Origin of the sequence: Rhodococcus sp. NPDC060086, assembly GCF_042730275.1 — a bacterium.
Taxonomy (GTDB): Bacteria; Actinomycetota; Actinomycetes; order Mycobacteriales; family Mycobacteriaceae; genus Rhodococcus.
The window spans coordinates 57355-155520 of sequence record NZ_JBHWWZ010000008.1; the positions used below are offsets into that span (position 1 = coordinate 57355).

Here is a 98166-nt window from a genome sequence, read left to right on the forward strand (position 1 = left end):
CGGGGTGGAACTGCGCGGCAAGGTGCACGAGCACCCCGTCCTGCATGTTCGACGCCACGATGTACGAGTCGCCGAACGTCTCCTCGGTCCATCGCAGCAATTCCTGAGCCGACGCGCCCTCGAGATTTGCCGCCCCCTGCGCGGCGAGTTCACGAAGGTCGTCGGAGGTGTGTGTGGATGTGGTCATCGGAGGTCCGCCTCGTCTGCGCGTACGGTCCACTCGGCGAAGCGTTCGCCGGCGTTCCGGTTCTTGATGAAGTTGCGCACCACGCGCTCGATGTAGTCGGTCGCTTCGTGCGCGAGGATGCGGTGCTGACGCAGCTTGCGTCCGAATCCGATGTCGAATCCGAGGCTGCCGCCGAGGTGTACCTGGAATCCCTCGATCTGCTTTCCGTCGCCGTCGTCGACGAGCATGCCCTTGAACCCGATGTCGGCGATCTGGATGCGCGCGCACGAGTTGGGGCAGCCGTTGAAGTTGAGCGTGATCGGTACGTCGAGTTCGGAATTGAGTTCGGCCAGACGGGTTTCGAGCTCCGGAACGAGATTCTGTGAACGACTGCGCGTCTCGGTGAACGACAACTTGCAGTACTCGAGGCCGGTGCAAGCGATCAAGTTGCGGCGCCACCGCGACGGCCGCGAGCTGAGGCCGACCGCTTCGAGGTCGGCGTCGAGACCGGCCATCTTGTCGTCCGGTACGTTGACGACGACCAGCTTCTGGTACGGGGTCAGGCGCACCGAATCGGTTCCGGCCTTGTCCATGGAATCGGCGAGGACGTCGAGGATGGTGCCGGACACCCGGCCGGACACCGCAGAGAACCCGATGGCGTTGAGGCCGTCGGTCTGCTTGGTGACACCGACGTGGTCGATGGGATGGCGCGGCTGTTCAGGAGCGGGCCCGTCGATGAGCGGGCGCAACAGATACTCCGTCTCGAGTACCTCGCGGAACTTCTCGATGCCCCAGTCCTTGATCAGGAACTTCAGGCGCGCCTTCGAGCGCAGTCGGCGGTAGCCGTAGTCGCGGAAGATCGCGACGACGCCTTCCCACACGTCCGCCACCTCGTCGAGCGGAATCCACGCTCCGGTGCGCTCCGCGAGCATCGGGTTGGTCGACAGACCACCGCCGACCCACAGATCGAATCCGGGGCCGTGCTCGGGGTGGTTCACACCGACGAAGGAGACATCGTTGATCTCGTGCACCACGTCGGGCTGGCCGGAGATCGCGGTCTTGAACTTACGGGGAAGGTTCGAGTACTCGGGATTGCCGATGTAGCGGCGCTTGATCTCCTCGAGCGCCGGGGTGGCGTCGATGACCTCGTTGGGGGACAGACCGGCGAGAGGAGAGCCGAGCATGCCTCGGGGGCAGTCGCCGCACGCCTCGGTGGTTTCCAGGCCGACCGCTTCGAGTCGACGCCAGATCTCCGGTACGTTCTCGATCTCGATCCAATGAAACTGGATGTTCTGGCGATCGGTGATGTCTGCGGTGTCGCGAGCGAAGTCCTTCGAGACGCTCGCGATCGCGCGCACCTGTGCGGTGTTCAACTGACCGCCGTCGGTGCGGACCCGCATCATGAAGTACGGGGCTTCGAGGATGTCGGCGTTGTCGTCGCCGGTCCAGGTGCCGTCGTAGCCTTCGGCGCGCTGCGTGTAGAGGCCCATCCAGCGGAAGCGGCTGCGGAGATCGGCCTTGTCGATGTTGTCGAAGCCGACGTGCTGGTAGGTGTCGATGATCCGCTGGCGGACGTTGAGCGGATTGTCGTCCTTCTTGGTCTGCTCGTTCCCGTTGAGCGGCTCGCGGTAACCCAACGCCCACTGGCCCTCTGCACGGCGCTTGGTGGGCTTCGCCGAGCGACGGCGAGCGGGGGGTGTCGAGTCGGCGGGGGGAGCGACGTCGGTGGTCGACGACATGCGGTTCTCCTGAAGTGAAGGACCGGATCGAGTACGCGAGGGGGCTGGCCTCATGCGAACACGCCTCGATCCGGCGGGATCTGAGAATTGCCGGATTGGTGCCGTACTAGCGACAGGCGGCGCAGGGCAGACAGATAGACGCACAGACACGCTTGAGGTCCACGTGGCGTCGAGCCACGAGTCGCACTCCGAGTCCGGTCATGGCGACCATTGTGCCATGTCACGGGGTTGCCGCCGAATCCGGAGGCTATTTCCACCAAAAATCGGGGAAATGTCGAGGTCGGCGCGCTGCGCCGTGTCGAGGATGGGCGCGCAGCGCGGTGTCAGGGTGGCGCGCAGCGCCGACGGGGGCCAGCTGTGTCTCTGGAACACTGGAGCTCGTGAGTGACACGAGAACCGGCAGCGAGCTCGGTGCGGGACACGGGTTCGAACTGCCGGCAAGCGCACTCGACGGAGTGGGCAGCAGACCCTTCGGGGTGTACGTGCACGTGCCGTTCTGTGCGACGCGCTGCGGCTACTGCGACTTCAACACCTACACGGCGGGTGAACTGGGATCCGCGGCGTCGCCCGAGTCGTGGCTCGAGGGGCTTCGGCGCGAACTCGACGCCGGTGCCCAGTTGCTCGGTCGTGACGGCGGTGGGACGCCGGCGGCCGAGACCGTGTTCGTCGGCGGCGGCACGCCCTCGCTGCTCGGCGCCGACGGGCTGGCCGACGTGCTGGATGCGGTCCGAGCGTCGTTCGGGCTCGCACCCGGCGCCGAAGTGACCACCGAATCGAACCCCGAATCGACCTCACCGGAATTTTTCGCACGGATCCGCGATGCCGGCTACACCCGTATCTCCCTGGGCATGCAGTCGGCGGCCTCCCACGTGCTCGCGGTGCTCGACCGCACCCACACTCCGGGACGCCCGGTCGCCGCGGCCCGCGAGGCCCGGGCGGCCGGATTCGGGCACGTGAACCTCGACCTGATCTACGGCACGCCGGGTGAGACCGACGCCGATCTCGACGCGTCGCTCGATGCCGTGCTGGAAGCGGGTGTCGATCACGTGTCCGCCTACGCGCTGATCGTCGAGGACGGGACCGCGCTGGCGCGGCGGGTGCGCCGCGGGGAACTCCCGGCGCCGGACGACGACGTGCTCGCATCCCGGTACGAGCGCATCGACCGGCGACTGACAGCGGCCGGGCTGACATGGTATGAGGTGTCCAATTGGGCTCGAGCCGAGGATCTTTCGGCCAGATGTGGCCACAACCTCGGCTACTGGGACGGCGGCGACTGGTGGGGTGCGGGACCCGGTGCGCACAGTCACGTCGGCGGGGTGCGCTGGTGGAACGTCAAGCATCCCGCGCGCTATGCGGGTGTCCTCGCCGACGGACAACTGCCGGTCGCGGGGAGCGAGGAGCTCACGGCCGACGACATCCACACCGAATCGGTGATGCTCACCGTGCGACTACGGACCGGTCTGCCGTTGAGCGAACTCGACGCCGGTGAACTCGCCGCCGCCGGGACGGTGGTCGACGACGGTCTGGCCGCCGTGTCGGGTGATCGTCTGATCCTCACTGACCGGGGCCGGTTGCTCGCCGACGGCGTGGTGCGGACGATCCTGCTCGGATCCGACCGGGAATGAGCGCTAGAGGAACCGGGGCTCGCCCAGGATTTCAGGACCTGCCGGATCGGTCTCCTCGGGCGATGTGACGCTCGAGAGCGGTGCGAGTGCGTCGTAATCGAAGACGCGGGCATGGAGCACCGGGCGGTTCCGCAGTGCGGACTGCACGGCCCGGTGGAGGCCGTCCTCGAGATACAGGACCCCTTTCCACTGCACAGCGTGGGGAAACAGGTCGCCGTAGAACGTCGAGTCCTCCGACAGCAGTCGATCGAGTTCGAGAACCTTCGTGGTCGTGACGATCTCGTCGAGGCGGATCTGACGCGGAGGGATTCTCGACCAATCGCGCAGCGACAGCCCGTGATCGGGATACGGCTTACCGTCCCGGACACCCTTGAAGATCATGCGCCCACAGTACGCACGGGGTGGCGGATGGATCTGTTCGGCTCCGAGACGATTAGACTGGGCGGGTACGGCACACAGTGCACCCGTGCCCCGCGCGCGAGGTGCACTTGTTCGGGCATGCGCGTGGTGGAACGGAGGTGGGCAGATGTCGAGCACCGAGGAACGGAGATTCCAGGTTCTGCGGGCGATCGTGGCGGACTACGTGTCCACCAAGGAACCGATCGGATCGAAGACGCTCGTCGATCGTCACAACCTGGGTGTATCGAGCGCCACGGTCCGCAACGACATGGCGGTCCTCGAAGCAGAGGGATACATCTCTCAGACGCACACCAGTTCGGGACGGGTACCCACCGACAAGGGCTACCGGCAGTTCGTCGACCGGATCGCCGAGGTCAAGCCGCTGTCGGCGGCCGAGCGTCGCGCGATCCTGCAGTTCCTCGAGTCCGGTGTCGACCTCGACGATGTGCTGCGTCGCGGGGTCCGCTTGCTCGCACAACTGACCCGTCAGGTCGCGGTGGTGCAGTACCCGACCCTGTCGTCGTCGTCCGTACGACACCTCGAAATCGTCGCCCTGACACCGGCGCGGCTGCTGCTCGTGCTCATCACCGATTCCGGGCGCGTCGACCAACGGATCGTCGAACTCGGCGACGTCGTGGGCGACGACGATCTCGTGCGGCTGCGCGATCTGCTCGGCAACGCCCTGAGCGGCAAACGTCTCGCTGCTGCGTCGATCGCTGTGTCCGAACTCGCCGAGGACGCACCGGAAGACCTGCGTGACGCCGTGATCCGCTGCGCGACCGTACTGGTGGAGTCCCTCGTCGAGCACCCCGAGGATCGACTCGTACTCGGTGGCACCGTCAACCTGACCCGCAACGCCGCCGACTTCGAAGGCCTGCCGGGCATGCCGGGTTCGTTGCGCACCGTCCTCGAGGCCCTCGAGGAACAGGTGGTGGTCCTCAAACTGCTCGCAGCCAGCCAGGACACAGGCCGGGTCACCGTCCGTATCGGTGAGGAGACCCAGGTCGCCGAGATGCGCAGCACCTCCGTGGTGTCCACCGGGTACGGTGCGGCAGGCGCGGTGTTCGGCGGGCTCGGTGTGCTCGGCCCCACCCGGATGGATTACCCGGGAACCATCGCATCGGTCGCGACCGTTGCGAGATATATCGGTGAGGTGCTCGGCGAGCGCTGAGCATGCCCAATTCTGTGTAGATCATTCTGTGTAGATGAAGTAAGGACGAGAACCAAACGTGGACTACTACGGGACGCTCGGTGTGTCCAAGGATGCGACCGACCAGGAGATCAAGCGGGCGTATCGCAAGCTGGCGCGTGAGCATCACCCCGACGTCAACCCGGACGGGTCGGCACAGAAGCGTTTCCAAGAGATCTCTGCTGCATACGAGGTGCTCTCCGACCCGGAGAAGCGCCGCATCGTCGATCTCGGCGGTGACCCGCTCGCGTCGGGCGGTGGTGCAGGCGCCGGCGGCTTCGGTGGTGCGGGCTTCGGTGGTCTCGGCGACGTGTTCGAAGCGTTCTTCGGCGGTGGGGGTGGCGGCTCCCGCGGTCCTCGAGGACGCGTCCAACCGGGTGCCGACTCGCTGCTGCGCACTCGCCTGACGCTGGACGAATGCGCTCGGGGTGTGACCAAGAGCGTGACAGTCGACACTGCGATCCTGTGCGACTCCTGCACCGGTTCCGGCACCAACGGCGATTCCAAGCCGGTCCGGTGTGAAACGTGCGGCGGCGCCGGTGAAGTCCAGTCGGTCCAGCGTTCGTTCCTCGGCCAGGTCATGACCTCGCGTCCGTGCCCCACCTGCCGCGGAGTCGGCGAGACCATCCCCGACCCCTGCCGCAAGTGCGGTGGCGACGGCCGGGTGCGGGCGCGCCGTGAAATCACAGTGAAGATCCCCGCCGGCGTGGGCAACGGAATGCGGATCCGTCTCGCGGCGCAGGGTGAGGTGGGCCCGGGTGGAGGGCCGGCCGGTGACCTCTACGTCGAGGTCGTCGAGCAGCAGCACGACGTGTTCGTGCGTGACGGTGACGACCTGCACTGCACCATCCGGGTGCCGATGGTCGACGCAGCGCTCGGAACCACCGTGAGCCTCGACACGATCCTCGACGGCGCGATCGACATCACCGTCGATGCCGGTACGCAACCCGGTTCGGTATCGGTGATCCGCGGCCACGGAATGCCGAAACTGCGTTCGGGTGCGCGCGGCGACCTCCACGCGCATCTCGAAGTGGTGGTGCCGACCAAGCTCGATCACAAGCAGACCAAGCTGCTCGACGAGTACCGCATCATGAACGAGCGCGACCGCGTGGAAGTCGTGTCGAAGTCGTCGCAGCATTCGTCGGGCCTGTTCTCGCGTCTGCGCGACGCGTTCAACGTCCGCTAGGCGACCACGGTGGCCGCGACGCTGTTCTATCTCGACCCGCTGCCCGAGACGGGAGCTACCGCCGTTCTCGACGGCAAGGAGGGCCGACACGCGGCAACGGTGCGGCGGATCTCTGTCGGGGAACGACTCGTGCTCTCCGACGGCAGGGGCGGCGTCGCCGATGTCGAGGTGACGGCAGTGGCCAAGGACCGGCTCGAGGCCGCCGTCCTCGGCCGCGGCACGATCGCACCGCCGCGACCGTCGGTGACCGTCGTCCAGGCCCTCCCGAAGTCCGAACGGTCGGAGCTCGCCGTCGAGCTCGCCACGGAGGCGGGCGCCGACGGATTCGTGCCGTGGCAGTCGTCACGGTGTGTCGCGCGGTGGGACTCCAAAGCGGACAAGGGGACGGCCAAGTGGCAGGCGGCGGCAACGGCCGCGGCTAAGCAATCTCGGCGCGCGTATGTGCCGGAGGTGGCCTCGCTGCACCGCACCGCCGACGTCGTGGCGCGGGTACGTGAGAGCGTCGAGGGCGGAGGTGTCGTCGCGGTGCTGCACGAATCGGCCACCGTTCCGTTCTCGTCCCTGGCTCTTACCGCGGCCCCCGAACTCGTCCTCGTCGTCGGTCCGGAAGGCGGACTCGACGACGCCGAAGTCGAAGCACTCGTGGGTGCCGGAGCGAGCGCGGTATCGCTCGGACCGACGGTGCTGCGCACGTCGTCGGCTGCAGCGGTGGCGCTCGGTGCGGTGGGCGTGCTCACCGACCGCTGGAATCAACAGCCTTTGCACTGATCGATAATGATGCGTATGCCACGCATCCGCATCGACTACGGTTCCGAGCCGGCCCAGTTCGGGTACCTGTACACACCGACCGAGGTCGACGGCCCGCTACCGGTGGTGATGCTGATCCACGGCGGTTACTGGAGCGCAGACTTCCACCTCAACCTGGCGACGACGCTGGCGGCCGAGCTCGCCCGGCGCGGGGTGGCTGCGTGGAACGTCGAGTACCGGAGAGTCGGGGCAGGCGGCGCGTGGCCGGAGACGAGCGCCGACATCGAATCCGCACTCGCTGCGACCTCGACCTTGCTGCTCGAATCTTCGCCGGTTCCGCTGGACGTCGCCGACGTCCGGATCGTCGGGCATTCTGCGGGTGCTCAACTTGCGCTGTGGGTGGCGGGCAGACGCGACTGCCCGGTGCGGCCGAGTCGCGTGATCTCCCAGGCAGGTGCCCTCGACCTCGTGTCCAGGGCCGCTCGCGGCGGCGGTCCACTCGAGGCATTGTTCGGAGTGTCCTATTCGGACGATCCGCAGCTGTATCACGATGCGTCGCCGCTGCACCGGGTCCCGACCGGGGTGCCGACAGTGTGTATCCACGGCCGCGGGGACGTGCAGGTACCCGCGGCCGCCAGTCGTGCATATGTCGACGCCGCAGGTGCCGCCGGCGACCGGGTCGTGCTGTGGGAGGTGCCGGGGGAGGGGCATAATGCGTTCCTCGACCGCACCACCCGCAGCTGGGAACTGACGTTGCAGGCGGTGCTGGGCGACGACCCTTGGACGGATGGGGCGGACTAGTGCGCGGGCTCGAGCATGTCACGGTCCTTCGACGGAAGAATTGCCGCCACCAGTAGAGTCCCGACAGCCAGAGCTATGCCGCCCACCAGACTGGCCTGCCCGATCGCATCGGCGAACGCGGCACCGGCGGCTTCTCGCAACGGTTCCGCGTGGGACGCGGCGAGGGGATTCGCGGCGAGTTCCTCCGCGACGATCGAGGCACCACCTACGGAGTCGCCGGCTGCAGCGATGGCCAGCTCGGCCTGTTCGGCCATCGACCCGGTCAGGTTCGTGAAGGGAAGATCCGACAGGAAGCCTGCGATTTCCCGGTGATAGGTGGTCGCGAGAACCGAGCCGAGCAACGCGATTCCGAGCGAACCGCCGAATTCGACGGCGGTGTCGTTGAGTCCACCTGCCGCGCCGAGCTCGTTCTCGGGGAAGCCGGCCATGATCAGGTCGGTGGCGGGTGGAGTCGAGAGACCGATGCCGATGCCGAGGAGCAGGAGGCAGACGAGGTAGATCCCGTACCCGGAATCGGATTGGGACTGCGTGAGCGCGAGCACCCCGAGCGTGGCCGCGGCCATCCCAGCGGTCACCGTCGCGCGGGTACCGAACCGGGGTGCGAGACGAGCACTGGCGGCGGCGCCCGCGGATACCGCTCCGGCGAGCGGAAGCAGGCGCAGGCCTGTTTCGAGCGGCCCGTAGCCGAGCACGAACTGGAACTGCTGTGCGACGAAGTAGATGACGCCGAATGTCGCGAAGAACAAGAGCAGCACCGAGATGCACGCGGCCCCGACGGTCCGATCGACAACTCGTGCGAGGTCGAGCAGGGGGTGCGGGTGCCGCAGTTCCCAGGCGACGAACGCCACCGCTGCTGTCGCCGCAGTTGCCAGAACCGCGAGAGTAGCTGGGCTCCAGCCGAAGTGGAATCCGTCGATGATCGCGTACACGAGACCGCCGACGGTGACGATCGACAGCAGCCCGCCGATCCAGTCGGTGCGGTCGACATGGTCTGCGCGGGAGGCCGGGACGAGCGCGAGGGAGGCGATCGCCGCTGCCGCGGCGATGGGCACGTTGATCAGGAATGTCGAGCCCCAGGAATGCGATTCGAGCAACCACCCGGCCAGTAGTGGCCCGAGAGCGATCGCAAGGCCGGAGGTCGCGGCCCATGCAGCGATGGCGCGGGCGCGTTCGTGCGACGGAAATATCGCGACCAGGAGTGAGAGGGTCGCGGGCATGATCACGGCCGCGCCGACGCCCATCACGATGCGTGCGGCGATCACCTCGGTGGCGCTGTCGGCGAGGCTCCCGAAGACCGCTCCCGCGGCGAACACCGCGAGACCGGCAAGGAGCGCGCGTCGTCGGCCGAACCGGTCGCCGAGGACACCGCACAGCAGCATGAGCGCTGCATACGGAACCGTGTAGCCGTCGATGATCCACTGCATATCGGTGCTCGTCAGCTGCAGGTCACGCAGCATGCTCGGCGCTGCCACGATCAGCGCGGTATTCGCCATCACCACGATGAGAAGGCTCAGGCACAGCGTTGCGAGAGCGGCCCATCGACGTGGGTAGGGGCTGTCGGAGCGGACTGATGCCCGGATCTCCGGGGTGGTGTCGGTCATGAGCTCTCCTCCATGCGGGCCCGGCTCCGGGCCTGGATTGCACAGTCGTGTGCAATCTAGCTAATTGCACAGTCGTGTGCAACTAGACTGGAAGGTGCATCACACGTACGGCGAAACGAGGATGAGCAGCGTGGAGGAGTCGGTCATGCGACCGCGGAAACGCACGAACGTGAACCGTTCACGGATCCTCGACGCGGCGATGCGCTGCTTCGCATCGGACCCGGACTCGAGTATGGACGACGTGGCGAAGGCCGCCGGTGTGGTGCGACGCACCGTGTACGCGCATTTCCCCAACCGGGACGCGCTCGTCGAGGGACTTGCCGACGAGGCAGGAGCGGCGCTCGCCGCGTCCGTCGAGCCCCCCGAACCCGAGGACGCCGCCGTGGCGCTCGCGGCGGGGGTTCTGCGCCTCAGTCCGGTCGGCGACCGATATCGGGTACTTCTGTCGTTCGCGCGCAAGGAAGTCGGTGAGGACCGCATCAGTGAGCTCATTGCGCCGGTCCGCACGCACACCTACGGTGTCGTCGACCGGGGTCGCGCGGCAGGCGTGTTCTCTGCCTATCTTCCGACCTCCGTGCTCGTCGCGATGATGGAGGGCCTGACCATGGCCACGCTCGAACACGCCAACCGCGGGGGCGTCGACGATGCCGGCGGCGCCATGGCGCTCGGTGTACTGGTCCTCGCGGGTGTCGCTCCCGATCGCGCCGAGGAGGTCGTGGCGTCTGCACGGCGGTGGCTGCAGACCACGGCGTGAATCCGGGTCACGACGCGGAGCCGAACACGGTCTGCCGCACAATGCTGTGAATGTGTGCACCGTACGGCGCTAGACTGGGCTACGGACACGACGCCCGTCGTGTCCGTATCTGAACCGAAAGCAGGCCGTTCCGTCCACGTGAGTGAACCAGACCGCACCCGCGACCCCGACGACGTAGACCGGATCCCGGTCCGATCGAGCCTGGATCTCCCGCCGGAGGCTGCAGCACCCCTGGTGGGGGCAGCCGACGAGAATCTCATCGCACTCGAGACGGCCCTCGCAGCCGACATCCACGTGCGCGGCAATACCGTCACCCTGAGCGGGAGCCCCGCAGACGTTGCCCTCGCCGAACGCGTGATCGGTGAACTGGTCACGCTGGTGCGCCGCGGGCAGCAACTGGGCCCCGATGCCGTGCGCCGGACGGTGGGGATGCTCACGAACGGGCTGTCGGATTCGCCGGCGGAGGTGCTCAGCCTCGACATCCTGTCCCGGCGCGGGAAGACCATCCGGCCGAAGACCCTCAATCAGAAGCGGTATGTCGACGCAATCGACGCCAACACGATCGTGTTCGGTATCGGCCCGGCCGGAACCGGCAAGACCTACCTGGCGATGGCGAAGGCCGTGCAGGCTCTGCAGACCAAGCAGGTCACCCGCATCATCCTCACCCGTCCCGCGGTCGAGGCAGGCGAACGTCTCGGTTTCCTGCCCGGAACCCTGCACGAGAAGATCGACCCGTACCTGCGGCCTCTCCACGACGCCCTGCACGACATGATGGATCCCGAAGCGATCCCGAAGCTCATGCAGGCCGGGGTGATCGAGGTCGCGCCGCTGGCGTACATGCGTGGTAGAAGTTTGAATGATGCATTCATCATCCTCGACGAAGCGCAGAACACCACCGCCGAGCAGATGAAGATGTTCCTCACCCGTCTCGGCTTCGGATCGAAGATCGTGGTGACCGGCGACATCACCCAGATCGACCTGCCCGGTGGCGCAAAATCGGGTCTTGCCGCAGCCGCTGAGATCCTCGACGACATCGACGACATCGAGTTCGCGCGGCTCGACAGCAGCGACGTGGTCCGTCACCGACTCGTCTCCGACATCGTCGACGCCTACGGGCGTTTCGAAGCCGAGAGAAGTGGCGATGCGGTCATCGGAAACCGAGCCCAGCGACGAGCCGCGCAACACCGGATCCCACGCCGGTGATCATGCAGCACAACCCGAATCCGTCAGAAGTGCAGAAGGAACGACAGTCATGAGCATCGAAATCTCGAACGAATCCGGGATGGAGGTCGTCGAGGAAGACCTGCTCGACGTCGCCCGTTTCGTCATCGCCCGAATGGACGTGCACCCCGCAGCGGAATTGTCGATGGTGCTCGTGGATTCGAACACCATGGCCGATCTGCATGTGCGTTGGATGGATCTACCCGGCCCGACCGACGTGATGTCGTTCCCGATGGACGAACTCGAGCCGGGCGGTCGCCCGGACGCACCCGAACCGGGCCCGTCCATGCTCGGCGACATCGTGTTGTGCCCGTCGTTCGCTGCAGACCAGGCAGAGAAGGCCGGTCATTCGCTCGACAACGAACTTGCTCTTCTCACGGTGCACGGCATGCTGCATCTGCTCGGCTACGACCATGCCGAACCCGAAGAAGAGAAGGAAATGTTCGGCCTGCAGAATCAGTTGCTCGCCGAGTGGTACGAGGAGTTGCGGCTCGCCGAGCGTGATGCCCGGCTGGCTGCGCGCGATCAGCAGCTGCTCGGAAAGGCCGGATTCGTCGACAATCCGGAGCTGTGACGGTGTCGCCGGCCGCGGATGATGCAGGGCGCGCAGGAATGAGTGCCGCGTGAGTATCGTGATCTTCTCCTACGCTCTTGCATTTCTCCTCGTGATATTCGGCGGACTGTTCGCCGCAATCGATTCGGCGCTGAACACGGTGTCGGCGGCTCGTGTGGAAGAGCTCGCGAAGGACGGCCGTGCGGGCGCCCGCAGACTTCTTACGCTCCTCGAAGATCGTCCCCGCTATATCAATCTCGCGGTACTGCTGCGCATCCTGTGTGAGCTGACCGCGACAGTGGTGCTCGCGGGAGAATTGCTCGATCACCTCAGTCGTAGCTGGGCGCTCGTCATCAGCGCCACGGTGATGGTGGTGATCGACTATGTCGTCATCGGTGTAGGGCCGCGCACGCTCGGCCGCCAGCACGCTTACTCGATCGCACTCACCGCCACCGTGCCCCTGCGTGTGCTCGGTGTGATCCTGGGTCCGATCAGCCGGATCCTCATCCTCGTGGGTAACGCCCTCACCCCTGGCCGAGGTTTCCGCAACGGCCCGTTCGCCAACGAGATCGAACTTCGCGAACTCGTCGACCTGGCGCAGGAAAGTGGGGTGGTGGCCGACGACGAGCGACGGATGATCCAGTCGGTCTTCGACTTCGGCGACACCACTGCGCGCGAGATCATGGTGCCACGACCTGAGATGGTCTGGATCGAGAACACCAAGACCGCTGGTCAGGCGACATCCCTGGCAGTGCGGAGCGGGCACTCACGCATCCCGGTGATCGGCGAGAACGTCGACGACATCTGCGGTGTCGTCTATCTGAAGGATCTGGTGCAGCAGACCTATGACGCGAGCGACGGCGGGCACAGCGTCTCGGTCGCCGAGGTTATGCGTCCGCCGGTGTTCGTGCCCGATTCCAAGCGTCTCGACGAGCTGCTCTCCGACATGCAACGCGACCGCAATCACATGGCCGTGCTCGTCGACGAATACGGCGGCATCGCAGGCCTGGTCACGATCGAAGACGTCATCGAGGAGATCGTGGGCGAGATCGCCGACGAGTACGACGTCGGTGAGATCCCCGACATCGACGATCTGGGCGACGACACCTACCGTGTCTCCGCGCGCCTGCCGGTCGAGGACCTCGGTGAACTGTTCGGCATCGAGATCGACGACGACGAGGTCGACACCGTCGGCGGCCTCCTCGGCTACGAACTCGGTCGTGTTCCGCTGCCGGGTTCTCAGGTACGCACCCACGGTCTCGTCCTGCGCGGCGAAGGCGGACCCGATGTCCGCGGTCGCGTCCGAGTGAACACCGTGTTCGTCCGGCGCGTTTCGGAATCCGAAGACTCACCCACCTCTCGAAAGGAGGACGGCGCGTGCTCTGCATCGTGAACGAGGACGTAGCAGCGTCGAACATCAGATGGCAGAACACAAAGTGAACGACTCCGATTTCCGTTCCGGATTCATCTGCTTCGTCGGGCGGCCCAATACCGGCAAGTCGACGTTGACGAATGCACTGGTCGGCAGCAAGATCGCCATCACCTCGTCGCGTCCGCAGACCACCCGCCACACGATCCGCGGGATCGTCCACCGCGAGCACACGCAGTTGATCCTCGTCGACACACCGGGGCTGCACCGGCCCCGCACCCTGCTCGGACAACGCCTCAACGACCTCGTGCGCGACACGTACTCGGAGGTCGACGCCATCGGAATGTGCTTTCCCGCAGACGAGAAGATCGGTCCCGGCGACCGGTGGATTCTCGAACAGGTCCGCACCGTTGCGCCGCGCACACCGCTGATCGCGATCGTGACGAAGATCGACAAGGTGGGCAAGCAACAGGTCGCGGCGCAGCTGCTTGCGGTGTCGAAGCTGTTCGGCGGCGAGACCGACGTGGTTCCCGTGTCCGCGACATCGGGCGAGCAGGTCGAGGTCCTCGTCGACGTGATCGCGTCGCACATGGAGCCGGGGCCTGCGTTCTACCCCGACGGTGAGCTCACCGATGAGCCCGAGGAAACCCTCATGGCCGAACTCATCCGTGAAGCGGCGCTCGAAGGCCTCGGAGACGAGCTTCCGCACTCGCTCGCCGTGGTGATCGAGGAAGTGCGCGAGCGCGAGGGACGTACCGAGAAGCAGGGCGAGATGCTCGATGTGCATGCTCTGCTCTATGTGGAGCGTCCGAGCCAGAAGGGGATCGTCATCGGCAAGGGCGGCGCACGGTTGCGTCAGGTCGGGACGGCGGCGCGCGCCCAGATCGAGAAGCTGCTCGGTGTGAAGATCTTCCTCGAGCTGCATGTCAAGGTCGCGAAGGATTGGCAGCGGGATCCGAAGCAATTGGGACGCCTCGGATTCTGACCTTCCGCTGTCGCGTGTACCGACGTCGTCGATGGAACGCGTAGGTGTCGGAATTGTCCGATGAGACTAGGGTCTCCGCATCGTTGTCGATGCGGAGGTCCGAATGCGCATGTCTGTCCCGGTCGCGGTCACCGCGGCGTCGCTGCTCCTTGTCGCAGGGTGCGGATCGGGCGGCGATGTCGCCGCGGTGCCCATCACGTTCACTGCGGGAGAAGAGATTCCCGTTGACCTGTCGATGAGGCCCAGCAACGTCGGCGGACGTAGTACGCCGTTCTACTCCGGATACCGCCCGCAGGTGTCGTTCGCGTCGGCGGATGCGATCACCTGCACGATCAAAGGGCCTGCCCACGGTGAGCCGTTCGAGCCGGGAACGAGGTCGATCGTGCCGATTGTGTGCACCGTCGAGGTGACCGTCGGATCGGAGGATGTGAAAGTCGGTGTTCTGGAGGGCGGTAGGGAAGTGGGGACCGGCACGGTGCGATTCTGAGGGTGCCGGTGCGGCTCTGGGAGCTGAGCCCTGGGGCCCGGTACGTCAAGGTTGTGCCGCCGCTGCCCGCAGTAGGAGGAGTGTGGCAGCGGCCAAGTCCGTGTCGGACCCGGTCGACAGGCGGCGCAGTTGCAGTCCTGCGATCGTCGCGACGAGGACCGGTCCGAGCGTCTCCGCATTCGGGACGCCGAGGGCACGGAGGATTGCCACGGTGAGGGCGTCGTACGCAGACCAGCAGTCGTCTGCGGTCGCACGCAGATCCGGGTCCCGGCCCGCCTGGATCCACAGCTCGTATGGTGCGATCCTCTCGGCGGTGAACGCGAGGTCCGTCGCCACCCGCTCGGTGATCACCGCGGCTTCCGTGAACGAAAGAGACTGGGATCGATATGTTTCCGCGATCGCACGCAGTCGTTCGGTTTCCTCCTCGACGAAGGTGGTGAGCGCGGCCCCGAGGAGGTCGGACTGGCTGGGGAAGTGGTAGGTGATCGACCCCAATGACACCTCGGCACGAGAAGCGATGCGCCGATTGGTGATTCCTGCAATTCCGTGGGTGCCGACGAGATGCAGTGTCGCGTCGATGATGCGGTGCCGAGCATCCGTGGACACGACTACCACCACCCCGCTGGGCTCTGTTCGTGCCAGCGCAGCACCGATTCGAGTTGAGCGGCGAGCGACACGAGCATCGGCTCGGAGTTGTCAGGTCCGAGAAGTTGTGCGCCGATGGGCAATCCGTCGTCGGTGAACCCTGCGGGAATATTCACGCCGGGCCATCCGAGCACATTCCACGGCCATGCGTACGGGCACGCAGCGGTGATCACCTTGTCGGTGGCCCACCCGCCGAGACCGTCGATCGCGTCGACCGTCGGTGGTGGTGTTGCCGTGGTGGGAGTCAGCACGACGTCGACTCGATCGAAGATCCGGCCGACCCGACCCCTGAGCCGGGGCTCGGCAGCCAGAGCAGCCCGGAGCGGAAGCCCGTGCAGGAGCTTGCCGGTGTGCGCATTGGCGCGGGTGCGGCGATCTACGAGCGACGGGTCGGCCAGTGCGTTCACCCAGTCGTGGATCCCGGCCATCGATCGCGGGAGGAAGTCCAGTCCGAACGTGATTCCGTAGTCGGGGTCGGCGAGTATCACCTCGTGTCCGAGATCGCGGAGTGTGGTCGCGAGTGCGGTGATGCGGGTGCGTACCCGTGGGTCGAGCCGTCTTGGTGTTGCCGTGAACGGAAGCTTCAGGGACAGTGCAATTCTCAGTCGGCCGGGGTCGCGTCCCACCGCGTCGGAGACCGTCGGCGAGTCGCGGCGATGGCGGTCGCCGGGGTGATTACCGGTCACCGTGTCGAGCAGGAGTGCCGCATCGGCGACGGTGCGAGCGAGGGGGCCGTGGGTGGTCAGCCCGTAGAACGACTCGGGATGAGGCCACATCGAGATCCGGCCGCGTTGCGGCTTGATGCCCACCAGGTTCGTCCATGCGCACGGGATCCGAACCGAACCGGCGCCGTCGGACCCGAGGGCTGCGGGGACCAGTCCCGCGGCAACTGCGGAAGCGCTCCCGCCGGACGACCCGCCCGGCGTGTGGTCGCGTGACCAGGGATTTCGCGTGTGTCCGTAGGTCGGGTTGCCGGTCAGGGGCCACTGACCGACCTCGGAGGAGTGGGTCTTGCCGACTATCACGGCGCCTGCGTTGCGGAGTCGTCGGACCACCTCGGCGTCGTGTTGCCGAACCGGGAAGTCTCCCGCGCAGCCGAAGGCCGTGTTCTCACCGGAGATGTCGGTGTCGTCCTTGACCGCGATCGGGACGCCCAGCAGGGGAGCGTGCTCGCCCGCAGCGCGGCGACGATCGGCCTCTGCCGCCTCGGTCAGTGCCGCTTCGCGCCGCACGACGCGGAAAGTGTTGAGCGTGGTTCGGCTCGCGTCGATGCGGTCGAGTGCGGCGCGGACGAGTGCCACCGAGGTGGTGGTTCCTCCGTCGAGTGCTGCAGCCATGTCGGTCAGTCCGGCGGACCGGGCGGGTACGTCCTGCGTCGTCATGCGTCCCCCAACGTTGTTCGTTCGAACGAACAGTAACGCGTTCCAGTATCGGGTGTCGAGGAATTCCCGGGACTCCCGCCGCCCGCACAGCAGGTGCTGTCGTGCCGACGTGACACACTCGGAGGCGTGAGGTTGTACAGGGACAATGCCGTGGTGCTGCGTCAGCACAAGCTGGGCGAGGCCGACCGCATCGTCACCCTGCTCACCCGTCGGCACGGGCTCGTCAGAGCAGTCGCGAAGGGAGTGCGCCGCACCCGCTCGAAGTTCGGTGCGCGACTGGAACCCTTCGCCCACATCGACGTGCAACTGCACCCCGGACGCAACCTCGATATCGTCACCCAGGTCCAGACCCTCGACGCATTCGCGATCGGCATCGTCGACGACTACGGGCGCTACACCACCGCGTGCGCGATCCTCGAGACGGCCGAACGGCTCGCGGGCGAGGAGCGCGCGCCCGTGCCCCGGCTCCACGCCCTGACCGTCGGCGCCCTGCGTGCGGTGTGCGATCGGACGCGGCCCCCGGAGTTGGTATTCGACGCTTTTCTGCTGCGCGCCATGCTCTACGCCGGGTGGGCACCCGCGATCACACAGTGCGCCCGCTGCGACCGGCCGGGACCGCACACGGCATTCCATGTCGGGGCGGGCGGCGCGGTCTGTGTGGAATGCCGGCCGCCCGGTGCGGCGACACCTGCGCAGGGAGTGCTGGAACTGATGGACGCGCTCAACCGAGGGCGCTGGGAGGTCAGTGAAGCGGCGCCCACCTCGGTGCGCAGCCAGACCAGCGGCCTGATCGCCGCGCATCTGCAATGGCACCTCGAGCGTCAGCTGCGGTCGCTGCCGCTCATCGAACGTAGTAGTCCGCACGGGGCAGGAAACCCGGAAACCGGCGTCAGGCAGGATGGGGACCGTGATTCGACGACGCGAACCGCACCGACCGGCTGACCGCACGATCCGCCCACCCGACCCCCATCCATCGGGTGCGCGCGCCCCGATCATCCAGCCCGAGCTGATCCCGCAGCACGTTGCGCTGGTCATGGACGGTAACGGTCGCTGGGCACAAGAACGCGGATTGCCTCGCACCGCCGGTCACGAACGCGGCGAAGCCGTACTCATGGATGCCGTGTGCGGCAGCATCGAGGTGGGCGTCAAGTGGCTGTCCGCCTACGCGTTCTCCACCGAGAACTGGAAGCGGAGCCCCGACGAGGTGCGGTTCCTCATGGGCTTCAACCGCGACGTGATCCGCCGGCGTCGCGACGAGATGCACGAGATGGGTGTGCGTGTCAGGTGGGCGGGTCGCCGCCCACGTCTGTGGCGCAGTGTCATCAAGGAACTCGAGATCGCCGAGGAACTCACCAAGGACAACGACGTGATGACACTCGTCATGTGCGTCAACTACGGTGGCCGGGCCGAGATCGCCGATGCCACCCGTGAGATCGCACGTCGCGTCGCGGCCGGAGAGATCGATCCCGAGAAGGTCAGCGAAGCCACGATTGCCCGTTATCTCGACGAGCCGGATATGCCCGACGTCGATTTGTTTCTCCGGCCGTCGGGAGAGCAGCGGTTCTCGAACTTCCTGCTATGGCAGTCCGCCTATGCAGAAATGGTGTTCCAGGACAAGAACTTTCCCGACTTCGACCGACGCGACCTCTGGGCGGCCTGCGTCGAATACGCCTCCCGCGACCGTCGGTTCGGGGGTGTGAAATGACGGCATTCCGAGAGCGGATCGCTGGGCTGCTCACTCCGTTCGTCGACATGCGGACCTCCGCGACCAACGGCGACGACGCCCTGGGCTTCGACTACGGTGCCGTCCCGTTCGCGGTGCAGGTGGTCACCCTCACCGAGGGCCTCGACGTCGTGTCGCTCACCGGGATTCTCGGCTGGGATCTCCCGCTCGGCGACGACGTGCGTGCGCGGGTGGCGACGGCCGCCGACACCGTGCAGTTCGGGTCGGTGCATCTGATCGAGCGCGACGCAGAGGCGGATGTGGTCCTGCGCTACTCGTTCCCCGTCACGGGCCTCGAAGACACCGCTCTGACGACGATGCTGCTGCTGGTTCTCGACGGCGCCGCGAGCGCTCGCGATGTGGTCGGCGCCTCGGCCGGCTCCGGCGAGACGGCATAACCGGCCAGGCGTGGTACGTCCCCTCAGTCCTCTGCGAGCGCGCAGTCGGTGCATGTGCCGAAGATCTCGATGGTGTGACTGACGTCGACGAATCCGTTCGCGTCGGCCATCTCGTGCGCCCAGCGCTCGACCTCCGGTCCGTCCACCTCGACGGTGAATCCACAGCGACGACACACGAGGTGGTGATGATGCCCCGACGAGCACCGTCGGAACATCGACTCCCCGGAATCGGTGCGGAGCACATCGACGCTGCCCACCTCGGCGAGGGACTGCAGCGTGCGGTACACGGTGGTCAGGCCGATCCCGTCGCCGCGCTTGCGTAGTTCGTCATGGAGGTCCTGTGCCGTCCGGAACTCTTCTGTGTCGTCGAGCAGGGCGATGATCGCGCTGCGTTGCTTGGTGGAGCGAACCCCCACGAGGGGCTTGCGGGCGGAGGTCAAGGTGGACGTCAACCTTCCTTGTCAGGGGTTGCCCGGCTAGGGGCGTGCGGAGTTTCTCGGGCATGGGCGACAGCGTCGACGACGATGTGGGCGAGATGATCATCCGCGAGGCGGTACAGGACTTCGCGTCCGGACCGGTCTCCGCGAACGACACCGGCGGTCTTCAGGACACGCAGATGCTGACTGATCAGCGGTTGAGTGACGCCGAGTGCTCCCACGAGCTCGTGCACGCATCGCGCAGATTCCCGCAGCTGGAGGACGATCGCGATCCGGATCGGCGCAGACAGCGCACGCAGGAGCTCGCCTGCGGTGACGAGTGTGTCGTGCGGGATCGGCTGCCCGGTCTCGGCGGATTCGTGCGATTCGGGAGCGCGAGCGTCCACCGTGCAGTCGTGGTGACCGGTGTCGAGACTCAAGGGGGCTCCTTCGGAGGGTGAACCGCACGTTATTGCAAACCGATCTCATTTTGATATGCACAGATGTGCATGTCAACCGCCGCATGTTCGGAGTCCGGCCATGGAGCGATAGTCTTGGGGATCGACGCATGCTGCGAACCCGCATCCGAGATGGAGAGAATCCGAGTGGCACCCAAATCCAAGATCGATACCGTCGCCAACCTCGCCAAGCGCCGCGGGCTGGTCTACCCCTGCGGGGAGATCTACGGCGGCACCAAGTCGGCCTGGGACTACGGGCCGCTCGGTGTGGAACTCAAGGACAACATCAAGAAGCAGTGGTGGCGCAACATGGTCACCAGCCGCGACGATGTCGTGGGCCTCGACTCGTCGGTGATCCTGCCTCGTCAGGTGTGGGTCGCGTCTGGTCACGTCGGCGTGTTCAACGACCCGCTCGTCGAATGCCTGAGCTGCCACAAGCGACACCGTCAGGATCACCTGCAGGAGGGCTACGCCGAGAAGCACAAGCTCGACGATCCCGATGCCGTGGCGATGACCGAGATTGCGTGCCCCGACTGCGGCTCCAAGGGCCAGTGGACCGAACCCCGCGATTTCAACATGATGCTCAAGACCTACCTCGGTCCGATCGAGAGCGAAGAGGGTATGCATTACCTGCGTCCCGAGACCGCGCAGGGCATTTTCGTGAACTTCGCCAACGTGCTCACCACGTCGCGTAAGAAGCCGCCGTTCGGTATCGGCCAGATCGGCAAGAGCTTCCGCAACGAGATCACGCCGGGCAACTTCATCTTCCGCACCCGCGAGTTCGAGCAGATGGAGATGGAGTTCTTCGTCAAGCCGGGTGAGGACGAACAGTGGCACCAGTACTGGATCGATTACCGCATGGACTGGTACACCGGACTGGGCATCAACAAAGACAATCTGCGCCTGTACGAGCACGCACAGGAGAAGCTGTCCCACTACTCGAAGCGCACCGTCGACATCGAGTACCGCTTCCACTTCCAGGGCAGCGAATGGGGTGAGCTCGAGGGCGTCGCCAACCGCACCGACTTCGACCTGACGACCCACGCGAAGCATTCGGGCGCCGATCTGAGCTTCTTCGATCAGACCACCAACGAGCGCTACACGCCGTACGTGATCGAACCGGCAGCCGGCCTCACCCGTTCTCTGATGGCGTTCCTCGTCGACGCGTACACCGAGGACGAGGCGCCCAATTCCAAGGGCGGGGTCGACAAGCGCACCGTGCTGCGTCTCGACCGTCGGCTCGCGCCGGTCAAGGCTGCGGTGCTGCCGCTCTCGCGTAACGCGGATCTCAGCCCGAAGGCCAAGGATCTCGCCGCTCAGCTCCGCCAGAACTGGAACATCGAGTTCGACGACGCGGGCGCGATCGGCCGCCGCTACCGTCGACAGGACGAGATCGGCACGCCCTTCTGTATCACCGTCGACTTCGACACGCTCGAGGATCATGCGGTCACCGTCCGCGAGCGCGACACGATGGCGCAGGAGCGCGTGAGTCTGGATCAGGTCGAGGGTTACCTCGCGCAGCGTCTGATCGGGTGCTGATCGGAGGCACCCCTACCCGCGCCTGATGATCACAGGCGCAACGGCAGAAGGCAGGCACACCGCGTCGACGCGAGGTGCCTGCCTTTTCGTGCGGCTACTGCGATCTACCGGTCTGCGCCGTGATGGGCTCGGCGAGACCCTGCTCGTCGCATTCCTTCTGGAGTCGGGCCAGCGTCTCGTCGAGACCGGGGCCGAGCTGGGGGCCGGGGGTGAAGGTCGCGGGAAGATTCCGCATCCCCTGGATGATGCCGATCGTCTCGTAGTGCACTGCTTCGGCGGGATCGCAGTAGAAGTCCGGCATGCGGTCGAGGACTGCGATGAGCATCCGCTTGAACACTGTCCGTGCGACATTGGACCCGATGCATCGATGAATTCCGAGTCCGAAACTGAAGTGACGGTTTCCTTTCCGCTCGATATCGACGCTGTGGGGATTGTCGAACAGTGACGGATCGCGATTGGCCATCGCCCACGAGAGCCACAATCGTTCACCTTCTCGGAACTGGGCTCCGGCGTAGTCGCAGTCTGCGGAGAAGGTCCGGCCGTCCCCCGGGGCAGGTGTGAAGAACCGTAGGAACTCCTCGGTCGCGGAGTCGAGCAGGGTGTCGCGCTCGAGACTGATCAGTTCGCGTTGGTCCGGATTCTGGGACAGCCATTCGAGCGAGTGCGCGGTCAGCGCGGTCGTCGTGTCGAATCCGCCGCCGATCAGCAGCGACAGCATGCCGAGAACTTCCCCGTCGGGTGGGTTCTCTCCGTCGATGTCGGCGTGGACCACCGCGTTGACGAGACCGGGGCGCGGGTGCCTGCGGATCTCCGCGACGGCGGCGTACAGATCAGCGCCCATCGCGCGTTGCAGTTCGCCGATGCGGGCCCGGTCGGGGGAATCGGGCGGTGTGTACACCGACGCATGTACCGGTTCGTTGTAGATTTCCCATTTGGCGAGCGGGATGCCGAGCATGCCGAGAGTGAGTACTGCAGGCACGATATTGGCGAGGTCGTCGACGAAGTCGATCCGGCCGGTGGTGATCTTCTCGTCGAGGCACGCGCGCACCACCTCGTCGATGACGGGAATCCATCGTGTGACGGCAGCCGGTGAGAGGTACGGGTTGAGGGCCTGGCGATAGTAGCGATGCTCCGGTGGGTCCATCTCGAGCATGCCGCCCCGGACCCCGTTGGCAAGCTCGCCGGTCGGGATGGTGATGCCGCGGTATCCGCGCCGGACACCCTGGACGTCGTTGTCGTTGGAGATGTCGCCCGACCTCGCAAGGTGGAAGACCTCGTCGGCTCCGGCTGCGACCCAGTGCCCGCCGTGGGCGTCGGTCCACGCGATGGGGCAGCCTTCGTGCATGTCGCGGGTGATGGACTCGAACTGCTCCCGGTACTCGGGTGCGTGTCGATCGAAGTGGATGTGGTTCTTGCCGGAATCGGTCTGGGTCACGACCAGGAGCTCCTCATCTGAAAATGTGGTGCGCATCACCGGGTGGGGGCGGTTGACGGCAAGCTACCAGTGTTCTGCTGAGCAAGAAAGGGATTCGATGATTATGAGAGTGATCTTCTCGCTGGTGGGTGCTCAGCATTCAGAGTGGGATCGTCCCGAACATGCTAGAAGCGGCCCCCGCTCGACCCGCCGAAGCCGCCCCCACCGCCGCCCCCGAAGCCGCCACCCCCGAAACCGCCTCCGAAGCCGCCTCCACCACGGCCACTGTTGAGGACGCTGTTGATGAGGATGCCGCCGAGGATGGCGCCGGTCATGTTGCCGCCCGACGAGCCGCCGTGCGGCGGACGCTGCTGACGGTCCCATTTCTGCACGTCGTCCTGGGCGGAACGCAACGCCTTCGCAGCCAGGCCCGCGGCGGCCTGCGCGTGCTGCATCGCGGACGCCGGATCCGATTGCGCGAGCTGCTGCGCTGCCTGCAGATGACGTTCGGCCTCCGACAACCGGGTACGGGCCTGCGCCCCGACGACACCGCGCCTCGTACCGATGAAATCGGCTGCGGCCGTGACCTGTGCCTGCGCCGCCGCCAGATCCTGCTGAAGACGTCGGCGGGCCTGCTCCTGGGCTTCCTGGGCTTCACGGGTCTGCGCACGCAACGCATCGAGTCGCGCATCCGTTTCCACCACCCGCGTGAAACTGCCCAGCGGGTCGTTGTGCTGCTCGGCCCGTGCATGATCGAGCGCGTCCTGCGCTGCCTTCCGCGCTTCGTCGAGTTCCGGGCCGCCTGCCGCTGCGAGCCGCGCGGCGTCCGCGATGCCCTGCGCCGCATCTTCCATCGCTTCGGGAAGGGTCGCGATGGCTCGTCGGATGTCCTCGGCCGCGTGATCGAGGGCGTCGAGCAGCATCGCCCCGTGCCCCAGGGCTCCTTCTGCTTCACGGATCGCCCGCACCGCGTCGCCCTGCTCGCCGGCGGGTCGCGCGACCGCGGTCCGCCCTTCGTCGACCGCCTTCTCCGCGAAGGCGATCTCTTCCTCCGCGAGCGTGACGTTCTCGACGACGGGAGCGAGAGCACCCGCGGGGAACTCGCTGCGCAGCTGAGCGAGGATCGTCTCGGAGTGGGGGAGTCGTGCTCGCAGCCCGATTGCACGCTGAGTGAGCGCATCGAGGCGTTTCGGGGCGTCGAGGAGCAGGTTGCGCATGTTGTCGAATGCCTCGACCTGCGCGTCGAGGTCGTCATTCGCCTTACCGCACGAGGAGATCAACTGCACGAGCATGTCGCGCTGCTGCTGCGGGGTTTCCGGGATGTCGTCGTCGAGTCGCTGCCGGATTTCGAACGCGGACGTGAGTGCGGTGCGGGCCTGGTCGTAGGCGCGGTCGAACGGTTGCACGGCGGACCGGCCGAACTCTCCGCGTGCCAGTTCGAGTGCCTCGGCGCTCGAGCGCACGGCATTGTCGGTCTCCACGAGGACTTCCTGTGCGTACAGCTCGAGGCCTTCGAGCGGTAGTGAACGCAGGCTGTCGACGTCGTTCGGATCGATCTGGGCGGCCTGTGCAGCACCGGCCTTCGCGCGGTTGCTCTTCGATCGGCGCGAGTACAGGTACACCCCGCCGGCGCCTGCGGCGATGACACCGCCGCCGACGAGCAGCGTCGTCGCGGGTGCGCTCGACGGCGTGAGTGCGTTGCCGAGGCCTTCGGCAGCGCCGACCGCGGCTCCCGCCCAGTCGGTAGGTTCACGCAACTCCGGTGTGATGTCGTTCGCCACGATCCGGTCGCGTTCCGACGCGCTGACCTCGGAGCCGTCCGGAGTCCACAGTGCGAAGTCGCGATCGTCGGTCGCGATAGCGAGTAGAGCGGTGTCCGAGCCGAATCCGCTGGCCTGAGCAGTCGTCTGCACCCAGGTGTCGCGGTCGTATCCGTCGAACGTCGACACATACGTCACCCAGAGCTGGAGTTGGTGCTCGTCGTACAACGCATCGGCCGTTGCCTGGATCCGCGAAGTGTCGTCACCGCTCAGCACACCCGCGGTGTCGGTGATCGGTTGCGGCAGCCGCGACGGCGGCTCGGCGGAGGCGATCGCGGGAGCCATCAACCAGGCCGCGACCGCGAGCAGGACGGGGACGAAGACGAGCACGGCTGTCGAGGGATGTCGGTCCGCGGCCGATAAGTGAGCCATGGGACGAATCTAACGGTTCCGTGCGTGCGGTGGCACCGTGGCGCGTGTCCGCGCGGGTGTCCGGCCGCGCACTGGCAGAATCGGGGAGTGAGTACTGCATCCCGCCGCCAAGGCACGGTCACGAGCGTCGACGAGGACCAGCGCAGTTTCGGGTCCCGCCTCGCCCGGTGGTGCCGTCGTCTGATCGCCGGACTGCTCCTCGCCGCGGTCCTGGTGGTGGGCGGGACGGCAGTGCGGGTGTGGCAGGTCGCGCGCATCGACGATTGGACACCCGCCGACGCCATCGTCGTGCTCGGCGCCGCGCAGTACTCGGGAACCCCGTCTCCGGTGTTCGAAGCGCGCCTCGAACAGGCCCGCAAGCTCTACGAGAACGGTGTGTCCGACACCATCGTCACCGTCGGCGGCAAGCAGGAAGGCGACCTGTTCACCGAGGCGGCCTCCGGTAAGAACTACCTCGTCGAGACCGGCGTGCCCGCGGACGCCATTGTCGCGGTCGAGGAGGGGGCCGACACCCTCCTGAGCATCAAAGCCGTCAGCGAGGAGATGAGTGCGATGGGCCTGTCGTCGGCGGTGCTGGTGAGTGATCCGTGGCACGGACTGCGCACCCGGACGATGGCACGCGACGCGGGACTCGATGCGTGGACTGCGCCCACCCGGCAGGGCCCGGCGGTGTTCACACGCGAATCGCAGTTCCACGGCATCGCCCGGGAGACCGGGGCGCTGATCTGGTACCAGATCACGCACTACTCGGCAGACTTCGAATACACGGCAGACCAGTGACATAGGGTCGCAGCGACGAAGGACGGTGGTATGCCGGGATACAGCGAACACGATCTCGCGCGGCGTGTGGAGGAAGCGCCGAAGCGATCGGGACTCGCCGGTGCGGAATCGGCTGCGTCCGATCGCACCGCATTCGCGAGGGACCGCGCCCGCGTCCAGCACTGTGCGGCGCTGCGTCGGCTCGCGGACAAGACACAGGTGGTGGGCCCGCGCGACGGCGACACCCCCCGCACCCGGCTGACCCACTCGATGGAAGTGGGTCAGATCGGTCGCAGCATCGCCGAGGGGCTCGGGGCAGACCCCGACGTCGTCGATCTGGCAGGCCTTGCCCACGACATCGGTCACCCTCCCTACGGGCACAACGGCGAACGCGCGCTCGACGAGGTCGCCGAGCCGTGCGGGGGCTTCGAGGGCAATGCCCAGAACCTGCGGATCCTGACCGCACTCGAACCGAAGATCCTCCACTCGGACGGCACCAGCGCGGGATTGAACCTCACCCGCACCTCGTTGGACGCGACGCTCAAGTACCCGTGGATCCGTCCGACTCCGGGCGCGAAGTTCGGCGCGTACGACGACGACGCCGACGAACTGGCCTGGATCCGAGACGGTGCGCCCGAGCGCCGTCGCTGTCTCGAAGCGCAGATCATGGACTGGTCCGACGACGTCGCCTATTCGGTGCACGACGTCGAGGACGGCGTGATCGACGGCCGCATCGATCTGCGGATCCTCGGTGACACCGATTCGGTTGCAGGCCTCATCGCGCTGGGCCTGAAGGAGTTCTCCGGCCTCGATCCGGCCGAATTGGAGGAGGCGGCGCAGCGCCTGTCCACCTTGCCGGTCGTGGTCGGGGTGGGAACCTACGACGGCACACTCGCCGGCGCGGTCGCCCTCAAGCGGCTCACCAGCGAACTCGTCGGCCGGTATGCGACGGCCGCGATCAGCGGCACCCGCGAGGTCACCGGCAATGCGCCCATCACCCGCTACGACACCGACCTGGTGATCCCGCAGATCGTGGCGTCCGAGGTCGCGTTGCTCAAGACCATGGCGCTGCAGTTCGTGATGTCCGACAGCGCTCATCGATCGAGACAGGTCGGCCAGCGCGAACGCATCCATCGGGTCGCCGAATGGTTGCTGCGCACGGCACCGGTCGGACTCGACCCGATCTTCGTCGCCGAGTGGGAGGCCGCGCCCGACGATGCAGCCAAGGTACGGGTGATCGTCGATCAGATAGCGTCCTTCACCGAATCGCGACTCGAACGGGTCGACCGCGACAGCCTCGCCGCGCAGGCCAGCTGGGGCTAGCAACCACCGCCGCCGATCTGGCCGAGAACACGGCCTAGACTCGTCGGCGTGGCCGGCAGAATTTCAGACAGAGACATCGCGGCCATTCGCGACCGCGTTCGGATCGAAGACATCGTGGGCGACTATGTCGCCCTCAAACGCGGCGGCGCCGACTCGATGAAGGGGTTGTGCCCCTTCCATGACGAGAAGTCGCCGTCGTTCCACGTCCGCCCCAACCACGGGCATTACCACTGCTTCGGCTGTGGTGAGGGCGGCGACGTCTACTCGTTCATCCAGAAGATCGAACACGTCAGCTTCGTGGAGGCCGTCGAACAGCTCGCCGAACGTGTCGGCTACACCCTCAGTTACGAGGGCGGCGGACCGTCCGTGCAGCGCGACCGCGGGACCCGGGCCCGTCTGGTTGCCGCGAACGCCGCCGCGCAGCAGTTCTACGCCGAACAACTCCGCGCCCCCGACGCACAGGCCGCACGCGACTACCTCACCGAGCGCAACTTCGACCAGACCGCCGCAGAGATGTTCGGGTGCGGCTATGCACCCGCGGGCTGGGACCATCTCACCAAGCATCTTCTCGGCCGCGGATTCGAGTTCGCGGAACTCGAATCCGCGGGATTGTCGAGGCAGGGGCGTCGCGGCCCGATCGACCGGTTTCATCGGCGCTTGCTGTGGCCCATCCGTAACCTCGCGGGCGATGTCATCGGGTTCGGCGCCCGCAGGCTCTACGACGACGACCAAATCACCGCCAAATACATGAACACACCGGAAACGGTGCTGTACAAGAAGTCTCAGGTCCTTTTCGGTCTCGACCTCGCGAAGCGGGAGATCGCCAAGTCGCATCAGGCGGTGATCGTCGAGGGCTACACCGACGTCATGGCCATGCATCTCGCCGGAGTGAAAACCGCCGTCGCTTCGTGTGGTACGGCATTCGGCGACGAGCACCTCGCGATGCTGCGTCGTCTGCTCATGGACGACAGCTACTTCCGCGGCGAGGTCATCTACACCTTCGACGGCGACGCAGCCGGACAGGCCGCGGCGATGAAGGCGTTCGAGGGCGACCAGAAGACCGCAGCGAAGACGTACGTCGCGATCGCCCCGGAGGGGATGGATCCGTGCGAGCTGCGGCAGGCGTCGGGCGACACCGCCGTCCGCGAACTCGTGGCGCGACGCACCCCGATGTTCGAGTTCGTCGTCAAATCGATCCTGCTGGAACACGACCTCGACACCGCTGAAGGTCGCGTCGAGGCACTACGCCGATGTGTGCCGGTCGTCGCGCAGATCAAGGATCGGTCTCTGCGCGACAACTACGCGGTCCAGCTCGCGCACTGGGTGGGGTGGGACGACATCCCCATGGTCCGTCGCCGGGTCCAGGACGAAGCACGTCGAGGAGGCGGGCGAGGGGCGGCGCCCAAGCCTCGGCCCGCTGCCGTCGACAAGGGGTCGTCATCGCAGGAGCCGGCGATGCGACGCCCACGGCCGGGAGATCCTGCGCTGTGGCCGCAACGTGACGGGCTGAAGGCGGCGCTGCAGTATCCGGGTATGGCGGGAACGGTGTTCGATTCGTTGCCGGGCGAGACGTTCACAGACCCGGCCTACTCGGCGGTGCGGGAGGCCATTGCTCGCGTCGGTGGTGTCGGGTCGGGGATGGGCGGCGCCGAATGGGTAGACGCCGTCGGGCGCGCAGCGACCGACCCGGTCGTGCGCTCGTTGGTGATGGAACTCGCAGTCGAGCCGATTCCCGCCGAAGAAGACCGCATGCCCCGCTACATCGGGGGAGTGCTGGCGCGCCTGCAGGAAGTGTGGGTGGGTGAGCAGGTGGCGGAGCTGAAATCGAAGCTGCAACGCATCTCGCCTGCCACGGAGTCCGACGAATTCCACGCGCTGCTGGGCGACCTCGTCGCGCTGGAGCAGTATCGGCGCAGCTTGCTCGACCAGGCCATCGGCGATGCGGGCGGCGACGGCCTGGCCGGCTGACGCTATTTCTTGAGCTGATCCCGGGGGATCATGATCGTCGTCGTCTCGTCGATCGGCTTCATCGGTTCGAGCTTCGGCTGTGGGTTCAGAGAATCCGAGAGCTTCTGACGCCCCACCTCGATGGCCTTCTTGGTGACCGGACTGGCGGCCACCGCCTTGGCGGTCTTGCTGATCTGTTCGTATCGGGCTCGACCTGCCCGGGTGCCGAGTACGTACCCCGCGGCAACCCCGACCAACAATCCCATCAATGTGTCGTCCTTCCACCATGTGTGCGCGTCCTCCCCATCCTGCCCGATGACGCTCCGCATGCCCACATGCAGGCGATTTGGTTCTGAGGCGGAAGGGGCGCTATGGTTTTTCACGCACCGAGGGAAACCCCGGAGCACCGCAGATCAATCCCCTGTAGCTCAATTGGCAGAGCATTCGACTGTTAATCGAAGGGTTGCTGGTTCGAGTCCAGCCGGGGGAGCGCACAGAATCCTCCCACCCCATGCGGGGTGGGAGGATTCTTTCGTTTCACCGGCCGCCGCGGTGTGACGTACTCGATAGAGTCGCCTTTCGAAACTTTCCTCCGCTTACCCGGGTTTCCTCGCGTCGACGACCTGAGGAAACCCGGGTAAGCGGAGGAAGGTTCTTATTGGTCCACCCGGTGCGGCGGAACGCGCTCGCCGCCGGGTAGCATGCGTACGCGCTGTCCGGTACGGAAAGCGCTCTGCAGCGCTGTGTCGCTGTGGAGGGGCGGTAGCTCAGTCGGTTAGAGCCGTGGACTCATAATCCATTGGTCGCGGGTTCGAGCCCCGCCCGCCCCACTCCCTCCGTCAGGATCTCAACCGCGTCCGCAAGGCGATCCATCCGGCTTCCGCGAGTCGAGGCGCCGCCACCGCCACGCGACGCGGGCGGGATACATGTGCGCGTTCGTGGAGCACGCGGTATCCGCTCTCCTCCACCTTTCTCAGGATGTCGCGGTACAGGACGAATGCGGTGCGCATCCCAGGACGAACACCGGGGTCCAACATGTCGATCCCCGGCGCTGCCGTCCGGTACACCGCTCGGGTGTGGGCGATCAGGTGGGCGAGTGCCCGCTCGAGCCTCGGGTCGCTACGGCCGGTCGCCCGGCAGTGGCGCAGCAGATCTTCGTCGACGCCGAAGGCGTTCAGCTCGTCGGTCGGCAGATAGATGCGATCGCGGTCGAGGTCCTCGCCCATGTCCCGGATGAAGTTCGTCAGCTGGAAGGCTTCACCCAGCGCGACCGCAGGCGCGGCTGCGAGGGCAGGATCGGCTTCCGTACCCAGGATGGGGAGCATCTGCAGGCCGATGACGGCAGCAGATCCGTACATGTACTCCGACAGCTCGTCGAGCGTGCGGTACCGCGAGCGGAACATCTCGGTTCCGGGAATGTCCATCCTCATCGAGTGCAGGAAGGCGTAGTAGTAGTCGTGTGCGATGCCGTAGCGCGCTGTAGTGTCCACCAGTGCCCGGAGAACCAGATCGGACCTGCTGTCGCCCAAGGGTTTTCCGTCGAAGGCAGCCCTGATGTGGCGTTCGAAGGCGTCGAGTTTCGCGATCGCGATGTGGTCTGCTTGCGTCGGTGCAGCATTCGACGCCTCGACCGGGGCGTCGTCGAGGTCCGAGTCGGCCTCTCCCGCATCGACATCCACGATGTCGTCGACCATCCGCGCGAAACCGTAGAGTGCGTGCACTGCGGCCCGCTTCTCGGCAGGAAGCAGCCGGGTGGCGAGGAAATACGTCTTCCCGTGCTGCTCGTTCAGCTCCCGGCACACGCGGTATGCGGTGTGCAGCCGGGGATCGATTCCGTCGAGTTCACGCATGATCGACACCGGCCTCGGAGAACGCGAACGATGTGTCCTTGCCCGACCCGGTAACGCGCTCCGCGGCGAGTCTTCCAGAGATGAGGACGGTGGGAACGCCGACACCCGGGGTGGTACCGGAGCCGGCGAGGACCACGTTGTCGACACCTCGGACGAGATTCTTGCGGCGGAACGGACCTGTCTGACGGAACACGTGCGCCGAGGAGAACGGGCTGCCCTCGAGCATCCCCTTGTCCGACCAGGTCTGCGGTGAATCGAGTCGATCGACGACCATCGAGGACGACAGGCCGTGGTAACCGCGCTGTTCCAGAACCGCTTGGATCTCACGCATGTAGGGGACGGCCAGGCTGTTCCAGTCCAAGGGCGCGCTCGAAAGGTTCGGGCACGGTGCGAGGATGGAGACCGGCTCGCTCCGGTCTTCGCCGCGATCGACGCACAGCGAAGGATCGGTGACTGCCGGCCGTGTGATCAGCAGCGACGGATCCTCCATCAACTGCCCGCGGCCCCGGCGTGCCGTGATGCGCGCAAAGGTCTCCGACCACTGCTCCCCGAAGTCGATGGTGTGGTGTGCTTGCGACGGCCACGACTGCGTCACCCGGGTCGGAACCGTGCCGTGAAAGACGACGGCCGACGGGGAGACCACGGCGTAGCCACGTTTCCGACCCGCGGACGTCACCCCAGCACGGTCGAGCAGTCGGTCGACCACCGGCAGGTCGGTGGTGAGCACCAGTGCATCGCACGCAAATCGTCGACCGTCCGCGGTGCGGACACCTGTTGCGCGTCGGTTCGCGATGTCGATGTCGGATACTTCGGTGCCGGTGTGCAAGATCCCTCCGTGGCGTCTGAATGCGTCGGCCATCGCGTCGGCGATGCGCGACATGCCACCCAGAGGGAAGTAGACGCCGAGGGACGTGTCCATGTGTGCAATCGCGCCGTAGACGCCCAGTGCGGTCGACGGAGACGTCCCTGCATACAGTGCCTGGAACGTGAAGATGCGTCGGAGGCGTCGGTCGTCGACGAACGACCCTACCCGCGAGCCGAGGCGCCCGAAACCGCCCAGACGAGCCAACGTCGCCGTATTGCGCAACGCCGCTGGGGACGACACGAGATCGAGCGGTGAATCGAAGTTCGAATCGATGTAGCGATCGAACTCCGCGTCGAAGATCGACGCAAGCCATCCTCTGAGTTTCCGGTAGCCGACGGCTTCGTCCGGGCCGCAGACCCTTTCGACTTCGGCGGCCATGGTATCGGGGTCCTGGTACACGTTCAGGGAGGTGTCGTCGGCGTAGCGCGCGTGGTAGCTGGGCGAAAGCTTCGCCAAGGTCAGCGCGGGCGTGGTCGATGCGAACGATTCGCCGACAGCGGCGAGGGCGTCGGCAATAAGATCGGGCATGGTCAGGACGCTTGCGCCGTTGTCGATGTCGTAGAGCGGACGGCCGGTGTCGTCGAGTACCCGATAGGTCCCGACTCGGCCTCCGATCGTGGCCTCGCGTTCGAGGAGGGTAACGGTCTTGCCTGCGCCGGTGAGATGAAGTGCAGCCGCAAGACCGGCCAGCCCTGCTCCGACCACGACGACCGAATCGACGTGCCCGCGCACCGCCTTCATGCTCGACCGCCCATCGTGAGTACCGTCATTCGTCGGTGCTGGTCACCGGCAAAGTCGAAGGGCGACATCTCATCTCTCATTTCTCGTCTCTCGGCGCGTGCAGTGGTCGACTCTTCCACGACAGTTGGTTCCGTGAGCGACGCCGGTGCGAGTCGAGAACCAAGGTCGCGAAGAGGGCGGTGGATACCGGGTGGGCCCCGGCGTACACGGTGTGTCGAACGATGCCGGGCCCGCCCGCTTCGGACCGTGCCGACGAGGTACGGGCAACGACAGCGGCGAGGTAGCCGACAGCCCCCAGCCGACGTGTGCTGCCCGATCCCAGAAGAGCAGCAGCAGGAGGCAGGAGGTATGCGATCAGTGCTGCGCCGAGCACGGCTGCTGAACCTGCCTTCCCGCCGAACGAAGACCACAGCCACCGCGTGTACCCCGCCCGGAGTTCGGTCCAACTGCGGTACATCCGGCAGCTGACGAAACCCGCGCCCGACACCAGGACGGTTCGACGGCCCCTGCGGCGAAGGGCGCGGGCGATATCGAGATCCTCGGTAGGACTCGACGCGACCGATTCGTGCCCACCGATCTGCCGGTATGCGGCGGTGTCGAACATCAGGAATTGGCCGCAGGCCACCGCCAGCGAAGCCCGCAAGGACCGATTCGACAGGGGAACAAAGAGACTCGACATCCACGAGAAGCTCAGCATCGGCTGGAGCAACCGCTCGGAGACGCCGAGCGCATGTTGTTCGGGCCAGGGACATACCAGTGCCGCGTGATGCGCACGTAATGCGGTGACGGCCGCCGCAATCGCATCGGTGGACAGTCGGACGTCGGCGTCGACGAAGGCGATCACTTCGGCACGCGGAGCCGCGGTGAGCGCAATGTCGGCGAGGGTTCGGCATGCTGCTGACTTTCCGGTCCAGCCCGGGCTCGGCTCGGCATCGTTGGAGACGACGGTGACGCGTGGATCTCCGTCGGCCGCGCACAGGGCAGCAGCGCGGGTCTCATCGCTGGAAGCGTCGTCCAGGACGAACACCCGGAGCTCGCCCGCATAGGTCTGTGCCCGCAGATCGGTGATGAGTCGCGGCACGGTCTCCTGTTCGTTCCTGGCCGGTATGCACACCACGACGGACTCGTATGTCGAGGCATTGTCAGGTCGTCGTAGACGGGGCATGAACAGCGTGTTCGCGATCGATGTGACCGCAGACAGACCGGCGAGCACAGCGCCGGCCGCAGTCAGTCGGTGCACGGCGCGCGCCGCCGGGTGTCGCCGCGTGGACGGAGTCGACTCGCTCATGCCTGCACCGGTACCTTCCGGCGCTCTCGGAACCATGTCGCTACCAGAGGAATCCCGACCACACCCATGACACAGAATCCGTAGATCGCCGAGTATCGCAGTTCGTCGCCTTCGAGGAAGGCCGCGTGAGCCAGGGCCGACCCGAGCCACGTCCACAGGAAGAGAGCCAACGGCGCAGCATCGGAGATGCGCCGATCAGCCGTTGACGACATATCGACACGCCGACCCACGTATTCCATGATGGCCGCCATCAACAATGCGGTGAGTATCCACCCGAGATAGTTTGTGTACGGGATCGAGGGTATGCCGGGAAGGCCCGGATTTCCGGAGGTCCATGTCCATTGGCCGTCGGTGACCATCTGGGTGTCCAGATACAGATCCCAGCCGACCATTCCGATGGCCGCGAGCGCGATCCGGTAGACGGCGTGCCGATCCTGTGGGACGCGACTGCGTTCGATCAGATACGACACGGCACACCACACCGGATAGAACCCGGCTGTCCATGCCAGGGGAACGATGGCCGGGACACCCAGAATGTCGGGTCCCAGCCGGTCTGTGGCATAGAAGTAGCTTCCGAACGGGACACTGGTTGCTGTACCGAGGAGTTCGATGGCGATGCCCAGTCCCGCGGTGGCCCCCAAGAGCACCAGTGCCCATACGGCCCCCCGCCTGAGTACGGCGTGGACGAGTACAGCAGCGGCGAGCAGGACGACCACGGCGATCGTGACCATGTCACGAGTGGTTCCGGTCGTGAGGGGATACGCGATCTGGGTCAGCACCGCGCACACGACCAGGGCCCAGACCAGGCGGATCATCGGGCCTCGCTTCCGAAGGAATGCTGTCGAGCCGGCCGTACCGCAGGGACTTGGGGCAGACTCGGCAGGTTGATCATTGCAGCCGCCGATCGTCTGCTGCCCCCGTATCCGGGGATGCTCCCTCGATCAGGTCGTGCGAGTCGGACCGTTCGACGCGTGCGGTCGCTTCCATGAACAACTGAAGGAACCCGATGCCCGCGGCGTGGCCGCCCGGATCGTCGTCGTGAGGGAATTCATCGGGAGAAGGTGTCATGGTGAAGACTCCTGCTGTGCGCGCATGAAGACCGCTCCTTATGGGTTCCGCCGGGCCGACATGGTTCGGCCCGGAGACGGCCGTGCACCGTCTGGGAGCGATTCGGTGCCGGGACACACCCGGATGGGTGGCACCTCGAGAATATTTCACCGGTCGTGATCAGTGCATGGACGAACAAGCCCTGCGCGGCTACGTCCCCTCACGCGTGGTTGTCTTGACAGCGTGATGGCGAAGTGGATGCGGGTCGGTGCGGGGATCTTCGCGTGGCTCGCTACGGTGACCGGTGCTGCTGGGGCAGCGTTGCACTACAGCACCTCGTCGGCGCGGCTTCCGGTCCTTGCGGCATCGGCGGCGTCGTACATGATGATCGGTGCGGTGGTCGGTGCGGTGGTCTTCGCGCTACTGCGGTACCGGGTCGCTACTGCGGTGGCGGTGCTGGTCGTCCTCGCTGCGGTGTGGATTCAGGCTCCCCGGTACATCGGTGAGTCGGGAGGAGCCGGGGGAGACGCGCTCACGGTGATGCAGGCGAACATTCTCTTCGGAGAGGCAGACCCGATCACGGTGGTAGCCGAAGTGGAAGCGCGCCGCGTCGATCTGCTGACCGTGAGTGAGCTGACAGCCGAAGCGGTCGACGCATTTGCGAGCGAAGGCCTCGATCGAATCTTGCCGTATCACTTCGTCGTGCCGGAGCCCGGCGCGGGAGGGACTGGGATCTGGAGTCGTTTCCCGCTGTCCGACGAAGTCGAGTACGACGGATTCGTCATGAACCAGGTGTCGGCGACGGCAGACGTACCTGGGGCCGGGCCTGTCGCGGTCTATGCGTTCCATCCGGTGCCGCCGGTCTACAACACGGAAGTGTGGGCCGACGAATTGTCCCGTCTGCAAGAGATCCTCGAATCCGCGCCATCGGGGCCGGTGATCGTCGGCGCCGATTTCAATGCGACCTACGATCACGCGCAGTATCGTGCGATGCTGACCGGGCGCCTCCGAGACACCGCAGAGCAGGTCGGCGCGGGACTTCTGTTCACCTATCCGGCCGAGGCACGGCTTCCTCCAGTGGTCGGCATCGATCACATCCTCGTCGCGGGTGGCCGTGCGACATCGGTGGAGACGGTAACCCTCCCGGGATCGGATCACCGGGCGGTGGTCGCGCAGATCCGGCTCGACCACCACCCGGCGCACTCGGCTACTCCGTGATCCACGTACCGTCGAGGAGGGATGGGCCCCATGGCCTCCGCCTCGGACAGGTTGAGCCAGTCGGCTTCCGACGCGAGGTCGGCGCCACCGTTGGCCGAGTGTGACGGGTGATCCCTGCTGTCGGAGATGTTCGGTTCACATCGGATCCCGGTGCGGGCCGGCGAGCTGACCACCGTCCACGACGAGGGATGTGCCCGTGCAGTACGAACTCTCGTCCGACGCGAAGAACAGGACGGCGTTCGCGATATCCTCCGGCGTGCCGAATCGGGTGATCGGTTGCTTCTGGATCGCCGACTCGAGCCGCGCCTTCACTGCACCGGTGTGCTTGGCGGTCATCGGTGTCCGGATGAATCCGGGGTGGACCGAGTTGATGCGCACATTGTGGGGACCGCCTTCGAAGGCCACCGTCCTGGTCAGGCCCGTGACCGCGAACTTCGATGCTGCGTACGAGGTCATCCCTTCGACGCCGACGAGCCCGTCGATCGAGGAGATGTTGACGATGGAACCGCCACCGTTGGCGCCCATGATGGGTAGCGCGGCGCGGGTGCCCATCCACACCGACGAGAGATTGAGGTCGAGGATTGCTCGATGTCCCTCGTAGACCTCGTCGACGATCCTGCCGACACCGCGTCCACCGCCGGCGTTGTTGACCAGCACATCGAGCGGTGCGAAATGCTCGCTGGTCGTCGCCATCAGACGTTCCCAGTCGCTCTGGTCGGTGACGTCGGCGTGGACGAACAGTGCTGCGGAGCCCACTTCGTCGGCGACGCTCTTCCCGCGCTGGTCGTCGACATCGGCGATGACGACACGCGCCCCCTCGTCGGCGAACCGCCGTACCGATGCCTCGCCGATTCCGCTGGCACCTCCCGTTACCACGGCAACCTTGCCTTCGAGCCTTCCGCTCATGTCGAAATCCTCCTCGAGTGGGGTCCTACGGATGTACAGATCTGTGCGTTACTCACGCCATGAACGACCCGCCGTTGATCCGAACGACCTGACCGGTGACGAACGATCCTGCCCCCGAGGCGAGTTGAAGTGCCGCCAGTGCGATGTCGCGGGTGGTGCCGACGACCCCGAGCGGTGAGGCAGAGGCCATCTTCTCCACGTACGCTGCACGCCTGTCCTCGTCGACGGTGCCGTCGGTGTCGGTCCAATGCCGGTTGGTCATCCCCGTTTCGACCCAGCCCGGCGCGAGGGCATTGACGCGGATGCCGGACGGTGCGAGTTCCAGCGCGAACGTGCGCGTGGCCTGTACGACGGCCCCTTTGGACATCGCGTAGGTGATCCGTCCGGGGCTGGTGCGGTCGATGATGCTCGACGTGAGGTTGATGATGCTCCCACCGGACCTCATGACACGGCCCGCGGCCTGGCACGCGTAGAAGGTGCCGCCGACGTTGATCCGGAGCACCCGCTCGAGCTCATCTGGAGTCACGTCGAGGGCGTTCCGCATGATCATGATTCCCGCGGCGTTGACGAGGATGTCGAGCTGTCCGTACTCCGTGACGACGTCGTCGACCGCGCGCGATACGGCCACGGGATCGGATACGTCCAGTGTGCTCGTCGCGATCGGGGTTTCCTGTTCTTCACCCTGTTGGCGCGTCTCTGCGAGACCCGCGTCGTTCACATCGGTGGCGACGACGTGCGCGCCCGCCGCGGCGAGCACGAGCGCGGTCTCACGGCCGATGCCGTTGCCGCCGCCGGTGACGAGTGCGACTTTGCCGGTGACGAGGAATGCGTCGGTGATCGAGGTCATCGAGTCCTCAATCCTGCGACGCAGTGGAGAAGGCGGCGTTCCGCCCGATGTGCTCTTCCTTCATGCCCCAGGGGCTCATAGTCAGCGCTCCTCCGTCGACGACCAGGGTCTGACCCGTGATCTTCGCGGAGAGGCGCGACGCGAGGAACAGCACTGCGTCTGCGATGTCGCGGCCGCGCGGTGGTGCGAGGGCGTTGACGACGTCCTCGCCGAAGGGGACCTCCGGGAGATCCCAGTTGCCGCCGCCGACATTGCCGGGAGCCACCGCGTTGACCCGAACTCCGTCCTTGCCGTACTCGTCGGCGAAGGTCTTCACGAGCGACATGACGCCGGCCTTCGCGGCACCGTATGCAGCATGGAATCGCGACGAACCGAGTCCGTCCACCGAGGTCAGCGCCATGAGCGAGCCGCCCTGCTCGTTGGCCGCCAGGTAGGGGACGGCTGCCTTGAAGACGTAGAAGACCTGCGTGAGATTGACGAGAAGCTGTGCGTTCCACTCCTCGTCGGAGAACTCGGCGGCCTTGCCCCACATGGCCTGCCCGACGATGTCGACGCAGACATCGAGGCCGCCCATGCGGGCTGCGGCCTCGTCGACCGCGCGACGGGCCTGATCGGACTCGAGCACGTCGGCAACGATCGCGAACGCCGTGCCGCCCTCGTCGGTGATCTCACGGACGATCTGATCGGCCCGCTCGGCGTTCTTGTCGACGCATGCAACGGTGGCGCCGGCGCGTGCCAGTTGCAGCGAGGAGCCGCGTCCGTGTCCGGCGCGTGACGGCACGAATCCTGCGCCGATGACGATCGCGCGGGCGCCGTCGAGTCCTAGATCGATCATGTGTGGCCAGCTCTCTTTTCAGTAGAAGGTCGAGTCAGGACGCGGTGACGAACGAGGCGCGTCCGTCGGACGTGCGGGCGTGAGAACCGGTCCGGGTGAGAATGAAATCGTCGCGCTCGAAGTTCAGGAAGCGTGTTCCGAGATCGAGTCCCGGCAGAGGAGTACTCGTGCTCAGTCGACCGTGCTCGTTGACGTAGTAGTTCTTTTCCGGGTTCGCGGCGGGGTCGAGCCAAATCATCTTGCGCGCCGTCTCGTCGACCGCGTTGTTGTATTCCCAGAACGCTGCCTCCGTGACCTCGGCGCAGTCGTCCCCGCCCTCGATGACGGCAACCATCACCCGGGCGATGTAGCCGACCCAGGATTCCATCCAGGCGGGAAGCCCGCCGACCCCGATTCCACCACCCGTTGCCGGTTGCGCGTTCGGACCGTAGAGCACGAACAGATTCGGGAACTGCGGAACGGCGAGGCCCTGGAAGGCGCGCGGGCCTCCCTCCATGTTCCAGCGATCCTCGATGTGCACGCCGTCGCGGCCGCGGAAGTCCATGGGCCAGAGCCACTTCGTCACCTCGAAACCGACTGCGGTCAGGACGATGTCGACATGTCGCTCGGTACCGTCGGCGGTGACGATGGCGGTGTCGGTGAACCTCGTGATCCCGTCCGTCACCAGGTCCACGTTGTCGCGGGCGAGCGATCGGTACCACTTGTTGTCGACCACCGGACGTCGCGCGGCAGGGGTGTAGTCGGGAACGAGTCGCTCGACGAGGTCGGCTCGGTTGTTGACCTGCCTGCGGATGTACTGGGTCAGGTTCTCCCGGAGCTTGTCGTTGCTCTCACTGAAGTGGCCTCCGGCAGCACGCCATTCGGGATCGGGCGTAATCGTGCCGCGGGGGTCGGCGGGTTTGAGCGCGGTGGTACGAGCCCAGTTCCAATAGTGTGGGATGTTGTCGAGCACCCATCGCATTTCCTCGGTCACCGGTTCGCCGTAGCCTTCGCGCGGTGCGATCCACTGGGGGGTCCGCTGGAACACGTAGACCTGGTCGGCGTCCTCGGCGATCCGGGAGAGCAGCTGGACACCGGTGGAGCCGTTGCCGATGATCGCTGCGGTCTTGCCCTTGACGGTGTGCTGCTCGGTCCATCCCGTCGTGTGGAGGACTTCGCCGGTGAAGCTGTCGATGCCTTCTGTGTCCAGCTTCTTCGGCGTGGAGAAGAGCCCGGTCGCGGTGACGGCGAAGTTGCAGGTCACGGTCTCCGTTTCGCCGGACGCGTCCGCCACGCGTAGCGACCACAGGGACGAGTGCTCATCGAACTCGGCCGCCTGCACCTCGTGCTCGAACCGGATATGGTCGTACACGCCGTACTTCTTCGCGACCGTCTCGATGTAGTGACGCACCTCGGGTTGGCGCGCGAACTGCTCGGACCAGGGGTAGTTCTTCATGAAGCTGTATTCGTACGTGGTGCTGGCGGTATCGACGCGTGCGTCCGGGTAGGTGTTGATGGCCCAGGTTCCCCCGACGTCCGGACGTCGTTCGTAGATCACGTACGGGATCCCGAGTTGCTCGAGTTGCACACCCATCGCGACGCCGCACAGTCCGGCGCCGGTGATGACGACGCGGAAATCGTCCGCGCGTGGAGGGCGCTCACCGGTCCACTGTGCGAAGACCGGAAACTCCTCCAGCGCAGGCATTGTGCGGGCGACGACGAACTCGTCGTCGGTGAGTTCCTGGCCGAGTGCGATCTCCATCATCGTGCGAATCTCGTCCTCCCCCAGCTCGCGGGGGACGTATGCGGAGGCGCGGCTCGCGAGGAACTCTTCGGCCTTTCGGAAAAGTTCCTCGCGTGATTCCTCGGCGATCGTCATCTCGAACGCGGCTCCGCTACGAATCGGTACCAATTCGAGTTTCATCGCCGCGAGGGCAGGGTCGCCGGTGGCGTGGAGCAAGGACAACCGCAGGGCGTGGAGGTTCGAACTGGCGAGGGCCTTTCGAATGAACGATTTTTGTTCCACCGAAGTCTCTTTTCAGTATTTCGAAAACTGTTTCAGGACTTGATGGATTACGCTAGCGTCAGCTCTCATCAGCGTCAACGATCTTCAGAAAAAGGACGTGAATGGCTCTCTCGGCGCGGCGCGCACTGCAGGTGCTGGATTTTCTGACCGCGAATCAGCGGGGCACGTTCACTCTGAGCGAGCTGTCCCGGGTGCTGGCTGTGAGTCCCGGATCGATGTTCGCGGTGCTCAAGGTGATGGCCGACGAGGGTTACGTCTCGCGGCATCCGCGTCACAAGACGTACACGCTCGGCCCGGCCGCTGCGGCAGTCGGTCACGCGGCGGCCGACGCGCATCCCGTCATCGAACTCGCTCGACTCGAGATGGTCGATCTGGCCGAATCCACGGGCTTCGAATGCTCGGGCACCGTCCAGGTCGGCAGGGATGTGCTCTGCATTGCGGTGGAAGGGAAGCCGACGGGTCGATCTGTCGAGCTGGCGCCGGGGCAGCGAATACCGCTGCAACCGCCGATCGGGCAGCCCTTCCTGGCGTGGATGCCGCCCGTCGAGGGGCGCGATTGGATCACCGAGCTGCCCGAGGATCTGCAGGAACGCGTGGCCGACTATCTCCGCTCCCACGGGCCGGTCGTGCGGCAGCGAGGGTACTCGGTCGGTCTCGACGACCTGCGCCCCGACCGCCCGTCGGTGTCGCAGAAACTCGCGGAACACCCGAACGATGCAGGACTGCGAGAATCGCTGCTGCAACAGTTCTTCGAAGAGTTGCCCGACTATGCGGTGCTGGAGTTCGAGCCGGACGTCGTGTACAACGTAGGAAATATTGCGGTTCCGGTATTCGATCCCGATGGGCGCGTTGCGTTCTGCCTGACGCTTCTTCATCTCGGGGAGATGACAGGCAGGGCGATCCCGGCTGCTGCGCAGCCTGTTATTGCGTCGGCTCAGCTGCTGACACGGCAGATCGGTGGCCGTGCGCCGAACCATGACTGGGCCGAGTCACTCTGACCGATGCCACAACGAGGACGGATATGACCGAAGTTTCTTCGAGCCACGAGCGTCTCGACGTCGAGATCGAGGCGCTCGATTCTGCGCCCGTGCCGATCCTGCGGGTACGGCCGGCCGGTGCCCGCCCGGATGCGGCTCTGCTGCATTTCCACGGGGGCGGCTTCCGGAAGGGCTCACCGCAGATGTTTGCCGACAGCGTTGCCCGGATCGCGGCGGCGTGCGAAATCCAGGTGTTCGCGGTGGGCTACCGACTGTCCGGCGAGTGCGCGTTCCCCGGAGCCATGGACGACGCGGTCACGGCGTATCGGTGGGTCGCGGGCATGATCCCCGGCGAGCGCCTCGGGCTGTGGGGAGATTCTGCAGGCGGTGGACTGGCGGCTGCGCTGTTGCTGCGCCTTCGGCAACTCGAGATCCCGGGCCCTGCCGGCGCGTTTCTCTTCTCGCCGTGGGCCGATCTGCGGAACATCGCCGGAAGCTACCGCGAGAACAGGCGCACCGATGAGCGATTCTCGCTCGAGCAGGCGACAGAAGCGGCGGGCGCATACCTGTCGGGTCATCCTGCGGAGGATCCGATGGTATCTCCCGTGCTCGGCGACTGGACAGGGCAACCCCGACTTGTCGTGCAGTGCAGTGATTCCGAGGTGTTGCGGGACGACGCACTGTTGTTGACGCGAACGGCGGAGGACGCCGGGGTCGATGTGCGCGTGAAGGTGCACGAAGGCGTACCGCACATCTGGAACCTGTCCTATCCGGCGACGCCTGCGTCGGAGTCGGCGATTTCGTACATGGCCGAGCAACTCGAGGAGTTGTTCGGACGGAATTCGCGACGCTGAAGGCTTGCCTGCAGCCGCTGGGAGAATTATGTTCTCCTGGTGCTGGATCTGCATTCTGGCGAAGAGTGAGGGAGTCGGGTTGGCGACGATCGACATGGACGGGGTTCGCGAAGTCGGGCGCGAACTGAGCAACTGGGGTCGCTGGGGTGACGGCGACCAGCGCGGCACGCTCAACCTCCTCACGCCGGCGAAGGTCCAGGAAGCTGCCGCGACCGTCCGGCGCGGGGCGTCGTTCTCGCTGTCGATGCCCGCCGACGAGCACGGACCGCACGACATCCGGACCAGCGGGCGCTTCAACCCGATCCATACCATGACTCGATATCGCGGTGACATGCCGAAAGGTCAAGTGCTCGAGGTGTGTTCGTCGGAAGACATGCTGATCCTCGGGACCCATTCGACGACACACTTCGATGCACTCGCGCACGTCTGGTACGACGATCTGCTCTACAACGGATTCCATCACGACACCGCTGTCACCGCGTGGGGTGCTGAACGCTGCTCGATCCAGAACCTGGTGGCGGGGGTCGTGTCTCGCGGCGTGCTGTTCGACGTGCCGCGGCACTTCGGCGTCGACTACCTTTCGCCCGGCACGCAGATTACACCGGAGATACTCGACGCTGTACTGGGAGAAACCGGAATCACCGTGTCCGAAGGCGACATCATGCTGTTGCGCACGGGAACCTATCCCCATCATCGACGGGGCGCCGACGTCGCACTCAGTGGGTCCCCGGGGCTCACATGGGAGTGCGCCCGATGGATCCGTGACCACGGCCTCGCGGCAGTGTGCGCAGACAACCTCGCGGTCGAGGCGCTCGGCGCGAATCCCGGCGGGCCGATGATTCCGTTCCACATGCTCGCACTCCGCGACATGGGCCTGCTCCTCGGCGAGATGTTCGACTTCGAGGAACTCGCCGAGGACTGTGCCGCGGACGGCGTGTACGAGTGCATGTTCGTAGCGTGCCCGCTCAACATCCCCGGTGGTGTCGGATCTCCGCTCAATCCGATCGCGGTCAAGTAGCGAGAGGATCCACAGCGCTCGCGGTTCCGATGACTATCGGATTTCGACACCCATCGATGCGGCGAGAGTCGGCCACGAGTTGCGCAGGTCGTCTTCCCAGTAGCCCCAGGAATGGGTGCCGGAAGATCCGAGATCTGCGGTCACCGGGATGCCCAGCTCGTCGAGTCGGTTCACCAGCTGTGAGGTGCAGATCTGGGTTGCTGCCTCGATGGCTCCACCGACCACGATCTGAGTGTTGAACGACTCGCCGGCAGCGCGTTCCTGTCCGGGAACGTCGTATACGCCGGGCAGGCCGTTGCGGCTCGCGAGATAGAGCTCCTTGCCGCGCAGGCCCTCGGCGTTGAGATAGACGTCGTGTTCGGCCCAACGGGGATCGCCGGCCGGCCCCCACATGTTGTCGGCGTTTCCCTTACCTCGACGTTCCACCACCAGCTTCACGTACTGCCGCCCGATGGTGTCGCTGGTGCGCACGCATCCGCTGAAGGCCGCGACACCTGAATACAGATCGCCGCTCCGGATCGCCAGATCCAGGGCGGATCCGGCGCTCATCGACATCCCCAAAATGGACTGGACGCCGTTCGCTCCCAATTCTGCGTCGATCACCGGCGGCAATTCCCGGGTCAGGAACGTCTCCCACTTGTTGCGCCCGAGCACAGGATCGTCCTCGGCCCAGTCGGTGAAATAGCTGAAATTGCCGGTAGCCGGTATGACGACATTGACGTTCTTGTCGGAGTAGAACTCGGCGATGTTGCTGCTCTCGATCCAGCCGGTGCCCTCGATGACTCCGACGCCCGCCCCACCCAGGGCGTAGAGAACCGGTCGCGGTGCGCTGTCGTCGGCGGGTCGGAGTACATCCAGCGGGACGACGGTATCCATTGCGGGCGAATACACGTCGACCCTCCAACGCTGCTCGCTGATCGGAGTCACGCTATCGACGTACGCGGTGGAGGGTGCGGGAGTCGCCGCGGCGCTACCTGCACCGGCCAGCGACGCAGCAGCCGCGGCGACAGCAAGTGCGGCGATCGTGCGATGCACGCGGCGAGACAAGGAGGATCGATTCATGAGGGGGTCCTTCGACATCCGGGATGTTGCTGAGTCGTCCCCCCGGCATCGACCCTTGTGATGTCCGAATTCTACCCGCACCGAATCGGTGTTCGTCATCGGGTGAGCGAGGAGTCACCCACGGTGTTCCGTGGGTGACTCCTCGTTGCCGATCGAAGCGGACGTCGGTGATCAGAGTGACAGGATCGACGCCGCCGCAGTGCCCGGTGCGCCGTAGACCTGTGCGAGGCCGACGCGCGGATTGCCGGGAACCTGACGTTCGCCGGCGGTGCCGCGGAGCTGGTGGACGAGCTCGTGCACCTGGCGGATACCCGACGCGCCGATGGGTTCACCGTTGGCGATGAGGCCGCCGTCTGTGTTCACGGGCAGCGAGCCGCCGATCTCGGTGGCACCCTCGGCGATCAGCTTCTCCTGGTCGCCGTCGGCGCACAGGCCGGTCTCGGCCATGTGGATGACCTCGGCGCCTGCGTCGGTGTCCTGCAACTGTGCGACGTCGACGTCCTCGGGACCGATGCCCGCGGCCTCGTACGCGGCCTTCGCTGCATACACGGTGGGGGAGACGTCCTCTTCGGTCGCCGCCCATGTCGCGTGGACTTCGTAGGCGCCGTACGTTCGGGTGCGGATCGCCGTCGACCGCAGGTATACGGGCTTGTTCGACGAGAACTTCGCGGCGAGATCGCCACGGCACATGATGACCGCTGCCGCGCCCTCGTCCGGGGCACAGAACATCTTGGCGGTCAACGGGTAGTTCAGCATCGGTGACGAGAGGATCTCCTCGATGCTGAACTCGGTGCGGCGGAACGCCTTCGGGTTCTTGCCGCCGTTCCGGAAGTTCTTCGCCGCGACACGGGCCAACGTCTCGTGCGAGATGTCGTGGTCGATCACGTACCGGTTGGCCTTCATGCCGAAGAACTTGGTCGTGACGAACTGCCCGTTCTCGGCGTACCAGCCCGGGAGGCCGAGCATCGCCGGGTCGGCGGTGAAGGCGCCGCGGGGGTGCTTGTCGGTGCCGACGGCGATACCGATGTCGTACTTGCCGGAGCGGATACCGTCGGCGGTCTGCTCGATCGCGCTGGCAGATGTGGCACACGCGTTGAACACGTTGGTGAACGGAATGCCGGTCAGGCCCACCAAACGGGTGACGGCGTCGGTGTTGTCCACCTCGTAGCTGCCGCCGATGCCGAATTGGATGTCTTTCCACGCCACGCCCGAGTCTTCGAGTGCGAGCTGGATCGCGTCGGCGGCCATCTCGATGGCCGACTTGGCGCCGAATCTGCCGAACGGGTGAAGGCCCACACCGATGATGGCAACGTCGTTCATAGTTCTAGGACTCCTCGATCAGGTGTAGGTGGATCAGATCGGCGCGAATGCCCACGTGACGATGTCGGTTCCCTCGTCGTCCGTGTAGAAGGGCACGAAGGTGAGTTCGAGTTCCATGCCGGGCTTCAGCTTCTCCGGATCGTTCTCGGTGAGACGGGCCTCGACGCGAACCACATCGCCCAACTGGACGAGTCCGAAGGCGAACGGTTCGAAATTCTCGGCGGTCTCACTTCCCGCGTAGGGCTGCTTGGGAACGAATCCCTGCGTCGTCCATGCCACGAGGGTGCCGCGGCGGGGGAGCAGCAGTTCGGAGACGTCGGCCCCGCTGCAGCGGGGGCACCGGGACTGCTGTGGCCACGTGGTCGCCGAACAGTCGCCGCAGTGACTGCCGATCAGCTGCGGATCCTCCGCCGGCCATGTGGATACCTCGGGCGCGAGCGCCTTCGTCGTCATATGTCGTCCTCCATTGTCCGATGCCGTCGCGTCGCTTCCTGCCGCATACCGGCATGGTGTTCACGTTAGACGGAAATGCCATTCTCTACAATGAGAGTGTGCTGTTCGGATCGGCACCTGCCATGGACGCATGGTGATCCGAGTGGAAGACGAAGACTGAACCCGGGTGGTCGAGCGTGCGTGTCCCGAGTGTGGATTCGATCCGGAAGCGGCGGAATTGCACTCACGGACCGGCCGGCGAGGTGACGGTGCGAGGTTCACCGCCGGCGCTCTCGCCCTGTATTTCCCCCACGAGCACGTCCATCATCTGCGGGATGTGGAGTAGCAGAGAATTCTGGTAGAACCTGTTCCAATTTTCCTGATTTGTGGCTAGTGTCACCTGCACAAGCTGCAATGTGATGGAGGGCGTAGCCAGATGAAGACCAAGGGTGCACTGCTGTGGGGGCTCAACGAGGCGTGGTCGGTCGAGGAGATCGAACTCGGCGATCCGATCGCGGGGGAAGTGCAGATCCGCATGGAAGCCGCCGGTATGTGCCACTCGGACCACCACATCGTCACCGGCGCGACTCCGATGCCGTCCTATCCGGTGATGGGTGGTCACGAGGGATCGGGTGTCATCACCAAGGTCGGCGACGGTGTGGTCGGATTCGAGGTGGGCGACCACGTCGTCCTGTCGTTCATTCCGGCGTGTGGCCGGTGTCCGTCGTGCGCGTCCGGGCAGTCGAACCTGTGTGACCTCGGCGCGGGGCTGCTCAGCGGCCAGTCGATCTCGGACGGCAGCTACCGCATCCAGGCGCGCGGCGAGAACGTCATCCCGATGTGCCTGCTCGGCACCTTCTCTCCCTACATGACTGTCAATCAGAGCCAGGTCGTCAAGATCGGCAAGGACATCCCGTTCGAACTCGCGGCACTCGTGGGTTGCGGCGTACCCACGGGCTGGGGATCCGCGACCCATATCGCGGACGTGAAGGCGGGGGATTCGGTCGCGGTCATCGGTATCGGCGGCGTCGGAATGAGCGCCCTTCAGGGCGCGGTCGCTTCCGGCGCCCGCCACGTGTTCGCGATCGACCCGGTGCCGTGGAAGCGCGAGCAGGCCCTGAAGTTCGGCGCCACCCACACGTACGCCTCGATCGAAGAGGCGATCGTGCCGATCATGGAGATCACGTGGGGCAAGATGTGCCAGAAGACGATCATCACGGTCGGCGAAATGACCGGTGATCTGGTCGATCCGTCGCTCACCCTCACGGCGAAGGGCGGCAAGTGTGTCGTCACCGCGATGGGATTCATGGCCGACATGGACGTCAAGCTGAACTCGTTCCTCTTCGCCATGCTGCAGAAGGATCTCAAGGGGAACATCTTCGGCGGGTGCAATGCGCGCGTCGACATCCCGAACCTGCTGGACCTGTACCGGTCCGGTCAGCTCAACCTCGCCGACATGGTCACGCGCACGTACAACCTCGAGCAGCTCAACGACGGCTACAAGGACATGCTCGACGGCAAGAACATCCGCGGCGTCATCCGGTACACCGAAGCCGACTGGTGACGAGGCACGTCTGTGTGGGCGATCTCGCAGGCTGATCGGTTGCCCTAGTCTATTCTGGTGCGCAGCCTCTCTCTGATCTCCGACTGGCCCGTCGATCACGCCGCCGGCGCGGTTCTCACCCGCGACGGCGGCGTTGTGGGATCCGTGGGCGATCTCGCCGAGGTGTATCCCCTCGCATCCGTGACCAAGCCTCTGGTCGCCTACGCGCTGCTCGTCGCAGTCGAAGAGGGCGCCGTCGAACTCGACCAGCCCGCGGGCCCGCCAGGGTCGACGGTGCGTCACCTGCTCGCGCATGCGTCAGGGCTGGCGTTCGGAGACCGGACCGTCCAGAGCGAACCGGAGCGCAAGCGCATCTACTCGAGCGCCGGATTCGAGGTGCTCGCGGAGCTGGTCGAGGCCGAGACCGGTATCGGCTTCGCCGAGTATCTTCACCAAGCAGTGTTCGAACCGCTCGGGATGCGGGCGTCGACTTTGTCGGGGTCCGCAGGCCACGGCGCGAGCTCGTCGACACAGGACCTGACCCGCTTCGCCGCGGAGCTGTTGGATCCCGTCCTGGTGTCGCGCGAAACCTTCGACGAGGCGACCCGGGTGCAGTTTCCCGGATTGAACGGAATCGTGCCCGGATACGGAATGTTCAAACCGAACGAGTGGGGTCTCGGTGTCGAACTGCGAGGGGAAAAGAATCCGCATTGGACCGGGACGGGGAATTCCCCTCGGACTTTCGGTCATTTCGGTCAATCCGGAACATTTATCTGGGTCGATCCCGAAATCGAAACCGCCTGCGTAGTCCTCACAAATCGGGCATTCGGTGACTGGGCGAAACCGCTGTGGTCGGAGTTCAACGACGCCGTTCTGGGTGAAATCACAAAAACCTCTGCCGTTCGCTAGCGAAACACGCGCAACACCGGCACACTATCGGATAGTCGCATCGCGTCGCCTTTGTTGAAGAGGTCGTTGGGGAAGACGTCCTCGTCAGATCGGAGATGAATGTATGCGCGCATCTAACCAGTTCGCGGATGCGACGACCGGGGTGGTCTACGTCCATTCGTCGCCGGCTGCGGTGTGTCCGCACATCGAGTGGGCGCTGGCGTCCACACTGGAGAGCCGCCCCGATCTGACGTGGACGGGGCAGCCCGCCGGCGCGGGTCTGCTGCGCACCGCAGTGGACTGGATCGGTCCGGTCGGTACCGCGGCGCGGTTGGTCGAAGCGCTGCGGGTCTGGCCCATGCTCAGGTTCGAGATCACCGAGAACCCGAGCGAGGGCGTCGACGGTGAGCGGTACAGCTATGTTCCTCACTTGGGGCTGTGGCGCGGTAACACCAGCGCGAACGGCGATGTCGTGATCGGCGAGATGCGCCTGCGCGCGATGCTCGCCTCGGCCGATGTCGAGGGCGAAATGCACCGTTCACTCGGAACGGCATGGGACGACGAACTCGAGCCCTACCGAAGCGGAGACGACGGTGCGCAGGTGACCTGGCTTCGCCGCGACGTCGGGTGACCGAGGTTCGTCAGCGGAACTACAGCGGAATGTTCTTGTGCCGACCGCGGCGCGCCGGTGCTGCTGCCAAGGCTGCCGCAAGCGTGCTGCGAGTCTTCGACGGCTCGATCATCTCGTCGACCACGCCGATCGTCATGGCCCGGCCGACACCGCCTGCGAGAGCTTCGTGTTCGGCCGCCAGGCGATCGTGGAACGCTTCGCGTTCGTCGTCCGGTGCGGCGGCGAGCGCCTTCTTGTGCAGGATGCCCACGGCAGCCTTGGCGCCCATGACCGCCACCTCCGACTCGGGCCACGCGAACACTGCGGTTGCGCCCAGTGCACGCGAGTTCATGGCGATGTAGGCGCCGCCGTAGATCTTGCGGGTCACAAGTGTCACGCGCGGCACCGTGGCCTCGGCGAAAGCGTGCAGAAGTTTGGCACCGCGCCGGACGACTCCGTTCCATTCCTGGCTCACGCCGGGCAGATAACCGGGAACATCGACGACCACCACGAGCGGCACGCCGAACGCATTGCACATGCGCACGAACCGGGCCGACTTCTCGGCGCTCTCGGAATTGAGGCAGCCGCCGAGGCGCAGCGGATTGTTGGCGATGACACCGACCGTGCGGCCTCCGAGTCGTCCGAAGCCTGTGACGACGCTGCGCGCCCAGCCGCCCTGGAGTTCTTCGAAACTCGATTCGCCGTCGACATTGTCGAGCAGTTCGTGGACGATCGGACGCACATCGTAGGCGCGACGCGCGGACTCGGGCATCAAGGCACGGAGATCGGTGTCGCCGAGTTCGGCGGCAGCAACATCGAACTCGCCCTGCTCCGTGAGCATCGACACCAGGCGGCGCGCGCGATGGAGCGCATCCTCCTGATCGTGTGCCGCGATGTGTGCGACGCCGGACTTCTTGGTATGGGTGTCGGGCCCGCCGAGCGACTCCATGTCGACCTGCTCACCGGTGACGCTCCGCACCACGTCGGGACCGGTGACGAACACGCGGCCTTCCGGAGCCATGATGACGATGTCGGTGAGAGCAGGACCGTACGCGGCGCCGCCCGCGGCGAATCCGAGGACGACGGAAATCTGAGGGATGTATCCCGATGCGCGGACCATTGCCTCGAAGACGAGGCCGACCGCGTGGAGCGCCTCGACTCCTTCGGCGAGGCGCGCGCCGCCGGAATGGAACAGGCCGACGATCGGATGTTCGTTGTCGATCGCGTTGTCGATGGCGTCGACGATGTGCCGGCACCCTTCGACGCCCATCGCACCGCCCATGACGGTCGCGTCGGAGCAGTAGGCGACGGTGCGGACACCGTCGATGCGACCGATCGCGGCAAGGACGCCGGAGTTGTCGCGTGGATGGAGCAGCTCCACCGAGCCCGGATCGAACAGCTTCTCGAGGCGGGCCAGCGGATCACGTGGGTCCAATGCGCTGTCGCGCTGCGTGGCCGGATCCAGAATTGTCATCGGGTGCTCCTCGGGCGAAACGCGGTGGTGTGGTGCGGTGGAGGCTCCGAGGGGGAACCTCCACCGCGTGCGCGGCGTAAGCCGGTCGGGTCAGGCCCGACCGAACGCGAGGGCAACGTTGTGCCCACCGAAACCGAACGAGTTGTTCAACGCGAAATCGATCTGTCCGTAGCGCGGCTCGCCGTGGACCACATCCAGGTCGATGTCTGGATCCTGGTTCTCGAGGTTCAGCGTGGGGGGGATGACTCCCTCACGCAGGGCCAGGACCGTGAGTGCTGCCTCGAGCGCACCGACAGCGCCGATCGAATGTCCGAGTGCGGACTTCGGTGCGTAGATCGCGGCGTGATTTCCCACCGCTGCGCCGATGGCCTTGGCCTCGGCGATATCGCCGATCGGGGTAGCCGTCGCATGTGCGTTGACGTGCCCGATGTCGGACTTGGACAACCCGGCGGTTTCGATCGCCCGGGTCATCGCACGGGCAGCGCCCGTACCGTTCGGATCGGGAGCCACGATGTGGAACCCGTCCGAGGTGATACCGGAGCCGAGTACGCGAGCGTGAATCGTCGCGCCCCGGGCCTTCGCGTGCTCCTCCGATTCGAGGACCATCAGTGCGCCGGCTTCGCCGAAGACGAATCCGTCGCGGTCCTTGTCGAAGGGGCGGGATGCGCCCTGAGGGTCGTCGTTGCGGGTGCTCAGCGCGCGCATCATCGCGAAGCTGGCGGTGGCAACCGCATCGAGTCGTCCCTCGACGCCGCCGGTGACGACGATGTCGGCGTCGCCCATCGCGATCATCCGGTGGGCGTTCGCGATGGCCTCGGATCCGGACGAGCATGCCGAGACAGGTGTCAGGACCCCTGCACGAGCACCGAGTTCGAGGCCGACCGTGGCCGCCGGGCCATTGGGCATGACCATCTGCACCACGAACGGCGACACCTTGCGGTATCCACCGTCGCGGAGCTTGTCGACGGCGTCGATGAGGGCATCGCCGCCGCCGAGCCCGGTGCCGATGACGACACCGAGACGGTCCTGGTCGACCTCCGGGCTACCGGCGTTCGACCAGACCGTGCGGGACAGCGTCAGTGCGAGCCGTTCGACGAAACTCATCCGCCGGATCTCGACCCGCGACAGCGACTCGTCGGGGTCGACCTTCAGCGTGCCGCCGATGCGGACGGGAAGGTCGAATTCGTCGACGAATCCACCGAGGGTGCCGATCCCGCTCTCGCCGGCGAGGAGTCCCTTCCATGTGGCATCCACATCACCTGCGATCGACGTCGTGGTCGCGAGAGCCGTGACGACGACGTTTCGTAGAGTCCGAGGAGAAGGGGAGGTCACGGCTGTGCTCATTCGCCGTCGTTGGTGGCCTGAACGCCCTCGGCCTCGAGCTTCTGGATGTACGAGACTGCGTCACCGACGGTGCGCAGGCTGGCGAGATCCTCGTCGGGGATCTTCACGCCGTACTTGTCTTCGGTCTGGACAGCGATCTCGACCATCGAGAGCGAGTCGATGTCGAGGTCGTCCACGAAGGACTTCTCGACGGTCACCTCGGAGGGCTCAATACCGGTGACCTCTTCGATGATCTCAGCGAGACCGGTGATGATTTCTTCCTGGGTGGCGGCCACTGCGTGGCTCCCTTCTGGGGTTTGTCGACTGTGTCGTGTGAAACCGGTCCGTACGGATGTCCGTCCCGGTGCCCGGGATGTCCCGGAGTTCTTGAGGTGCCCGTACTGCGCACGGCGCGCGCAGCAACCTAACCGAGAACCAGCGTTTCGGCCAATGTGTCGATGTCCGCAGGGGTCTTGAGCGCGGTGTTGGGGGTGCCGCGCATCTCGCGCTTGGCGATACCCACCAGCGTTCCTGCCGGAGGCAATTCCACCACGGCGGACACCTGGGCGGACTTCAGGTAGGCGGTGCACAGGTCCCAGCGGACAGGTCGGGTGACCTGTGCTGCAATCCGTTCGAGGGCGTCGGCCCCGGAGGTGGCGAGTGCACCGTCGAAGTTGGACAGCAGAGGGCGCGTCGGATCGCCGGGTGTGATCTTCGCCGCTGCAGCCGTGACGGCGTCCTGTGCCGGGGCCATGAACCGTGTGTGGAAGGCACCGGCGACCGGAAGCGACCGGATGCGTGCCTTCGCGGGCGGGTTCGCAGCGAGTTCTTCGAGCGCATCGAGGCGTCCTGCAGCGACGATCTGGCCCGCCGCGTTCATGTTGGCAGGTGTCAGGTCGAGCTCTCCGAGCCGGGCGAGCACCTCGTCCTCGGAGCCGCCGAGGACGGCGGACATCCCGGTGGGTTCGAGAGCGCATGCCTTGGCCATTTCGGCGCCACGGATCGCGGCGAGGGAGACGGCTTCGTCGGCGGTGATGACACCGGCAACGGCGGCGGCAGCGAGCTCACCGACCGAGTGGCCGGCCGAGATCGTGTCCGCAGCGATCAAGCCGCGGGCTTCCAGCGCCTCGAATGCCAGCAGTGCCGTGGCAACGACGAGCGGTTGGGTCACGGCGGTGTCGGTGATCTCCTCGGCGGTGGCAGTGGTGCCGAGCCGTTCGAGATCGAGCCCCGACGCCTTCGACCAGAGCTCGATTCGATCACGAGCGCCGGCCTGCTCCAACCACGGAGCCAGCATTCCTGGTGTCTGAGACCCCTGACCCGGGGAAAGCAGCGAAATCACGATGATCAGAGAACACCCTGAAGGCACTCCTCCGAGATGTCGGTGGGAATGAAAGGTGAGAGCAGGATTTGTAGGGTTCCTACAAATTCCCACGTCGGCGTTCTCCATCGGAAGCTCGCCCGTAACCGTTACGTGTCCTGTTCCCGGAATGTGAATCGTGTGACTGGTGGTGTGGGCGATCTTAGTTCGTTATGACTTTGTGCCAGTCGACCTACGGTTGCCGCGACTCGGAGCACGTACGCATCACGCGGATTTGTCGGGTCCCGACCCGTTACCTCGGTGATTCGCCTCAATCTGTACCGGACGGTATTTGGATGAACAAACAGCTTTCGGGAGCAGGACTCGACAGCACCCCCACTGTCGAGGTAAGCGTCCAACGTGTCGGAAAGGGACGAACCGGCGGCGGCGAGGGGTACCACGACTTCGTCCTCGAGCGCCGTGATCGCCCCCGGATCCCCCAGGAGCGCACGTTCGGGTAGCAACTCGGTCGCGTGCACCGGGCGAGGAGCACCCGGCCAGCCGACCACGGCCTCCATTCCAGCCATCGCCTCGACCGCCGACGCGTGTGCCGACGCGAGCGTCGGTGTGGTCGGGCCGATGACGACGGGACGGCCCGAGAAGCTGTACATGAGCTCGTTCCGGAACGCGACGGCCTCCGGACCACCGTGGAGCTCCCCGCTGACCACCATCACCAGATGCTCGCCCTGCACGACCGCCAATGCCGCGCGGCCGTGTGCCCGGGCGATCGTATGCACCGTCGTCACCGCGGACACGCCTTCCTCGGGCGGGGGAGAGCCGATGAGGACGGTGGCAGGTGCGGTCGCATCCCAGTTGAGGGTGGCTGCACGGGACTGCATGTCGGATCCTGTGTCCCCGCGGACCACCGCGTCGACCACCAGTGCCTCGAGACGGGTGTCCCAGGCGCCCCGCGACTCCGCGGCGCTCGCGTACACCGAGGCAGCCGCGAACCCCAGCTCACGGCCGTACCGGAGAATTGCCTCGGTCAGGGCGATGAGTTGTTCCTCGTTGCGGGCGAGCGCCGGCAGCCACTGTTCGAAGAACTCCATGGCTGCCCGAACCATGTCGACGGTCTGCCGGAAGGTGAGCTTCCGCGCCAGATCCTGCGGAATGGCCTGGAAGGCGTCGAGGCTGAACGTGATGTCGCTGTCGGGGTTGCGCACCCATTCGAGGAAATCGACCACCGACGTCTGGATGATCAACTGAACATTCGAACGCTGCGACGCGTCGAGGTCTGCGAAGAACGGCAACTGCTCCTGCATGACGTGCACGGCCTCGGTGGACATACGCCCCGAGAACTGCTTGACGCGCCGCAACAGAGCATCGGGCAGCGGTGCCGGTTCCGGGCGTTGCGGTGGCATCGGACGTCCAGTGAAGGTGCCCGATGTACGCGTCACCCGGCGCGGTTCCCGCTCGTCGACCATGCGGTGAACCTACCCGGACAGAGTCCGGGTAGGTTCACCGATGCTCGAGTGACGGGAAACGAGTGGGCGTCAGGCGACGCCCGGATCCGAGGTCGGAGCCCCAGCGGCCGTGACATCGTCGATCCGGTACTTCGCCGCTGCCTCGACCGCGCGAGCCACATCGATCGCACCTTCGCGGCCGAGCGCGGCGAGCACCGCGACGACCGTCGACTCCGCGTCGATGTTGAACACACGACGCGCTGCGGGACGAGTATCGGAGAACCCGAACCCGTCGGCCCCGAGCACGGTGTAGTCGCCCGGCACCCACTGGCGGATCTGGTCGGGCACCGCACGCATCCAGTCGGACACCGCTACGAACGGGCCTGCCGCGTCGTCGAGCACCCGCTGCACGTACGGGACGGCGGGGTCCTGGCCGGGGTCGAGGAGGGCCTGGCGGTCGCACTCGATGCCTTCGCGGCGGAGTTCACCCCAGGAGGTCACCGACCACACGTCGGCCGAGACGCCCCACTCGTCGGCGAGCATCTGCTGGGCACGCAGCGCTTCGGGCATGATCACGCCCGAAGTGAGGATCTGCGCCTTCGGGCCCGATTCTGCGCCACGCTGGTACAGGTAGATGCCCTTGAGCAAGCCCTCGACGTCGAGGTTCTCGGGCTCGGCCGGCTGTGTGTACGGCTCGTTGTAGATGGTGATGTAGTAGAAGATGTTCTCGCCACCGAAGCCCGGCTCGAGCGTTCCGTCCGACGCCATCGTGCCGCCGTACATACGGCGCAGGCCGTCGCGCATGATGTGGGCGATCTCGTAGGAGAACGCAGGGTCGTACGTCACGGCTGCCGGGTTGGTGGAGGCGAGAAGCAGCGAGTGCCCATCGGCGTGCTGCAGACCTTCACCGGTGAGCGTGGTGCGTCCGGCGGTGGCGCCGAGCACGAACCCGCGAGCCATCTGGTCGGCCGCTGCCCACAGGCTGTCGCCGGTGCGCTGGAAGCCGAACATCGAGTAGAAGATGTACACCGGGATCATCGGCTCGCCGTGCGTCGCGTACGAGGTTCCGACCGCGGTGAACGACGCCGTCGATCCGGCCTCGTTGATGCCCTCGTGCAGGATCTGGCCGACCTCGCTCTCCTTGTAGGCGAGCATGAGATCCGCGTCCACCGACGTGTACAGCTGACCGTTGCGGTTGTAGATCTTCAGCGACGGGAACCACGAGTCCATACCGAACGTACGGGCCTCGTCCGGGATGATCGGCACGATGCGCTTGCCGATCTCCTTGTCGCGGAGAAGCTCCTTGAGCACGCGCACGACCGCCATGGTGGTGGCCACCTGCTGCTTGCCGGAGCCCTTGCGGACCACGTCGTACGTCTTCGCCTCGGGCTGCTTCAGCGGTGCCGCATTCGTACGTCGCTCGGGGATGAACCCGCCGAGGTTCCGGCGACGCTCGAGCATGTACTCGATCTCGGGTGCGTCGAAACCCGGATGGTAATACGGCGGTGCCGTCGGATCCTTCTCGAGTTCCGCGTCGGAAATGGGGATGCGCTGAACGTCGCGGAAGTACTTCAGGTCTTCGAGGGTGAGCTTCTTCATCTGGTGGGTCGCATTGCGGCCCTCGAAGTGCTTGCCGAGCGTGTAGCCCTTGATGGTGTGGGCCAGGATCACCGTCGGCTGCCCCTTGTGCTCCAGCGCGGCCTTGTACGCGGCGTGGATCTTGCGGTAGTCGTGCCCGCCGCGCTTGAGGTTCCAGATCTGCTGGTCGCTGAGGTGCTTGACCAGTTCCTTGGTGCGCGGATCGCGCCCGAAGAAATGCTCGCGGACGAAGGCGCCGTCGTTGGCCTTGTAGGTCTGGTAGTCGCCGTCCGGGGTGACATTCATGAGATTGACCAGCGCGCCGTCCTTGTCGGCATGCAGCAGTGAATCCCACTCGCGGCCCCACACGACCTTGATGACGTTCCAGCCCGCACCGCGGAAGAACGACTCCAGTTCCTGGATGATCTTGCCGTTGCCGCGCACCGGACCGTCGAGGCGCTGCAGGTTGCAGTTGACGACGAACGTGAGATTGTCGAGACCCTCGGTCGCGGCGACATGCGCGAGGCCACGCGATTCGGGTTCGTCCATCTCGCCGTCGCCGAGGAACGCCCACACATGTTGCTTCGAGGTGTCCTTGATGCCACGATCTTCCAGGTAATGATTGAAACGTGCCTGGTAGATGGCGTTCATCGGGCCGAGGCCCATCGACACCGTCGGGAACTCCCAGAAGTCGGGGAGCAGTCGCGGGTGCGGGTACGACGGCAGAGCGCCGCCCTGGTTCAGGTGGCTGTGCTCCTGACGGAAACCGTCGAGTTGCTCGGCGGGGATACGACCTTCGAGGAAGGCGCGTGCGTAGATACCGGGCGAGGCGTGGCCCTGGATGAAGATCTGGTCGCCGCCACCGGGGTGGTCCTTGCCGCGGAAGAAGTGGTTGAAACCCACTTCGTACAGGGCGGCGGACGAGGCGTAGGTGGAGATGTGGCCACCGACCCCGATACCGGGGCGCTGCGCGCGGGTCACCATGATCGCGGCGTTCCAGCGAATGTAGGCGCGGAAGCGGCGCTCGACCTCTTCGTCACCGGGGAACCACGGTTCGCTCTCGGTGGGAATGGTGTTGACGTAGTCGGTGGAGGTCAATGCCGGTATCGACACGTGGCGCTCGCCGGCACGCTCGAGCATGCGCAACATCAGGTAACGCGCCCGCGACGGTCCCGCGGCCTCGAGCATTCCGTCGAAGGACTCGAGCCACTCGGAGGTTTCCGCCGGGTCGATGTCCGGCAGGTAGGAAGCCACGCCCTCGCGGATGACCCGAACCCGGTTCCCTGTGGCGGGCGCCTGGTTTTCGGTCGAGGGGCCCGTACCCGAAACGCCCGGTGTGGCGGCGTTCGCTCGGGATTCGGGGCCGTGGATCAGGTCTGTCAACGTCAGCTCCTCATCGTGGTGGGGCGCGTAGGTGTAGCGCCCACTCCGTTGGTCGGCTCTTGTGGGAGCCGACTCATCGACATCTGAACATGATGCACCCCTCATCTTCCCCTATCGTGCTCGATGTGGCACTGTTCACCCCTCCGATCGACCTTCATGGCAGCCCGGTGGACTGCTTCGATGGAGGGCGCGTAGCGTCGATCCAGAAGATTCTCGGCGGAATCGCAGCGTTTCGGGTTGCGTTCAGGCGCCCGACCATGTTCGCTTTGATCAATCGAACGTCACACCGGTACGCGGAAGCTCCGCGGCCACAATCTTGAGGAGGACCCACCGTGGTCGCGGCGGCGGATGCCAAGAACAGTGTTTCGAAGCTCGGTATCAAGCACGACCACGTGGTGCAAGAACTCGGCTGGGACGAGGACACCGACGAGGAGTTGCGTGCAGCGATCGAGGAGGTCACCGGTACGGAGCTGCTCGACGAGGACTCCGACGAGGTCGTCGACACCGTGCTGCTGTGGTGGCGAGAGAGCGACGGTGACCTCGTGGACACCTTGATGGACGTCGTGAGCCCGCTCGCGGAAGACGGCGTCGTCTGGGTTCTGACTCCCAAGACGGGGCGCCCGGACCACGTCGAGCCCAGTGAGATCGCCGAATCGGCGACCACCGCAGGCCTGACGCAGACCTCGGCGACCAATCTCGGGGACTGGATCGGCAGCCGGCTGGTGCAGCCGAAGACCGGCCGTCCGCGTCGCTGAGCCGACACCTCCTCCGAATAAAGGAAACCCCTTTCGATGGCGATCGCCGTGGGCGCCGAAGCGCCCGATTTCACTCTGAAGGACCAGAACAATCAGGAAGTGACCCTGTCGAGCTTCCGGGGCGTCAAGAACGTGCTGCTGGTGTTCTACCCACTTGCGTTCACCGGTGTGTGCCAGGGCGAGCTGTGCGCCGTGCGCGACGACCTGCCGACCTTCGAGAACGACGACACCGCGATCCTCGCCGTGTCGGTGGGTGCATCCCCGACCCACAAGATCTGGTCCGCAGAGCAGGGTTACACCTTCCCGCTGCTGTCGGATTTCTGGCCGCACGGTGAGGTGGCTCAGGCGTACGGCGTGTTCAACGACAAGCTCGGCTTCGCGAACCGCGGAACGTTCGTGATCGACAAGGCAGGCGTCGTGAAGTTCGCGGAGGAAAATGGGCCCGGAGAACCCCGTGACCAGCAGGCTTGGGTCCGGGCGCTCGCCGCGCTAAAGTCCTGAGGTGAAATCGGCAGCCTCCGGTTGCCGATTTTCGGGCGTGTAGCTCAGTGGTAGAGCTCTGGTTTTACACACCAGCGGTCGGCGGTTCGATACCGTCCACGCCCACCGAAGCACAAGGCTCGACTCCGATCGGTTGTTCACCGGTCGAGGTCGAGCCTTCTTCCGTTTCCAGGCGCGCGGTGTTCCGGCCGACTATCGGACCGTGGTGCCTGCGGCGGTGGCATACGCCTCGGCGAGCAGTGCCGAGAGGGCGTCGTCGAGGTCGTCCGCCGACGAGAGACTCAGGCGGTGGGTGGTGACGCTGCCGGTCGTGGGGTACGCCTCTCGCAACGTCGGGTGATGGATGCGCCGTGTGAGGTCGAGTGCTGCCTCGAGTCGTGTGGCGTACAGGAAAGCGGCAGCGAACACCCGCGGCCCCGACGAAGACATCCGAGCCCATGAGATCTCCGAGGTGTGCACCGTCTCTTCGACGTCGTCACCCAGTGCGAGGACCAGAGTGCGGAATCGCCGGAACGCGTCGACGGCCGCGGGGTCCTTGTCGGCCAGGTAGTCGTCGACGGTCGAATACATCGGGAACTCCTCGTGTGGTGAAACACCGGGCAGTGACGTGTCGCAGTACGCGGTCACCGGTGTCCGCCGTAGCGGTCGGCCAGCTTGTCGCTGGTGGTGTGAGACGTCGAGGTGGACCGCACGGATCCCGAACGCACGATTTTCGCGTCGTTCGACGGCGGTTTCGTCTCCGCGGGGGCACCCTCATCGGTGCTCCGTGCCTTCGCCTTCCGACGTTCCCGAATTTCCGCCCATACGAAGTATGCGAGCCCGAGGGGCGCCATGATGCCGAATGCGAGCCACTGCAACCCGTACGACAGGTAGGGGCCGGCATCGAGCTGAGGCAATGCTTTCGCCTCGAGGACACCGGGTTGCTCCGGGTCGAGCTGAAGGTATCCGCCGACCAGGTCGAGCCCGGATGCCGCGGCGATCTGGCCGGAGTCGATGAAGTAGACCTGCAGATGGCCGGCGTCGGTGAATGGATCCTTGCCCTCGACGGTGCCCTCCGACATACGGATTCGGGCATCGAGCGTCACCGGCCCGGTCGGTGCGGGAGGAATTTCCGGTACCGCGGTGCCCTCGACGGGACGCACGTAACCGCGGTCGATGAGGACGGTGCTCCCGTTGTCGAGGACGAACGGTGTGAGGACCTCGTAGGCAGGTTTGGACTCGGTGCTCCGCAGACGCACCAGGACATCCGAATCGTGGAGGTAACTACCGTCGGCGATCACCCGCCGCCATTCGGTCTCGACGGTGGCGCCGCCGTCCCCGAACAGTTCACCCACCGGCACCGGGTCCTGCGACACGGACTCGGCGATGCGGCCGTTGCGCTCATCGGTGCTCGTATTCTTGCCGAGCTGCCACGGTGCCAGCACGGTGAAGCATGCGTAGGCGAAACCACCCACTACCAGAGCGAGAACAAGCCAGCTCGGGCGGAGAAGAAATGACAGTCGGCGCACATGTCCACGGTAGACCGTGATGTGTATCTCACTGCTGCCGCACCCGGTCGAGCAGGCCGGGTACCTATGCCCCGATCTGTTCCCGTACCTGCTCGAATGCATACCCGGCGCATACCGTCGCTGTCATGTTCCCCGGCGCTGTGTCACTGCCCGCCGGGTCACTGCCTGCCGGTCAGGAGGTGCTGGAGGTCCGCGACGGCGGCGACGGACTTCGCGGCAACGGCACCCTCGGATTCGGTGCCGTATCCCCATTCGACGAACAGCGTGGGGATTCCGAACCGACCGGCTCCGTGGATGTCGTGTTCACGGTCGCCGACCATCACGACATCGGCGGTGCCACCGCGCTCGGCGTCGACGGCATCGACACCGAGCGCAGCGAGGCTGTGCGCGACCACGTCGACCTTCGCGCGACGGACGCCGTCCTCGCTCGCCCCACCGATGAACTCGAAGTGCTGCGCGACTCCGAAATGTTCGAGGATCCGCACGGCGGCCGCCTCGTTCTTCGAGGTTGCCACTGCAAGGCGGCTGCCGGTGTCGCGGACGGCCGCGAGCATGGTGCCGACGCCGTCGAACAGCGCGTTCTCGGACCAGCCGGTCTCCGTGTAGTACTCGCGGTAGGCTGCCAGACCCGCCTCGATCGCGTCATCGCCGAGACCGAAGGAACGCAGGGTGTCGAGCATCGGCGGCCCGAGCAGCCACTCGAGGTTCCCGTCGGGAACGGCGAAACCGACGGTCTCGGCTGCGTGGCGGAAACCATTGATCACTCCCGTCGCGGAATCGGTCAGGGTGCCGTCGAGGTCGAACAACACGACCGGGGCGGGCAGCAACAGCGGGTGCGGATCAGCGAGAAGGGTCACGCGGACATTGTCCCCGGTTCTCGAAGAACCGCAGCGTAGGGTCGTCGGCGATACAGGACTGTGAGCGAGAGATTCGAGTAGGAGGACACGTGACGGCCACGCTTCGTGAGGTGATCGACGTACTCGACACGGCGTATCCGCCGTCGTTGGCGGAATCGTGGGATTCCGTGGGTCTGGTCGCGGGTGATCCCGACGACCCGGTCCGCAAGGTGCTGCTCGCTGTCGACGCCACGTCCGCCGTCGTCGATCAGGCTCTCGAATGGGGTGCCGACCTGCTGCTCGTGCACCACCCGTTGTTGCTCCGCGGCGTCGACACCGTCGGCGCCCACACGCCCAAGGGCGCACTCATCCACCGGTTGATCCGGGGCGGCTGCGCGTTGTTCACTGCACACACCAACGCCGACCGGGCCGATCCCGGCGTATCCGATGCGCTGGCGCAGGCCTTGGGCCTGACCGGATTGCGACCACTCGACCCCAAGCCGGAACCGGCCACCGACAAATGGGTGGTGATGGTGCCTGGTGCCGCGTCCGACGCCGTGCGGGCCGCGTTGTTCGAGGCCGGAGCCGGGGCCCTCGGCAACTACCGCGAATGCTGTTGGACGGCGTCCGGGACCGGACAGTTCCGTCCCGTCGACGGCGCCGACCCGACCATCGGGGCAGTCGGGGAACTCGAGCAGGTTGCCGAGGACCGCATCGAAATGATCGCCCCTCGCCGCGCCCGCGCCGCGGTGTTTGCGGCGCTGCGCAGCGCTCACCCCTACGAGGAACCCGCGTTCGACGTGTTCGAGCTCGCCGAACTGCCGAGCAGCCGCGGGCTCGGCCGCGTGGGCGAGTTGCCTCACACACAGACACTGCGCGAGTTCACCGAGACCGTCGCTGCGGCGCTGCCCCCCACCGAGTGGGGTGTGCGCGGTGCGGGCGACCCCGAACGCCCCATCCGGACGGTGGCGGTGTGCGGAGGATCGGGCGACTCGTTCCTCGGAAAGGTCTCCGCTCTGGGAGTCGACGCGTATGTGACCGCTGACCTGCGGCATCACCCCGCGGACGAACATCTTCGGACCGGCGGGCCGGCGCTCGTCGACGTCGCACACTGGGCCAGCGAACAGCCGTGGTGCGCGCAGGCGAGCGCGATCCTGGACGAGGCGTTCGGTGAGCGCGAAGCCTGGCAGTCCCGCGTGAGTGACCTACGCACCGATCCCTGGACGACAGCGGCCCGCGCGGTACGGTAATCAGCTACGAGACCGTCGTCGCGGCTCGGCCGCGACCAGGGCCGTCGCGGCCTTTCCCGAGCGAGAACCCGAAAGCAGGAACCACCCGAGTGAACGTCGAACCCGCAGTGCAGGCAAAGCTCCTTTCCATCGCCTCAGTGGACAACGAGCTCAATCGTCTCGCGCACCGTCGCCGCACCTTGCCGGAACAGCAGGAGGTGGATCGGCTCCAGACCGAGCGGGCGTCCCGGAAGGACGCGGCCGTTGCCGTCGAAATCGTGCTCGACGACCTCGACCGTGACATCCGCAAGATCGAGGGCGAGATCGAGGCCGTGCGACAGCGCGCGCAGCGCGACCGCGCTCTGCTCGAGGGCGGCACCATCGGCTCGAAGCAGCTCACCGAGCTGCAGCATGAGCTCGGCAGCCTCGAACGCCGCCAGGCGGTGCTCGAGGACGACCAGCTCGACGTCATGGAGCGGCGCGAGGCATCGAAGGCCGACCACGATCACGCCGGAGCGCAGGTGTCGCAGATCGACGACGAGCTCGGCGATGCGACCCGTGCCCGCGACGAGGCGCTCGCGGACATCGAGGTTGCCGAGGGTCGCTGCCGTAGCGACCGGGAGACCCTGGTTGCGACATTGCCCTCCGAGTTGGTGACCGTCTACGAGAAGCAGCGTGAGCGGTCGGGCATCGGCGCGGCACTGTTGCAGGCCCGCCGTTGCGGCGCATGCCGCATCGAATTGGACCGCGGCGAGATCGCCCGCATCAAGGCCGCGCCTGCCGACGCAGTCGTCCACTGCCCGGAGTGCAACGCGATCATGGTTCGTACCAAGGAATCAGGTCTGTGAGTCGGGTCGTCGTCGAGGCCGATGGCGGTTCTCGCGGGAATCCGGGTCCCGCCGGTTACGGTGCGGTCGTCTTCGGCTCGGATCACAGGACGGTACTCGCTGAACGCAACGCGAGCATCGGTCGTGCCACCAACAACGTGGCCGAATACCGTGGATTGATCGCAGGGCTGACTGCGGCCGCGGAGCTCGGTGCCGACGATGTCGAGGTCCGGATGGATTCGAAGCTCGTCGTCGAGCAGATGTCGGGGCGCTGGAAGGTCAAGCATCCCGACATGATTCCGCTCGTTGCCCAGGCACGGGAGTGGGCGTCGAAGTTCTCGCGCGTGAACTACACCTGGGTGCCGCGCGCGGAGAACGGATACGCCGACAGGCTCGCGAACGAAGCGATGGATGCGGCCGAGAACCCGGCCGCGGCCGCCGAGACACCGAAGGCTCCGGGATGGACCGGCGCGACCGGCACGCCGACACGAATACTGCTGTTGCGTCACGGCCAGACTCCGCTGTCGGTGGAACGTCGTTACTCGGGGCGCGGGAACCCCGAGCTCACCGAGCTGGGTCGTGGCCAGGCCGCCGCGGCCGCACAGATGGTCGCGGGGCGCGGCGGGATTGCCGCGGTGGTGTCGTCGCCGCTGGGGCGGGCGCGGGACACCGCGGCCGCGGCCGCCGACGCGTTGAATCTTCCGGTCGTCGTCCACGACGGACTGATCGAGACGGACTTCGGCGGGTGGGAGGGTCTCACCTTCGCCGAAGCCGCCGAGCGTGACGTCGATCTGCACAGGCGGTGGCTCGGCGACACGTCGGTGCGGCCACCCGGCGGGGAGAGCTTCGACGACGTGCGCATGCGTATCGCGGGTGTCCGCGACGACCTGACGACGGACTATCCGGGTGCGACGGTACTCGTGGTCTCGCACGTGACACCGATCAAGACGCTGCTGCAGTTCGCGCTGGATTCCGGTCCGTCGCTGCTGTATCGCCTGCATCTGGATCTGGCGTCGCTGAGTATCGCCGAGTTCTATCCGGACGGCGGGTCGTCGGTGCGCTTGGTCAACGACACGTCGTATCTGTAAGGCCCCAGCACAAACGAAAAGTGGCCGCGCAGACATGTCGGGGGTGTGCCTGCGCGGCCACTCACAAGGTCTATCGGGTGTGCGCCTTGCTCGTTACACACATTCGGAAAGTCCTTTTCGGAAAGTTCCCGTTTCGGCTTACGACCGCATCGTGGTGGCAGAAGGTGTGCGCGTTCTGTCAAGATGGTGTCATCCCGCGAGCAGGAGGTACGGCGATGAACGGCCACCAGGTTCATGCGTATGCCACCGGCCCTGCTGCTCCGGCACCCTTTGCTGTCGTGCCCGCCCCGGACTTCGTCGAGGACCGGCGACCGTGGTGGCGGCGACATCCGATTCTCACCACCGTCGGAGTGCTGTGGCTGATCGGTTTCGCTCAGGAGGAACCGGCGGGCGCGGCGGTGATGCTCCTGCTTGTACTCGCTGTGGCCGGGGCGGGAATCCGCCGGCGCTCCCTCGCCGAGCGTCGCCGCGAGGAAGCCGCGATCGCCGCTCGTGCCGATGCACAGCACCAGGCGTACCTCAATGGTGACCCTGTCGGCATCTACGGGTTCCCGGCCGCGCCCGCGCCGCTCCCTCAGCCGATTCCGTACTACCGTCCCGCAGCCCGGACCTGGACCGCGCCGTACACCCAACAGCCGTACACCCAGCAGCCGTACACCCAGCAGTGGGTGGCGCACGCGCACTACGGGCAGCACCGGATGTATCACCGCTAGATCGGAGATTCACACAGTTTGCGCACTGTCCGCAGATTGCGGTTGGTGGTCACCGCTTTGAACCGGGACGCGCCGATCTTCTTGCCGAACACGCTGCCGATCGTCTCTCCTTTCTCGACCTCCCAGTACACGACACCGTCACCGACCGCGATCCTCTCGACCGCCGGATCGAGCGTGTCGGTGAGGGCAGCCAGTTCGCCGAGCACCGACTCGTCAGCAACGAACACCGCATACGCGTGCTGACCGTCGACGTGCTCATCGAATGGATAGGCGTCGGCAACAGCAGAGAGGTACGACTGCGGATGGACGAACACGTACGCGTCGTATCCGAACCGGTCGGTCAGCGCGCGCTCGATCGAGCGTTTCAGGTCGACGGCGGTGTCGTCCGCGTCGAACAACACATTCCCCGACGCGAGGACGGTGCGGACGTTGCCGAATCCGAGGTCGGTGAAGAGTGCGGCCAGATCGGCCATCTTGATCCTGACGCCGCCGACATTGATTCCGCGCAGTAGCGCCACGTATCGAGTCATGCTCGAAGACCGTAGTTCGCATCGGTGACATCCGGGGCGCTACTCTGTTCGAGCGGATGAGTCGGCCGGGCGACCGCGGAGCAGGGAACCGGCACCGAATGGTGCGAGGCCCTGAATCGAGGAAAGTCCGGACTCCACAGAGCAGGGCGGTTGCTAACGGCAACCCGAGGTGACTCGCGGGACAGTGCCACAGAGAACAGACTGCCTGCCCTTCGGGGCAGGTGAGGGTGAAACGGTGCGGTAAGAGCGCACCAGCACCCCGGGTGACCGGGGTGGCTAGGTAAACCCCGCCCGGAGCAAGGTTGAAGGCCGCACCGGATCCCTTCGGGGAACCGGTGCGGCTGCGCAGGTGTTCGAGGGCTGCTCGCCCGAGCCTGCGGGTGGACCGCTCGAGGCACCCGGCAACGGTGTGTCCAGATGGATGGTCGCCACCCCGTCTCGACGGGGGACAGGATCCGGCTTACAGGCCGGCTCGTCCGCTCTGTCCCTGTGCCGTCTACCAGGGCTTGTTTTCGGCCCAGCGCTACTCGTCGATCACAGAGGTCCGACGACCAGCAGATGCGCCCAGTGTGAGGCAGCTTCCGGCCCGATGTACGGAAGAAGGGTGTCGAAGAGAATGTACGACATGTATGCGGCTCCTCATTGATGGCGGTCTGTGATGCCGGGCCGACGGTACCAGCCACGCCGAAGGCCGTGTAGCGGGAAAAAGTCGACCTTGTTCGGGCACACTTGAACCATGAGCGACGAGGGCTGGTACTACGACGTGAGCACAGGCAAGGTCAGTCAGGGCAAGGATCCCGGTGCCCTCAACCGCATGGGACCTTATCCCGACAAAGACACCGCCGAACGCGCGCTGCAGATCGCTGCCGAGCGAACCAAGGCGGCCGACAAGGCCGACGACGAGTGGAACAACTGACCGAGTGGAACAACGGACACTGCGGTACGCAGGAGAGCTGAAGCAGTGGTGACAGCACCTTTCGTCGTCGCACCCGCGATCGACTTCGGCTCCGTGCGCTCCGAGTTCGGTCTCGAGGACGGATATCCGGCGGATGCACTCGCGGAAGCCCGCGCGTTCTCGGACCGGTTCGCCGGCGACAGGGACGACCGCACCGACCTCGCGCTGGTGACCATCGATCCGCCCGGCTCGATGGATCTGGACCAGGCGCTCCACCTCGTCCGCACGGAGGACGGCTTCGTCCTGCACTACGCGATCGCCGACGTGTATGCCGTCGTGGAACCCGGTGGTGCTCTCGAAACGGAAACCCATCGCCGGGGACAGACCTTCTACCTGCCCGACGGGTCGGTCCCGCTGCACCCGCGAGAGTTGTCGGAGAATGCGGCGAGTCTGCTCCCCGAGTCGGTCCGCCCGGTGGCGCTGTGGCGGATCGAGATGGACGACCGCGGCGAACCAGTCGACGTCACCGTTCGGCGTGCGCTGGTCCGTTCGGTGGCACGACTCGATTACGCCGGTGTGCAACGTGACGCCGACGCGGGGACGCTGCACCCGTCGATCGCGGCGCTGCCCGAGTTCGGGCGGCTGCGGGCGGCGGCAGCCCTCGAACGTGGCGCCATCGAGTTGCGTCTACCCGAGCAGGACGTGACGCCCGAGAAAGACGGCTGGAGGTTGACGGTGCAGCCCCGCACCGACGCCGACGACTGGAATTCACACGTATCGCTTCTCACCGGAATGTGCGCGGCACGGACGATGCTCGACGCGAAGGTCGGGTTGCTGCGAACCCTGCCGCAGGCGGACTCGGATGCTGTTGCGGCACTGCGTCGTACCGCGAAGGCTCTGGGAGTGCCGTGGGTCGACGATCTGGAGGTCGGCGCGTTCCTGGCGGGTCTCGATGCGAACGAACCGTCGACGCTCGTGCTCATGAGCGAGGCCCCGGCCTTGCTGCGCGGCGCATCGTATGCGGCGTTCGACGGGGAACTCCCCGAGATGAGTCTGCACGGCGCGATTGCGGCGCCCTACGCGCACGTGACCGCTCCGCTGCGGCGGTTGTCGGACAGGTACGCCACCGAGGTGTGTCTGGCGGTATCGGCCGGCGTCGAGATTTCGTCGCACGTCCGCGACACCCTGCCGGGTCTACCGAAGATCATGTCGTCGTCGGACTCTCTGTCGGGGAAGATCGGACGCGCGTGCGTCGACCTGACCGAGGCGGTGGTGCTCTCGTCGCGCATCGGTGAGAAATTCGAGGCTACCGTGACCAAGGACGCCACCGACCGACGCGACGCCGAGGTGTTCGTCGAATCCGAGACCGTCATCGCGCCGTGTGCGGGGAAACCGCGGGAGGGCGAGCACGTCACTGTCCGGCTGACCCGTGCAGACCCCGCGACCCGAATGGTGGAGTTCGCATATGAGCACTGACCTCCGGCGCACCGGTCGCAGGCGGCGAATCGCCACGAGGGTCGCCGCCGTTCTCGCCGCGATCGTGGTGATGCTGGGTGCGGTCGTGTGGTGGTGGGCGCCGAGTCGGTACCTGCCGTGGGACACCGCGACATTCCCCGTTGTCGACGCCGCTGCCTTGTCGGAGGAGCAGGCGGCGGTCGTCCGCCTACTCGAGGACGAACACCGGACCCAACGTCCCGGCACCTTCTACTCGGAGGGCGTCGAGGAACAGTGGTGCGCCGACTTCGTCAGCTGGATCATGCGGGAGGCCGGTATGCCACTGACGAATCCGCACTCCGGACACTGGCGGATCCCCGGCGTGTACACCCTGCAGGAGTACTACGAGCAGCACGATCGATACGAACCCGTGGATTCCGGCTACCGGCCCGAAGTGGGCGACGTCGTTCTGTACGAGAACACCGCCGGCTTCGGCCAGCACACCAACATCGTCGTCGCGGTCGACGGTGATGAGGCGATCACCGTGGGCGGCAACGAATTCGGTCGAATCCGCGTCCACACGCTCGAATGGTCGGACGACTCGGCTGTGGTGGGGTTCGGCCGGCTCCCGCAGTGACACCGAGAACTACGGCGTGATGCCGATGACGACCGGCGCCTGGCGGCCGGTGGGCGGTGGGCGGTGCTATCGGAACAGAGGTGTTATCGGAACAGATCTGTCGCTTCCAGCAGATGGTGGGTGATACCGGGCTCGTGCGCAGAATGCCCGGCATCATCGACGATGTGCAACGCCGAGTCGGGCCAGGCGCGATGGAGATCCCACGCGCTCGTCGCGGGGCACACCACGTCGTAACGGCCCTGCACGATCACGCCGGGGATTCCGTCGAGGAGGTGCGCGTCCCGTAACAACTGCCCTTCGTCGAGGAACCCGCGATGGTAGAAGTAGTGGTTCTCGATACGGGCGAAGGCGAGTGCGAAGCGGGGCTCTGCGGTGTCGGCGACATGTCCGGGTTGCGGCAGCAGCGAACTCGTTCCGCCCTCCCAGGTCGACCATGCGACCGCTGCGCGCAACGCGACGTCCGGGTCGGGGGAGTGCAGCAGCCGGTGATAGGTGTCGACCGGATTCTCGCCGGCATCCGCGCCGGTCAGCGGTGCGAGGAACCCTTCCCACAGATCCGGGAAGACCGCCCCGGCACCCCCGTTGTAGTACCAGTCGATCTCGGCGCGGCGCAGTAGGAAGATTCCGCGCAGCACCAATTCGGTGACCCGGTCGCGATGACGTTGCGCATAGGCCAGCGCGAGTGTGGACCCCCACGATCCGCCGAACACCATCCACCGTTCGATGTTCAGGAAAACGCGCAGCCGTTCGATGTCGGCGAGAAGATGGTCGGTCGTGTTGACCGACAGGTCGGCCCCGTCCGCGACGTGCGGCCGCGAACGACCGCACCCGCGCTGGTCGAACATCACGATCCGGTAGGCCTCGGGGTCGAAGAACCTGCGCTGCTCGGGTGAGATACCACCCCCCGGCCCGCCGTGGAGGAACACCACGGGCTTGCCGTCCGGGTTTCCGCTGACCTCCCAGTACACCTGTTGTTCGTCGCCGACAGGGAGGTAGCCGTGCTCGAACGGTTCGATCGCGGGGTACGGCTCGCGACGTTCGGTCATCGCCTAGAACCCGACGAGGGCCGACGCGAGATCCGGAATCTGCAGGGAGGACAACGTCTCGTCGCGCACCTGGGAGCACTGTTCGGAGGTGATGGTGTCGACGCGCGCGCGATCGCCGGCCAGCGCGATCAGATCGACACCGTTCGCCGCACCCCATTCACCGACGAGGATGTTCAGACCACCCTTGCCGACGGACGGCGTGTAAGTACGCCAGCTCTGCAGTTGGCCCTCCATGCGGGCGCACAGGTCGGCGGCCTGGGCTTCGGTGACACCGCCGGGCCCCTGCGCCGGTTCGGAGGCCGGCGGTGTGTTCGACGTCGTGGGATCCGCGGTGGTTCCGGGGGCGCACGCGCCGAGGAAGCCGATCATGGCTGCAGCTGCGGCAGCAGCGACGGGAACGCGTCGGAATCGGGTCATGGGTGTGCGCACCTCACGGTTCGGTGGTCGTGGTCGCCGTCGAGTGTGCCATCGAATCCGGAAACGCCGATGAGCGCCCTTCTAAGCTGGGTCCATCGTGTCCGACCGTCGAGGAGTCAGGTGACATGGCCGATCTCGCACTGCTTCGCCGACGGGACGGAATCGGCTCATGACCGCGTCCGTCCTCGGCAATTCCGCACTCGTCCTCACGTTCATCTTGCTGGGTGGAGTGTTCGCGGCGACCGAGATCGCGCTGATATCACTCAATGCCGGACGGATCCGGGCGCTCGAACGACGAGGTGGCCGGGCGGCCCGCGTCGGCGCGCTTGCGCGTGATCCGAACCGATACCTGTCGGCCGTGCAGATCGGTGTCACCGTCGCAGGGTTCTTCTCCGCCGCATACGGTGCTTCGGCGATCGCACCTGGACTGGAGCCGATACTCAACGGTTGGGGATTGCCGACCGGTGCGGCGTCGGCGGTTGCGCTCGTCCTCACCACGCTCGTGATCGCGTACTTGTCGCTGGTGCTCGGTGAACTCGTGCCCAAGAGGATCGCCCTGCAGCGCGCCACGAGTGTGGCGCTCCTGGCCGGGCCCGTCCTCGACAAGTTCGCGTTCGTGATGCGCCCGGTGATCCGGTTGTTGTCCGTGTCCACGGATCTGGTCGTGCGAGCCCTCGGCGGAGACCCTGCTGCCCGGGGTGAGGAGGTCACCCACGACGACCTTCGGGACATGGTCCACCAGACGGCTATTCCGGAGCACGAACGGATGCTGTTGTCGGAGGTGTTCGACGCGGTGGAACGGTCGCTGGCCGAAGTCATGTTGCCGCGCACCGAGGTGCACTTTCTCGAGGCGTCGGCTCGGATTGCCGATGCGCGTGACGACGCGCTGCGCGGTGGGCACATCCGGTATCCGGTGACGGGGCGATCACTCGACGACGTCGTCGGGGTCGTCCACGTCCGCGATCTGATTCTTGCCGATCCCGACGCGATGGTCCGCGATGCGTGCCGTGAAGTGTTGCACCTGCCGATGACCATCCCTGCGTTGACGGCCCTGCACGATCTGCGGCTCGGCGACCAGCAGTTCGCCATCGTCGTCGACGAGTACGGCGGTACGGCCGGGATCGTCACCCTCGAGGACGTCGTCGAGGAGATCATCGGTGAGATCGGCGGTGACACCGGCGATCGGGACGCGGGTAGGGAGTCGAATTCGGATGCGGGGTGTGTCGACGGGTTGATGATCGTCGAGGACTTCTCAGCGGAGACCGGGATCGCACTACCGGACGGAGACTACGAGACGGTCGCGGGGTTCGTGCAGGAACGCTTGCAACATCTCCCGGTCGTGGGGGACAGTGTCGTCGTCGGCGGGTGTCGACTGATCGTCGATTTGCTGGACGGCCGCCGGGTTGCGAGTGTGCGGCTGGTCGCGGTCGACGACGAGATTTGACACCGATCAGGACAGTGCCGACGCCGATGACTGCTCGGACATCCGCGAGCGTCGTACCCGGCGAACCACCCATTTTTCCAATTCTGCAACCACGAACACCAACAGACCCGCGCCGAGTACCTTGGCCCAGTCGGCGGGCGCCAATGCCGCCGAACCGAAAACCACCTGCATGAACGGTGCGTACGTGAAGAGCAGTTGCAGCAGCGCGCACAGTGCGACGGCGCCGAGGACGTAAGGGCTTCCGAGCAATCCTTCGCGGTCGAGTACCGAGTTGTAGATGCGGCGGCTGTTGAAGAGGTAGAACATCTCGGCGACGACGATCGCGTTGACCGCGACGGTGCGGGCGACCTCGACGGAGGTGCCGGATTCGAGCTCCCACAGGAACAACCCGAGAGAACCCGCCATCATCAGTACAGACACCATCGCCACCCGCCATACGAAGAACGGGGTCATCAGCGACTCTCCCGGTGGACGAGGCGCGCGCTGCATCACTGACTTCTCGGTGGGTTCGAAAGCCAAGGCGAGGCCGAGGGTGCTCACGGTGGCCAGGTTGATCCACAGCACCTGAGCGGGAGTCATCGGAAGGGTCAGCTGGAACGCGATGGCCGCGACGACCACGAGTGCTTCGCCGCCGTTCGTGGGCAGCATGAACAACACGAACTTCTTGATGTTGTCGTAGATGCCGCGGCCCTCGCGTACCGCTGCTGCGATGCTGGCGAAGTTGTCGTCCGCGAGCACCATGTCGGCCGATTCCTTCGCCGCCTCGGTGCCGCCCTTTCCCATGGCGATGCCGACGTCGGCGCGGGTGAGCGCGGGGGCATCGTTGACTCCGTCGCCGGTCATGGCGACTACCTCACCGTTCTTCTGAAGCGCGCGCACGAGCCGCAGTTTGTGTTCGGGACTGGCGCGCGCGAACACGTCGGTCTCGGCGACGACGCGCCGCAGGGCTGCGTCGTCGAGTGCTTCGATCTGCGCGCCGGTCACCGGTACTCTGCCGACGCCCAGGCCCATCTGGGCGCCGATTTCTCCGGCTGTGTCGGCGTGGTCGCCGGTGATCATCTTGACTTCGATTCCGGCGCGGTGGCATTCGCGTACTGCGACGATGGCTTCTTCGCGCGGTGGGTCGATGATGCCGACGAGCGCAAGAACCGTGAAGCCGTCGAGCGCGTCCTCGAATTCGAGCGTTCCGGTATCGGCTTCGCGGTCGCGGTACGCCAATGCAAGCAACCGCAACCCTTGGGCGGCGATCTCACGGGCGCGGCGATCCCAATATGCAGTGTCGATGGTGTGGCGGTCGCCGGTGTCGTCGAGTTGGTGTGTGCATGCCGCGAGGACGTTCTCGGGGGCGCCCTTGAGGAGGATCCGTTCGCGTCGTCCGTCGTCGTGGCGGTGGAGGGTGGCCATGAACCGGTGTTCGGATTCGAACGGGACGACATCGAGACGTGGCCATGTGGCGATGGCAGCCTCCGCATGGAGGCCTGCCTTCCTGCCGAGCACCAACAGCGCGGCCTCGGTGGGGTCGCCGTCGATCTCCCACGAGCCGTCGGTCTCGAATAGCCGTGAGTCGTTGCACAGCACACCGGTCCGGAGTGTGAGATCCAGCGCTGCGGAGGATTCTCGGGCGATGGCGGTGCCCTCACCGGTGGTGAGGTTACCCACCGGTGCATAGCCCACCCCGCCCACATCGATCGTTCGGTGCGCGCCCACGATCTTCTGCACGGTCATCTCATTACGGGTGAGGGTGCCCGTCTTGTCGGAGCAGATCACCGTCACGGAACCGAGGGTCTCGACCGCAGGGAGCCTGCGTATGACAGCGTTGCGGCGTGCCATGCGCTGTACGCCGAGGGAGAGTGCCACCGTCATCACAGCGGGGAGGCCCTCGGGAATTGCGGAGGCCGCCAGTGCCACCGCCATCGTGAACATCTCGGCCGGCGTCTCGCCGCGGACGAACACGCCGAAGAGATATGTTGCCGCTGCGGCGACCAGGATCACGGCCGCGAGCCACCGGCCGAAACCGTCGATCTGACGCAGTAGCGGCGTGGTGGTGGTGTCGATTCCGGACAGCAACGCGTTGATGCGGCCGAGCTCGGTGTCGGGGCCGGTTGCGACGACAACGCCGTCGCCCTGGCCGAACACCGCGACTGTCCCGGCATAGCAGGACGAGTGGCGGTCGCCCAGGTCGCTGCCTTCGTCGACGGGTGAGGTCGACTTCTCGACGGGCAGGGATTCGCCGGTAAGAGCTGCCTCGTCGATGCGGAGATCACGTGAGCGGATCAGCCGCAGATCTGTGGGGACGCGGTCGCCTGATACGAGCCGAACCACATCGCCGGGAACGAGGTCTGATGCCGCGATGTCGACGATTCGGCCGTCCCGGTGCACCCGAGTGTGCGGTGCGAGCATCGATCGGATCGAGTCGAGCGCCGATTCTGCTCGACCTTCCTGAACGAACCCGATCAAGGCATTGACGACGACAGCGCCGAGTAGCACACCCGTGTCGATCCAGTGTTCGAGGAACGCGGTGACGACGGCGGCGCCCATCATCACGTACAACAGGACATTGTGGAACTGGCGCAGCAGACGCCACCACCAACGATCCGAGCGGGGAGTCGGGAGGCTGTTGGGGCCGTATACGGCGAGCCTGCGCGCGGCCTCCGCCGAATCGAGTCCTCCGTCGGATGCTTCGAGTCGAGTGAGGGTTTCACCCGGCTCGAGTGCGTGTCATGGCGTACTCATTGCCCGCACTTTACCCACGGTGGGTGCAGTGCGCCCGGGGTGGGCGTGACCTCAGAAGGAGTGTTCGGGGCCGGGGAAGACTCCGCTCGCGACCTCGGTCGCATACTGCGCTGCCGCACTGCGCAAGTCGTCGCCGATCGACCCGAACTTCTTGACGAACTTCGCCGTCTTGCCGCTCGTGTATCCGGCCATGTCCTGCCAGACGAGTACCTGCGCGTCGCATTCGTTGCCTGCGCCGATGCCGACCGTGGGAATGGTCAGCTTGCGGGTGACCTGGCCTGCGATCTCGGCGGGAACCATCTCCATCACGACGGAGAATGCGCCGGCTTCCTGCACTGCGATGGCGTCTGTGATGAGTTGTTCCGCGCCGTCGCCACGGCCCTGCACCCGGAACCCGCCGAGGGTGTTGACGGACTGCGGTGTGAAGCCGATGTGTGCCTGCACGGGGATGCCGGCAGCGGTGAGCGCAGCGATCTGGGGTGCGATGCGTTCGCCGCCCTCGAGCTTGACGGCGTGCGCGCCGCCTTCCTTCATGAACCGGATGGCGGTGGCCAGGGCCTGCTCGGGGGATGCCTCGTAGGTGCCGAACGGCAGGTCGGCGATCACGAGGGCGTGCGGAGCACCGCGGACGACGCCGCGGACCAGCGGGAGAAGTTCATCGACGGTCACCGGCACCGTGGTGTCGTAGCCGTAGACGACGTTGGCGGCGGAATCGCCGACGAGGAGCACCGGAATTCCGGCCTCTTCGAAGATGCGGGCAGTGGAGTAGTCGTACGCGGTCAACTCTGCCCAGCGGGCGCCTTCGGCCTTCATCGCTTGCAGGTGGTGGACTCGCGTCTTGCGCTTGGGGGTGTCTGCCGGGGCGGGGCCGCCACCGTACACGGACGTCACATTTTCCGACATCATTGTCTCTTTCTTCCTCGAGGCCCTACTGAGGGTCCCCGGGCGGGTGATGACAGTCTCAGTCTGCCACCGGTGAAGGCAACGGCTAAGGCTTCGAGTCGGTGCGTTTGGTCACACGGTGGGGTGCAGTCGTGAACATGGCACGATCCGAGGGTGCCGGTTTCTGCGCGTGTGCGCTCACGTCGTCTGTCCGTTGTCCTCGTCGCAGTGGGTGCACTGGTGCTGGCCGGATGCGCCGATACCGCGACCGAGGAGCGAGCGCCGTCCACGGTCGCGGTGCCCGAGGAACTGGCGCACTTCTACCAGCAGGACGTCGAGTGGGAGGGCTGCGGAGATTACGGCATCGACGGCCCGGTACTTGCTCGAAGCGGCGCCCAGTGCGGCCGGATCTCGGTGCCGCTCGATTACGCCGATCCGAACGGGCAGACCGTGATGCTCGCGGTCTCGCGGATCGAGGCGGAAGGCGATCGGATCGGTTCCATCCTGCTCAACCCCGGAGGGCCCGGGGCATCGGGGTTGTCCACCGTGCTCGCTGCGACAGGTACCGAACTGACCGGACAGTTCGACATCGTCGGATTCGATCCGCGCGGCATCGGTTCGTCCGACCCTCAAGTTCGATGCCTCACTGCCGCGGAGACCGATGCCGATCGCGCCGTCGACGACGGTGATCGCAGTCCCGCAGGGATCGAGGCGGCCGAGAAACGCAACCGCGAGTACGCGCAGTTGTGCGCGGAACGCACCGGCGAGGATCTGCTCGCGCATGTCGGCACCGCGGACGTGGTGCGCGACATGGATGTGATCCGAGGTGTGCTCGGCGACGACTCCTTGAACTTTCTCGGGTACTCGTACGGAACCCGGCTCGGCACGGTCTACGCGGAAACCTTCCCGGATCGGGTGCGCGCGATGGTCCTCGACGGCGCGATCGACCCGGAACAGGACCCGGTCGAGGAGATCGTGTTGCAGGCAGAAGGGTTCCAGAAGGCATTCGACGAGTTCGCTGCCGACTGCGCGGGTCAAGGCGACTGCCCCCTGGGCAACGACCCGGCACAGGCGTCGACACGGTTCCATCAACTCGTCGGGCCGCTGATCGCGGCGCCCGCCCGCACCACCGACCCGCGGGGGCTGAGCTATCGCGACGCGATCACCGGAGTTCAGCAGGGCCTGTACTCGTCGGCTCTGTGGGGGTCGCTGCGCGCCGGCCTGAGCGCCCTTTCCGACGGCACCGGCGACACGCTCCTCCGTCTCGCTGATCTGTATGAAGGGCGGCAGGACGACGGTACCTACAGCAACATCAACGACGCGTTCAACGCGGTCCGCTGCGTCGACGACCAGCCGGTGACCGATCGGGCGATCGCGGGTGAACTCGACATGCGTTTCCGGCAGGCGGCGCCCTTCCTCGACGACGGACGCGGAACCGGGGAGGCGCCCCTCGACGTGTGCGCATTCTGGCCCGTTCCGGCGACGGGGGAACCGCACACCCCGGACGTGCCCGGGTTGCCTCCCGTGCTCGTGGTCTCGACGACCGGCGATCCTGCCACCCCGTACCAGGCCGGGGTGGACCTGGCCCGTCAGCTCGGGGGCGCATTGGTGAGCTTCGACGGAAACCAGCACACCGCTGTGTTCGACGGTAACGACTGTGTCGATGACGCTGTGATCAGCTATTTCGTCGACCTCGAGGTACCCGGGACCGACCCGCACTGCTGACCCGGCGCGAGTGTGAGCGACACGCCACGAATGGGAATGGGCGATGTAACACGGAATTAACGGATCATGCCTACGCTCGCCGATATGGATCGCCAGAAGGAGTTCGTGCTCCGCACCCTCGAAGAGCGCGACATTCGGTTCGTGCGTCTGTGGTTCACCGACGTTGTCGGGACCCTCAAATCCGTGGCGATCGCCCCGGCCGAACTCGAGGGTGCCTTCGAAGAAGGCATCGGCTTCGACGGCTCGGCCATCGAGGGCTTCTCCCGCATCTCCGAGGCCGACATGGTCGCGCGCCCCGATGCCACGACCTTCCAGGTGCTGCCCTGGATGGACGACCGCGGCCACCAGTACTCGGCGCGGATGTTCTGCGACATCACCATGCCGGGTGGCACCCCGAGTTGGGCAGACCCACGGCACGTGTTGCGTCGTCAGCTCAACAAGGCGAGCGATCTGGGTTTCAGCTGCTACGTGCACCCCGAGATCGAGTTCTTCCTCGTCGAGAACGGCGAACCCGGTGCTCCGCCGGTCCCGGCCGACGACGGAGGCTACTTCGACCAGTCGGTGCATCGTTCGGCACCACACTTTCGTCGCCACGCCATCGACGCACTCGAATCGATGGGGATCTCCGTGGAGTTCAGCCATCACGAGACCGCGCCCGGTCAGCAGGAGATCGACCTGCGGTACGCCGATGCGCTGTCGATGGCCGACAACGTGATGACCTTCCGCTACGTGGTCAAAGAGATCGCGATGGCAGAGGGCGTGCGAGCCACATTCATGCCCAAGCCTTTCCAGCAGTACGCGGGCTCGGCCATGCATACCCACATGTCGTTGTTCGAGGGCGAGACCAACGCATTCCACGACCCGGACGATCCGCTGCAGCTCTCGGCGACGGGCAAGGCGTTCATCGCAGGCATCCTCGAGCACGCGCCCGAGATCAGCGCGGTGACCAATCAGTGGGTCAACTCGTACAAGCGCATCGTGCACGGCGGTGAAGCCCCCACCGCTGCATGCTGGGGGCCGTCCAACCGATCGGCGCTCGTCCGCGTACCGATGTACACGCCGAACAAGGCATCGTCGCGCCGAGTCGAGATCCGTACCCCGGACTCGGCCTGCAACCCGTACCTTGCGTTCGCAGTGCTGGTCGCGGCCGGCTTGCGGGGCATCGAGAAGGGTTACACCCTCGCGCCCGAGGCAGAGGACGACGTGTGGGCACTGACGGCCGCCGAACGCCGGGCGATGGGTTACAAGGAGCTGCCCACCGACCTCGACATCGCGTTGCGCGAGATGGAGAACTCGGAACTGGTCGCCGAAACCCTCGGTGAACACGTGTTCGACTATTTCCTGCGTAACAAATGGCGGGAATGGGAGAACTATCGGAGTCAGGTGACCCCGTTCGAGCTCGAGCAGTACCTGGGGCTGTAGACGCCATGGTGAAGCCGCCGCCTGCGCGCTCCGCCATCCCAGGGCCCGGACGGCTCGGACTCGTCGAACGCACCGCGGCCGACGAGCTGGCGCAACTGGGGTGGACGGACGTCGGGAGCATCGAACTGATGTGGGCGCTGTCCCGGGCGCCCAACGCAGACCTCGCGCTGCGGACCCTGAGCCGCCTCGCCGACGTACTCGGCGAGCGCGGATGGGCCGAGCTCGACGAAGCGTTGCGTATCGACAAGAGCCTTCGGGGACGATTGCTCGCCCTCTTCGGTTCCTCTGCGGCGTTCGGCGACCACGTCGTCGCACACCCCGACCGGTGGCGCATGCTCACCGGCACTCTCGAACTACCCGACCGGCACACGTTCACCGTCCGGATGCTCGACTGCGTCGCGTCGGTCCCAGAAACCGGTGGGCGGTCCGACCGACTGATCCACCGTGCAGGCATCACAGGTCCGGACGCCGTTGCGGCATTGCGGACGACGTACCGTGATCAACTCATGCTCATCGCCGCAGCCGATCTTGCTGCGACGGTCGAGAACGAACCGGTCGTGCCCTACCTCGAAGTGGGCGAACGGCTCTCCGATCTCGCCGACGCCGCACTGACCGCGGCGCTCGCAGTGGCGTTGGCCACCGTCATCCCCGATGAGCCGTGCCCCCATGACATCGCAGTCGTTGCGATGGGTAAATGCGGTGCGCGCGAACTCAATTACGTCAGTGACGTCGACGTGATCTTCGTCGCCGAGCCCGCCGATGCGCGGGCGAGCCGTATCGCGGGCGAAATGATGCGCATCGGAACGTCGGCGTTCTTCGAAGTCGACGCCGCGCTCCGCCCCGAAGGGAAACGCGGCGAATTGGTGCGCACCCTCGAATCCCACGTGGCGTACTACAACCGGTGGGCCAAGACGTGGGAATTCCAGGCACTGCTCAAGGCCAGACCGATGACCGGCGACCTCGACCTGGGGCGTCGCTACATCGAAGCGCTGAGCCCGTTGGTGTGGACGGCCTCGGAACGCGAAGCGTTCGTGCCGGAGGTGCAGGCAATGCGTCGCCGGGTCGAAGAACTCGTCCCGGAGGATCTGCGGGAACGCGAACTCAAACTCGGAAAAGGCAGTCTGCGCGATGTCGAGTTCGCGGTGCAGTTACTGCAGATGGTGCACGGCCGCACCGATGAGTCGTTGCGTGTGTCCAACACCGTTGAAGCGTTGTCCGCGCTCGCGGACGGCGGATACGTCGGGCGTGACGACGCCGCGAATCTGCGCGCGTCGTACGAGTTCCTCCGGTTGCTCGAACACCGTCTGCAGCTTCAACGACTCAAGCGCACCCATACCCTTCCGTCTCCGGACGACCGCGAGAACCTGCGTTGGCTCGCGCGCGCGGCGCACATGCGACCGGACGGACGCAACGATTCGCTCGGCGTCCTTCAGTCGGAGATCAAACGCAACTCCGCGCGAATCCGTCGGCTCCACGCGCGCTTGTTCTACCGTCCACTCCTCGAATCGGTGACCCGGCTCGAGAAGGACGCGGTGCGTCTGTCGCCGGACGCTGCCGTCCGGCAGCTCGCGGCGCTCGGCTACACCGCACCGCGGCATGCCCTCGAACACCTCGCTGCGCTGTCCGGGGGAGCATCCCGTAAGGCGCGGATCCAGGCCCTGTTGCTTCCCCAGTTGCTCGAATCCCTCGGCGAAACAGTCGATCCCGACGGTGGTTTGCTCGCGTATCGTCGACTGTCCGACGCGTTGTACGACACGGTATGGTTCCTTCGGGTGCTGCGCGACGAGCCTTCGGTCGCGGAACGCTTGATGAAGGTGCTGGGAACCTCGGCGTACGTGCCCGAACTCCTCATCAAGTCACCGGACGTCATCCGGCTCTATGCCGCTGCCTCCACAGGGCCGCGCCTGCTCGAAGCGAAACCTGCCGAGGTGTGGAAGGCGATTGTCACGTCGTCGTCGCGCTACGACGACCCTGCGCGGGCGATCGCGGCGTCGCGTTCACTGCGCCGGGCGGAACTCGCGCGGATCGCGAGCGCGGATCTCCTCGGGATGCTCTCGGTGCCCGAAGTGTGCGAAGCGCTCTCGTCCGTATGGTCGGCGGTTCTGGAAGCTGCGCTGGCCGCGGTGATCCGGGGGTCCGAACGTACGAAGGGTCCGGCGCCTGCGCGTATCGCAGTGATCGGCATGGGCCGGCTCGGTGGTGCCGAACTCGGTTACGGATCCGATGCCGACGTGCTGTTCGTGTGCGAACCGCTGCCCGGCGCCGACGAGACCGTCGCCCTGAAGTGGGCGGTGTCCGTCGCCGAGCAGGTCCGCTCACTTCTGGGAGCGCCGAGCACCGACCCCCCGCTCGAAGTCGATCTCGACCTGCGCCCCGAGGGACGCAGCGGTGCACTGGTGCGCACCCTCGAGTCGTACGAGGCGTATTACACGCAGTGGGCAGAGGCGTGGGAGATCCAGGCGTTGCTACGTGCCCACACCGTCGCGGGCAACCCCGAGCTCGGGCTCCGCTTCCTTCACATGATCGACCGCGTGCGCTACCCCGAAGGCGGGGTCACGCAGGATGCGGTGCGGGAGATTCGCCGGATCAAGGCTCGGATGGACTCCGAACGGCTGCCACGCGGCGCCGATCCGGCGACTCACACGAAACTGGGTCGCGGCGGACTGTCCGACGTCGAATGGACCGTGCAATTGCTGCAACTCCAGCACGCGCACGAGATCGAGTCGCTGCGCAACACGTCGACCCTCGAGACGCTCGACGCGATCGGTGCCGCCGAACTCATCAGTGCGGCCGACGTCGAGTTGCTCCGTGACGCGTGGATCACCGCCACCCGTGCGCGTAATGCCCTCGTTCTGGTGCGGGGAAAGCCGAGCGATCAGCTTCCAGGTCCGGGTCGGCAACTCGCGGCTGTGGCGAGCGCCGCGGGCGGAGACAGCGATGATGCGTCCGAGTTCCTCGACAACTACCTGCGAGTGACGCGTCGTGCGAGGGCAGTGGTCGAGCGGGTATTCGGCGGAGAAGTCAACGGGCACTGAAGCATTCGTGCTCCGAACCTCAGCCTCCGAACCTCAGCCTCCGGCGAACATCTTGATGCGCAGTTCGCGGCTGCGTTCGAGGTGCGCACGCATGTGTTCGCGGGCGGCCGACTCGTCGCGTGCACGCAGTGCAGTCAAGATCAGGTCGTGTTCGTCGTTGAGTACGTCGGGCTCGCCGTAGGTCGACGGCGGGCCCGAGTCGTAGATCCGGAGCTGTGTGGTCAACCGGATGAGGAGTGCGGTGATGGTGGCGTTGTGGGCGGCCTGCCACAGTGCTTCGTGGAAGCGGAAGTTCCCGGCGCGGACGTCGGTGTCGTCGGAGGCCGAACAGCAGAAGGTGTGGAGCTGCTCGAGTCGGGCGAGGTCGAGTTCGGTGTGGCGGATTGCTGCGGCTCCGGCGGCTTCGGATTCGAGGGCCACTCGCGCGGCGTAGATCTCGATGACGTCCTCGGGAGTTCCCGACCGGACCCGGAATCCCCGTGTGGCGCGCTCGAGCAGACCGTCGTGGGCAAGCCAGTTCAGGGCTTCCCGAATGGGGGTGCGTGAGGCTCCGTAGGTCTCGCTGAGCTGAGTCTCGTGCAGAGCAGTGCCGCGGGGGAACTTGCCCGCGAGGACGTCGGCGCGCAGCCTCAGGTATTGCTTCGAGGTCTGATCGTCGCGTCCGGTGGGAAGCTCTCCGAGTAGTGAGCCGGTCAGGTCGGCCGTGGTGTCCCGGTCGGTCATTGCTCCCCTTTCGCAGGTGTATGCGGAGATTATGCCATCGACGACAATTGTATACTTGCGTATACGTTATTCGTCGTTTAGCGTCGCAGAGGTGATCGAGGAGATGCCGAGGGCTGTACGGGGCGACGATTCCCGTGGTGGCGACGATTCCCGTGGTGACAATGTGCTGGTCGCCGCCGAGGATCTTGCGCGCGACCTTGCGGCGTTCGTCGTTCTCGACGCCTCCGTCTCGTTTCCGAAGCCGCGGTTCGATGGCGACTACCGCCCAGAATCCGGGCTCTCGGCCTGGTCGGATGCGCATATCCCCGGCTCCGTGCACGTCGATCTGCTCGGCGAGTTCAGTGCGCCCGACGCGCCGCTGCATTTCACACGGCCCGAACCCGAACACCTGGCGGCCGCACTGGCCCGCATCGGTGCCGGGTCCGGCACCGATATCGTGGTGTACGACGCAGGGGAGATGACCTGGGCGTCGCGGGTGTGGTGGATGCTGCGCAACATCGGCATCGCGGCGCGAGTCCTCGACGGTGGGCTGGCCCGCTGGACCGAACTCGGCCTACCGATCTCCTCGGAACCGTCCGAACCGCGGGCAGGGATCGAACCGGTGGATGTCACCGACCATGGCCTGTGGCGCGACCGGGACGACGCCCTTGCCGTCAGTGCGGGTACGGCCCAGGGGACGCTGCTGTGTGCACTCGACCCCGAACACTTCGCAGGCACCGCGACCACGAGATACGCGCGTCGCGGCCGTATCCCCGGCAGCCGGAACCTACCTGCCAAGAGCCTCCTCGATGTGGGAGTCCTGCGCACTCGCTCGGAGCTCGCAGCGCAGGTCGAATCCGCACTGGCCGCCGCTGCGCGTCCACTTGTCGTCTACTGCGGTGGCGGGGTGTCCGCATGTCTGGTCGCGCTCGCCTTGGTTCGGATCGGTCACGACGACATCGCGGTCTACGACGGATCGCTCGCGGAGTGGACCGAGGATCCGACGCTGCCGATGATCTCGGACGACAGGGGAGCGGTATGACGCGATGTACGGGGCACCGTGTGTGCCGACTCCTCGCCCCAGCCAGACCCGACGCCCCTGTGACAGGAACCCCATGACCCCCACGACGAACGCGCCGACGATCGACGATCTCGCCGCCGCTCTCGACGAGCTGCGCTCCCGCACCCCGCTGGTGCAGTCGTTGACCAACATTGTGTCCGCGAACTTCCTGACCAATGTTCTGCTCGCGGCAGGTGCCAGCAACGCCCACATCGACAACGCCCACGAAGCGGGCGGTTTCGCGCGCATCGCCGGTGGGGTTCTCGTCAACCTCGGGACACCTGACGACGGCACCGCCGCCGCGTTCACTGCAGCCGCCGAATCTGCACACGACGCGGGAACCCCGTGGGTCCTCGACCCGGTCGGTGTCGGGGGGCTGCCGTGGCGTACCGGACTTGCCGCAGACCTGCTCGCCTACCGGCCCACTGCGATCCGTGGCAACGCCTCCGAGATCATCGCGCTGGCGGGGCTGGGCGGCGACACACGCGGCGTCGACAGTGCCGACGAGGCGGCGGCGGCGATCCCGGCAGCGCTCGCCCTGCTCGACCATTCCGATGCGGTGTCCGCATCAGGTCCGGTCGATTATCTCGTGGGCCGCGACCGCGACGGTGCGGTCACCGGGCTGCGCATCGCAGGCGGCAGCGCCATGCTGCCCCGGGTGACTTCCACCGGCTGCTCGCTCGGCGGGCTTGTCGCCGCCTACCTTGCGGTCGCCCCGACCGCATTGATCGGACTGGCGGCTGCGCACACGCACGTCGCGGTCGCGGCCGAGATCGCCGAGCAGAACTCGTCCGGCCCGGGTTCGTTCGCGGTGGCCTACCTCGATGCGCTCTACGCGGTCGACGCCGACACCCTGCGCGCCCGCGCCCGCATCGAGGCAATCGAACTGCCGAAGAAGGACGAAAACTGATGGGCATCAAGACTTTCTGGTATCTCACACAGGCCGATGGCGACTACCCGTGGAGCCCCGACGGGCTGTATCCCGTCGACGGTCGACGGCAGATCGAGCTTGCCGAAACCATCGATGAGGGTGGTTTCGACGGGGCGCTCGTCGCGACCTGGCCGAACGATCCATTCATCTCCGCGACCTGGGCTGCGGCACACACCAGTCGGATGAAGTTTCTCGTCGCGGTGTATGCCAACATGACACCGGCCCGGTTGCTTGCGGAGAAGGCGCTCACCTTCGACGCATTCAGTGGCGGCCGACTGATGATCAACTCGGTCAACGGGCGCGAGAACATCCTCACGAAGTACGACATGAACGTCGAGCACGACCGACGTTACGAACTCGGTGAACAGTACTGGGCCGACTTCCACCGCATCTACGCCGAGGGTACGGAATCGAACTTCCCGAACACGCCCCTGCGCATCGATCCGCCCTCCGGTGGTCATTCGGTACCGCTGTGGGGTACAGGCGATTCACCTGCCGGGCTGCAGAACGCAGGTAAAGTTCTCGACGCCTACCTGATCATGCTGCGCGACACGGCCTTCGTCGAAGCCAAGTTCGCCGCGGCGCGAGAGTCGGCGGCCGCTGAAGGACGCGAATACACCGATTTCGGCGCGCTGTCGGGCGTCATCGTGCGGCCGACGCAGGCGGAGGCGCTCGACCGGTTCCGGTCGTTGTTCGAGGACGCCGGTATCGACCGGATCCGCGAGGTGCTCGACAATGCGGTCCGGCGTCGCACCCATGGAGAACAGGATCTGAAGACCTTCACCGCCCGCGATGCGCAGCGTCAGGGCTGGGTCGACACGATCAACGCGGGAAAGCTTCCCGAGCCCGAGGATCTGTACCTCGGTGACGGGCTCTACGCGGGCATCACGGCATGGTCGCCGCTGGACATCTTCGCGACCGGATCGTCGGCGGTGTACTACGCGGGTACACCCGACGAGATCACCGGACACGTGCGGACGCTACGCGACAGGACGGGGCTGACCTCGCTGATCCTGGCCGGCTGGCCGCTCATCGACGAGGCGAAGCATGTCGCCGAACATCTGATTCCGAGATTCCGCGAACTCTGAGTCCTCGGACTCCGCTGCCGATGGCCCCGTGCGTGTTCCCTTCGAACATGCATGGGGCCGTGTCGCTCTCAGTTGCAGAAGATGATCAGTCCGACTCCCCGCCACACGTCGACTTCCACAGTTTTCCATTCTTCTTTGTCGTAGTCCCATTCCTGTTCGGTCTCGGTGTCGTAGCCGAGGTCGCGTTGTTCGGTCACTGTGCAGTCCTGAAGTGTGCTGCCTGCCCGACTGATGATGTGCCAGGGCGCGCCCGAATCGTTCAATACCCTGGTTGCTTGCTCTTGCGACATTCCCACGGTGTTCGGTGCATTCTGGGCTGTTGCAATCCCCGCCGCCAGAGGGCTCAGAAGCAGGGCGCCGGCGGCTGCGCATGCTGCGGCCGAAATAGTCGTACGCATGACGGCCTCCTTTCGGAGACAGGTCGGTATTCAGTGCTCTGCCCGGGCGTGCCTCGTGATCAGCGTGCCCGGTGTCCAGGTCGGCAGAGCGATGCTGTGGCCTGCCGACCGAATGCGCGGATCCCCACCTCACATGAGAGCGCCGACCCCCTCGGTCGCAAGAAGCGCGGTGCCTAGCGCATCCCCGAAACTTCTGCCGGGAATTCCGACAAAATGTGTCGTACCTCATCAACTGTACGCGCGTGTGCAAGTGACTTTGCTGTCCTCCGAGACGTCGAACGCGGGAGTCACGCCGATGCGGGACTGATCACACTGCGCACCTATTTGCATGTGCGTCAGGTCACATGAGATCAAAATGACTTGCTGAAAATTTTTTCGTTGACACTTTCGGGCATATATCGCGAGCATTACTGAACCAAATGATGTGATCGAAGCGGCGCGATGAATCGAGTGCCGCGCCGAACGAACGGTGGTGCGCGATGACGGAAACCACGATCCGCGAAAGTGAACGACATCCCTACGACCTGGACGACCGGTATCGATCCGGTTCGGGCACGGTCCTGCTCACCGGCGTGCAGGCAATTGCGCGGCAGCTCGTCGAACAACATGTGCGAGACATCCGCGACGGCCGCCGGGTCGCGACGTTCATTTCCGGCTATCAGGGCAGCCCACTCGGTGGCCTCGACAAGATGCTGCACGGCATGCCGAAGGTCCTCGCCGAGCACGACATCACCTTCACCCCCGGTCTCAACGAGGAGCTCGCAGCGACCTCGGTGTGGGGGAGTCAAGGACAGCTCGGGGCAGGCACTCCGACCCACGACGGTGTGGTCGGCGTCTGGTACGGGAAGGGGCCAGGCCTCGACCGCGCCACCGACGCGCTGCGGCACGCCAACATGTACGGCGTCGACCCGCACGGCGGCATGCTGCTCATGGTCGGCGACGACCCGGCGTCGAAATCCTCCACCGTGCCCGCGGTGAGTGAACGGTCCCTTGCGGCACTGGGCATCCCCGTGCTGTACCCGCGCAACGCTGCCGAGATCGTCACAATGGGCCTGCACGGTGTCGCTTTGTCACGCGCGTCCGGGTGTGTGGTTGCGCTCAAGATCGTCGCCGACGTTGCCGACGGGGCCTGGTCGATCGACGGGTCGGTGTCGGATCTGTCCATCATCGTCCCCGAGATCGAATGGGAAGGGCGGCCGTTCACGTACCGCCAGCGGCCGATGGCGGCCCCGGGCGACAGCGTGCTCGCCGAGGCCGACCTGTACGGGCCGCGCTGGAAGACCGTCCTGGCCTATGGCAAGGCCAACGCACTCGACGTCGTCGAGGTCGATCCGACGCACGCCCGGATCGGCCTGGCGGCCACCGGAACCACCTTCGACGCGCTGCGGCAGGCGCTGCTCGACCTCGGCGTCGCCGACGCGGACCTGCATCGCGCGGGAATTCGGTTGCTGCGCATAGGAATGCCGTACCCCCTCGGGCCGGACCTCGTCCGGGATTTCGCGCGCGGACTCGACGAACTGATCGTGGTCGAGGACAAGACGGCCTTCGTCGAAACCCAGATCCGAGAGATCCTCTACGGGACGGATTCCGCGCCGCGCATCCTCGGCAAGAAGGATGCGGATGGGCGTCCGCTCGTGCCTTTCGGCGGCGAACTGACCGCCGGCCGGATCCGCGGGCCGCTCCGCCGCGTGCTGCGCGAGTACATCGAACTCGGTCCTGGCCCCCTGCCGCAGTTGCCACTCGAAGTTCTCTCCACCTCGCGCACCCCGTACTTCTGCAGCGGCTGCCCCCACAACCGCTCCACCGCCCTGCCCGAGGGTTCGATCGGCGGCGGCGGAATCGGCTGCCACACCCTGGTCACCCTGTCCGGTCGCACCGACAGTGCCGTGACGGGCCTGACCCAGATGGGTGGGGAGGGCGCTCAATGGATCGGGCAGGCACCGTTCACCGACATCGGGCACATGTTCCAGAACGTCGGCGACGGAACCTTCTTCCACTCCGGTCAACTCGCCGTCCAGGCATGTGTCGCGGCCGGCGTGAACATCACCTACAAGCTGCTCTACAACGACGTTGTTGCGATGACCGGCGCGCAGGATGCCGAAGGCGCCCTGAAGATCCCCGCCCTGACTCACAAACTCACAACCGAGGGCGTCCGCAAGATCATCATCTGTTCTGACGAACCCGCGCGGCACCGCAAGCGGACCCTCGCGCGAGGCACTGTGGTCTGGCACCGTGACCGGCTCGACGAAGCACAGAAACTGCTGCGGGAGGTTCCGGGCGTCACCGTACTCATCTACGACCAGCACTGCGCCGCCGACGCGCGTCGTCAGCGCAAGCGCGGCACCCTGCCCGCCCGCACCACCCGAGTGGTCGTCAACGAAGCGGTCTGTGAAGGGTGCGGAGACTGCGGTGTCAAGAGCAACTGCCTGTCGGTCCAGCCTGTCGACACCGAATTCGGCCCCAAGACGCGGATCGACCAGACGTCGTGCAACACCGACTACTCGTGCCTCGACGGGGACTGCCCGTCGTTCGTGACGGTCGAAACCACACCGGATCGGAAGCTCGAGCCGCGCACCGCGCCGATACCGCCCGCCGTGCCGGACACCACCGTCGACGTTCCGACAGGGACCAGCAATGTCTTCCTCGCCGGAATCGGCGGCACCGGCATCGTCACCGTCAACCAGGTGCTCGCCACCGCGGCGCTGCGTGCCGGATTCGAGGTCGAATCGCTCGACCAGATCGGGATGAGTCAGAAGGCCGGTCCGGTGGTCTCCCACCTGCGCTTCGCCGTGGGCGACCTCGAACCGGGCAACCGCGTCGGCACAGGTGGGGCATCGTGCCTGCTCGCGCTCGATCTGCTCACCGCCACCGAGCCGAAGAACCTCGCCTACGCGAACACCGCCGCAACCGTCGCGGTCGCGTCGACGAGCCGCACACCCACCGGAGACATGGTGTACGACCGGTCGATCCGTCACCCCGACGAGGACGGTCTGCTCGCGCGGCTCGAGGCGACCACTCGCGAACTGGCCTCGTTCGACGCGCTCGCCGCGTCGCAGGCGCTGTTCGGTGAGACCGCCGCCGCGAACTTCCTGATCGTGGGCGCCGCGCACCAACTCGGAGGACTGCAGATCCCGGCAGCCGCGATCGAGGAAGCGATCGAGATCAACGGTGTCTCGGCGGCGACCAACATCGCTGCATTCCGGTGGGGGCGCGCGGCGATCGCCGACCCCGATGCGTTCCGCGAGGCCACCGAACCGGCACGCCGCGACCGTGCCGTGACGATCGCGCCGGACCGGTTGTTCGACGGCACCGCTTTCGATGGTGAAGTGCAGCGACTGGTGAAGATCCGCGCTGCCGCTCTCATCGATTTCCAGGACGAGGCGCTCGCTGCGCACTACATCGAACGGGTGCACTCCGTGTGGGCCACCGAACGTCGTCTCACCGACCGCACCGACCTCAGTGAGGCCGTGGCCCGAGGCCTGTTCAAATTCACGGCCTACAAGGACGAGTACGAGGTCGCACGCATGCTCGTCGACCCCGCCTTCGTCGACGACGTGCAGGCTCAGGTGCCCGGCGGACACCAGCTCACCTACCGCCTGCATCCGCCCGTGCTGCGGGCGCTCGGACGCAGCAAGAAGGTCGGATTCGGACCGAAGTCGCATTCGACCCTGCGGATGCTCGCCAAAGCGAAGCGCCTGCGCGGAACCCGGTTCGATCCGTTCGGTTACGCCCACGTCCGGCGGACCGAACGTGCACTGCTCGCGCACTACACCGCCGTGATCGAGCAGATCGTCGCCGATCTGAACACCGACTCGTACGACCGTGCCGTCCGGATTGCGGAACTTCCGGACATGGTGCGCGGTTACGAGGACATCAAACTGCGCTCCGTCGAGCAGTACCGCGCCCGGCTCGAAGAGTTCGGCGTCGATGCCGAGTTCTGAGTTGTCCTCTCCTGCCACCCGATTCGCATCCTCCGAAGGGAACCCGAACGTGACCACCTCCACTGTCGCCCGCCCGACCGTCACCGATCCCGCTCTCGGCGTCTTCGGCCGCTCTCGATGCCTGACCGACCGGCCGCACGAACAGGTCGTCTTCCACGAGGACGCCGCCACCGGTCTGCGCGCGATCATCGCGATTCACTCGACGACCCTCGGACCGGCTCTCGGCGGCACCCGGTTCTATCCCTACGCCGACGAGGCGACAGCACTCGAGGACGTGCTGCGACTGTCGTGGGGCATGACATACAAGGCGGCGGTGTCGGGAGTGAACCTCGGTGGCGGCAAAGCCGTCATCCTGGGTGATCCGGCCACCGACAAGAGCGACGAGCTGCTCGCCGCATACGGGAGGTTCGTCGAGTCGCTCGGCGGCCGGTACATCACCGCCGCGGATGTCGGTACCCACGCCGGCGACCTCGACGTGGTCGGCGCGCACACCGCTCATGCGGTGGGACGGACCACGGCGGCGGGAGGGTCCGGCGACAGCTCGCCGTTGACCGCGCTCGGTGTCTTTCAGGCGATGAGGGCGGGTGCCCGAACCGTCTGGGGGAGGGACACTCTCGCTGGTCGCAGAGTGGGCGTAGAAGGGCTGGGGAAGGTCGGCTACCAGCTTGTCGAACTGCTCGCCCGCGATGGCGCCGACATCGTCGTGTCCGACGTGAACCCGGTAGCACTGGCGCGGGTCGCAGTGGACTTCCCATCGGTGCAGGTGGCCGACGGAGTGCTCACGTCGTCGCTGGATGTATACGCCCCGTGTGCTCTCGGTGGCACACTGACGGCGGCGACCGGGGGAGTGCTCGATGCATCCTTGGTGTGTGGCGCAGCCAACAATCAACTGGCCGACCCGGGCGTCGAAAGGGTGCTGCGCGGTCGCGGTATCACCTGGGTTCCCGATTATGTGGCGAATGCGGGAGGCCTGATCCAGGTCGCCGGTGAGGTGGACGGCTCCGACGCTGTTGCCGTCCGCGGCCGGGTGAAGGAGATCTTCGATCGCACCGTCGAGATCTTCGATGTGTCGCGGGAGCTGGACATCATGCCCGGCGCCGCCGCGAACCGAATTGCGGAGCAGCGCATCGATTCTGCCTGACACGCGTTGATCGTGAGAGGGAGTCGCCCATGGGCGACTCCCTCCTCGTCGTGGTGACGGGCTGTCAGGGTCGACCGGTGGAAGCGGAGCGTCCGTGCCCCGCGTCTCGGGTGAGATGTTCGAGCAGCGGCTGCGTGCGATACGCCACCGGGGTGGTGAGCGCCAGCGTCGTCGTGGTGTGCGCGACCCCTTCGATGCTGTGGATGCGCTCGAGGACCTGCAGTAGGTCTTCCTGCGACTGGGCGGCCATTCTGATCAGGAGATCTTCGCGTCCTGTCGTCGCGTGCACTTCGAGGACCTCGGGGAACCGCTCGAGTTCGGCGATCACGTGGCCCATCCGTGCCTGGACGAGTTCGGCGCCGATGAATGCCTGGAGGGGCAGCCCCAGCGTGGGGAGGTCGACGACCGGGCGATACCCGGTGACCGCGCCGGATTCTTCGAGTTTCTTGATCCGCGATTGGACGGTGTTGCGTGCCACGCCGAGCTTCGCCGAGAGATCGACGATGCCCGCCCTGGGGTTGTGTGTGAGCTCCGCAAGGAGAGCTGTGTCGAGCCGGTCGAGACTGAACACCATGACACCCTTTCTGTTGTGATGCGTATCACCATTTGATCATACTGATCAGCTGATTCGAAAGTTCTTGACACGGATGGCTGTAGTGCCATGATTGCTGCATTGAAATGCTCATGCAATGCAGCTTGCTGTACCGCGGCGCGCATCCCCTGAGCTGTTGCCCACCGATCGTCCACAGGGCTCGGCGGGCACCACAACCCACCCGAGGAGCACACCATGCCCGGAGTCGGCATATGGCGCACCAAATCAGTCGAACAATCGATCGCAGACACCGACGAACCCAGCTCGCGACTACGAAAAGAGTTGACCGCCAAGGATCTGACGGTATTCGGTGTCGCTGTCGTCGTCGGTGCCGGGATCTTCACCCTCACCGCGCGCACCGCGGGTAACGTTGCCGGACCGTCCATCTCGTTGGCATTCGTTCTCGCTGCGATCGCCTGTGGGCTCGCCGCGCTGTGCTACGCGGAATTCGCGTCGGCCGTGCCCGTCGCGGGTAGTGCATACACCTTCTCCTACGCCACCTTCGGTGAATTCGTCGCGTGGATCATCGGATGGGACCTGATCCTCGAATTCGCCTTGGCCTCCGCGGTCGTCGCCAAGGGGTGGTCGCTCTACCTCGGTGGCATGTTCGGCGGAAGTGCCGCGATCGACTTGGGGCCGCTCTCCGTCGACTGGGGTGCACTGCTCATCGTCTGTGCGATCACGATCGTTCTCGCGATCGGCACGAAGGTGTCGTCGCGGGTGTCGGCGGTCGTCACTGCGATCAAGGTGGCTGTGGTGCTGCTCGTCATCGTCGTCGGCATCTTCTACATCGACAAGAGCAACTACTCGCCGTACATTCCGCCGGCCGAAGAGTCCCAGGACGTCGCGCACGGCGTGCATCAGTCCCTGTTCTCCGCGCTCACGGGAGCCGATGGCAGCAGTTACGGCTGGTACGGCCTTCTCGCCGCGTCGAGCCTCGTCTTCTTCGCCTTCATCGGATTCGATGTGGTCGCTACGACCGCTGAGGAGACGAAGAACCCGCAGAAAGCACTGCCGCGAGGAATTCTCGGATCTCTCGCAATCGTCACAGTGCTCTACGTCGGTGTCACTCTCGTGCTGACCGGCATGGTCAAGTACACCGATCTGCGGACAGGGAGCCCGCTGGTCGGGGATGGAAGCGCCACCCTCGCCACCGCATTCGAGGCGCACGGTATCGGCTGGGCGCAGATGGTCATCAACATCGGCGGTCTCGCCGGACTCACCACGGTGGTCATGGTGATGATGCTCGGCCAGACCCGGGTGCTGTTCGCGATGTCGCGGGACGGGCTGGTGACGCGCAAGCTGGCCACAACGAACCGCAAGGGTGTTCCCGTGCGCATCACCTTGATCGTCGGTGGTGTCGTCGCGGTGCTCGCAGCGGTGTTCCCGATGGGGGTGCTCGAAGAGATGGTCAACATCGGCACCCTGTTCGCCTTCGTCCTTGTGTGCATCGGTGTGATGGTGCTCCGACGTACCCGTCCTGACCTACCGCGCGGGTTCCGGGTGCCGCTGATGCCGTGGGTCCCGATCCTCGCGGTGGTCGCGTGTGGGTGGCTCATGCTGAACCTGTCGGTCGAGACGTGGATCCGGTTCGCGGTGTGGATGGCGCTGGGCGTGGTCGTGTACTTCGCCTACGGTCGCCGCAAGTCCGTGCTGGGGCAGCGACTCGCAGCGGAAGCCGGTGAGCGGGCTGCGGCAGAGGGGAAGGCCAGGGAGCCTGAGCCTGTGTAGTCGGGCGCAGCAACTTCACGGCTGCAGCCACCGTCACCAGGGCACACGGGTGCCCTGGCAACGGTGGCTGTTGTCGTGTTCTGTTGTGGAGCTAGGCGACCAACTCCGGTCTGTTCCCCGGGATCGGCGTGCGGAACAGATCGACACTCGCGGGTGGAATGAACTGCGGCCGCCGCTCTTCCGTGATTTCCACGTGCCAGTCTGTGTGATGCATCAACCGGTGGTGATGTCCGCAGAGCAACACCAAGTTGTCGAGGTCGGTGTCACCGCCGTCGACCCAATGATGAATATGGTGCGCATCTGCCCACGCCGGGGGTGTCGAACACCCGGGGAAGGCACATCCGCCATCTCGGACGGCCAGGGCGCGTCGCTGCTCTTTGCTTGCGGTGCGGCGGGTCTGTCCGTGTGCCAGCGGCACGCCGTGTTCGTCGAGCAGGATCCGGGTGACCTGACAATCACACGCGAGCATCCGGGCGGCATCGATCGACAACGGCCCGGCCCACGGCTCGGTCGCATACCCATGTTCGGGTGAATGTGTGAACAGTTCCTTCACCGCAGCGTTGCTCGTGAGGTCTTTGATGGAGGCGGTGACCGTGACGTGCGGCTTCACACCGCCTTCGACGGGGACGAGGCCGGCGGCTTCGACGAACTGCAGGAGTTGATCGAAGGCGTCGGCGTTGCGTTTCGATGCCGGCCGGTCGTCTTTGATGCCGTTTATCTCGGGTCTCGGTGCGGCGAGTGGGGAGAGCAGATGCCGCAGGCGGGCACCGGTGACCGCGTCGAACTCCCCTGTGATGACGACGCGTCCGTGCCAGGTGGTGGAGACGAACAGTTCGTTGCGTGAGGAGTCTTCGCCCGGTGGTGGTCCGTCGCCGGTGTTGTAGAGGTGTTCGAGTCGGCGGATCAGGGCCCGGACGGTCGCTTTCGTGGCGACCTTGTCGGAGGCGTGCTCGATCAGGATGGTGCGGGCTTTCTCGAAGTCGCAGGGGTTCATGGTGCGGGGGTAGTGCTGGCAGAAGTAGGCGATCTGCCGCGCTTTCTCCGCATCCAACAGCCCGGATGAATAGGCGTCGCGTACTTCCGGTTCCAGTCGCAGTAGCCGTGCCAGCGACACGATTCGGTGGCATTCACCGACCTCGAGGTTCGTGGCGGCACACAGCCAGTGGGCGGGGCTGCGGTGGCCGTGTTCTTTGACGGTGTCGCGTTCGACCATTTCGATCATCAGATCGACGCGGTGTACCTGCCAGGTATGGATTTCGGCGGAGACGGCGAGCGTCTCGGCGATGAGTTGTGTGTTGTCGAGTTTCCAGAGGTCCCCACCCATGATCGAATTGTATAGAACACACTTTCGATTTACAAGACCGAATAGAATATATGTTCGAGTTATGCGGTGGCTGAAGTGCGCGTGGTTCATTCTGCAGGTGGCGCGGGGGAGGCGAGCAGCCGCTTGCGCAGACTGTCGTAGATCGGAGCGACCCCTGCGAGATGTGCGACGACCACCGCTCCTGCCGACGCGATCAGCATGGGCACAGTAACGCTCGTCGTGGCGGTCATCTCGACGACAAGAACGATTCCCGTGAGCGGTGCCCGCACGGACGCGCTGAAAAGTGCAGACATCCCTACTATCGCCATCGGTAGCGCGATCGATGAATCGACTGCAGGGACAACCGCTTCCACGATGCGTGCATACAGAATTCCCCATAGCGCACCGAGCGCGAGAAGTGGTGCGAACAGTCCGCCCGGGGTCCCGGCTGCGTACGACAACGGGCCGGCAATGAACCGCATCACGACGTACCAACAGATGAGGGGGAGAGTGAGGGCACCCCCGGCAAGCACGTGCTGCGAGACCGTATCGCCTCCGCCTGCGGCGAGGGGCGCGAGTGAGGCCAGCAAGCCGATTCCACCACCGATCAGTGCGGCCTTCGCTGCGGGTGGCAGCGCGTGGACCGCATCGACGAGTTCGAGAGGGCCGATGACCAGCCGGTTGTAGGCCGCACCGAGGATCCCCGTCAGGAGCCCGAAAACCAAGAACACCGGCAGCAATGTGATGGAGGGTGTGTCGATCCTCTCCACGGTAAAATCCGGCCGATTACCGAGGATCACACGGGAGCAGGCGACTCCGGCGCCCACTGAAAGGAGGACAGGGACGACCGTTCGGAATCGAAAGTCCCGGGTCACCTCCTCGAAGACGAACAATGCGCCGCCGACAGGGGCATTGAAGGCGACGGCCAATCCGGCACCCGCCACCGCGTTGTGCATCGAGCGGACGTGATTGTCGTCCATGCGCGCCCGGCGCGCCGTCTCGGAGCCGATTGCCGCACCCATATGCACGATCGGACCCTCGCGCCCGAGAACGAGGCCGGAACCGATCGAGAGCACGCCCCCGATGAATCTTGCAGGTACAACCCGAAGCGGAGGTGGCGCGGCTTCGTCTCGGGCGACTGCTTCCACATGCTGGATACCACTTCCGGCGGCGAGGGGCACCCGCCCGACGATCAGTGCCGCAGTCGCGGCGCACAGTCCGGTGAACGCCATGGGAATCAGCCAATTCGGCCCGGGCAGGGAATGTGCCCACTCGAGAACATGGGCACGCCATGCGTCCGCGACGTGCAAGCACCACCGGAAAGCACCTCCGACAAAACCGATGACTGCGCCGGCGATAGTCGCCAACACGCAGATCACGAGCAACTCGCGGCTCGTCACGGATCGGGCCTCAGGGTTCTCCATTGGGAACCATTCAAACGGATCTGCGAGAGTTTCCTCCCGAAACACGGGTTTCCGTTGGTTGTGTTCGTGGGGAAACTCGTACGAAGGGTGGAAGGTTTCGAAACGGCACTGGCCCGCTCGCGTGAATCAGAGCGAGCGGACCAGTGCCGAAGCAGTTACTCGACTCAGCAGTCGAAGTACAGCTGGAACTCGTAGGGGTGCGGACGCAGGTTGACCGGAGCGATCTCCTGCTCACGCTTGAGCGAGATCCAGGTCTCGATCAGGTCGGTGGTGAACACGCCACCCTCGGTGAGGTACTCGTGATCGGCCTCGAGACGGTCGATGACCGCGGGGAGCGACGTCGGGGCCTGCGGGATGTTCTTGGCCTCCTCCGGCGGAAGCTCGTAGAGATCCTTGTCGACCGGAGCCAGCGGCTCGATCTTGTTCTTGATGCCGTCGAGGCCCGCCATCATCTGAGCGGCGAAGTTCAGGTACGGGTTGCCCGAGGAGTCCGGTGCACGGAACTCGAGGCGCTTGGCCTTCGGGTTGTTGCCCGTGATCGGGATACGGACCGCAGCCGAACGGTTGCGCTGGCTGTACACCAGATTGATCGGAGCCTCGTAGCCCGGCACGAGGCGGTGGTACGAGTTGATCGTCGGGTTGGTGAACGCGAGCAGTGACGGCGCGTGATGCAGGATGCCACCGATGTACCAGCGAGCGAGATCCGACAGGCCCGCATAACCGGCCTCGTCGTGGAACAGCGGCTTGCCGTCCTTCCACAGCGACTGGTGGACGTGCATACCCGAGCCGTTGTCGCCGAAGAGCGGCTTCGGCATGAAGGTCGCGGTCTTACCGTGCTGCCACGCCGTGTTCTTGACGATGTACTTGAACAGCTGCAGGTCGTCGGCTGCCGAGAGCAGCGTGTTGAACTTGTAGTTGATCTCGGCCTGGCCGCCGGTGCCGACCTCGTGGTGGCCGCGCTCGAGCTCGAACCCGGCGTTGGACAGGTTGGTGGAGATCGCGTCGCGGAGATCGACGTAGTGGTCGTACGGCGCGACGGGGAAGTAGCCACCCTTTGCGCGGACCTTGTAGCCGAGGTTGGGAGAGCCGTCAGCGTTGCGCGCGGCACCCGTGTTCCAGCTACCCGAGATCGAGTCGACCTCGTAGAACGCACCGTTCATGGCGGAGTCGTAACGGACCGAGTCGAAGATGTAGAACTCGGCCTCGGCGCCGAAGAACGCGGTGTCCGCGATGCCGGTACTGGCGAGGTACTCCTCGGCTTTACGGGCGACGTTGCGCGGGTCGCGGCTGTAGGACTCGCGAGTGAACGGGTCGTGGACGAAGAAGCTGATGTTCAGCGTCTTGGCTGCACGGAAGGGATCCAGGCGTGCGGTGGTCACGTCGGGAAGGAGCAGCATGTCGGACTCGTGGATCGACTGGAATCCGCGGACGGACGATCCGTCGAATGCCAAGCCGTCTTCGAAGACATCCTGGTTGAATGCCTTCGCGGGGATGGAGAAGTGCTGTTCGATGCCGGGCAGGTCAGTGAATCGGACGTCGACATATTCGACATTTTCGTCCGCAATGAACTTGATGACCTCTTCGGCCGTGGTGAACGCCACGCTTGTGCTCCTTCAGTCGGTGCGCGCCATTTGGTGCTGGGCGCCTGCGTCGGATCAGACCGTATTGACCCGGTGTTGCCCGGTCGTCAAACCTATGTTTCGCCGGTGTTACACATCAGGTTGCCCTGCTGTGAGACCCGAAGAACGTGGTAGAGGTCACCGCCGGGTGCACGGGTCTGCCCTGGTCCGCACGTACCAGACTATCCTGGTGCCATGGCGCGGATGACGGGTAGTTGGCTATCGGGCCCCTCGGCGGCCCTTCCTCAGGGACAGGGCGGGGAACAGAAGTATCCCGGGGAGTGGCTCGGACTTCCGGAACACGGCCCGGGTGCGCTCGTCTCTTCGGCGAAGCGGGTTCTCGCGCTGGTCATCGACTGGTTCTCGTCGATGGCGATCGCGATGGCGCTGGTGGGAGACAATCCGCTCGAGAGCCCCTTGCTGTCGGCATACACGCTTCTGGTGTGGTGCGGTGTAGGGATCGTCACAGTGACGTTGTTCTCCTTCACGCCGGGGCAGTTCATCGCCGGGCTTCAGGTGGTTCGCGTGGACGCACCTGTCCGCGTCGGACTGATCCGTGCCCTCGGACGGCAGATCTTGCTCGTCTTCATCGCTCCGGCTCTGGTCACCGACATCGACGGCAGGGGCCTACAAGACCGGGCGACGGGCACTGCGCTCGTGCGTTCGCGCTGATATCTTCCTGCTACGGCTGATACCTTCCAATGGCTGAGGGTCGCCGTCCCGATCGGGACGGC

At 65.8% G+C, this 98166-nt stretch carries 87 protein-coding genes, 3 tRNA genes, 1 other RNA gene and 1 pseudogene (1 of these 92 only partly in view); 49 read left to right on the forward strand and 43 right to left on the reverse strand.

Annotation, left to right across the window (positions count from 1 at the left end; genetic code table 11):
* On the reverse strand, nt 1-187 hold the start of the coding sequence (locus ACFWB0_RS07360; protein ID WP_378489782.1) for a phosphoadenylyl-sulfate reductase. 521 nt of this gene lie to the left of the window's left edge; the window shows 187 of its 708 coding nt (coding positions 1-187); the start codon lies at nt 185-187; the stop codon falls past the left edge of the window.
* Nucleotides 184-1905: a nitrite/sulfite reductase gene (locus ACFWB0_RS07365; RefSeq protein ID WP_378489783.1), complete on the reverse strand. Its 1722-nt coding sequence runs from the start codon at nt 1903-1905 to the stop codon at nt 184-186. The genes ACFWB0_RS07360 and ACFWB0_RS07365 overlap by 4 nt, the downstream gene beginning before the upstream one ends.
* 380 nt (nt 1906-2285) lie before the next feature.
* Here ACFWB0_RS07365 and hemW point away from each other — a divergent pair, with 380 nt between their 5' ends.
* Complete coding sequence (gene hemW, locus ACFWB0_RS07370; RefSeq protein ID WP_378489784.1) at nt 2286-3530, forward strand: radical SAM family heme chaperone HemW; 1245 nt, start codon at nt 2286-2288, stop codon at nt 3528-3530.
* 3 nt (nt 3531-3533) lie between these two features.
* Here the strand turns inward: hemW and ACFWB0_RS07375 are convergent, their stop codons facing one another.
* Complete coding sequence (locus ACFWB0_RS07375; protein WP_378489785.1) at nt 3534-3911, reverse strand: type II toxin-antitoxin system VapB family antitoxin; 378 nt, start codon at nt 3909-3911, stop codon at nt 3534-3536.
* 145 nt (nt 3912-4056) lie between these two features.
* On the opposite strand from ACFWB0_RS07375, the gene hrcA reads away from it, so the two are divergent.
* From hrcA to ACFWB0_RS07395, 4 genes are read left to right on the forward strand one after another with little or no spacing between them, the layout of a single operon-like run.
* Complete coding sequence (hrcA, locus tag ACFWB0_RS07380) at nt 4057-5100, forward strand: heat-inducible transcriptional repressor HrcA (RefSeq protein WP_378489786.1); 1044 nt, start codon at nt 4057-4059, stop codon at nt 5098-5100.
* Between the two features lie 58 nt (nt 5101-5158).
* Nucleotides 5159-6304 carry a molecular chaperone DnaJ gene (dnaJ, locus tag ACFWB0_RS07385; protein WP_378489787.1) on the forward strand — a complete coding sequence of 382 codons (1146 nt, stop codon included), beginning with the start codon at nt 5159-5161 and terminating at the stop codon, nt 6302-6304.
* Between the two features lie 9 nt (nt 6305-6313).
* Nucleotides 6314-7072 (forward strand): 16S rRNA (uracil(1498)-N(3))-methyltransferase, encoded by a 759-nt coding sequence (locus tag ACFWB0_RS07390; RefSeq protein ID WP_378489788.1) that lies wholly within the window; start codon nt 6314-6316, stop codon nt 7070-7072.
* A gap of 15 nt (nt 7073-7087) precedes the next feature.
* Nucleotides 7088-7852 carry an alpha/beta hydrolase family protein gene (locus ACFWB0_RS07395; protein ID WP_378489789.1) on the forward strand — a complete coding sequence of 255 codons (765 nt, stop codon included), beginning with the start codon at nt 7088-7090 and terminating at the stop codon, nt 7850-7852.
* Here ACFWB0_RS07395 and ACFWB0_RS07400 read toward each other — a convergent pair.
* On the reverse strand, nt 7849-9453 hold the full coding sequence (locus ACFWB0_RS07400; protein ID WP_378489790.1) for an MFS transporter: 1605 nt from the start codon (nt 9451-9453) through the stop codon (nt 7849-7851). The two genes, ACFWB0_RS07395 and ACFWB0_RS07400, sit on opposite strands and share 4 nt — an antisense overlap.
* A 145-nt stretch (nt 9454-9598) precedes the next feature.
* On the opposite strand from ACFWB0_RS07400, the gene ACFWB0_RS07405 reads away from it, so the two are divergent.
* The 6 genes from ACFWB0_RS07405 to ACFWB0_RS07430 all read left to right on the forward strand — a co-directional run bounded on the left by ACFWB0_RS07405 (nt 9599) and on the right by ACFWB0_RS07430 (nt 14822).
* Entirely contained in the window at nt 9599-10207 is a 609-nt protein-coding gene (locus ACFWB0_RS07405) for a TetR/AcrR family transcriptional regulator (RefSeq protein WP_378489791.1), read from the forward strand.
* A 138-nt stretch (nt 10208-10345) separates the two neighbouring features.
* The gene (locus ACFWB0_RS07410) at nt 10346-11410 is read left to right on the forward strand and encodes a PhoH family protein (protein ID WP_378489792.1); all 1065 of its coding nucleotides are present in this window, start codon (nt 10346-10348) and stop codon (nt 11408-11410) included.
* A gap of 49 nt (nt 11411-11459) precedes the next feature.
* Complete coding sequence (gene ybeY / locus ACFWB0_RS07415) at nt 11460-12002, forward strand: rRNA maturation RNase YbeY (RefSeq protein WP_378489793.1); 543 nt, start codon at nt 11460-11462, stop codon at nt 12000-12002.
* Between the two features lie 49 nt (nt 12003-12051).
* On the forward strand, nt 12052-13374 hold the full coding sequence (locus tag ACFWB0_RS07420) for a hemolysin family protein (protein ID WP_378489794.1): 1323 nt from the start codon (nt 12052-12054) through the stop codon (nt 13372-13374).
* A 28-nt stretch (nt 13375-13402) separates the two neighbouring features.
* Nucleotides 13403-14335 carry a GTPase Era gene (era, locus tag ACFWB0_RS07425; RefSeq protein WP_378489795.1) on the forward strand — a complete coding sequence of 311 codons (933 nt, stop codon included), beginning with the start codon at nt 13403-13405 and terminating at the stop codon, nt 14333-14335.
* Between the two features lie 103 nt (nt 14336-14438).
* Nucleotides 14439-14822 (forward strand): hypothetical protein, encoded by a 384-nt coding sequence (locus ACFWB0_RS07430; protein ID WP_378489796.1) that lies wholly within the window; start codon nt 14439-14441, stop codon nt 14820-14822.
* A 45-nt stretch (nt 14823-14867) separates the two neighbouring features.
* Here ACFWB0_RS07430 and ACFWB0_RS07435 read toward each other — a convergent pair whose 3' ends face one another.
* Nucleotides 14868-15428 (reverse strand): TetR/AcrR family transcriptional regulator, encoded by a 561-nt coding sequence (locus tag ACFWB0_RS07435; protein ID WP_378489797.1) that lies wholly within the window; start codon nt 15426-15428, stop codon nt 14868-14870.
* Nucleotides 15429-15430: 2 nt separating this feature from the next.
* The gene (locus ACFWB0_RS07440; RefSeq protein WP_378489798.1) at nt 15431-16849 is read right to left on the reverse strand and encodes an amidase; all 1419 of its coding nucleotides are present in this window, start codon (nt 16847-16849) and stop codon (nt 15431-15433) included.
* Nucleotides 16850-16975: 126 nt separating this feature from the next.
* Here ACFWB0_RS07440 and recO point away from each other — a divergent pair, with 126 nt between their 5' ends.
* Genes recO through ACFWB0_RS07455 form a run of 3 tightly spaced genes read left to right on the forward strand, consistent with a single transcriptional unit; the run spans nt 16976 to nt 18970 of the window.
* Nucleotides 16976-17791, forward strand: coding sequence for a DNA repair protein RecO (recO, locus tag ACFWB0_RS07445; RefSeq protein ID WP_378489799.1), 816 nt, complete (start codon nt 16976-16978; stop codon nt 17789-17791).
* On the forward strand, nt 17748-18554 hold the full coding sequence (locus ACFWB0_RS07450) for an isoprenyl transferase (RefSeq protein WP_378489800.1): 807 nt from the start codon (nt 17748-17750) through the stop codon (nt 18552-18554). Before recO ends, ACFWB0_RS07450 begins: the two co-directional genes overlap by 44 nt.
* Nucleotides 18551-18970 carry a hypothetical protein gene (locus ACFWB0_RS07455; protein WP_378489801.1) on the forward strand — a complete coding sequence of 140 codons (420 nt, stop codon included), beginning with the start codon at nt 18551-18553 and terminating at the stop codon, nt 18968-18970. Before ACFWB0_RS07450 ends, ACFWB0_RS07455 begins: the two co-directional genes overlap by 4 nt.
* Nucleotides 18971-18993: 23 nt before the next feature.
* Here ACFWB0_RS07455 and ACFWB0_RS07460 read toward each other — a convergent pair whose 3' ends face one another.
* Both ACFWB0_RS07460 and ACFWB0_RS07465 read right to left on the reverse strand, forming a co-directional pair.
* Complete coding sequence (locus ACFWB0_RS07460; RefSeq protein ID WP_378489865.1) at nt 18994-19410, reverse strand: Fur family transcriptional regulator; 417 nt, start codon at nt 19408-19410, stop codon at nt 18994-18996.
* An 8-nt stretch (nt 19411-19418) separates the two neighbouring features.
* The gene (locus tag ACFWB0_RS07465; RefSeq protein ID WP_378489866.1) at nt 19419-19742 is read right to left on the reverse strand and encodes an ArsR/SmtB family transcription factor; all 324 of its coding nucleotides are present in this window, start codon (nt 19740-19742) and stop codon (nt 19419-19421) included.
* A 249-nt stretch (nt 19743-19991) separates the two neighbouring features.
* On the opposite strand from ACFWB0_RS07465, the gene ACFWB0_RS07470 reads away from it, so the two are divergent.
* Nucleotides 19992-21383 (forward strand): glycine--tRNA ligase, encoded by a 1392-nt coding sequence (locus ACFWB0_RS07470; RefSeq protein WP_378489802.1) that lies wholly within the window; start codon nt 19992-19994, stop codon nt 21381-21383.
* Nucleotides 21384-21477: 94 nt separating this feature from the next.
* On the opposite strand, the gene ACFWB0_RS07475 is transcribed toward ACFWB0_RS07470, so the two are convergent.
* Both ACFWB0_RS07475 and ACFWB0_RS07480 read right to left on the reverse strand, forming a co-directional pair.
* Nucleotides 21478-22854, reverse strand: coding sequence for a cytochrome P450 (locus ACFWB0_RS07475; RefSeq protein WP_378489803.1), 1377 nt, complete (start codon nt 22852-22854; stop codon nt 21478-21480).
* 128 nt (nt 22855-22982) lie between these two features.
* Nucleotides 22983-24989 (reverse strand): TPM domain-containing protein, encoded by a 2007-nt coding sequence (locus tag ACFWB0_RS07480; protein ID WP_378489804.1) that lies wholly within the window; start codon nt 24987-24989, stop codon nt 22983-22985.
* An 87-nt stretch (nt 24990-25076) separates the two neighbouring features.
* On the opposite strand from ACFWB0_RS07480, the gene ACFWB0_RS07485 reads away from it, so the two are divergent.
* The 3 genes from ACFWB0_RS07485 to dnaG are packed head-to-tail and all read left to right on the forward strand — an operon-like array spanning nt 25077 to nt 29039.
* Complete coding sequence (locus tag ACFWB0_RS07485) at nt 25077-25769, forward strand: YdcF family protein (RefSeq protein ID WP_378489805.1); 693 nt, start codon at nt 25077-25079, stop codon at nt 25767-25769.
* Between the two features lie 30 nt (nt 25770-25799).
* Nucleotides 25800-27071: a deoxyguanosinetriphosphate triphosphohydrolase gene (locus ACFWB0_RS07490; protein ID WP_378489806.1), complete on the forward strand. Its 1272-nt coding sequence runs from the start codon at nt 25800-25802 to the stop codon at nt 27069-27071.
* A gap of 48 nt (nt 27072-27119) precedes the next feature.
* Entirely contained in the window at nt 27120-29039 is a 1920-nt protein-coding gene (gene dnaG / locus ACFWB0_RS07495) for a DNA primase (RefSeq protein ID WP_378489807.1), read from the forward strand.
* Between the two features lie 2 nt (nt 29040-29041).
* Here dnaG and ACFWB0_RS07500 read toward each other — a convergent pair whose 3' ends face one another.
* The gene (locus ACFWB0_RS07500) at nt 29042-29287 is read right to left on the reverse strand and encodes a hypothetical protein (RefSeq protein WP_054807162.1); all 246 of its coding nucleotides are present in this window, start codon (nt 29285-29287) and stop codon (nt 29042-29044) included.
* Nucleotides 29288-29435: 148 nt separating this feature from the next.
* Between ACFWB0_RS07500 and ACFWB0_RS07505 the strand changes: the two genes are divergently transcribed.
* Together ACFWB0_RS07505 and ACFWB0_RS07510 are read left to right on the forward strand one after the other, a co-directional pair.
* Nucleotides 29436-29508 (forward strand) — tRNA-Asn (locus ACFWB0_RS07505).
* A 266-nt stretch (nt 29509-29774) separates the two neighbouring features.
* Nucleotides 29775-29848 (forward strand) — tRNA-Ile (locus ACFWB0_RS07510).
* 9 nt (nt 29849-29857) lie between these two features.
* Here the strand turns inward: ACFWB0_RS07510 and ACFWB0_RS07515 are convergent.
* The 5 genes from ACFWB0_RS07515 to ACFWB0_RS07535 form a co-directional block, all read right to left on the reverse strand.
* Nucleotides 29858-30868 (reverse strand): phytoene/squalene synthase family protein, encoded by a 1011-nt coding sequence (locus tag ACFWB0_RS07515; protein ID WP_378489808.1) that lies wholly within the window; start codon nt 30866-30868, stop codon nt 29858-29860.
* A complete protein-coding gene (gene crtI / locus ACFWB0_RS07520) occupies nt 30861-32474 on the reverse strand; it encodes a phytoene desaturase family protein (RefSeq protein ID WP_378489809.1) in 1614 nt (537 codons plus the stop codon). The genes ACFWB0_RS07515 and crtI overlap by 8 nt, the downstream gene beginning before the upstream one ends.
* A gap of 76 nt (nt 32475-32550) precedes the next feature.
* On the reverse strand, nt 32551-33762 hold the full coding sequence (locus ACFWB0_RS07525; protein WP_378489810.1) for a glycosyltransferase: 1212 nt from the start codon (nt 33760-33762) through the stop codon (nt 32551-32553).
* The gene (locus ACFWB0_RS07530) at nt 33759-34577 is read right to left on the reverse strand and encodes a carotenoid biosynthesis protein (protein ID WP_378489811.1); all 819 of its coding nucleotides are present in this window, start codon (nt 34575-34577) and stop codon (nt 33759-33761) included. The genes ACFWB0_RS07525 and ACFWB0_RS07530 overlap by 4 nt, the downstream gene beginning before the upstream one ends.
* A gap of 73 nt (nt 34578-34650) precedes the next feature.
* On the reverse strand, nt 34651-34830 hold the full coding sequence (locus tag ACFWB0_RS07535) for a hypothetical protein (protein WP_378489812.1): 180 nt from the start codon (nt 34828-34830) through the stop codon (nt 34651-34653).
* A gap of 225 nt (nt 34831-35055) precedes the next feature.
* On the opposite strand from ACFWB0_RS07535, the gene ACFWB0_RS07540 reads away from it, so the two are divergent.
* Nucleotides 35056-36027: an endonuclease/exonuclease/phosphatase family protein gene (locus tag ACFWB0_RS07540; protein WP_378489867.1), complete on the forward strand. Its 972-nt coding sequence runs from the start codon at nt 35056-35058 to the stop codon at nt 36025-36027.
* Between the two features lie 135 nt (nt 36028-36162).
* Here ACFWB0_RS07540 and ACFWB0_RS07545 read toward each other — a convergent pair whose 3' ends face one another.
* The 4 genes from ACFWB0_RS07545 to ACFWB0_RS07560 are packed head-to-tail and all read right to left on the reverse strand — an operon-like array spanning nt 36163 to nt 40620.
* Nucleotides 36163-36933 (reverse strand): SDR family NAD(P)-dependent oxidoreductase, encoded by a 771-nt coding sequence (locus ACFWB0_RS07545; RefSeq protein ID WP_378489813.1) that lies wholly within the window; start codon nt 36931-36933, stop codon nt 36163-36165.
* 52 nt (nt 36934-36985) lie between these two features.
* Nucleotides 36986-37780, reverse strand: a complete 795-nt coding sequence (locus ACFWB0_RS07550) for an SDR family NAD(P)-dependent oxidoreductase (RefSeq protein ID WP_378489814.1) — start codon at nt 37778-37780, stop codon at nt 36986-36988.
* A 7-nt stretch (nt 37781-37787) separates the two neighbouring features.
* Nucleotides 37788-38615, reverse strand: coding sequence for an SDR family NAD(P)-dependent oxidoreductase (locus ACFWB0_RS07555; RefSeq protein ID WP_378489815.1), 828 nt, complete (start codon nt 38613-38615; stop codon nt 37788-37790).
* A 34-nt stretch (nt 38616-38649) separates the two neighbouring features.
* A complete protein-coding gene (locus tag ACFWB0_RS07560) occupies nt 38650-40620 on the reverse strand; it encodes a flavin-containing monooxygenase (protein WP_378489816.1) in 1971 nt (656 codons plus the stop codon).
* 101 nt (nt 40621-40721) lie between these two features.
* On the opposite strand from ACFWB0_RS07560, the gene ACFWB0_RS07565 reads away from it, so the two are divergent.
* From ACFWB0_RS07565 to ACFWB0_RS07575, 3 genes are all read left to right on the forward strand, one after another.
* Nucleotides 40722-41618, forward strand: coding sequence for an IclR family transcriptional regulator (locus ACFWB0_RS07565; protein WP_378489817.1), 897 nt, complete (start codon nt 40722-40724; stop codon nt 41616-41618).
* A gap of 23 nt (nt 41619-41641) precedes the next feature.
* Complete coding sequence (locus ACFWB0_RS07570; RefSeq protein WP_378489818.1) at nt 41642-42451, forward strand: alpha/beta hydrolase fold domain-containing protein; 810 nt, start codon at nt 41642-41644, stop codon at nt 42449-42451.
* A gap of 79 nt (nt 42452-42530) precedes the next feature.
* A complete protein-coding gene (locus tag ACFWB0_RS07575; protein ID WP_378489819.1) occupies nt 42531-43469 on the forward strand; it encodes a cyclase family protein in 939 nt (312 codons plus the stop codon).
* Nucleotides 43470-43502: 33 nt separating this feature from the next.
* On the opposite strand, the gene ACFWB0_RS07580 is transcribed toward ACFWB0_RS07575, so the two are convergent.
* From ACFWB0_RS07580 to ACFWB0_RS07590, 3 genes are all read right to left on the reverse strand, one after another.
* Nucleotides 43503-44531 carry an alpha/beta hydrolase gene (locus tag ACFWB0_RS07580; protein WP_378489820.1) on the reverse strand — a complete coding sequence of 343 codons (1029 nt, stop codon included), beginning with the start codon at nt 44529-44531 and terminating at the stop codon, nt 43503-43505.
* Nucleotides 44532-44702: 171 nt separating this feature from the next.
* Nucleotides 44703-45851, reverse strand: a complete 1149-nt coding sequence (locus tag ACFWB0_RS07585; protein WP_378489821.1) for a thiolase family protein — start codon at nt 45849-45851, stop codon at nt 44703-44705.
* Nucleotides 45852-45884: 33 nt separating this feature from the next.
* Nucleotides 45885-46304 (reverse strand): Zn-ribbon domain-containing OB-fold protein, encoded by a 420-nt coding sequence (locus ACFWB0_RS07590; protein ID WP_378489822.1) that lies wholly within the window; start codon nt 46302-46304, stop codon nt 45885-45887.
* 415 nt (nt 46305-46719) lie between these two features.
* On the opposite strand from ACFWB0_RS07590, the gene ACFWB0_RS07595 reads away from it, so the two are divergent.
* From ACFWB0_RS07595 to ACFWB0_RS07605, 3 genes are all read left to right on the forward strand, one after another.
* Nucleotides 46720-47847 carry an NDMA-dependent alcohol dehydrogenase gene (locus tag ACFWB0_RS07595; RefSeq protein ID WP_378489823.1) on the forward strand — a complete coding sequence of 376 codons (1128 nt, stop codon included), beginning with the start codon at nt 46720-46722 and terminating at the stop codon, nt 47845-47847.
* Between the two features lie 57 nt (nt 47848-47904).
* Entirely contained in the window at nt 47905-48735 is an 831-nt protein-coding gene (locus ACFWB0_RS07600) for a serine hydrolase domain-containing protein (RefSeq protein ID WP_378489824.1), read from the forward strand.
* A gap of 103 nt (nt 48736-48838) precedes the next feature.
* Complete coding sequence (locus tag ACFWB0_RS07605; RefSeq protein WP_378489825.1) at nt 48839-49345, forward strand: DUF3145 domain-containing protein; 507 nt, start codon at nt 48839-48841, stop codon at nt 49343-49345.
* 19 nt (nt 49346-49364) lie between these two features.
* On the opposite strand, the gene ACFWB0_RS07610 is transcribed toward ACFWB0_RS07605, so the two are convergent.
* The 6 genes from ACFWB0_RS07610 to aceE form a co-directional block, all read right to left on the reverse strand.
* Nucleotides 49365-50798, reverse strand: coding sequence for an acyl-CoA carboxylase subunit beta (locus ACFWB0_RS07610; protein ID WP_378489826.1), 1434 nt, complete (start codon nt 50796-50798; stop codon nt 49365-49367).
* A gap of 90 nt (nt 50799-50888) precedes the next feature.
* The gene (locus ACFWB0_RS07615; RefSeq protein WP_378489827.1) at nt 50889-52142 is read right to left on the reverse strand and encodes a KasA/KasB family beta-ketoacyl-ACP synthase; all 1254 of its coding nucleotides are present in this window, start codon (nt 52140-52142) and stop codon (nt 50889-50891) included.
* Nucleotides 52139-52417, reverse strand: a complete 279-nt coding sequence (gene acpM, locus ACFWB0_RS07620) for a meromycolate extension acyl carrier protein AcpM (protein ID WP_378489828.1) — start codon at nt 52415-52417, stop codon at nt 52139-52141. The genes ACFWB0_RS07615 and acpM overlap by 4 nt, the downstream gene beginning before the upstream one ends.
* A 128-nt stretch (nt 52418-52545) precedes the next feature.
* Entirely contained in the window at nt 52546-53463 is a 918-nt protein-coding gene (locus ACFWB0_RS07625) for an ACP S-malonyltransferase (RefSeq protein ID WP_378489829.1), read from the reverse strand.
* Between the two features lie 128 nt (nt 53464-53591).
* Nucleotides 53592-54842 (reverse strand): PucR family transcriptional regulator, encoded by a 1251-nt coding sequence (locus tag ACFWB0_RS07630; protein ID WP_378489830.1) that lies wholly within the window; start codon nt 54840-54842, stop codon nt 53592-53594.
* Between the two features lie 132 nt (nt 54843-54974).
* Entirely contained in the window at nt 54975-57845 is a 2871-nt protein-coding gene (gene aceE, locus ACFWB0_RS07635) for a pyruvate dehydrogenase (acetyl-transferring), homodimeric type (RefSeq protein ID WP_378489831.1), read from the reverse strand.
* A 332-nt stretch (nt 57846-58177) separates the two neighbouring features.
* Here aceE and ACFWB0_RS07640 point away from each other — a divergent pair, with 332 nt between their 5' ends.
* From ACFWB0_RS07640 to ACFWB0_RS07650, 3 genes are all read left to right on the forward strand, one after another.
* Nucleotides 58178-58600, forward strand: a complete 423-nt coding sequence (locus ACFWB0_RS07640) for a DUF3052 domain-containing protein (protein WP_378489832.1) — start codon at nt 58178-58180, stop codon at nt 58598-58600.
* A 36-nt stretch (nt 58601-58636) separates the two neighbouring features.
* Nucleotides 58637-59101 (forward strand): peroxiredoxin, encoded by a 465-nt coding sequence (locus ACFWB0_RS07645; RefSeq protein WP_378489833.1) that lies wholly within the window; start codon nt 58637-58639, stop codon nt 59099-59101.
* Between the two features lie 33 nt (nt 59102-59134).
* Nucleotides 59135-59206, forward strand: a tRNA-Val gene (locus ACFWB0_RS07650).
* 87 nt (nt 59207-59293) lie between these two features.
* Here ACFWB0_RS07650 and ACFWB0_RS07655 read toward each other — a convergent pair.
* From ACFWB0_RS07655 to ACFWB0_RS07665, 3 genes are all read right to left on the reverse strand, one after another.
* Nucleotides 59294-59671 (reverse strand): DUF5655 domain-containing protein, encoded by a 378-nt coding sequence (locus ACFWB0_RS07655; protein ID WP_378489834.1) that lies wholly within the window; start codon nt 59669-59671, stop codon nt 59294-59296.
* A gap of 53 nt (nt 59672-59724) precedes the next feature.
* Nucleotides 59725-60609: an SURF1 family protein gene (locus ACFWB0_RS07660; RefSeq protein ID WP_378489835.1), complete on the reverse strand. Its 885-nt coding sequence runs from the start codon at nt 60607-60609 to the stop codon at nt 59725-59727.
* A gap of 158 nt (nt 60610-60767) precedes the next feature.
* A complete protein-coding gene (locus tag ACFWB0_RS07665) occupies nt 60768-61466 on the reverse strand; it encodes an HAD hydrolase-like protein (protein WP_378489836.1) in 699 nt (232 codons plus the stop codon).
* Nucleotides 61467-61555: 89 nt separating this feature from the next.
* Here ACFWB0_RS07665 and ACFWB0_RS07670 point away from each other — a divergent pair, with 89 nt between their 5' ends.
* The 4 genes from ACFWB0_RS07670 to ACFWB0_RS07685 all read left to right on the forward strand — a co-directional run bounded on the left by ACFWB0_RS07670 (nt 61556) and on the right by ACFWB0_RS07685 (nt 65302).
* Nucleotides 61556-62695, forward strand: coding sequence for a Nif3-like dinuclear metal center hexameric protein (locus ACFWB0_RS07670; protein ID WP_378489837.1), 1140 nt, complete (start codon nt 61556-61558; stop codon nt 62693-62695).
* An 89-nt stretch (nt 62696-62784) separates the two neighbouring features.
* A complete protein-coding gene (locus ACFWB0_RS07675; RefSeq protein WP_378489838.1) occupies nt 62785-63522 on the forward strand; it encodes a zinc ribbon domain-containing protein in 738 nt (245 codons plus the stop codon).
* Entirely contained in the window at nt 63519-64589 is a 1071-nt protein-coding gene (locus ACFWB0_RS07680; protein WP_378489839.1) for a bifunctional RNase H/acid phosphatase, read from the forward strand. Before ACFWB0_RS07675 ends, ACFWB0_RS07680 begins: the two co-directional genes overlap by 4 nt.
* Before the next feature lie 215 nt (nt 64590-64804).
* Nucleotides 64805-65302 carry a hypothetical protein gene (locus tag ACFWB0_RS07685; protein WP_378489840.1) on the forward strand — a complete coding sequence of 166 codons (498 nt, stop codon included), beginning with the start codon at nt 64805-64807 and terminating at the stop codon, nt 65300-65302.
* Here the strand turns inward: ACFWB0_RS07685 and ACFWB0_RS07690 are convergent.
* Nucleotides 65299-65832, reverse strand: a complete 534-nt coding sequence (locus ACFWB0_RS07690; RefSeq protein WP_378489841.1) for a DUF1697 domain-containing protein — start codon at nt 65830-65832, stop codon at nt 65299-65301. The genes ACFWB0_RS07685 and ACFWB0_RS07690 overlap by 4 nt on opposite strands.
* A gap of 57 nt (nt 65833-65889) precedes the next feature.
* Here ACFWB0_RS07690 and rnpB point away from each other — a divergent pair.
* The 4 genes from rnpB (at nt 65890) to ACFWB0_RS07710 (ending at nt 68798) form a co-directional block, all read left to right on the forward strand.
* An RNA gene (gene rnpB / locus ACFWB0_RS07695) (RNase P RNA component class A) lies at nt 65890-66311 on the forward strand.
* 257 nt (nt 66312-66568) lie between these two features.
* Nucleotides 66569-66748: a hypothetical protein gene (locus ACFWB0_RS07700; RefSeq protein WP_054807486.1), complete on the forward strand. Its 180-nt coding sequence runs from the start codon at nt 66569-66571 to the stop codon at nt 66746-66748.
* A gap of 45 nt (nt 66749-66793) precedes the next feature.
* Complete coding sequence (locus ACFWB0_RS07705; RefSeq protein ID WP_378489842.1) at nt 66794-68203, forward strand: RNB domain-containing ribonuclease; 1410 nt, start codon at nt 66794-66796, stop codon at nt 68201-68203.
* Entirely contained in the window at nt 68193-68798 is a 606-nt protein-coding gene (locus tag ACFWB0_RS07710) for a CHAP domain-containing protein (protein WP_378489843.1), read from the forward strand. Before ACFWB0_RS07705 ends, ACFWB0_RS07710 begins: the two co-directional genes overlap by 11 nt.
* Before the next feature lie 83 nt (nt 68799-68881).
* On the opposite strand, the gene pip is transcribed toward ACFWB0_RS07710, so the two are convergent.
* Both pip and ACFWB0_RS07720 read right to left on the reverse strand, forming a co-directional pair.
* Nucleotides 68882-69844, reverse strand: a complete 963-nt coding sequence (gene pip, locus ACFWB0_RS07715; protein WP_378489844.1) for a prolyl aminopeptidase — start codon at nt 69842-69844, stop codon at nt 68882-68884.
* A 3-nt stretch (nt 69845-69847) separates the two neighbouring features.
* Nucleotides 69848-70261 carry a hypothetical protein gene (locus tag ACFWB0_RS07720; protein ID WP_378489845.1) on the reverse strand — a complete coding sequence of 138 codons (414 nt, stop codon included), beginning with the start codon at nt 70259-70261 and terminating at the stop codon, nt 69848-69850.
* A gap of 169 nt (nt 70262-70430) precedes the next feature.
* On the opposite strand from ACFWB0_RS07720, the gene ACFWB0_RS07725 reads away from it, so the two are divergent.
* Complete coding sequence (locus tag ACFWB0_RS07725) at nt 70431-71705, forward strand: hemolysin family protein (RefSeq protein ID WP_378489846.1); 1275 nt, start codon at nt 70431-70433, stop codon at nt 71703-71705.
* 6 nt (nt 71706-71711) lie between these two features.
* On the opposite strand, the pseudogene ACFWB0_RS07730 reads toward ACFWB0_RS07725, so the two are convergent.
* Nucleotides 71712-74423, reverse strand: a pseudogene (locus ACFWB0_RS07730) (cation-transporting P-type ATPase); the annotation flags it as partial.
* Nucleotides 74424-74489: 66 nt separating this feature from the next.
* Complete coding sequence (panB, locus tag ACFWB0_RS07735; RefSeq protein WP_378489868.1) at nt 74490-75341, reverse strand: 3-methyl-2-oxobutanoate hydroxymethyltransferase; 852 nt, start codon at nt 75339-75341, stop codon at nt 74490-74492.
* 153 nt (nt 75342-75494) lie between these two features.
* Here panB and ACFWB0_RS07740 point away from each other — a divergent pair, with 153 nt between their 5' ends.
* The 3 genes from ACFWB0_RS07740 to ACFWB0_RS07750 all read left to right on the forward strand — a co-directional run bounded on the left by ACFWB0_RS07740 (nt 75495) and on the right by ACFWB0_RS07750 (nt 81502).
* Nucleotides 75495-77045 (forward strand): alpha/beta hydrolase, encoded by a 1551-nt coding sequence (locus tag ACFWB0_RS07740; protein ID WP_378489847.1) that lies wholly within the window; start codon nt 75495-75497, stop codon nt 77043-77045.
* Between the two features lie 84 nt (nt 77046-77129).
* Complete coding sequence (locus tag ACFWB0_RS07745) at nt 77130-78467, forward strand: glutamine synthetase family protein (protein ID WP_378489848.1); 1338 nt, start codon at nt 77130-77132, stop codon at nt 78465-78467.
* 5 nt (nt 78468-78472) lie between these two features.
* On the forward strand, nt 78473-81502 hold the full coding sequence (locus ACFWB0_RS07750) for a bifunctional [glutamine synthetase] adenylyltransferase/[glutamine synthetase]-adenylyl-L-tyrosine phosphorylase (RefSeq protein ID WP_378489849.1): 3030 nt from the start codon (nt 78473-78475) through the stop codon (nt 81500-81502).
* A 33-nt stretch (nt 81503-81535) separates the two neighbouring features.
* On the opposite strand, the gene ACFWB0_RS07755 is transcribed toward ACFWB0_RS07750, so the two are convergent.
* On the reverse strand, nt 81536-82225 hold the full coding sequence (locus ACFWB0_RS07755; RefSeq protein ID WP_378489850.1) for a GntR family transcriptional regulator: 690 nt from the start codon (nt 82223-82225) through the stop codon (nt 81536-81538).
* A 91-nt stretch (nt 82226-82316) separates the two neighbouring features.
* Here ACFWB0_RS07755 and ACFWB0_RS07760 point away from each other — a divergent pair, with 91 nt between their 5' ends.
* The 3 genes from ACFWB0_RS07760 (at nt 82317) to ACFWB0_RS07770 (ending at nt 85283) form a co-directional block, all read left to right on the forward strand.
* Nucleotides 82317-83246 carry a sulfurtransferase gene (locus ACFWB0_RS07760; protein ID WP_378489851.1) on the forward strand — a complete coding sequence of 310 codons (930 nt, stop codon included), beginning with the start codon at nt 82317-82319 and terminating at the stop codon, nt 83244-83246.
* 73 nt (nt 83247-83319) lie between these two features.
* Nucleotides 83320-84174, forward strand: a complete 855-nt coding sequence (gene thiM / locus ACFWB0_RS07765) for a hydroxyethylthiazole kinase (RefSeq protein ID WP_378489852.1) — start codon at nt 83320-83322, stop codon at nt 84172-84174.
* The gene (locus ACFWB0_RS07770; protein ID WP_378489853.1) at nt 84174-85283 is read left to right on the forward strand and encodes an LLM class flavin-dependent oxidoreductase; all 1110 of its coding nucleotides are present in this window, start codon (nt 84174-84176) and stop codon (nt 85281-85283) included. Before thiM ends, ACFWB0_RS07770 begins: the two co-directional genes overlap by 1 nt.
* A 68-nt stretch (nt 85284-85351) precedes the next feature.
* Here the strand turns inward: ACFWB0_RS07770 and ACFWB0_RS07775 are convergent, their stop codons facing one another.
* The gene (locus tag ACFWB0_RS07775; RefSeq protein WP_378489854.1) at nt 85352-85681 is read right to left on the reverse strand and encodes a hypothetical protein; all 330 of its coding nucleotides are present in this window, start codon (nt 85679-85681) and stop codon (nt 85352-85354) included.
* A gap of 479 nt (nt 85682-86160) precedes the next feature.
* Between ACFWB0_RS07775 and ACFWB0_RS07780 the strand changes: the two genes are divergently transcribed.
* Nucleotides 86161-89622 carry an indolepyruvate ferredoxin oxidoreductase family protein gene (locus ACFWB0_RS07780; RefSeq protein WP_378489855.1) on the forward strand — a complete coding sequence of 1154 codons (3462 nt, stop codon included), beginning with the start codon at nt 86161-86163 and terminating at the stop codon, nt 89620-89622.
* A 49-nt stretch (nt 89623-89671) separates the two neighbouring features.
* The gene (locus tag ACFWB0_RS07785) at nt 89672-90763 is read left to right on the forward strand and encodes a Glu/Leu/Phe/Val dehydrogenase (protein ID WP_378489856.1); all 1092 of its coding nucleotides are present in this window, start codon (nt 89672-89674) and stop codon (nt 90761-90763) included.
* A gap of 64 nt (nt 90764-90827) precedes the next feature.
* Here ACFWB0_RS07785 and ACFWB0_RS07790 read toward each other — a convergent pair whose 3' ends face one another.
* On the reverse strand, nt 90828-91334 hold the full coding sequence (locus ACFWB0_RS07790) for an Lrp/AsnC family transcriptional regulator (protein ID WP_378489869.1): 507 nt from the start codon (nt 91332-91334) through the stop codon (nt 90828-90830).
* A 216-nt stretch (nt 91335-91550) separates the two neighbouring features.
* Between ACFWB0_RS07790 and ACFWB0_RS07795 the strand changes: the two genes are divergently transcribed.
* Nucleotides 91551-93086, forward strand: a complete 1536-nt coding sequence (locus ACFWB0_RS07795; protein ID WP_378489857.1) for an amino acid permease — start codon at nt 91551-91553, stop codon at nt 93084-93086.
* A 91-nt stretch (nt 93087-93177) separates the two neighbouring features.
* Here ACFWB0_RS07795 and ACFWB0_RS07800 read toward each other — a convergent pair whose 3' ends face one another.
* The 3 genes from ACFWB0_RS07800 to glnA all read right to left on the reverse strand — a co-directional run bounded on the left by ACFWB0_RS07800 (nt 93178) and on the right by glnA (nt 97414).
* Nucleotides 93178-94410, reverse strand: a complete 1233-nt coding sequence (locus tag ACFWB0_RS07800) for a DUF222 domain-containing protein (protein ID WP_378489858.1) — start codon at nt 94408-94410, stop codon at nt 93178-93180.
* Nucleotides 94411-94496: 86 nt separating this feature from the next.
* Nucleotides 94497-95813 (reverse strand): chloride channel protein, encoded by a 1317-nt coding sequence (locus ACFWB0_RS07805; protein WP_378489859.1) that lies wholly within the window; start codon nt 95811-95813, stop codon nt 94497-94499.
* A 164-nt stretch (nt 95814-95977) separates the two neighbouring features.
* On the reverse strand, nt 95978-97414 hold the full coding sequence (gene glnA / locus ACFWB0_RS07810; RefSeq protein WP_378489860.1) for a type I glutamate--ammonia ligase: 1437 nt from the start codon (nt 97412-97414) through the stop codon (nt 95978-95980).
* Between the two features lie 213 nt (nt 97415-97627).
* On the opposite strand from glnA, the gene ACFWB0_RS07815 reads away from it, so the two are divergent.
* Entirely contained in the window at nt 97628-98104 is a 477-nt protein-coding gene (locus tag ACFWB0_RS07815) for an RDD family protein (RefSeq protein ID WP_378489861.1), read from the forward strand.
* Nucleotides 98105-98166 lie beyond the last annotated feature (62 nt).

Excerpts from the sequence above, each read along its gene's own strand:
- ACFWB0_RS07365 (WP_378489783.1), bottom strand. The coding sequence starts at position 1,905 with ATGTCGTCGACCACCGACGTCGCTCCCCCCGCCGACTCGACACCCCCC.
- ACFWB0_RS07375 (WP_378489785.1), bottom strand. The coding sequence starts at position 3,911 with ATGATCTTCAAGGGTGTCCGGGACGGTAAGCCGTATCCCGATCACGGG.
- hrcA (WP_378489786.1), top strand. The coding sequence starts at position 4,057 with ATGTCGAGCACCGAGGAACGGAGATTCCAGGTTCTGCGGGCGATCGTG.
- ACFWB0_RS07395 (WP_378489789.1), top strand. The coding sequence starts at position 7,088 with ATGCCACGCATCCGCATCGACTACGGTTCCGAGCCGGCCCAGTTCGGG.
- ACFWB0_RS07400 (WP_378489790.1), bottom strand. The coding sequence starts at position 9,453 with ATGACCGACACCACCCCGGAGATCCGGGCATCAGTCCGCTCCGACAGC.
- ACFWB0_RS07405 (WP_378489791.1), top strand. The coding sequence starts at position 9,599 with ATGCGACCGCGGAAACGCACGAACGTGAACCGTTCACGGATCCTCGAC.
- ybeY (WP_378489793.1), top strand. The coding sequence starts at position 11,460 with ATGAGCATCGAAATCTCGAACGAATCCGGGATGGAGGTCGTCGAGGAA.
- era (WP_378489795.1), top strand. The coding sequence starts at position 13,403 with ATGGCAGAACACAAAGTGAACGACTCCGATTTCCGTTCCGGATTCATC.
- ACFWB0_RS07430 (WP_378489796.1), top strand. The coding sequence starts at position 14,439 with ATGCGCATGTCTGTCCCGGTCGCGGTCACCGCGGCGTCGCTGCTCCTT.
- ACFWB0_RS07440 (WP_378489798.1), bottom strand. The coding sequence starts at position 16,849 with ATGACGACGCAGGACGTACCCGCCCGGTCCGCCGGACTGACCGACATG.
- ACFWB0_RS07450 (WP_378489800.1), top strand. The coding sequence starts at position 17,748 with ATGGGGACCGTGATTCGACGACGCGAACCGCACCGACCGGCTGACCGC.
- ACFWB0_RS07455 (WP_378489801.1), top strand. The coding sequence starts at position 18,551 with ATGACGGCATTCCGAGAGCGGATCGCTGGGCTGCTCACTCCGTTCGTC.
- ACFWB0_RS07475 (WP_378489803.1), bottom strand. The coding sequence starts at position 22,854 with ATGCGCACCACATTTTCAGATGAGGAGCTCCTGGTCGTGACCCAGACC.
- ACFWB0_RS07480 (WP_378489804.1), bottom strand. The coding sequence starts at position 24,989 with ATGGCTCACTTATCGGCCGCGGACCGACATCCCTCGACAGCCGTGCTC.
- ACFWB0_RS07490 (WP_378489806.1), top strand. The coding sequence starts at position 25,800 with ATGCCGGGATACAGCGAACACGATCTCGCGCGGCGTGTGGAGGAAGCG.
- ACFWB0_RS07515 (WP_378489808.1), bottom strand. The coding sequence starts at position 30,868 with ATGCGTGAACTCGACGGAATCGATCCCCGGCTGCACACCGCATACCGC.
- crtI (WP_378489809.1), bottom strand. The coding sequence starts at position 32,474 with ATGAAGGCGGTGCGCGGGCACGTCGATTCGGTCGTCGTGGTCGGAGCA.
- ACFWB0_RS07525 (WP_378489810.1), bottom strand. The coding sequence starts at position 33,762 with ATGAGCGAGTCGACTCCGTCCACGCGGCGACACCCGGCGGCGCGCGCC.
- ACFWB0_RS07530 (WP_378489811.1), bottom strand. The coding sequence starts at position 34,577 with ATGATCCGCCTGGTCTGGGCCCTGGTCGTGTGCGCGGTGCTGACCCAG.
- ACFWB0_RS07535 (WP_378489812.1), bottom strand. The coding sequence starts at position 34,830 with ATGACACCTTCTCCCGATGAATTCCCTCACGACGACGATCCGGGCGGC.
- ACFWB0_RS07540 (WP_378489867.1), top strand. The coding sequence starts at position 35,056 with ATGGCGAAGTGGATGCGGGTCGGTGCGGGGATCTTCGCGTGGCTCGCT.
- ACFWB0_RS07545 (WP_378489813.1), bottom strand. The coding sequence starts at position 36,933 with ATGAGCGGAAGGCTCGAAGGCAAGGTTGCCGTGGTAACGGGAGGTGCC.
- ACFWB0_RS07550 (WP_378489814.1), bottom strand. The coding sequence starts at position 37,780 with ATGACCTCGATCACCGACGCATTCCTCGTCACCGGCAAAGTCGCACTC.
- ACFWB0_RS07555 (WP_378489815.1), bottom strand. The coding sequence starts at position 38,615 with ATGATCGATCTAGGACTCGACGGCGCCCGCGCGATCGTCATCGGCGCA.
- ACFWB0_RS07565 (WP_378489817.1), top strand. The coding sequence starts at position 40,722 with ATGGCTCTCTCGGCGCGGCGCGCACTGCAGGTGCTGGATTTTCTGACC.
- ACFWB0_RS07570 (WP_378489818.1), top strand. The coding sequence starts at position 41,642 with ATGACCGAAGTTTCTTCGAGCCACGAGCGTCTCGACGTCGAGATCGAG.
- ACFWB0_RS07580 (WP_378489820.1), bottom strand. The coding sequence starts at position 44,531 with ATGAATCGATCCTCCTTGTCTCGCCGCGTGCATCGCACGATCGCCGCA.
- ACFWB0_RS07585 (WP_378489821.1), bottom strand. The coding sequence starts at position 45,851 with ATGAACGACGTTGCCATCATCGGTGTGGGCCTTCACCCGTTCGGCAGA.
- ACFWB0_RS07590 (WP_378489822.1), bottom strand. The coding sequence starts at position 46,304 with ATGACGACGAAGGCGCTCGCGCCCGAGGTATCCACATGGCCGGCGGAG.
- ACFWB0_RS07595 (WP_378489823.1), top strand. The coding sequence starts at position 46,720 with ATGAAGACCAAGGGTGCACTGCTGTGGGGGCTCAACGAGGCGTGGTCG.
- ACFWB0_RS07605 (WP_378489825.1), top strand. The coding sequence starts at position 48,839 with ATGCGCGCATCTAACCAGTTCGCGGATGCGACGACCGGGGTGGTCTAC.
- ACFWB0_RS07610 (WP_378489826.1), bottom strand. The coding sequence starts at position 50,798 with ATGACAATTCTGGATCCGGCCACGCAGCGCGACAGCGCATTGGACCCA.
- ACFWB0_RS07615 (WP_378489827.1), bottom strand. The coding sequence starts at position 52,142 with ATGAGCACAGCCGTGACCTCCCCTTCTCCTCGGACTCTACGAAACGTC.
- ACFWB0_RS07630 (WP_378489830.1), bottom strand. The coding sequence starts at position 54,842 with ATGCCACCGCAACGCCCGGAACCGGCACCGCTGCCCGATGCTCTGTTG.
- ACFWB0_RS07645 (WP_378489833.1), top strand. The coding sequence starts at position 58,637 with ATGGCGATCGCCGTGGGCGCCGAAGCGCCCGATTTCACTCTGAAGGAC.
- ACFWB0_RS07655 (WP_378489834.1), bottom strand. The coding sequence starts at position 59,671 with ATGTATTCGACCGTCGACGACTACCTGGCCGACAAGGACCCCGCGGCC.
- ACFWB0_RS07685 (WP_378489840.1), top strand. The coding sequence starts at position 64,805 with ATGAACGGCCACCAGGTTCATGCGTATGCCACCGGCCCTGCTGCTCCG.
- ACFWB0_RS07690 (WP_378489841.1), bottom strand. The coding sequence starts at position 65,832 with ATGACTCGATACGTGGCGCTACTGCGCGGAATCAATGTCGGCGGCGTC.
- ACFWB0_RS07700 (WP_054807486.1), top strand. The coding sequence starts at position 66,569 with ATGAGCGACGAGGGCTGGTACTACGACGTGAGCACAGGCAAGGTCAGT.
- ACFWB0_RS07710 (WP_378489843.1), top strand. The coding sequence starts at position 68,193 with ATGAGCACTGACCTCCGGCGCACCGGTCGCAGGCGGCGAATCGCCACG.
- pip (WP_378489844.1), bottom strand. The coding sequence starts at position 69,844 with ATGACCGAACGTCGCGAGCCGTACCCCGCGATCGAACCGTTCGAGCAC.
- ACFWB0_RS07720 (WP_378489845.1), bottom strand. The coding sequence starts at position 70,261 with ATGACCCGATTCCGACGCGTTCCCGTCGCTGCTGCCGCAGCTGCAGCC.
- ACFWB0_RS07725 (WP_378489846.1), top strand. The coding sequence starts at position 70,431 with ATGACCGCGTCCGTCCTCGGCAATTCCGCACTCGTCCTCACGTTCATC.
- panB (WP_378489868.1), bottom strand. The coding sequence starts at position 75,341 with ATGTCGGAAAATGTGACGTCCGTGTACGGTGGCGGCCCCGCCCCGGCA.
- ACFWB0_RS07745 (WP_378489848.1), top strand. The coding sequence starts at position 77,130 with ATGGATCGCCAGAAGGAGTTCGTGCTCCGCACCCTCGAAGAGCGCGAC.
- ACFWB0_RS07750 (WP_378489849.1), top strand. The coding sequence starts at position 78,473 with ATGGTGAAGCCGCCGCCTGCGCGCTCCGCCATCCCAGGGCCCGGACGG.
- ACFWB0_RS07755 (WP_378489850.1), bottom strand. The coding sequence starts at position 82,225 with ATGACCGACCGGGACACCACGGCCGACCTGACCGGCTCACTACTCGGA.
- thiM (WP_378489852.1), top strand. The coding sequence starts at position 83,320 with ATGACCCCCACGACGAACGCGCCGACGATCGACGATCTCGCCGCCGCT.
- ACFWB0_RS07770 (WP_378489853.1), top strand. The coding sequence starts at position 84,174 with ATGGGCATCAAGACTTTCTGGTATCTCACACAGGCCGATGGCGACTAC.
- ACFWB0_RS07775 (WP_378489854.1), bottom strand. The coding sequence starts at position 85,681 with ATGCGTACGACTATTTCGGCCGCAGCATGCGCAGCCGCCGGCGCCCTG.
- ACFWB0_RS07780 (WP_378489855.1), top strand. The coding sequence starts at position 86,161 with ATGACGGAAACCACGATCCGCGAAAGTGAACGACATCCCTACGACCTG.
- ACFWB0_RS07795 (WP_378489857.1), top strand. The coding sequence starts at position 91,551 with ATGCCCGGAGTCGGCATATGGCGCACCAAATCAGTCGAACAATCGATC.
- ACFWB0_RS07800 (WP_378489858.1), bottom strand. The coding sequence starts at position 94,410 with ATGGGTGGGGACCTCTGGAAACTCGACAACACACAACTCATCGCCGAG.
- ACFWB0_RS07805 (WP_378489859.1), bottom strand. The coding sequence starts at position 95,813 with ATGGAGAACCCTGAGGCCCGATCCGTGACGAGCCGCGAGTTGCTCGTG.
- ACFWB0_RS07815 (WP_378489861.1), top strand. The coding sequence starts at position 97,628 with ATGGCGCGGATGACGGGTAGTTGGCTATCGGGCCCCTCGGCGGCCCTT.